Annotated in this window: 90 protein-coding genes (1 of these 90 cut by a window edge); 47 read left to right on the forward strand and 43 right to left on the reverse strand. The window is 39.8% G+C overall.

From position 1 onward, the window contains the following. From rbsA to OA91_RS00815, 10 genes are all read right to left on the reverse strand, one after another. A protein-coding gene (rbsA, locus tag OA91_RS00775) for a ribose ABC transporter ATP-binding protein RbsA (RefSeq protein ID WP_063338457.1) crosses the window boundary here: on the reverse strand, positions 1–710 show its beginning. The gene continues 796 nt to the left of window position 1, outside the view; only the first 710 of its 1,506 coding nucleotides appear in the window; its start codon is at positions 708–710; its stop codon lies beyond the left edge, outside the window. A 44-nt stretch (positions 711–754) separates the two neighbouring features. After that, positions 755–1,174, reverse strand: coding sequence for a D-ribose pyranase (rbsD, locus tag OA91_RS00780; RefSeq protein WP_063338456.1), 420 nt, complete (start codon positions 1,172–1,174; stop codon positions 755–757). A gap of 286 nt (positions 1,175–1,460) precedes the next feature. Next, positions 1,461–1,976, reverse strand: coding sequence for a ClbS/DfsB family four-helix bundle protein (locus tag OA91_RS00785; RefSeq protein ID WP_063338455.1), 516 nt, complete (start codon positions 1,974–1,976; stop codon positions 1,461–1,463). Positions 1,977–2,103: 127 nt separating this feature from the next. Continuing rightward, complete coding sequence (locus OA91_RS00790; RefSeq protein WP_063338454.1) at positions 2,104–3,108, reverse strand: hypothetical protein; 1,005 nt, start codon at positions 3,106–3,108, stop codon at positions 2,104–2,106. Positions 3,109–3,132: 24 nt separating this feature from the next. Beyond that, positions 3,133–3,429, reverse strand: coding sequence for a TfoX/Sxy family DNA transformation protein (locus tag OA91_RS00795; protein ID WP_046016146.1), 297 nt, complete (start codon positions 3,427–3,429; stop codon positions 3,133–3,135). A 113-nt stretch (positions 3,430–3,542) separates the two neighbouring features. Continuing rightward, positions 3,543–4,277: an START domain-containing protein gene (locus OA91_RS00800; RefSeq protein ID WP_063338453.1), complete on the reverse strand. Its 735-nt coding sequence runs from the start codon at positions 4,275–4,277 to the stop codon at positions 3,543–3,545. 51 nt (positions 4,278–4,328) lie between these two features. Then, a complete protein-coding gene (locus OA91_RS24170; RefSeq protein ID WP_157203830.1) occupies positions 4,329–4,475 on the reverse strand; it encodes a hypothetical protein in 147 nt (48 codons plus the stop codon). An 85-nt stretch (positions 4,476–4,560) separates the two neighbouring features. Continuing rightward, positions 4,561–4,770: a DUF3565 domain-containing protein gene (locus OA91_RS00805; RefSeq protein WP_046016144.1), complete on the reverse strand. Its 210-nt coding sequence runs from the start codon at positions 4,768–4,770 to the stop codon at positions 4,561–4,563. A gap of 60 nt (positions 4,771–4,830) precedes the next feature. Further along, positions 4,831–5,529, reverse strand: coding sequence for a pseudouridine synthase (locus OA91_RS00810; RefSeq protein ID WP_063338452.1), 699 nt, complete (start codon positions 5,527–5,529; stop codon positions 4,831–4,833). A gap of 188 nt (positions 5,530–5,717) precedes the next feature. Beyond that, positions 5,718–5,993: a hypothetical protein gene (locus OA91_RS00815; protein ID WP_063338451.1), complete on the reverse strand. Its 276-nt coding sequence runs from the start codon at positions 5,991–5,993 to the stop codon at positions 5,718–5,720. A 263-nt stretch (positions 5,994–6,256) separates the two neighbouring features. Between OA91_RS00815 and OA91_RS00820 the strand changes: the two genes are divergently transcribed. After that, positions 6,257–6,721 (forward strand): hypothetical protein, encoded by a 465-nt coding sequence (locus OA91_RS00820; RefSeq protein ID WP_063338450.1) that lies wholly within the window; start codon positions 6,257–6,259, stop codon positions 6,719–6,721. 59 nt (positions 6,722–6,780) lie between these two features. Here OA91_RS00820 and OA91_RS00825 read toward each other — a convergent pair whose 3' ends face one another. Beyond that, positions 6,781–7,686 carry a LysR family transcriptional regulator gene (locus OA91_RS00825; protein ID WP_063338449.1) on the reverse strand — a complete coding sequence of 302 codons (906 nt, stop codon included), beginning with the start codon at positions 7,684–7,686 and terminating at the stop codon, positions 6,781–6,783. A gap of 125 nt (positions 7,687–7,811) precedes the next feature. On the opposite strand from OA91_RS00825, the gene OA91_RS00830 reads away from it, so the two are divergent. After that, complete coding sequence (locus tag OA91_RS00830) at positions 7,812–8,720, forward strand: DMT family transporter (RefSeq protein WP_063338448.1); 909 nt, start codon at positions 7,812–7,814, stop codon at positions 8,718–8,720. Positions 8,721–8,740: 20 nt separating this feature from the next. Here OA91_RS00830 and OA91_RS00835 read toward each other — a convergent pair whose 3' ends face one another. Further along, positions 8,741–9,643 (reverse strand): LysR family transcriptional regulator, encoded by a 903-nt coding sequence (locus OA91_RS00835; protein WP_063338447.1) that lies wholly within the window; start codon positions 9,641–9,643, stop codon positions 8,741–8,743. A 191-nt stretch (positions 9,644–9,834) separates the two neighbouring features. Between OA91_RS00835 and OA91_RS00840 the strand changes: the two genes are divergently transcribed. The 3 genes from OA91_RS00840 (at position 9,835) to OA91_RS00850 (ending at position 12,130) form a co-directional block, all read left to right on the forward strand. Beyond that, positions 9,835–10,518 carry a type 1 glutamine amidotransferase domain-containing protein gene (locus OA91_RS00840; protein ID WP_063338446.1) on the forward strand — a complete coding sequence of 228 codons (684 nt, stop codon included), beginning with the start codon at positions 9,835–9,837 and terminating at the stop codon, positions 10,516–10,518. A 249-nt stretch (positions 10,519–10,767) separates the two neighbouring features. Continuing rightward, on the forward strand, positions 10,768–11,760 hold the full coding sequence (locus tag OA91_RS00845; protein WP_063338445.1) for an SDR family NAD(P)-dependent oxidoreductase: 993 nt from the start codon (positions 10,768–10,770) through the stop codon (positions 11,758–11,760). After that, the gene (locus OA91_RS00850) at positions 11,753–12,130 is read left to right on the forward strand and encodes a DUF427 domain-containing protein (RefSeq protein ID WP_063338444.1); all 378 of its coding nucleotides are present in this window, start codon (positions 11,753–11,755) and stop codon (positions 12,128–12,130) included. Before OA91_RS00845 ends, OA91_RS00850 begins: the two co-directional genes overlap by 8 nt. Here the strand turns inward: OA91_RS00850 and OA91_RS00855 are convergent. Continuing rightward, the gene (locus tag OA91_RS00855) at positions 12,127–12,783 is read right to left on the reverse strand and encodes a TetR/AcrR family transcriptional regulator (protein WP_197477685.1); all 657 of its coding nucleotides are present in this window, start codon (positions 12,781–12,783) and stop codon (positions 12,127–12,129) included. The two genes, OA91_RS00850 and OA91_RS00855, sit on opposite strands and share 4 nt — an antisense overlap. A 68-nt stretch (positions 12,784–12,851) precedes the next feature. Between OA91_RS00855 and OA91_RS00860 the strand changes: the two genes are divergently transcribed. Continuing rightward, the gene (locus OA91_RS00860) at positions 12,852–13,589 is read left to right on the forward strand and encodes an SDR family oxidoreductase (protein WP_063338442.1); all 738 of its coding nucleotides are present in this window, start codon (positions 12,852–12,854) and stop codon (positions 13,587–13,589) included. 335 nt (positions 13,590–13,924) lie between these two features. Here the strand turns inward: OA91_RS00860 and OA91_RS00865 are convergent, their stop codons facing one another. Beyond that, positions 13,925–14,827 (reverse strand): LysR family transcriptional regulator, encoded by a 903-nt coding sequence (locus OA91_RS00865; protein ID WP_063338441.1) that lies wholly within the window; start codon positions 14,825–14,827, stop codon positions 13,925–13,927. A gap of 160 nt (positions 14,828–14,987) precedes the next feature. Between OA91_RS00865 and OA91_RS00870 the strand changes: the two genes are divergently transcribed. From OA91_RS00870 to OA91_RS00885, 4 genes are all read left to right on the forward strand, one after another. Further along, positions 14,988–15,713, forward strand: coding sequence for a sulfite exporter TauE/SafE family protein (locus tag OA91_RS00870; protein ID WP_063338440.1), 726 nt, complete (start codon positions 14,988–14,990; stop codon positions 15,711–15,713). 520 nt (positions 15,714–16,233) lie between these two features. Continuing rightward, positions 16,234–18,057 (forward strand): type I secretion system permease/ATPase, encoded by a 1,824-nt coding sequence (locus OA91_RS00875; RefSeq protein WP_063338439.1) that lies wholly within the window; start codon positions 16,234–16,236, stop codon positions 18,055–18,057. Then, complete coding sequence (locus OA91_RS00880; protein WP_063338438.1) at positions 18,057–18,563, forward strand: hypothetical protein; 507 nt, start codon at positions 18,057–18,059, stop codon at positions 18,561–18,563. The genes OA91_RS00875 and OA91_RS00880 overlap by 1 nt, the downstream gene beginning before the upstream one ends. Positions 18,564–18,631: 68 nt before the next feature. Next, entirely contained in the window at positions 18,632–20,566 is a 1,935-nt protein-coding gene (locus tag OA91_RS00885; protein ID WP_063338437.1) for a calcium-binding protein, read from the forward strand. Between the two features lie 66 nt (positions 20,567–20,632). Here the strand turns inward: OA91_RS00885 and OA91_RS00890 are convergent, their stop codons facing one another. Next, entirely contained in the window at positions 20,633–20,956 is a 324-nt protein-coding gene (locus OA91_RS00890) for a hypothetical protein (protein WP_063338436.1), read from the reverse strand. A 277-nt stretch (positions 20,957–21,233) separates the two neighbouring features. Here OA91_RS00890 and OA91_RS00895 point away from each other — a divergent pair, with 277 nt between their 5' ends. The 6 genes from OA91_RS00895 (at position 21,234) to OA91_RS00920 (ending at position 30,964) form a co-directional block, all read left to right on the forward strand. After that, positions 21,234–22,697, forward strand: a complete 1,464-nt coding sequence (locus OA91_RS00895) for a TolC family protein (protein ID WP_082827720.1) — start codon at positions 21,234–21,236, stop codon at positions 22,695–22,697. Then, positions 22,694–23,959, forward strand: a complete 1,266-nt coding sequence (locus OA91_RS00900) for an efflux RND transporter periplasmic adaptor subunit (protein WP_063338434.1) — start codon at positions 22,694–22,696, stop codon at positions 23,957–23,959. Before OA91_RS00895 ends, OA91_RS00900 begins: the two co-directional genes overlap by 4 nt. Further along, a complete protein-coding gene (locus OA91_RS00905) occupies positions 23,959–27,126 on the forward strand; it encodes an efflux RND transporter permease subunit (protein ID WP_063338433.1) in 3,168 nt (1,055 codons plus the stop codon). Before OA91_RS00900 ends, OA91_RS00905 begins: the two co-directional genes overlap by 1 nt. 283 nt (positions 27,127–27,409) lie before the next feature. Then, positions 27,410–28,516: a hypothetical protein gene (locus tag OA91_RS00910; RefSeq protein ID WP_063338432.1), complete on the forward strand. Its 1,107-nt coding sequence runs from the start codon at positions 27,410–27,412 to the stop codon at positions 28,514–28,516. 278 nt (positions 28,517–28,794) lie between these two features. Next, the gene (locus OA91_RS00915) at positions 28,795–29,259 is read left to right on the forward strand and encodes an Lrp/AsnC family transcriptional regulator (RefSeq protein WP_063338431.1); all 465 of its coding nucleotides are present in this window, start codon (positions 28,795–28,797) and stop codon (positions 29,257–29,259) included. Positions 29,260–29,293: 34 nt separating this feature from the next. Further along, complete coding sequence (locus OA91_RS00920) at positions 29,294–30,964, forward strand: aminotransferase class V-fold PLP-dependent enzyme (RefSeq protein ID WP_063338430.1); 1,671 nt, start codon at positions 29,294–29,296, stop codon at positions 30,962–30,964. Positions 30,965–30,972: 8 nt separating this feature from the next. On the opposite strand, the gene OA91_RS24175 is transcribed toward OA91_RS00920, so the two are convergent. Beyond that, positions 30,973–31,113 (reverse strand): hypothetical protein, encoded by a 141-nt coding sequence (locus tag OA91_RS24175; RefSeq protein WP_157203829.1) that lies wholly within the window; start codon positions 31,111–31,113, stop codon positions 30,973–30,975. Positions 31,114–31,159: 46 nt separating this feature from the next. Between OA91_RS24175 and OA91_RS00925 the strand changes: the two genes are divergently transcribed. The 4 genes from OA91_RS00925 to OA91_RS00940 all read left to right on the forward strand — a co-directional run bounded on the left by OA91_RS00925 (position 31,160) and on the right by OA91_RS00940 (position 37,416). After that, positions 31,160–31,408 carry a DUF4212 domain-containing protein gene (locus OA91_RS00925; RefSeq protein WP_197477686.1) on the forward strand — a complete coding sequence of 83 codons (249 nt, stop codon included), beginning with the start codon at positions 31,160–31,162 and terminating at the stop codon, positions 31,406–31,408. 12 nt (positions 31,409–31,420) lie between these two features. Further along, positions 31,421–33,154 (forward strand): sodium:solute symporter family protein, encoded by a 1,734-nt coding sequence (locus tag OA91_RS00930; RefSeq protein WP_046016120.1) that lies wholly within the window; start codon positions 31,421–31,423, stop codon positions 33,152–33,154. Between the two features lie 244 nt (positions 33,155–33,398). Continuing rightward, a complete protein-coding gene (locus OA91_RS00935; protein WP_046016119.1) occupies positions 33,399–33,884 on the forward strand; it encodes a hypothetical protein in 486 nt (161 codons plus the stop codon). A 211-nt stretch (positions 33,885–34,095) separates the two neighbouring features. Beyond that, positions 34,096–37,416, forward strand: coding sequence for a hybrid sensor histidine kinase/response regulator (locus OA91_RS00940; protein WP_231870277.1), 3,321 nt, complete (start codon positions 34,096–34,098; stop codon positions 37,414–37,416). A gap of 57 nt (positions 37,417–37,473) precedes the next feature. Here OA91_RS00940 and OA91_RS00945 read toward each other — a convergent pair whose 3' ends face one another. After that, positions 37,474–37,911, reverse strand: a complete 438-nt coding sequence (locus OA91_RS00945; RefSeq protein WP_063338428.1) for a DUF411 domain-containing protein — start codon at positions 37,909–37,911, stop codon at positions 37,474–37,476. Between the two features lie 118 nt (positions 37,912–38,029). Beyond that, the gene (locus OA91_RS00950) at positions 38,030–38,371 is read right to left on the reverse strand and encodes a winged helix-turn-helix transcriptional regulator (protein WP_046016116.1); all 342 of its coding nucleotides are present in this window, start codon (positions 38,369–38,371) and stop codon (positions 38,030–38,032) included. A gap of 114 nt (positions 38,372–38,485) precedes the next feature. Between OA91_RS00950 and OA91_RS00955 the strand changes: the two genes are divergently transcribed. Further along, positions 38,486–39,262, forward strand: coding sequence for an SDR family NAD(P)-dependent oxidoreductase (locus tag OA91_RS00955; protein ID WP_046016115.1), 777 nt, complete (start codon positions 38,486–38,488; stop codon positions 39,260–39,262). A 109-nt stretch (positions 39,263–39,371) separates the two neighbouring features. On the opposite strand, the gene OA91_RS00960 is transcribed toward OA91_RS00955, so the two are convergent. Beyond that, positions 39,372–41,435: a sensor domain-containing protein gene (locus OA91_RS00960; RefSeq protein WP_197477687.1), complete on the reverse strand. Its 2,064-nt coding sequence runs from the start codon at positions 41,433–41,435 to the stop codon at positions 39,372–39,374. 597 nt (positions 41,436–42,032) lie between these two features. Between OA91_RS00960 and OA91_RS23965 the strand changes: the two genes are divergently transcribed. Genes OA91_RS23965 through OA91_RS00975 form a run of 4 tightly spaced genes read left to right on the forward strand, consistent with a single transcriptional unit; the run spans position 42,033 to position 45,546 of the window. Then, on the forward strand, positions 42,033–42,668 hold the full coding sequence (locus tag OA91_RS23965; protein ID WP_082827722.1) for a paraquat-inducible protein A: 636 nt from the start codon (positions 42,033–42,035) through the stop codon (positions 42,666–42,668). Then, positions 42,658–43,290: a paraquat-inducible protein A gene (locus tag OA91_RS23970; RefSeq protein ID WP_157203828.1), complete on the forward strand. Its 633-nt coding sequence runs from the start codon at positions 42,658–42,660 to the stop codon at positions 43,288–43,290. Before OA91_RS23965 ends, OA91_RS23970 begins: the two co-directional genes overlap by 11 nt. A 1-nt stretch (position 43,291) precedes the next feature. Beyond that, positions 43,292–44,950 carry an intermembrane transport protein PqiB gene (gene pqiB / locus OA91_RS00970; RefSeq protein WP_063338426.1) on the forward strand — a complete coding sequence of 553 codons (1,659 nt, stop codon included), beginning with the start codon at positions 43,292–43,294 and terminating at the stop codon, positions 44,948–44,950. Between the two features lie 2 nt (positions 44,951–44,952). Continuing rightward, a complete protein-coding gene (locus OA91_RS00975; RefSeq protein ID WP_063338425.1) occupies positions 44,953–45,546 on the forward strand; it encodes a PqiC family protein in 594 nt (197 codons plus the stop codon). 56 nt (positions 45,547–45,602) lie between these two features. Here OA91_RS00975 and OA91_RS00980 read toward each other — a convergent pair whose 3' ends face one another. From OA91_RS00980 to OA91_RS00995, 4 genes are all read right to left on the reverse strand, one after another. Next, positions 45,603–47,144, reverse strand: a complete 1,542-nt coding sequence (locus OA91_RS00980) for a glutamate synthase-related protein (protein WP_063338424.1) — start codon at positions 47,142–47,144, stop codon at positions 45,603–45,605. Positions 47,145–47,345: 201 nt separating this feature from the next. Beyond that, positions 47,346–47,696, reverse strand: coding sequence for a DOPA 4,5-dioxygenase family protein (locus tag OA91_RS00985; RefSeq protein ID WP_063338423.1), 351 nt, complete (start codon positions 47,694–47,696; stop codon positions 47,346–47,348). Positions 47,697–47,774: 78 nt separating this feature from the next. Then, the gene (locus OA91_RS00990) at positions 47,775–48,755 is read right to left on the reverse strand and encodes an MDR family oxidoreductase (protein ID WP_063338422.1); all 981 of its coding nucleotides are present in this window, start codon (positions 48,753–48,755) and stop codon (positions 47,775–47,777) included. A 113-nt stretch (positions 48,756–48,868) separates the two neighbouring features. Then, a complete protein-coding gene (locus OA91_RS00995) occupies positions 48,869–49,465 on the reverse strand; it encodes a TetR/AcrR family transcriptional regulator (RefSeq protein ID WP_063338421.1) in 597 nt (198 codons plus the stop codon). Positions 49,466–49,625: 160 nt separating this feature from the next. On the opposite strand from OA91_RS00995, the gene OA91_RS01000 reads away from it, so the two are divergent. The 5 genes from OA91_RS01000 to OA91_RS01020 all read left to right on the forward strand — a co-directional run bounded on the left by OA91_RS01000 (position 49,626) and on the right by OA91_RS01020 (position 55,078). Continuing rightward, positions 49,626–50,666, forward strand: coding sequence for an alkene reductase (locus tag OA91_RS01000; protein WP_063338420.1), 1,041 nt, complete (start codon positions 49,626–49,628; stop codon positions 50,664–50,666). A gap of 317 nt (positions 50,667–50,983) precedes the next feature. Next, positions 50,984–51,334 (forward strand): hypothetical protein, encoded by a 351-nt coding sequence (locus OA91_RS24180; protein ID WP_063338419.1) that lies wholly within the window; start codon positions 50,984–50,986, stop codon positions 51,332–51,334. 77 nt (positions 51,335–51,411) lie between these two features. Beyond that, the gene (locus OA91_RS01010; RefSeq protein ID WP_063338418.1) at positions 51,412–52,086 is read left to right on the forward strand and encodes a YjbF family lipoprotein; all 675 of its coding nucleotides are present in this window, start codon (positions 51,412–51,414) and stop codon (positions 52,084–52,086) included. Between the two features lie 23 nt (positions 52,087–52,109). Continuing rightward, positions 52,110–52,862: a capsule biosynthesis GfcC D2 domain-containing protein gene (locus OA91_RS01015; RefSeq protein ID WP_063338417.1), complete on the forward strand. Its 753-nt coding sequence runs from the start codon at positions 52,110–52,112 to the stop codon at positions 52,860–52,862. Then, a complete protein-coding gene (locus OA91_RS01020; protein ID WP_063338416.1) occupies positions 52,862–55,078 on the forward strand; it encodes a YjbH domain-containing protein in 2,217 nt (738 codons plus the stop codon). Before OA91_RS01015 ends, OA91_RS01020 begins: the two co-directional genes overlap by 1 nt. Before the next feature lie 123 nt (positions 55,079–55,201). Here OA91_RS01020 and OA91_RS01025 read toward each other — a convergent pair whose 3' ends face one another. The 10 genes from OA91_RS01025 to OA91_RS01070 form a co-directional block, all read right to left on the reverse strand. Further along, entirely contained in the window at positions 55,202–55,750 is a 549-nt protein-coding gene (locus OA91_RS01025) for a GNAT family N-acetyltransferase (RefSeq protein ID WP_063338415.1), read from the reverse strand. Between the two features lie 156 nt (positions 55,751–55,906). Next, positions 55,907–57,082 carry an acetyl-CoA C-acyltransferase FadA gene (gene fadA / locus OA91_RS01030; RefSeq protein WP_046016102.1) on the reverse strand — a complete coding sequence of 392 codons (1,176 nt, stop codon included), beginning with the start codon at positions 57,080–57,082 and terminating at the stop codon, positions 55,907–55,909. A 28-nt stretch (positions 57,083–57,110) separates the two neighbouring features. After that, positions 57,111–59,270, reverse strand: coding sequence for a fatty acid oxidation complex subunit alpha FadB (fadB, locus tag OA91_RS01035; RefSeq protein ID WP_063338414.1), 2,160 nt, complete (start codon positions 59,268–59,270; stop codon positions 57,111–57,113). Between the two features lie 120 nt (positions 59,271–59,390). After that, positions 59,391–60,320, reverse strand: a complete 930-nt coding sequence (locus tag OA91_RS01040; protein WP_046016100.1) for an electron transfer flavoprotein subunit alpha/FixB family protein — start codon at positions 60,318–60,320, stop codon at positions 59,391–59,393. Beyond that, positions 60,317–61,069 carry an electron transfer flavoprotein subunit beta/FixA family protein gene (locus OA91_RS01045; RefSeq protein WP_046016099.1) on the reverse strand — a complete coding sequence of 251 codons (753 nt, stop codon included), beginning with the start codon at positions 61,067–61,069 and terminating at the stop codon, positions 60,317–60,319. Before OA91_RS01045 ends, OA91_RS01040 begins: the two co-directional genes overlap by 4 nt. Positions 61,070–61,351: 282 nt before the next feature. Then, entirely contained in the window at positions 61,352–62,101 is a 750-nt protein-coding gene (locus OA91_RS01050) for an enoyl-CoA hydratase (protein WP_082827724.1), read from the reverse strand. A gap of 101 nt (positions 62,102–62,202) precedes the next feature. Further along, positions 62,203–62,778, reverse strand: coding sequence for a DUF2889 domain-containing protein (locus tag OA91_RS01055; protein WP_231870278.1), 576 nt, complete (start codon positions 62,776–62,778; stop codon positions 62,203–62,205). Positions 62,779–62,787: 9 nt separating this feature from the next. Then, positions 62,788–64,473 (reverse strand): AMP-binding protein, encoded by a 1,686-nt coding sequence (locus tag OA91_RS01060; protein ID WP_063338412.1) that lies wholly within the window; start codon positions 64,471–64,473, stop codon positions 62,788–62,790. A gap of 114 nt (positions 64,474–64,587) precedes the next feature. After that, on the reverse strand, positions 64,588–64,902 hold the full coding sequence (locus tag OA91_RS01065; protein ID WP_046016096.1) for an SCP2 sterol-binding domain-containing protein: 315 nt from the start codon (positions 64,900–64,902) through the stop codon (positions 64,588–64,590). 83 nt (positions 64,903–64,985) lie between these two features. Then, positions 64,986–66,785, reverse strand: a complete 1,800-nt coding sequence (locus OA91_RS01070; protein ID WP_063338411.1) for an acyl-CoA dehydrogenase C-terminal domain-containing protein — start codon at positions 66,783–66,785, stop codon at positions 64,986–64,988. A 551-nt stretch (positions 66,786–67,336) separates the two neighbouring features. Between OA91_RS01070 and OA91_RS01075 the strand changes: the two genes are divergently transcribed. After that, positions 67,337–68,251, forward strand: coding sequence for a hypothetical protein (locus tag OA91_RS01075; RefSeq protein WP_063338410.1), 915 nt, complete (start codon positions 67,337–67,339; stop codon positions 68,249–68,251). A 65-nt stretch (positions 68,252–68,316) separates the two neighbouring features. Here OA91_RS01075 and OA91_RS01080 read toward each other — a convergent pair whose 3' ends face one another. Next, the gene (locus OA91_RS01080) at positions 68,317–70,512 is read right to left on the reverse strand and encodes an NAD(P)-binding protein (RefSeq protein WP_063338409.1); all 2,196 of its coding nucleotides are present in this window, start codon (positions 70,510–70,512) and stop codon (positions 68,317–68,319) included. 183 nt (positions 70,513–70,695) lie between these two features. Here OA91_RS01080 and OA91_RS01085 point away from each other — a divergent pair, with 183 nt between their 5' ends. The 4 genes from OA91_RS01085 to OA91_RS01100 all read left to right on the forward strand — a co-directional run bounded on the left by OA91_RS01085 (position 70,696) and on the right by OA91_RS01100 (position 79,528). Continuing rightward, positions 70,696–77,097 carry a protein kinase domain-containing protein gene (locus OA91_RS01085; RefSeq protein WP_063338408.1) on the forward strand — a complete coding sequence of 2,134 codons (6,402 nt, stop codon included), beginning with the start codon at positions 70,696–70,698 and terminating at the stop codon, positions 77,095–77,097. A 1-nt stretch (position 77,098) separates the two neighbouring features. After that, a complete protein-coding gene (locus OA91_RS01090; RefSeq protein ID WP_046016093.1) occupies positions 77,099–78,082 on the forward strand; it encodes a GGDEF domain-containing response regulator in 984 nt (327 codons plus the stop codon). A gap of 28 nt (positions 78,083–78,110) precedes the next feature. After that, positions 78,111–78,515, forward strand: a complete 405-nt coding sequence (locus OA91_RS01095; RefSeq protein ID WP_063338407.1) for a response regulator — start codon at positions 78,111–78,113, stop codon at positions 78,513–78,515. A gap of 107 nt (positions 78,516–78,622) precedes the next feature. Further along, positions 78,623–79,528 carry a response regulator gene (locus tag OA91_RS01100; RefSeq protein ID WP_063338406.1) on the forward strand — a complete coding sequence of 302 codons (906 nt, stop codon included), beginning with the start codon at positions 78,623–78,625 and terminating at the stop codon, positions 79,526–79,528. A gap of 7 nt (positions 79,529–79,535) precedes the next feature. Here OA91_RS01100 and OA91_RS01105 read toward each other — a convergent pair whose 3' ends face one another. The 3 genes from OA91_RS01105 to apbC are packed head-to-tail and all read right to left on the reverse strand — an operon-like array spanning position 79,536 to position 82,373. Next, complete coding sequence (locus tag OA91_RS01105; protein ID WP_063338405.1) at positions 79,536–80,648, reverse strand: CobW family GTP-binding protein; 1,113 nt, start codon at positions 80,646–80,648, stop codon at positions 79,536–79,538. A gap of 27 nt (positions 80,649–80,675) precedes the next feature. Then, positions 80,676–81,257 (reverse strand): dCTP deaminase, encoded by a 582-nt coding sequence (gene dcd, locus OA91_RS01110; RefSeq protein WP_063338404.1) that lies wholly within the window; start codon positions 81,255–81,257, stop codon positions 80,676–80,678. 48 nt (positions 81,258–81,305) lie between these two features. Beyond that, the gene (apbC, locus tag OA91_RS01115) at positions 81,306–82,373 is read right to left on the reverse strand and encodes an iron-sulfur cluster carrier protein ApbC (protein WP_046018870.1); all 1,068 of its coding nucleotides are present in this window, start codon (positions 82,371–82,373) and stop codon (positions 81,306–81,308) included. A gap of 261 nt (positions 82,374–82,634) precedes the next feature. On the opposite strand from apbC, the gene metG reads away from it, so the two are divergent. The 12 genes from metG (at position 82,635) to OA91_RS01175 (ending at position 96,723) form a co-directional block, all read left to right on the forward strand. Next, complete coding sequence (metG, locus tag OA91_RS01120; protein ID WP_063338403.1) at positions 82,635–84,692, forward strand: methionine--tRNA ligase; 2,058 nt, start codon at positions 82,635–82,637, stop codon at positions 84,690–84,692. Positions 84,693–84,981: 289 nt separating this feature from the next. Further along, positions 84,982–85,563, forward strand: coding sequence for an electron transport complex subunit RsxA (rsxA, locus tag OA91_RS01125; protein ID WP_046018872.1), 582 nt, complete (start codon positions 84,982–84,984; stop codon positions 85,561–85,563). Between the two features lie 9 nt (positions 85,564–85,572). Continuing rightward, the gene (gene rsxB, locus OA91_RS01130) at positions 85,573–86,172 is read left to right on the forward strand and encodes an electron transport complex subunit RsxB (RefSeq protein ID WP_063338402.1); all 600 of its coding nucleotides are present in this window, start codon (positions 85,573–85,575) and stop codon (positions 86,170–86,172) included. Continuing rightward, positions 86,172–89,936: an electron transport complex subunit RsxC gene (gene rsxC, locus OA91_RS01135; RefSeq protein ID WP_063338401.1), complete on the forward strand. Its 3,765-nt coding sequence runs from the start codon at positions 86,172–86,174 to the stop codon at positions 89,934–89,936. The genes rsxB and rsxC overlap by 1 nt, the downstream gene beginning before the upstream one ends. Then, positions 89,937–90,998, forward strand: coding sequence for an electron transport complex subunit RsxD (rsxD, locus tag OA91_RS01140; protein WP_063338400.1), 1,062 nt, complete (start codon positions 89,937–89,939; stop codon positions 90,996–90,998). Continuing rightward, a complete protein-coding gene (gene rsxG / locus OA91_RS01145; RefSeq protein ID WP_082827726.1) occupies positions 90,998–91,615 on the forward strand; it encodes an electron transport complex subunit RsxG in 618 nt (205 codons plus the stop codon). Before rsxD ends, rsxG begins: the two co-directional genes overlap by 1 nt. Before the next feature lie 26 nt (positions 91,616–91,641). Continuing rightward, positions 91,642–92,415: an electron transport complex subunit E gene (locus OA91_RS01150; protein WP_082827727.1), complete on the forward strand. Its 774-nt coding sequence runs from the start codon at positions 91,642–91,644 to the stop codon at positions 92,413–92,415. A 28-nt stretch (positions 92,416–92,443) separates the two neighbouring features. Then, positions 92,444–93,079 (forward strand): endonuclease III, encoded by a 636-nt coding sequence (gene nth, locus OA91_RS01155; RefSeq protein WP_063338399.1) that lies wholly within the window; start codon positions 92,444–92,446, stop codon positions 93,077–93,079. Positions 93,080–93,383: 304 nt separating this feature from the next. Continuing rightward, complete coding sequence (locus tag OA91_RS24810) at positions 93,384–93,620, forward strand: DUF1294 domain-containing protein (protein ID WP_063338398.1); 237 nt, start codon at positions 93,384–93,386, stop codon at positions 93,618–93,620. Between the two features lie 48 nt (positions 93,621–93,668). Then, positions 93,669–94,649 carry an ABC transporter substrate-binding protein gene (locus OA91_RS01165; protein ID WP_063338397.1) on the forward strand — a complete coding sequence of 327 codons (981 nt, stop codon included), beginning with the start codon at positions 93,669–93,671 and terminating at the stop codon, positions 94,647–94,649. Between the two features lie 215 nt (positions 94,650–94,864). Further along, a complete protein-coding gene (locus OA91_RS01170; protein WP_063338396.1) occupies positions 94,865–96,199 on the forward strand; it encodes an aspartate aminotransferase family protein in 1,335 nt (444 codons plus the stop codon). Positions 96,200–96,393: 194 nt separating this feature from the next. Further along, entirely contained in the window at positions 96,394–96,723 is a 330-nt protein-coding gene (locus OA91_RS01175; protein WP_063338395.1) for a hypothetical protein, read from the forward strand. A 16-nt stretch (positions 96,724–96,739) separates the two neighbouring features. Here OA91_RS01175 and OA91_RS01180 read toward each other — a convergent pair whose 3' ends face one another. The 6 genes from OA91_RS01180 to OA91_RS01205 form a co-directional block, all read right to left on the reverse strand. After that, the gene (locus tag OA91_RS01180; RefSeq protein WP_063338394.1) at positions 96,740–97,975 is read right to left on the reverse strand and encodes an MFS transporter; all 1,236 of its coding nucleotides are present in this window, start codon (positions 97,973–97,975) and stop codon (positions 96,740–96,742) included. A 318-nt stretch (positions 97,976–98,293) separates the two neighbouring features. Further along, positions 98,294–99,238 (reverse strand): nucleoside hydrolase, encoded by a 945-nt coding sequence (locus OA91_RS01185; RefSeq protein ID WP_063338393.1) that lies wholly within the window; start codon positions 99,236–99,238, stop codon positions 98,294–98,296. A 64-nt stretch (positions 99,239–99,302) separates the two neighbouring features. After that, a complete protein-coding gene (locus OA91_RS01190; RefSeq protein WP_063338392.1) occupies positions 99,303–100,199 on the reverse strand; it encodes a ribokinase in 897 nt (298 codons plus the stop codon). Positions 100,200–100,444: 245 nt separating this feature from the next. Beyond that, positions 100,445–101,677, reverse strand: coding sequence for an argininosuccinate synthase (locus OA91_RS01195; RefSeq protein ID WP_009832246.1), 1,233 nt, complete (start codon positions 101,675–101,677; stop codon positions 100,445–100,447). Between the two features lie 226 nt (positions 101,678–101,903). Then, on the reverse strand, positions 101,904–103,856 hold the full coding sequence (locus OA91_RS01200; protein WP_063338391.1) for an Lnb N-terminal periplasmic domain-containing protein: 1,953 nt from the start codon (positions 103,854–103,856) through the stop codon (positions 101,904–101,906). 178 nt (positions 103,857–104,034) lie between these two features. Continuing rightward, complete coding sequence (locus tag OA91_RS01205; protein ID WP_063338390.1) at positions 104,035–104,466, reverse strand: DUF3015 family protein; 432 nt, start codon at positions 104,464–104,466, stop codon at positions 104,035–104,037. Between the last annotated feature and the right edge of the window lie 242 nt (positions 104,467–104,708).

Below are 104,708 nucleotides of genomic sequence, written 5' to 3' on the forward strand. Positions count from 1 at the left end.
TTTTCTATTAGGCTTTCTTCGTCTATATCCGCAACTGGATGTTCAGCGATAAACTTACCGTCTCTTAATACGGTAATGTCATCACAAATTTCAAAGATTTCTTTTAGACGATGAGAAATGTAGACCACACCACAGCCTTCTTGGCGTAGCTCTTTTATGACTTCAAATAGCGATGCTGTTTCTGTATCTGTCAGCGCATCTGTTGGCTCATCCATGATAATAACTTGAGATTTGAACGACAGCGCTTTGGCTATTTCAACCATTTGCTGCTCGCCTAGACTCAAATTGCCTAGCCTTTCGCGGGCACTATGCTTTACGTTCAATCTTTGTAAAAGTGCATCGGCTTCTTGGTACATCTTGTTCCAGCTAATGGCACCAAAGACATTGGTCTTTTCACGCCCAAGAAAGATGTTTTCAGCGATGGTTAGCTCAGGCAGAAGGTTGAGTTCCTGGTGAATAATGCTAATGCCGCTGAGCTGTGAGTGGCGAGGGTCATTAAAACGAACCTGCTTTCCTTGATATTCAATCCCACCTTTGTCCATTTGATAAATACCCGTCAGCACCTTCATCAAGGTCGACTTGCCAGCACCGTTTTCCCCTAATAAAGCCATGACTTTACCCGGATAAACATTCAAATAAGCACCATCTAGGGCTTTTACCCCAGGGAAGGATTTTTCAATTTTATTGAGGGTTAAAATTGCTTGTTTCATATCAATTCTTATTATTTGTTTTGATAAATTCGATTAAAGAGAAACTAGAAAACGACGCCAGCTTGTAAAATCACATTGGCGTAAGGAGTGAACTCCCCCGTTCTGATAACAGCTTCACTTTGTGCGCTTCTAATTTTGAAATGCTCATGGGACACGTATTTCAGGGAGATCTTTTTATCTATCATCGCTTCCTCTTCTTTAATCAGATCGAGTAGTGCTTGATGCAATTCTGGACTTTCAACCATGAACTCTTCGGCTAAAATTACGCCTTCTAATTGCATTTCACTCAAAGTCGCTTTAACACTGCTAATAAAATCTGGCACACCAGGAATTAAGGCTAAATCGATACGCTTGCTATCACTTAAAATAGGTAAACCAGCATCACAAATAGTGATCTCTTGCTGATGACCTAGTTTGGCAATCAGGTGTGATATTTCCGCATTAATCAGTGCACTCTTTTTCATCTATCCGGCCTAACCCTATTTAAAAAAACCGCTTTGCTCTTGGGGAACAAAGCGTAAAGTATCTCTCATTTTGCATCATCGAAACGTTTGCGCAATCGTTTCGATAAATCGAAATATAAGTTAATTTTTTCTTAAATGCACCTTAAAGTTGCAATATTTTTACAAGAAAGCAGAAAAACAATTGAAGAAACTAAATAAAAAAAGAAAGGAGTGAACTGTTAAATAACTAAAGAGTTTTTTATTTAGTTATTTAAAAACAATAAGATATGAACTTAATTTCAAAAAACTAAGGAAGGTTGTGAGCTTTAATAAAACGCCTTACTTTGGTGCGCATACTTTTCATGGGGGAAGAGGTATTAAATTGAATCATGCGCCCTTGGCTCCAATCATTATACCAACCCGCTTGATACAAGATTTCAGCATCACTTGCTTTAATAAGAGAAAGCACTTGTTGGGTAACAGACTCAAACTCCTGCAACAGATCATCGTATTGCCAGTTCTGATAAGTGTGATAAAAATGTTGTGCAAGCTCACCTAATTGATTCCAAGCAAAACCTGTCGCAGGGAAATCGACTTCTTGATTATCGGCTTTGAGTTGATGCCAATTTAATACTAATCGCCCCCAACCAATGAGGTAAGCCAAGCTATCTGACACACTAATCAAACCGGCTTTATGGCCAGACTCAACACCCAAGGTTCGGCTCAACTCTGCAGGCACTCTTTGATAATCTTTAAATATCTTATCAAAAGCGGTTTCTATCGCTAATTCGAGTTCTGTTTTGTTCTTAGGGACTGAAGACATCTTGCTATCCTGTATGCGAGTAAACGTCCTTATTAGGGCCTTTGAGCTTGGGTTTGAATCTAATGCTAGCTTAACGCTAAAACCCAAACCTAACTAGCAGCCCCTATTGCCAAATGTCACAAAGCGTTTATGAATTAGGGATAACAGGCACATAATTTCTTACTTGCTCAGGCAAACGAGCAACGACCCCAGCGCGGGCTTTTTGCCAAAGTGCAGATAAAAGCAATAAAGCGGCCCCTATGATAAAGCCAGTCAGGGCAAGGCCATAACTCACATCGCCAAATACTTTTAACACGTCGAAAATGGCATAAATCACATAAACCAAAGAAGACACCATAAAAGCACGTCTATCGACAATAAGAGAAATGAGAGTCATCAATACATAAAGGCTAACGATAATTAGCATGCTTGTGAGGCTTTCGTTTCCTTGTGAAATACCAAGACCCGTAAAGACAGGATGGATAATAAGAGGAGCAGAAAGTAGGTGTAACCAAAATGCGACATCTGACTTATGAGTCACTCTGCGTCTGTCTCTTGCATCCCAGAACATGGCTAAAGCAAAAGCAACAAAACCACAGGCAAATAACAAAGCGAGGATAAAGTCTTGCGCTACTTGATAATTCAGTAAGAGTTTCACCACTACATAAACAATAAAGCCCCCTGTCGCTGCGGCAATGGTAATCGGCACACGAAAGCGCAGCCAATGGGCATAGGTGAAGGCACCAGCAAGACCTGCAGATATCATGGATGCTTGGTTAAAACTTAAATAACTGAAAAAGTGCATACTGGCAAAATACACACCGCTGACAAAGGAGAGCAATAAAACAATCGCTGGAAGTGCCATCTTACGCTTACGCACAAAGAACTCAGCCAAGCCCCAAGCGATAACAGAAAAAATGACATAACTTAGGGCTTTGCTTTGTAAATCCACCACCCAAAGTGACGAACTCAAAAGCAAAACACAAGCAATCACAACAAAGATGTCATTAAAGCCCCCAACTAACCGAAAGTTCTCGTTATCCTCTTGGGTGCTTTCTTTTCTTGCCGCCACATCGGACTTAAATTTATCGACCGCCTCCTGGGTAAAAGTCCCTTGCGTCACCGCATCGTTTAAGTCTTTATTCGTGTACATAGTGAGTCTCTTAGTATTTTTAATCTATTTTGGCGCTAGGCCCATATCATCTAAACGCATAAGTATTTCGGATTTTTGTGTACGAGCCACCTCTTGCCAGTGCAGGTCTTCTCTTGCGCCAATGATGGCATAAATTGAATTAAGACCAGTGCCTTTTACTTCACGTTTTAGCCTAGCGTATAGTTCAAAAGGCTCTGCATTCATGAAGTCTTCAACGCTATGTATATCGACTTTGGCGAAGATCTCTTCACTTTTTGGTCCAAACCCTTTTAGGTCTCTGATTCTTTTATTCGAAGGTTTTAATGTATTGGAAGAAGGCATGTTTGAATACTTTGTAATAGGTAAATTGTTTGTAATTAAAATGCGTGAGGCTTATTAAAACTTAGGTTAAGTAAGCCTCTAATGCCTTATCGCTAGAGTCTAGCGCTTTATTATTACTTTTCTCTTTCTCTAATCCAAGGGATAGGCATTTGCTGCCAAGGGGATGTGCTGAGTTGTTTATCCATGGCATTTAACGTGTTCCACATGGACCTTAAAGAAACCTTATTCGCTAACCATAAAGGCACACTGCCACCAGGGTCCGCAATGATTGTATGTTGAATCTGTATCTCCTTAGATGAAATAGGAGAGAGTAACCAATGGGCTTTAATCAGTTTTATACGAATAACATTTAATGGGTTGTCGACTTCGTGACTAGCGTCTTGTACCGCTAGCTCTACCGAGAGATCGGGGTTTTGCCAATAACGTGAACGAATCACCATTTCTCTTTCTGACACAGGCCAAATACGTTTAAAACGAGTCATAAAGAGGTTCTCCGTATCTGATACTTGCTCTATCAAATAGGCCTCTTTGGCATTATCTAGCCAATTAGGGATAAGTGGGTAATCTTGTAAAAATAATAAGAAGCCAGACAAGCTAGAAGGTAAACGAGCTTGTGCCTGTATTTCGATTAAACCTGTCTTTTTATAAGGCCGAAATGAAAGACTTAACTTGTCAGCCTCTTTCCATAGGGTCCATGGCGTATCTTCTGTCTTTTTAGATGCGGCTTCAGCGGCTGACAAACTGGAAGTGATAAAAGGGACAAACAAGATTGTCAGACCCAAAATAAAGGGTTTAAAACACCTACTCCCCATCAACTTTAACAAGGTATTTTTTATCTCTGCTTTCAATATTTAATACCTCATGTTGTTAGAATTCAGCCTTAAACACATCATTAATCGCTAACTCTTATCCATTTGAATTTTTTCGAGCATGGCTTTGAGCCCTTCAATGTCTTGCTCTAATTTAGCGATATCCGCTTTGCTCTTATGAGCATAAGCAAAGGCAACTAGCCCGAAAAAAAAGCCAAGTATTCCCATACTCTCCATATAACTCTCCTCATTCCTTGAAACGTCATTAATAAAAAAGTGCAAAGTTAAACGAGTCGATCGCTTATCTCACTCGATTAATAAGTTAACCTAACTCATCCTTTGGTGCACCAAGGTCACACTTTTTACAGTTAAGCTCAAAACCCAGCATACTGTCTCGCCCTTCTTGTGTTATCACCCAAGGTCGATTAGTAAAAGGCGGTTTATGGCGTACATGCTGAAAATGGCCACACGCTAATACCGCAACCCAATCCGCCTCTTCATCTTGATGGTAAGCCTTTATACCTTGTTTCACGCTTACTCTTCTCCTTTAGCCCCTGACTTCAGATAATAAGTAGGACCCTAACTTTATGTTTTAAGTTTCATTGGTTTTAAAACTATCAATTTCTGCTTGGGTTAAATAACGCCACTGACCTTCTTCAAGGTCTAATTCAAGAGAGCCTATTTTCTGTCTGTGTAACTGAATAACACGGTTACCCACTGCGGCGAACATACGTTTAACCTGATGAAACTTTCCTTGAATGATACCCAATGTGACATTCTTTTCATCGATAAAGGATAACTTGGCAGGCAAGGTTAACTCAGCCTCTCCTTGAAGTTTTACACCTTGTTGAAACCTCTCAATTGCACTTTCTGCAAGAGGCTGGGATAAAGCGACTCTATACTCTTTCACACAGTCTTTCTCTGGTCTTGTGATATTAAAAGACCAATGCCCATCATCCGTAATCAAGACCATGCCTGTGGTATCAGCATCTAAACGACCAACAATATGAAGCTCTTCTTTATGATCTATTTCTAGAAAGTTAAAAAGAGAGGGATAGAGTTCATCCAAATTTGAGCAAATAGTATTGGCAGGTTTATGCATGAGAATATAGCGAAACGGACGTAAATTAAGCGCTATTTGGTTAAGGCTAACCTGATTATTCTGGTGTACTTGAGACTTAATGTCGGTCACTACTTTATGATTTACTTGCACCAATCCTTGTTCGATAAAAGCATGCGCTTCGGCTTTGGTTAATTCGGTACTTTTACAAACAAATTTATCAAGGCGCATGGTGAATCTCTGGTGGGCAGGTCATGGGTAGGTTTAACCATTAAACATTAGGGTAAGAGTAGATTACAAAGCTGTTTTATCTTGAGATAGCTATTATCTAGAGAGAGCTATTATCCAAAGATCTCTTTGGCAAGCAAGAAGGCTCGTCTCCTTTCATTCACAGCCTCGACTCAACTATTTAGACTTAGCTAGGTCATTTTATTGAGTAGCTTGAGTTTGTTCTCTTCGGCTTTGCGTTTAGGCCCCATTTCTTGATAACTTTTCATGACTTTAATACGACAGGCTTTATGGCTCGCTTTGGACTTTTCCCAACATTTATTTTCACTTCCCTGTAAGCAAAAGTCTAAATATGAAACAGCAAGCTTTTTACATTTTTCAAAGTCATGTTTGGTCGGAGAAGCAACTAATGCGGTGCTTAAACTGGCTATAGCTAAATAAATCAAACATGCTTTTAATCGTCTCATTACTTGCCTCTGCCAGTTTAGTGTTTCGGGTCTGATAACAACTCATTCTAGTTGAATAACCAGTCTGGATGATAAAGACTGAATTACAGCCCCTTCCTTGAGCATATCAAGCTTTGCCTTCCATCACCTCTCTTATCTATCTCTAAGGTTAATCGTCAGCCAAAAGCACGAAAGCTCAATAACAAGAGAGCATTAATTATTTGACAATACATAATTGCATACGCAACAATTGCATTAGAAATTTAATTATTATAGGTATTAAGATGAAAAAATTACTCCCACTCATTCATAAAGTTTCTGGTTTAATCGCCTTTATCTTGATTGCTTCTTTTTTTGTTAGCTCGCTTTTTGTCGATATGTTTGGCGATAAAACGGCTGTTATCAGTGTTAAAAGCAACATTTTTGCTGCGATTTGGTTAGTTATTCCATTGATGGCTATCACAGGTATGACGGGAATGAAGATGGCACCCAAGGTCACTTCTGGCCCGATTGGTGCAAAGAAAAAGCGCATGCCTTTTGTGGCGCTAAATGGTTTGTTGGTCTTATTGCCGGCGGCGTATTTTCTGAAGAATATGGCTAATAATGGTGAATTTAATAGCCTTTTTTATACCCTTCAGACTATTGAGCTATTGGCAGGCTTTATTAACTTAACTCTAATGGGTCTAAATATTCGCGATGCGATGACCTTAAAAAGAGGTAAAAAGTCACTTTCCTCTAAAAGCTTATAAAAAGTCATAGATAAAGAACTTTGGATGAATAGCGATTAATGTGAAAAAAGAAATAATAGCTAAAACCTAGCATGTATGAATTCAATAAAAGTACGGATCTGGACAGGCACAAATTTAGATTGAGCATATTGAGCGACAATATCCCCTTGGTATCTTTCCAAAACTTGCCAATCCGTTAACACAGGAATAAGTGCACCTTTTTCGATTGTTTCTTGAATGGCAAAGTCTGGAAACGTTGCGATTCCTAGGCCTCTTAATGCCGCATCGCGCCTTACTTGGGTGTGGTTTACCGAAAAGGATTCAGGCACTTGAACCTTGACCTTTTCAACGCCTTTTTGAAAACGCCAAATATCATCACCAGCGACTTCTCCTAGGGTAATGCAGTCATGCTGCTTTAAATCATCAGGTGTTTTAGGAATACCATTTTTTGCTAGATAGTCAGGGCTAGCGCACACAATCAGCTTGGTTGTTGATAAGTGTTTAGCCACTAAGCCTTCAATCGGGTGGTGAGTAAAGTGAATAATCACATCGACTTCTTCACTGATTGGATCAATAAAATGATCTACTGCCATTAACTTTACCGTGACTTTAGGATAAGCCTCTGCAAAGTCTAGCACTATTGGACTAATCACTTGTTTTGCAAAGGCTTTTGGCGCTGCAACACGTAACACACCTGAGACTTCCCCCGCCAAAGACTGAGCAGCATTTGCTGCCAATTTAGCAGAGGCTAACATAGATTGGCATTGCTCAAATACTTGTGCCCCTTTCGGGTTAAGTTTTACTTTTCTCGTGGTTCTTTCTAACAGTTTGGTACCAAATGCTGCTTCTAATTTTGCAATAGAACGGCTGATTGAAGAAGGTGCTAAATTCAGCTTTTCACCTGCTTTAGAAAAACTCTCTTGCTCTACCACAGCGACAAAAACAGCCATTTCAGTTAACAAAGAGATCACCTTATTTGTATCCATAACGCAATTATCCTTTGCATTTTTACCCGATTATCTCCTTGAAGTTATTAATTAAGCTATCTCTTGTCAAACACGATTGCCGATTTCCCTCAATTATTGAGGCATCGATCTACCAAGAGGTCTATATGAAAAGCTTAACCATCACTCACCCTATACTCAGGTTCTTTGTTAAAGAGGAGCTGCTTTTATTATTGGTCGCCCTATTCTGGGGGACAAGCTATGGGCTTACTAAGTCGGCTTTGCTTTATACCTCTGTGCTTTTATTTATTGCTATCCGCTTCCTTTCAACCCATTTAATTTTGCTCTATCTCACTTTGAAAGACTTTAAAGAAGGTCGAAATAAAGATTGGTCGATCGCTCTACCCACTGGCTTTTTACTCTTAGGTATTTTTTGCTGTGAAGTCTATGGAGTCTCTCTCACTAGCGCAGCCAATGCCGCTTTTTTAATTAGCCTCTCCATCATAATGACAGCTGGCTTAGAAGGTTTTTTATCAAAGCAGAGAATGGATAAAAGACTCCATTTATTAGCCTTGATGAGTCTGGTGGGAGTGATCGCACTCACCCATAAAGAAGGGCTGGATATTACTATGAATCAAGGAGATTGGTTGATTTTAGGAGCGGCGTTTCTAAGAGGGTTAATGGTCATTCTCACTAAGGCTTTATGTCAGAATAAAACGATTACAAACTTAAGCTTAACCTCGATTCAATCTCTTATTGTGGGTTTGGGGGCGTTAGTCTTGGCGTTTATTAGCTTGCCTATCGAGCAAATACAGCTCCCTAAAGAAGCCAGCTTTTGGATGATAAGTGTATATTTAGTCCTCTTTTGTACCCTTTTCGCTTTTTTCATCCAAAACTATGCTGTACGTCGAATTTCAGCGACTAAGGTGTCCCTTTTAATGGGAAGTGAGCCTTTATTTGGTGCCCTATTCGCCATTATTTTCTTAGGAGAAGGCTTTACCTGGGTACAAGCAATAGGCGGCGCACTGATATTTATCAGTATCAGTTACGCCACTCAAATGAAGGCTAAGAGCTAAAACCCTAGCAAGAACGAAAGTTAGTAACTCGCTATTTTCGCCAGATGAGACTTTAAATAATCGAGCAAGAGCCTGAGTTTTTTAGTCTCGCCTGTCCCTGGTGGAAATACCGCATAAAGTTCGATATCAGATAATTTATAAGAGGCTAATACTCGCTCTAGTTTTCCGGCTTTTATTTTAGGGCCTGCATCATACAAGGGAACTCGCCCTATGCCTTGGCCCGCTTCAATAAAAGCGGTACGTGCTGCGGCATTATTAGTACTAATACTGCCGCTAACCTTGATATCAAAAGTACGGTTTCCCTTGGTTAAATTCACGCTGTTAGCCGCTAGCTTGTAAACAACCCAGTCGTGCTGAATCAAGCCATCTGGCGTATTAGGGCGCCCTTGTTTATTGAGGTAGTCAGGCGCAGCACATAAACAGTTTTGCAGACTGGCAAGCTTACTTGCCTGCAGACCTGAGTCTGTTAACTCGGCCCCACGAATCGCCAAATCTATGCCTTGCTTCATAATATTGACTACGTCATCGCTCAACATAAGATCGAGCTCTATTTTTGGATAAAGATCTCGAAAACCGTTTAAAGCAGGCACGATAAGCTGTAAGCCAACATTCACAGGACAGGTGATTTTAAGCAAACCTTCTGGCTCATCTTTTAGGTTCTCTATCGCTTGATTGGCTTCATGGGCTTGCTGAGCAATAACACGGCATCTTTGATAATAAGCCTCCCCTTCTTGGGTTAAACCAATGGAACGGGTCGAGCGATTCAGAAGTTTCACACCTAGTTGCTGCTCTAACTTTTTAAGGTGGTAGCTAACAACCGCTCGGGATAAGGATAAATGCTTGGCGGCACCCACCAGGCTTCCCTGTTCTACAACTTGAGCAAAGACCACCATACTTTTTAGTTGCTCAAATGACACATCCATCACCTTACCTCACATCTGCACATCTATTAGGACTTTTATTAAAGAGCTTTTATTTAATAGCTCAAACATTGTATCAATAATTAAACCAATGAAGTCAAATTTACTCTTATTGTTTAACTTACCTCTTAACTCTAAACTGCCTGTCATTCGATATTCATATTTAAATTTTTAACAATTATTAGGGTAGAAACATGACAACTAAATCCGTACTTATGGTGCTTACTTCTCATTCAGAGCTAGGGAATACAGGAGAGAAAACAGGTTTTTGGGTAGAAGAGTTTGCAGCCCCTTATTACGCTTTTATTGATGCAGGCATTGAAGTCACTTTAGCGTCTCCAGCAGGTGGCCAGCCACCAATTGACCCGAAAAGCGAATTAGCGGATTTTCAAACCGATGCAACTCGCCGTTTTGATGCCGATAGTGACACTCAAGCAAAACTTGCTAATAGCCTAGTATTGGCAGATGTAAAACAAGATGAATTTGATGGTGTTTTCTACCCAGGTGGCCATGGTCCACTATGGGATTTAACTGATAATACTGACTCTATTCGTTTGTTAGAAAACTTTGTTGCTGCACAAAAACCGATTGCTGCGGTTTGTCACGCCAGCGCTGCTTTTCTAAACCTAAAAGATGCAGAAGGTGAATTCCTAGTAAAAGGCAAAGCCGTAACAGGTTTTAGTAATACAGAAGAAGATGCCGTACAGCTAACAGATATCGTGCCTTTCTTATTAGAAGATGAATTGATCAAACGTGGCGCTAACTATCAAAAAACAGATGATTGGAATGTGTTCTCATTGGAAGACGGCTTGGTTATCACAGGCCAAAACCCTGCAAGCTCTGAACAAGCAGCTGAAAAGTTAATTGCACGCCTTTAGCATTTAATCTTAGAAAAAACTCATTTTTCTATGGATCGGGTAGTGTCATTTGCTACCCGATTAAAAGTTTATTAAGCATATTTTCTCGCTCCTTAACCACCTTCCTTTCGATCTATTACGGTCTATTTTCAAACCATTAAAAGTCATTTAAGCAACACTTGGATTAGTTTTAATCCGATATACTTAAAAACAATTCAACTTTGAGCATGGACTGCCTTTATTTAGACCATTTACCCATAGGAGGCAATCATGCCTATACCCGCAAAAAATATCCTTTTTACAGGAGGCACTGGTGGACTTGCCAAGGAAGCACTCAAGCTCTTATTAACCCAAGATTTAGGTAAGATCACTGTCGCTGGGCGAAATAAAGACAAGTTAGCACAAGTTAAACAAGAGCTTGTTGCAGAGTTAGGGGCTGAAAGAGTAAGCAAACTCAATTTTGCTGCAGGTTTTGATATGTCTAACCCAATTAAAATTGAAGCGGCAATAAACCATTTGCCAAGCCAACCCTTTGATATTGTTTGTTTAGGTGCAGGAGGCGCTGTATTTGGTAATCAACGTCAAACCTTTTCTTGGCAAGGCAAAGAGTATGAAAAGACTCTTTTCCAAAATGTTATAGGAGGGCATGTCACATTAGCTCATCTTCTAAAAAGACAGCTGATTGCTAATGGCGCTAGAGTTGTTGTCATTGGAGGTGAAGGTGCGAGAGGTATAAAAGGTATGATTGCTAAACCTAGCTTCGCTTCTGTTCAGGCTCTACAAGATTATGTCTTTGCAAGATCATCAGAAAAATACAACCCAATGAATGCTTTGGGAGCATCAAAACTACTTGCCGCTTTGTGGTCTCAACATTTGAGTCACATCTGCCAACCTCACTTTGAGTCAATCTGGTTTACACCCGGATTCATTTATGGGACGGGTGGTACATCGGGCTTACCAAAATGGCAAGAATGGTTCGCACAAAAGATTGTTTTCAAAATAATGGCTAAATTTGGCATGGCGCAAAGTCCAAGTCTAGCTGCCAGTAAACTAGTCGCTTGCCTCAATGGTAGTATCGGTAAAAATGGCGATCTACTTGGTGCACCTGAAGGAAAAACAATTGGCCCTCTTACAGATCAAAAGCCTATGAACAAAGCCTTTACTGATAAAGCTCTTCAAGCAGAATTTTGGTCAATTTTAACAACACTTTACCCAATTGATTCCGACTATCTAGCAGATATAAAAGAGGTTAAATATGCTTAAAAAAGCTCCAGGATTTATCGATAATCCCCATCATAAAATTGTTATCACCCCCTCAAATAAAACTGCAACGGTAAGCTATAAGAGTCACGTTATTGCGATGAGTAATAATTTACTTATCTTGGATGAAACTGGGTTAAATAAGGTTGTTTACATTCCAGTAAAAGATATCAAGATGTCCTTCCTAGTTGAGAATAAGCACTCTACCTATTGCCCTTATAAAGGCCATGCAAGCTATTGGTCTTTAAAGCTTGAAAAAGAGACAGTCGAAAACCTTGCTTGGGGCTATAAAACACCTTTCTTGGAATGTGAAAGCTTAATTGGACATCTCGCTTTTTATCAAAATAAAGTAGAAATCGAGCTTATTGGTTAGATATCCATACCATCTAACAACATGTCTACCATTGCCTCTAACTCACTGGGAACTTTTCCTAGTTTGGCCATGGTTGCAGTTCCTTGCAATAAAGTAAAAACTGCCAATGATTTATCTTGTGGTGTTTGACTATGTCGCTTTGCATTCGAGTTCGATTGATGATGAATTAAATGATGTTTGGTAAAAAAAGCATGCAAGGTGAATAAAGTATCTTCACCTGCTTTTTTTATACAAGACTCAGCCTGTTCAGGAAGGTTATCGCCTTTTGCCTCAACGGAACAAAGGGATATAAAGCACCCTCTAGGTGTGTCATCACGACATTGATTTTCAATACTTGCCATGAGAAATGCTTTCAACCCTTGCTTGGGAGTCAGACTTTCATCTGATAAATAAACAACAGAAGGCGCAGCAAAATGTGTCAGATAATGCTCTGTCACGGTTAAAAACAACTGCTCTTTATTTCCAAAGGTCGCATACATACTGGGCTTATTAATACCCATTGCCTGAATCAAATCTGTGAGTGAAGCACCAAGGTAGCCCTTTTTCCAGAATACCTTCATCGCCTCAACTAAGGCTTCCTGCTTATCAAATTCTTTCTTACGACCACCCGCCATACTTGCCTCAAAATTATTTTCATCAAACCACTTGACCAAACTATACCGATAGGTACAGAATAGCTCAACCTTACCGATCGGTACAATTCATATTTTAAGGATTTAAAATGAGCATATTAGTAGAAAATAAAGTGGCATTAGTAACTGGCGCGAACCGTGGCATAGGCAAAGCCATCACTGAAAGTTTGTTAAAGCATGGCGCTAAAAAAGTTTATTTGGCCGTAAGAGACCTAAGTAGCACTGATAGCCTTGTTAAAAAATATGGTGATAAGGTTGTCACCCTTAAGCTTGATATGAGCAATTCTGAAGAAATTAAAGCACTTGCAACATCTGCAAAGGATGTTGAAGTTGTTATTAACAATGCAGGTATTCTAGAAATTGCTGATCTATTCGAAGAGGAGTTTGATCAAGCATTAGAACAACAGTTAGATATTAACTTATTTGGTTTAGTCCGAATTGCAAGAGCATTAACGCCTATAATCGAAGCAAATGGGGGAGGCGCATTTGTACAATTAAATTCCATAGTTTCTATCCGCAACTTCTCAGGCGTTGATGCTTACTCAGCCTCAAAAGCGGCTTCTTACTCCATTACTCAAGGGTTAAGAGAGCAGCTTTTAGATAAAAACATTCAAGTTTTAAGTGTACACCCTGGGCCTATTGATACTGATATGGCTGCAAAAGCAGGCATGACAGAGGGTGAATCAGCAAATACGGTTGCCGAAGGTGTTATTTCAGCCTTAGCAGAAGGTCAATTCCACCTATTTCCTGACCCAATGGCAAAACAGTTTGAAACAGCTTATCAAGAATTTTCTAAATCGATTGTACTGGCAGATCTCGGTAGCTAATGCATATTAAATAGTTTGTTATCTCTAAAATGGACCTAAACATATTAATAACTTAGGTCCATTTTTCATTAACATGGTGCTAGTCGCTATAGCCTGGTTGGTATTGTTTAAGGAACCTGCGATTAAGTAACCTCTTCTCAGTCTTTTCAGAAAAAGCGTCAAGCAAGGCGTCACTTTGATGTAATGTAGGTACCTTTCGAAAAGGGACAACACAGAGTGACGCTTTTTCTGAAAGACCCGCAGGGCGTGGCCTAAAAGCCCTATCTTTATGTTGAGGTGCTTATCAATAGAATGACTATTAAGTTCACACCTCGCCATCAATCTAGGCACTTTTATTACACGCTGAGACGGGAGGACTTATTCGAAGGTTCCTTAATCATATAATCCCAAAAACTGTTTGCGATAGCTGAGGTATTGCTTTTTAAGCGAATAAGGTAAATCGGTAATACAACATTAGAGGCAAAATCTTCCACCTCTATCATCTCGACACTCCCCACTTTTAGCTCTTTTTCAACCATATGATAAGGCAATCGAGACCAAGCTAAGCCTGACACAATTAGCCTCTGTTTAATCATATAGTCATTAACCGTCCAACGTTGGCCATTAGGAATCACATTTAACCTTTCGATTGGGTGCAATGAGCCTGAATCTTCAATTAAAACTTGAGGGCGGTTTTTTAGTTCAGCTTGAGGAATGATTCGCTGTGTTTGGTTTTCAAGATAATGAGGGGCTGCCACTGTCACTAATTTAAGTTTGGCTATTTCTACAAACTCAAACTCTTGTCCTAAGCCATAATTTGGGCTAATTGCTATATCAGCTTTACCTGATTGCAAAGACTCTAATACGCCAGATAGATGCTCTGTACTCATGCTTAAATGCATTTCTGGGTGCTTTTCGACAAACATTTGTAGCTGCACTAAACCTTGTAACTGCACACAAGATGCACTTAGCGTCAGGGCCAAATTTGGACCTATACCTGATGCTAGCTGATGACCCAATGCTTCTAGTCCTTGCATCTTTTCTAGCGTGATACGCGCTTCTTGATAAAACACCTTACCTTCTGGCGTAAGCTCAGGTCGATAAGCATCTCGGCTGAGTAATTGCACTTCAAACTCTTGCTCTAAACTTACAATCGCAGCGCTTATGGTTGATTGAGTTTTATGTAAAAAATTAGCGGCAGCTCTAAAACTTCCCTGCTCAACCACGGCCACAAAAGCATAAAGATGGACATTATTCATGATCTATAAAACCTTTCATCTTAATCAAAAAATAGCGTTATCTTACGATCATATTGCAAATTAAAATAGGCTTCATTCAAATTCACCAGATTCCTAGTCTTTCGAGCTTCGCTCATAAACTAAGGCAGATATTTCATTTTTAGAGGATACATTAACCTTTATGGATAACAGCCAAATCGTATTGCTTCTTGCAGGTTTTATTACTGGTATTTCTAAGTTTTCAACCGGTGGGATGGGGTTCATTATTCTCACACTTACTTTGACAGCATTTCCAAGCGCAGAAGCAATTGTGGTGTTATTACCCATGTATTTAGTGGCAGATATGCTTGCAGTAAGTAGTTATCGTACTGATGTATCTTGGCCAAGCTTAAAACGTTTATTACCATTGGCGGCACTGGGTATTGTGCTCGGCTCATATCTACTTGCCCATATTGATGCCAATAACTTTAGTAAGTTGCTAGGTGTCATTATTCTCTTCACCTTAGGTTTAGGCACTTACCTAGAGTGGAAAAAAGTCAGTTTTATGCAAACTAAATCTGTCTCTCGCTCTATGGCTTTTTTTGCTGGCGTTATTAGTATTTTGGCAAATGCTGCAGGCCCAATCATTAGTCTCTACTTATTAGAACAAAAGCTGAGTAAAAACAGCTATGTTGCGACGCGGGCTTGGGTCTTTTTAATCATTAATATCATCAAGATTACCGTGGTCATTTCTTTAGGTATTCTCAGTTGGCCTTTAGCTAAGCAAAGCCTGATTACCCTACCAGCCCTTTTAGTGGGTGCCGGCATTGGTTATTTACTGCTTAAACGACTTAACCTTAAACAGTTTAAAACCTTGATTCGAGGAATGACCTGTATAGCAGCGGTTAAGTTGATTTTTATGTCTTAGGGAAGGAGAAAACAAATCACGTCTTCTAAAACAAGTGGGTAAAAGTACCTACAAAAGCACCACTTTTTTAATAGAATCATTATTAAATTACTTTGTTTAACCATAGGTATGAAAGGCAGAGTTTTTTCATTTATAGGTTGTAGCTTCAACCGATTTCCAAATAAAAAACCTCTTCTAAATACAAAAAAAACCACTAAACAAAAATTAAATAAATTAACTTTAATTAAAGCAATAAATATAACAAAACCTTAGGCATCATTATATTTATACATACCTATAACCTAAGTTATAAAATAGAAAACACTCTATAAAAATATCTAAATTCGCTTTCTTTTATAAAAAAATTATATTTTAGATGATGCTAAATTAGGTATTTGATGGCTTAGTTTTGCAACACAGTGTTGCAAAAATATATCTACCAAAAAAACAAGCCTCTCATAGGATCCTTAAAAATCTTATTTTGATAATAAAAAATCAAAAAGATTAAATTAAAGTTCCAAATTTAAGAGAGATATTAAAAATGGAAGTCAAAAAAAATGTACGCCTACTTAAAACAAACATTTCTCGTTCGTTAATAATCACACTATTAATTTCAGCATTCATTAATATACTATTATTAACCGCTCCTCTTTATATGATGGCTATTTTTGATAAAGTCATGATGAGCTTTCAGTTAGAAACACTTTACTTAATCAGCATTTTAGCTTTTTTATCATTAGTCGCTTATGGCGTGATTGACTGGGGAAGATCTCAAGTTTTATTTAAATTAGGAAATTGGCTAGAAAACCAACTTACCCCATTAACCTTAGAAGCAAGTTTAACGGCAACCCATAATGGTAAGCATATTGGCGCACAAGGAATTCGTGATTTAACACAAGTTAAATCTTTAATTGGTGGTCGAGCATTACTTCCTATTCTTGATGCCCCTTGGGCTTGTATATTCTTGATCATACTTTTTAGTATGAATGTCTGGTTAGGCATATTCACATTAATCTCAGCCGTTATTTTATTTGGCTTAACACTGATTAGTGAGTTTAGTACGCGAAAGCATCAAACCAACTTTCAAAACAAACAAAACCAAAGCCAAATCTGGTTAGATCAAAGTATCAAAAATGCGGATGAAATCCTTGCACTAGGTATGAATGACGCATTCATTAAACGCTACCAAGAAAAGCGCTTAGATGCACAAGATGATTACCTATTATCTCAAAACCGCTCTTCAAGCCTACTAGCTCTTGCTAGAAATATTCGAATGCTGTCTCAAATCGGTATTATGGGGCTTGCTGCCTTCCTACTATTAAAAGGTCAGGTGTCTCCAGGAATGGTTGTCGCAGGCTCCATCTTAATGTCTCGCGCTTTGAGCCCAATAGAGCAACTGATGGGATCTTGGGCTCAGTTATTAACGGGTCGTCACGCGTATTCGAACCTAGTCTCTTTATTTAGTGAACATTCACCAGTATCAGCTGAAAAAGCAATACTCCTAAAACCTAAAAATACACTATCAGTCAAGCAGTTAACGATTTCGAAACAAGTAAAAGCGGCTAACAATTATCAGGCTAAGCATCTAGCTAGTTACTTGTTACATGGGGTTCATTTTGATTTAGAGAAAGGAGATATTTTAGCGGTTTTAGGCCAGTCTGGTGCAGGCAAAAGCACCCTAAGTAAGGCTCTCGTAGGCTTATTAAAACCCACAACAGGAGAGGTCAGATTAGACGGTAACGAGCTAAACCAATGGACATCTAAGAACCTTTCTAATCATGTGGGTTATCTGCCCCAAGAAGTCAATTTAGCCCCTGCTACCATTTGGGAAAATATCGCACGCCTAGATGCCAATGCAAAAATAGAAGATGTGTATCAAGCCGCGAAAAAAGCGGGCGCGCATGCTTTCATACAGCAATTGCCTGATGGCTATAACACAAAATTAACAACAAATACGCCACAACTCTCTGGCGGACAAAAACAGAGCATAGGTCTTGCAAGAGCTTTATATCAAGACCCTTTTCTTCTGGTTCTTGATGAACCAGATTCTTTCTTAGATACCCAATCCTGTGACGCCTTAAAAACAAATCTTAAGGCATTAAGCCAAGATGGTTGCATCATTGTTTTCATCAGTCACAAGCCAAATATGATTGATATTGCATCCAAAGCAATTGTACTCGATAAGGGTCGCTTGATTGGAAAAGGATTAAAAGAAGATGTCCTAAGTCGTTTGAAAAAACAAACAACCTCTTCTCAAAAACTTGATTTAGCAGTCCCCTCTATTCAATACCAGTATGGTTATAAAATGAAATTAGAGGCTCAAGAAAATATAAACACAAAAAATAATAAAATAGGTCAAGCATAATGTTTTTTGAAAAGTCTCTTCTAAACGAAATCAAAATACCACTTTATATTTGCTTAAGCGCCATTGCTATTTTTATTGGCCTATTTCTCACTTGGTCTTATTTTGCACCTACATCAGGAGCAGTAATTGCATCAGGAGAAACTCGGACAAATAGGTCTAATCACCTTGAAATTGTGGCACAGCTGAACCCTTTAGATATTGACCAGGTCGATATAGGAACCCCTGTTCGATTAAGTTTTTCATCTTATAGTTTCAAACAACAAAAACCAATTCATAGACAGGTTCAATATATATCTGAAAGCACTGAGTTTGATCCTCTAACAAACCGATCCTACTTCATTATTAAGGTGCCATTAGAGCCAGAAAACCTTAAAGAAGAAAGTCAAAATATCAAATTGAGATCTGGTTTACCTGTCGAAATTTTTATTAAAACTCAAAAACGAACTTTATTTGAATATTTAATGGATTCAATAATCAACTTAAAGGAGAAAGGAATGCGAGAATAAAAAATTTAGACTAAATAAAAAAAACTAAAAACATTAAAAGCTAACGGATAAAAATTTGGAGAATACAAGTGACTAAACATACATACTCTGGAAGTGGTGGTGATGATTCTAAAACGGTTGACCGTTATTACTACACAACCGATGATGGTTATTCTAAAAACCATGAATGGTATGCCTATATGTACGGCGGCAACGATTATTATGAATACGCAGGCGCTAATCGCTTAGCTAGTGGTAAGCATAATTTAGATGTTTATGCTGAAATGGGTGGTGGAAATGACACCTTCTTAGCAAGAAACTGTTACTACCCTGCCACTAACTTTAATATCATAGTTTATGGGGGGGATGGACAAGATACCTTACAAATTAACTGTGATGATAATCGTGATCATTGGCTTTATGGCGAAGATGGCGAAGACACCTTACTCGGTGATGGGGGCAGAGAGACACTCTATGGCGGGGATGATGATGATTACCTTGATAGTGGTGCGGCAGATGATTACCTCTATGGTGAAGCCGGTAACGACGTTTTGTTTGGCGGTAAAGATCAAGATTATCTAGATGGTGGCGATGGTAATGACTTTATTGACCCAGGTAAACGAACTGGCTCTGACATTGATGAAGTTTATGGCGGAGCAGGTAAAGACATTGTTACCTCAGGTGACTTTGATGATACGGTCGCAGGTACCAATGCCGCTGTCGATTGGGAAACTTGGGGGGTAGGACAAGCCATACTAAGGGTTTCTCTTTTAGGTGCCTCAACAGCCACTCAAGGCAATCCGCTCGTTTCCGCCATGTACAGTACAGGTACCAGTGCGCTCATGACAGCCGTGAACAGCCTTATGACATCGGGTGTTGAATCTGAAAGTGAGGTTTCTCAAGCAGACTATGTGGACTTTTTAGACTTTGATGAGCAAGATATTTTTGTGGTCACAAGCTCTGATGAGTTTGGCGATGTTCGAGGTGTACCTAGTACGTCACATGGGGATTTCACTCTTAATGCAGATCAAACAAGTAGTGGCAACGGTGGTATCGTAGCTATTTTAAGCCCAGGCTATTCTTTTCAAAACTATATCAGCAATAACCTACAAAGCAGCTCTGTCTCCCTTAACACAGCTTTAGGCCAAATTTATGAAGTAGTCGATAAAACTCGCTTAGAAATTACACGAGATGGTAACGATTATTATGATGGGGATGGTAGTCAATACGACCCAAGCACAATAGATTCTCAATTAAGTGCCTTTAATGTCAGCACGAATACTAGTGCCCAAGATTTCTTTAATGGACTTGAGTTGGAAGACGGTGACTCTCTATACCTTTATGGTGCTTATGCTGGTCGCTTTTTCCAGGGAGCTAATATTGCCGATACAGGTAATGGTACCGACAGATATATTGCAGGAACAGATAATGCAGACACCTTAGCGGTACATGGTTTTACAGACTATGACGACACTGCCATTACAGGACGATTATATGGCATGGATGGTAATGATCTTCTCATTGGCGCTGGCAGTACAGACTATATCTATGGAGGAAGAGGCTCTGACATCTTAGTAGGCCATGGAGGACAAGACCACTTATGGGGCGATGGTGATAATGCTTCTGGTAATGATGCTGAGTTTGAGGGCAGCGACACAGACCTTTTTGTCATTGATAACACTTTAAACCGTATCAGAGACTTTAATTATGATGCGGATGGCAATGGTAACCAAGGCCACGACATCATCATGATAAAGCTTGGAGAAAATTACGACCAAAACGTCCATGCTTCGCCTTATCAGGTAGACCATGGTACATGGCAAAGAATCTGGTGGGAAAGCGCTGAAGACCCCTCTGGCACTTGGGTTCAACTAGATAATAGTCTATATCAATTTTATTTCAGTGAACCATTACAATGTAGTACAGATGGTACAGATGAATACTTTATTGCCGCCTCCAGTGACCCAAGCCTTTTGCCAACGGACGCAATCGACGGTGGGTGCTGGGAGTCCTACTTTGATTAAGCCATAAACGGATAATACGAACAGGGAAAGTTCGTATTTAGATAGTTCCCAATAAATAGTTTTTACCTATTCAAACTCATGATTTGCAAGCGGAATAATATTGATAACAGGCTCTTCGTATGGGTGGATATGACGAATAGCTTTGAGCGTCGCGGCGACCTTGTCTTTGTCACAACGCACCTCGATACGAACTTCATGACCAAAGTTAATCTGGTTCTTCTCCCCTGTGACAGGCGTAGATGCTTGGTTAGGTCGCCAAAAGCCCGAAATATTAACAATCGAGATAACACTGTCATAATTACCAACTATGCCTGCTTTCATTTCAATGAGCAGATCACGTATCTTGGTTATCTCTGTTTCTGGGGCGTAGATTTCTAATTTGTATTGCATGATTTCTGATTATCCCTATCATTATGTGTAGCAAGAAGCTTAACCCCCTTACTCCTAGCCTTTTCTTTTGCCTTCAACCTAAATATCACAAAATGTATCAAGTTAGCCTTTTTTCAGGCAAACATGCACCCTGTGTCAGCTTTCTTCAGGTTTTATTGTCAATAAAGTAAATAATTCAACTTAGCCAAGCTTTTGCTAAACATCTCAGTATTAGCTAAGTATTATGATTCTCTTATATATTTTATTTTAACTTATCCTCTTTGAGACCATACACTTTATGCCTCTTTTTAAGAGAAATACCCATAACAAGTTAGCTAAATTATCAGGCATGTCTGTACTAGCCTTGACTCTGTCGGCTTGTCAAAGCTTGCCAAGTTCTGATGATGAGCCTTCGAATCTTAATAGTTTGGCAGCCTCTGAAGCGCAATCAGAAAAAGTGCAATGGCAATCCTCACCGATTTCAGGTGAAGCCACCAGCCTAACTGAGTTAATTGATGATAAAGGCTTAACGGCTTTGATTGAGCAAGGAATCAGCGCTAACCCAGACCTTCAACAAGTGTTACTTACTCTTAAAATACGTCGGGCCCAGTTGAACCAAGCGGATGATAGTTTGCTACCAACAGTGGACGCTTCATTTAAAGTCAACAATGATGAAGGGAAAAAAAATACCTATACGGGCGGCATTACGGTTAGTTGGGAAGCTGACTTATGGTCTCAAATAGCGGATGGAAATAAAGCCACAGCGAAAGCCTTTTCAAGCCAGCAAGCGCTTTATCAAGCCTCATTAGATTCCTTAGTTGCTCAAATCATGTCTGCTTGGCTAGGGATAATTGCTCAATCAAGAGCATTAAAGGTTGAAGAAGACAGAGTTGAGCTCTTAGCAAAAAACGAATCCCTATTATTAAACCGTTATAAAAATGGTAATGGTGATCTTGAAGGATTAGATGGTGCAAGAAGCTCTTTATCCAGTGCTAAAGAAAAGGTCGAACAATATCGCGAAGACTTAGCGATTAACCAGCGTAGCTTGATGCGTCTTTTGGGGTATAACAAAATTGAAGATATTCAAATGCCAACAGACTATCCTGAGGTGCTCATTCCTTTAGCGCAATTACCTGAGCAAACCTTAGCGCGTCGCCCTGACCTTATGTCTGCATTTTATGACATTGAGCAAGCAGATTTAGACGTTCAAGTTGCTTATAAAGACCTACTCCCTTCACTGAGTTTAAGTGCCAGCTTAACCGATGTGGCTTATTCTCCTACTGCTGCACTTTTTACGTCACCAGTATGGGGTCTATTAGGACAGCTAACCATTCCTTTGTTCCAGCAAGGAAAGCTAGACCTTGCGATTGATGTAGCTAAATATGAAGCAGCACAAAGTTATCAGATCTATAGAGCGACTCTCTTAGATGCGGTATTTGAAGTTGAAAATGCCATCAGCCTCGAGAAGTCTCTAAGCCTTCGCCAAACTCACCTTGAAGATGCCTTAACTGCAGAAAAGAACAACCTACTGCAATATCAAAAGAACTTTAAAAACGGCAGTGTTGATATTGTCGATTTGCTGGGTGTGCAACAGGATGTATTTAACTTAATTGCCTCATTGGATGACCTTATTTATCAGCGTCTTGATAATCGTATTACCCTTGGCTTGGCCCTTGGATTATCTGGCCAAGTCGCTAACACTCAAAGTAAAGATCAAAACACTAAGGGCAAGTTTTCTGCCTCAAATGGAGTATCACCATGACACGCAAAGTCTCCCAATTTGCCTTTTTAATCGCCTGTTTATTGGTGTCCGGCCTAATTTTTATTTTTGTCTCAAACCAACTTGAAGCGAAGAAGAACCAAACACGCCCTAAAAAAGCCAGTGTACAAGTGCTGCCTCAGGTCTCTGTTATACCAACAAAAGTGGGAGATTATCAGCCTGTCATTGAGGCATTTGGTAGTGCTGAACCCAAATACTCTCTTACCTTAGAAGCGCAAAATTCAGGGCAAATCACCAATTTAGCCAAAGAGTTTGAAGCAGGTAAAAAGATAAAAGCAGGAGAGCTACTTGCCATTATTGCAGACACGAGCTACCAAGCTAGTGTGGCAACCCAAGAATACGCCGTTACCAGCGCGGTAGTCGCGTTAAAGGAAGAGTTAAGAAGTGCGGAGCAAGCGCTTGATGAATGGAATGCATCAGGGCTTTCTGGCCAACCTAGCTCAGATTTAGTATTAAGAGAACCGCAAATCGCAGAGGCAAAAGCAGCCCTTTTAGATGCTAAGGCCAGCCTTAAAGAAGCAGAACAAAACCTTGAAGATACTCGCATCAAAGCACCATTTAATGGACTCGTTGTTAGCCGTGAAATCGTGCCCGGTAGTTATGTACAAGCAGGCACAGAGATAGGCACAATTTACAACACAGACCGCATGGATATTAAGATTGCCCTTTCAGCCAAAGATTGGGCTAAATTGCCTAGCATTGAAACCATGCAAAAAGAACGTTGGCCTGTCACTTTAACGGATGTTGAAACCCAAGCTAAATGGCAAGCGTATGTGCTTTCTGCAGATAGCCATAGAGATAGTAGTACTCGCCTTAGAACCTTAGTCATCGCTGTTGATAATCCATTACAGCAAACTCCTGCACTTTATGCAGGCAGCTTTGTGAAAGCCAGCTTAAAAGGGATTTCTATGGGCAAACTATGGCAATTACCTAGCACAGCCTTTAGTCAGAAAAGCCAAGTATGGTATTTAAATCAGGAAAATAGACTCGCTGCATTTAGTGCTGATCCTGTCTTTAGCGCTAACGGACAAGTGTATATTACCCCTCCTACCGATTTACAAGCAGATGAACAGCGGGTCCTGATTCGCCCTTACAATAGTTATTTAGAGGGTATGAAGGTTAAAAGCAATTTAGATGCTAGCCAGCCCCAAGAGAACTCAAGAAAGTTATTAGCACAGAAGTCTGGCTCACAGGAAAACTCAGCGAATCCAAGCCAAGCCTTGAATGTGAAAGGAGATAACTAATGTCATCTGCCCACCCTCATGGCCCGAACTCGGCGAACTCCCCAAGTGGCATTATCCCTTGGTTCACGCATAACCCGGTTGCAGCTAATCTACTAATGCTGCTTGTGATTGCCCTTGGTGCTTTGACCATGGGAGATTTACGTAAAGAAGCCTTTCCCAGTACCGAGCCAGATACCATCACCATTAGTATTGATTATGACAGTGGCTCTGCACTTCAAGCCGAAGAAGGAATTGCGATTACGTTAGAGAATGAGTTGGAAACGGTTGAAGGCATCAAGACCATGACAACGACATCTAACGCCAATGGAGTAAGCGTTAGTTTAGAAAAACTGTCTGAGTATGACATTGATGTACTCATGACAGATGTGAAGGCCAAGGTAGATACAATTTCTAGCTTTCCTTCTGATGCTGAGAGCCCTGTTCTAGAAAAGGCTGCACGTGAAGAGCACGCCCTTTGGCTACAGCTTTATGGTGATGTTGGCCGACATACACTACAAAACCTTGCGACTGATTTAAAAGCTGACCTACTGGCTAATCCTGATATTGGTCAAGTAACGATTTCAGGTTGGTTAGATGCCACTATCAAGGTAGATATTGATGAAGGCCGTTTGCAATCTTACAACATGACCTTGAGTGATGTAGCGGACGCCATTAACCAAGAATCAACCAATGCCAATACCGCCACCCTTAAAAATGCGGACTTATACCTTCAAATCCAATCTTCTGAACAAGCTTACCAAACCCGTGATTTTGCCGAACTAACCATCAAAACCTTTAGCGATGGTAGCCGCCTTTTGTTATCCGATGTGGCGGTTATTCGAGACACCTATGATGAAGATACAGCGGTACTCTCTCGCTTCAATAATGAAGACAGTATTGCTATTCAAGTCATTACCACAGGTCTGACTGACATTTCTGATTCTGTGATTGCCGCCAAAGCTGTCAGTCAAAAATGGTTAGAATCAGGCAGGTTACCAACAGGAGTAGAACTTGCTACTTGGTATGACCGCAGTGAAGCCATTAACCAGCGTTTAGACCTACTTATTGATAATGCAATAAACGGTGTGTTTTGGGTCTTCTTGATGTTGGCGATCTTTTTGAACTTGAGTGTTGCCCTCTGGGTTGCCTTAGGTTTGCCGTTTATCTTCTTTGGTACCTTATTTCTAATGGGAGATGGCTTTTTAGGCATGAGCCTAAACGCCTTTACCACCTTTGGATTTATCATGGCCCTTGGCATAGTGGTGGACGATGCTGTTGTAGTAGGAGAAAGTGTTTACAGCGAAAGGTCTAAACATGGAGATAATATTGCCAGTACAATTAGAGGAACCTTAAGAGTCGCTGTCCCCACCTTATTTGGCGTATTTACTACGGTTGCAGCTTGTTTTGCCTTATCCAATATTGAAGGCAGATTAGGTACTCTTTATGCTCAATTTGGCACTGTTGTTGCCGTTTGCTTAATGCTTTCTATCGTTGAGTCTAAACTCATACTCCCTGCTCACCTAGCCCACTTAAATACTCGTCCAGCCAAGAGCCGTTTTTGGCCTATGATGTTAATTCGCTGGGTACAAAACTTGGCAGATAAAGCCTTAAGTTTCTTTACGCAACGTATTTATAAGCCAAGTATCGATTTTGCTCTCGCTAATCGCTATGGAGTCTTGATTCTCTTTGTCGGTATTTTTGTTCTTGTCGCTAGCATGCCATTTACCGGTGCAATTCGGGTAAGCTTTTTCCCCAGCATTCCTGGAGATACAGTACGCGCCAGCCTTAATATGCATAATGATGTCAGTTATGGGCAGACTCATCAGGTACTAGCCCGTATGGAAGCAGCGGCTTATAGCACCGAACTCAAACTAAGAGATGAGGCAAGCACAGATAATGGCATTATTAACCTGCAAGTCAGTTCTAGTAATGATCAATCTGGCAGAATCACCATTGAATTAAATTCGGACCTATCCTATAGCGCCAAACAATTCGCCGCCGCTTGGCAAAAAAGTATTGGGCAAGCTGAAGGTGCTAAAAGCTTAAAAGTTCAAACCCGTCGAGGCAGCATTGACGCTCTTCGTATTGAACTAAGATCTTCAAGTAATGAGGAATTAAGTGAAGCTTCCCAATTACTCAAAGACTACCTGTCTTCTATCCCTGCTGTCAGCGGTATCGAAGATAATGCAGCACTGTCTCAATCACAGCTAAATTTGAGCTTAACTGAACAAGGTAGAGCATTAGGCTTAACCACTCAAAGCCTATCTAGCCAAGTGTTAAGTTACTTTGATGGCAGTAAGGTTCAATCTTACCAAAGAGACAGTGATGAAGTTGAAGTACAACTAGGTTACCCAGATAGTTCTGAGGCGAGTATGACTGACCTCATTGATACTCAAATCCGTTTGGACGATGGTAATCAGGTTCCTTTGAGTGCCTTAGTGAATATCAGTTCGGGATTTACTGAACAAGAGATTGTACGGATTGATGCAAAACGTGCCGTTTATATTAGCTCTGAATTGAATAAGGACCTTTTATCTGCCACAGAATTAGTCAGCCAAATTAAATCAGACTTGGTCCCTGAGTTAGAGCAACAATTTGCAAGCCTTGATATCAGCTTTGCAGGTGAAGCAAAGGAGCAAGCTGAAACTCAGTCTTCCATGTTAGTTGTTTTTATCATGGCGATGCTGATTATTTATATTCTCTTGGCTATCCCGCTTAAATCCTATGTACAGCCATTTCTCATTATGATGGCAATCCCTTTTGGCATCATAGGTGCCATGTTAGGTCATTGGTCTAATGATTTGGCGTTAGGAATATTATCTTTGAACGGCATCATCGCCTTAAGTGGCGTTGTGGTGAATGATAGCCTGCTATTGGCATCACGCTTTAATGAGCTTAAGCAAGAGACTAACTCAATCAAAGAAGCGATCAACCAAGCATGCCGCGATAGAGTAAGAGCGGTATTGTTAACCTCTATCACCACCTTTGTTGGCTTAATGCCTTTATTAGGTGAAACCTCTCGTCAGGCACAGTTCTTAATTCCTGCGGCAGTATCTCTCGCTTATGGGATCTTGTATGCGACCGTGATTACTCTAGTGCTTATTCCTGCACTACTTATGGTACACGAAGATATCAAGGCGTTAATTGAACGTTTTCGCCAAGGCGTATTAGGGGTAAACCCAAAATAACTGAACTTGCTTCCTTTGCTTAAATGGCAAAGGAAGCAAGGAATGAAGGCTAATTCAGCCACCTCAGCAAACTTGAGTTATTGACTATTTGTACCTTCCTTAACTAAAAGTAACTGGATTTAATCAATCTATATGTAATTTTACAATTTGATAAATTGCATATAAATCAATTAGCTCCAGATGGAATAGCCATTTTCCTAGGTTTTTATCAGTGATAAGCTATTAACTCTGGTTAATTTCAAAGTTATACTGATTAAAACGTAAACAGAAAGTGATTTAGTTAATGTCTACTATTAATGGCTCTACAACAATACCACCTATGACACTGCCAGCGGCTTCTAGCAATGCTGCGCCTGTCGCTGCGGCAACAACACCTGCTGCCTCGGGTAGTGTTGCCTCTAGCCAAGTAGCCTCTAGTCCTAGTGTTGCGAGCCAAGCTGCCACTAACCCTGTGACAACCAGTGCTTCTGCTGCCGCAAATGCAGTGAACACGCCTGCAAGTACTGCTGCTACTGCAGCACCCGCAGTTGAAACAAGTAAAGAGGTAGTTAGAACAGGAAGCGGGCAAGATACTCGCCCTGCACGTGATACTTACGTTGATAAAATAAATACTAAACACATCAGCCAACAACAAGCTGACAATACATTTCAACAGATCAATCCAAATCAGAAAGAAGCTCTGTTAACACGATCAGTTGAACGTTTAACCACTGAAATAAATAAGAATCAAAAACAGATCAGTAATACGGTTAATGCCTACTCTATGATTCAAGTGGCGAACGATTCTTTAGATGAAATTCAAGGTGGTTTGAAAGAGTTACAAAAACTCGCTCAAGGCACGCCAAATGAGAGAAAGGAAGGTCAATCACAAGAAGAGTTTCAAACTCAAGTGGAAGACACTCAAGCTCAAGCATTAGATATTGTGGCAGGTATTCAAGATTTATTTGATTCTACCAAGTATGGTGGTGATCCTCTTTTAACTCAGAATACTAACCAGACCTTCGCCTCTCATAACGAAACCCAATATGGCGTTACCGTAGTCACTCATAATGTGGATGGCAAATTTGAAAGAGAGGGTTTATACCAGATTGATCTGAATAGCCCTGAATCTATTCGCGATTCACTCTCTGCTATTAATGGCAGTATGGATGTGGTGAGAGATATTCGCTCTCAATACAATGCACAAGAAACAGACTTTAACACCACAATGAAAAAGCTCTTTAGTACACAAGAGCAGCTCGATGCTATGCACGACAGAATAACCAGTACTGACTTTGCAATTCAAGTCGCTGAACGAGCACAGCAAAATATGATTAATGATGCGAGAGGTTCCGTTCTTGCTCAAGCAAATGCGGATTCTAATAAAGCGCTTAATCTATTGACCACCTAATTTTTGCAATAACAGCGAAATAAAACGAATCAAAAAATACCCAATGCTTATCTGTTTTGGGTATTTTTTTGCTCTCCTCTATTCATCCCTAAAAACATGTCTTTTCTGAATTTATTTTCACTTTTTAAAGGTTTTTTTGATTATTTTTCTCTGTTTTTAACACAACCTTTTTTTACTAATTCTAGCTTTGCTAAAACACACTTCTAAAAGCACTTGAAAACCCTCTTCAAGTAGAAATAAAATACTAACAAATACAAAATAAAAGAGAAAAAACACCCATGGACAGCACAGACTTAGAACTACTTACTTTAATTCAAAGGGATGATAGTATTTCTTTAGAAGACATGGCGGCCCATGTAGGACTCTCTAAAACCCCTTGCTGGCGTCGTATTCAAAAGTTAGAACAACAGGGCTATGTGCGTAAAAGAGTTGCTCTGTTAAACAGTGATAAATTCAATTTAGGCGTTTCTGTATTTGTGCAAGTGAAGACAAATCAGCATGACGCTAACTGGTTAGACAACTTCTCAGATGTGGTTGCTCAGTTTCCAGAAGTCGTTGAGTTCTATCGTATGGCAGGTGAATACGACTATCTTTTAAGGGTACTGGTGTCCGACATCAAAGCCTATGACGAATTTTATAAACGATTGATTTCTGCAACCTCTCTAACCGATGTCACTTCTAATTTTGCTATGGAGCAAATTAAGTGGACAACGGAGCTACCTTTACCCAGCGTAAAGAATTAACAAGGGTGTAGGGATCATAGTAGAGGATAAGTACATGACCCTTTCAACCCAACAAAATACAAAATTAACTATGGCGTTAGAGTCTGTGAGACAAGGGCTTATTGGTGACAGTGAGTTTATTGAAACACCATTTGGCTCACGTAAAATCACCTATGCCGATTACACGGCATCAGGCCGTAGCTTATCCTTTATAGAAAGTTTTATTACTCAAAAAGTCATGCCTTTTTATGCCAATACGCATACCGAGGCGACCGTGACTGGCCGCCAGACAAGTGCTTATCGTGAAGATGCAAGACAGCTTATTGCATCAGCATGTCATGCAAACAAAGATGATGTTGTACTTTTCTGCGGCTCTGGCGCGACGGCTGCAGTTGATAAGTTGATTCGTATTCTAACCTTAGCCCATAACTTAAATGACTCAGATACTGTGATCTTTATTGGCCCTTACGAGCATCACTCTAATGAATTACCTTGGCGTGAGTCTGGAGCAAAAGTAGTTCGTATCAAAGAAGCTCAAGATGGCGGAATTTGCTTAAATGACCTTGAGTCACAACTACAAGCATACAAAAACACAACTCTAAAAATTGGAAGCTTTTCAGCGGCTTCTAACGTAACAGGCATTATTCAAGAGCAGGATGCTGTTGCAGCGCTATTGCATCAGCATCAAGCTTTATCATTTTGGGACTTTGCTGCGGGTGCACCTTACATGAAAGTGGCGATGAACTCTGATGTAGAAGGCGCGGATAAAGATGCTCTCTTCTTCTCTCCTCATAAACTTGTTGGCGGTCCTGGCACACCAGGGGTTTTGATCATCAAGCGCGCCCTACTCACCAATGACAGGCCTTCAACCGTTGGTGGCGGTACGGTTTCTTTTGTGAGCCGAGATAATCACACCTTTTTAGCGCCGGGCGAACGTAGTGAAGAAGCAGGCACACCGGCAATCATAGAATCCATTCGGGCTGGTTTGGCATTTAAAGTGAAATCAGATATTGGCGATAACGCCATTGAAGCATTAGAAGAGAAGTGGTCTGACCTTATCAAACAAAAATTTGATAACAACAATGCTATAGAGGTTTTAGGTAACCCAAATGCGAAACGCCTATCTATTACGTCATTTAGGGTAAAAACAAAATTTGGCTATCTACACCATGGTTTAGTCGTGAGTCTACTAAATGATCTCTTTGGCATTCAAATGCGTGCAGGTTGCTCTTGCGCAGGCCCTTATGGTCATGACCTATTAAACATAGATGAGCAAACATCCCTAGAGCTTGTCGATTTAATCGCACAAGACAAGCGCTTCAAGCCAGGTTGGGTTCGCTTTAACTTAAACTACTTTATTGCGGAAGAAGAAGCCGAATTTATTTTAAAAGCGATCGAATTTGTTGCTGAACACGGCCTTAGACTAATGTCTCTATATGAATATGATCAGAGTACAGATCTTTGGTTGTATGCAGGTAAAAAAGCAGAGGTAATGAGTTTAAGCCTTGGTTTGGATAGCTTAATGCAAGCAACTAATTCAAACCCAGATCAGGTTGAATTGTTAAACATTCAAGCAAAAGACGATCTATGGCAAGCTTACTTAAACCAAGCTGAAAGCCTAGTAAAATCAGCACCTTTGGTACCTCAGTATGTGTTAAATACAGGAACGACTGCTCTCGCTTCTAAGCACAGAGACTTTGTCGCTAAAGAAGATTTCCTTTACTAATTCCCTTTCTAATCAGAATACAGGGCTGACGAAGTTTCAAAAACTTTCGTTAGCCGTGTTTTACTTTTTCGCTCAATTCCTTCGTATTTTTTCTTTTCAAGCACGGTAAATAAAGCGTCTCGACTAAAGTCTAATACTGACTTTTTCATTAGGGGTTCATCATCAATATGCACTTACCTAATGAGGATAATAATAATGAGTAAGAATAATGCCTATTGGAGCGCCAATGTTAGCTTGATGATCAAGCTGCTTGTGGTCTGGTTTGTCGTTTCTTTTGGATGCGGTATTTTACTAGTCGATGTGCTCAATAATATACAGATCGGTGGTTACAAACTTGGTTTCTGGTTTGCTCAGCAGGGGGCTATTTATACCTTTGTTGTGCTTATTTTCGTCTATGCAAAAAAAATGGCGGCGCTCGATATTGAGCACGGCGTTGATGAATAATCGGAGATCATCATGGAATTACAAACATTAACCTATATTGTTGTCGGAATGACTTTTGCCTTATATCTAGGTATTGCATTCTGGGCTCGTGCGGGCTCAACGAAAGAGTTTTATGTCGCAGGTGGTGGCGTACACCCTGTACTTAACGGCATGGCGACAGGTGCTGACTGGATGTCTGCAGCGTCTTTCATCGGTATGGCTGGCTTAATTGCATTTTATGGCTATGGTGGCTCTGTCTTCTTGATGGGCTGGACCGGTGGCTATGTATTGCTCGCATTGCTTCTTGCTCCTTATCTTCGTAAGTTCGGTAAATTTACCGTACCAGAATTCATCGGCGATCGTTTCTACTCAAAAACTGCCCGCATTGTGGCGGTTATTTGTTTGATCGTTGCCTCAGTAACTTATGTTATTGGGCAAATGAAAGGGATAGGGGTAGCCTTTTCACGCTTCTTAGAAGTGCAGTATGAAGTGGGTCTATTGGTTGGTATGACTATCGTTTTCTTCTACTCAGTAATGGGTGGTATGAAAGGGATTACTTATACTCAGATAGCTCAGTATGTCGTGCTTATTTTTGCTTATACTATTCCTGCAGTTTTCATCTCACTTAACCTTACAGGTAACCCAATTCCACAACTTGGTCTAGGTAGTACCTTGATTGGTTCTGAGACCTTCCTCCTTGATCGACTTGATCAGATTGTGACTGAGTTAGGTTGGGCAGAATACAGTACTCAAACTCGCTTAAGCACCACAAACATGGTCGCTTACACTCTATCTCTGATGATAGGTACTGCGGGCCTTCCTCACGTAATTATCCGTTTCTTCACAGTACCTAAAGTGAAAGATGCGCGTACTTCTGCAGGTTGGGCGCTTGTTTTCATCGCTATCTTGTATACAACAGCACCTGCTGTTGCTGCTATGGCGCGTTTAAACCTTATCAATACAATGCAACCACCAGCAGCGGAAGAAAATCTAGCTTATGCTGAGCGTCCTGATTGGTTTAAAAACTGGGAAACAACTGGTCTTCTTAAATTTGAAGATAAAAATGGTGATGGTCGTATTCAATACGAAGCAGACAAGTCTAAAAATGAGCTAGTAAAAGTAGACAGAGATATCATGGTACTTGCTAACCCTGAAATCGCTAAACTACCTAACTGGGTTATTGCACTTGTCGCAGCGGGTGGTCTTGCAGCAGCACTATCTACCGCAGCAGGTTTATTGCTCGCAATTGCATCAGCTATTTCTCATGACTTGTTAAAAGGGGTACTCAAACCCGACATTACAGAGAAGCAAGAGCTCAGAGCCAGTCGAATTGCCATGGCAGGTGCCATAGTATTCGCAGGTTACTTAGGCTTTAACCCACCTGATTTTGCCGCAGGGACAGTTGCTCTAGCCTTTGGTCTAGCAGCCTCTTCTATCTTCCCTGCTTTAATGATGGGTATATTCTCTAAGAAAATGAACCGTGAAGGTGCGATTGCCGGCATGATTGCAGGCTTAAGTGTGACGCTTTTCTATGTTTTCCAACATAAGGGCATCATGTTTATTGCTAGCACATCTTTCCTAGGTGATTTACCAAATAACTGGTTCTTAGGTATCGAACCAAATGCATTTGGTGCAGTAGGCGCTTTAGTTAACTTTACTGTTGCTCTAGCGGTTTACAGAATGTATGGCGAAGCACCTAAAGATGTTCAAGATATGGTAGAACATATACGTATCCCAGCTGGCGCAGGCCAAGCATCGGATCACTAAAATTGACTGGGCCTAATTTAGTTTTAAGCTTAATTAGGTCAAGCTAAACAAAAAGATACCGATCCTTGTATCGGTATCTTTTCTCATATATAAACTCATAAACACTTGTTGCTTATACTCTAATATGAGCAAAATATAGACACGGAATGCGATGCGATAAAGTGGATAACAGGCTTTACCCTTCACTTAAGGTTTGAGCAGAAACTCACCTGTATCTCTTTAATAATCATAAGCAGGATTTTATATGTTCAAAAATAAACACGTAGTTATCGCACTAATAGTGGCGCCTATTCTAGCTTTATTAGCTTATTTTGGTGTTGATAACCTAGTCAGTGAAAAGCCTCATAAAGCCATCGAAGGGGAGTCTTACCCTCTTGTTGCTAAATCTAACTGTCGTTACACCAGTGGCAAATGTACTTTTCAGAACGGTAATTTTGAACTCAATATCTATATTGAAAACGGTAAAACCTTGATAGTAAGTTCACCCTATTCACTTTCTGAAGTAGAAGCGTCCTTACTCGATAACCAAGGCAATACTAGTAAACTTTATTTTGTCCAAGATACAGACCAAGGTACTCAGTGGTCACAGAAAATCATATCTGAAATCACACCAGAATCAGTCATACGTTTGGTCACCATCGCCTCAAAAAGTATCTATTATGGCGAAACAGAAATGGCATTTATCGATTATCAGACCAGCTTTAATGAAGACTTTAAACGCGAGAACTAAACCATTTATGGTCAAATACACAGCTGATTGCTGTAAAGCGACAAACCTAAACCTCAATTTCAGTCTATAGGAGCTTAATATTTTAACTCCTATTTGGATTCTACTGGCGATAGCCTACATCTTAGGTTTATTTTGGATTGCTCGTTGGGGAGATAAAGAAAACCCTAAGATAAAACAGCTAACTCGGCACCCTGTGGTTTACAGCCTGTCTTTGGCTATATATTGCACCGCTTGGACCTTTTATGGCGCTGTGGGTGAAGCCGCTCGCTTTGGTTGGAGCTATCTTCCTATTCTATTAGGCCCAGTATTACTCTATTTATTTGCATTTCCTTTTTTAAAAAAACTCACCTTTGTTAGCCACAAACAAAACATCACCTCGATCGCGGATTTCATTTCTTCCCGCTATGGTAAACGCCCTTTAACAGCACCTCTGGTCATCATGATCGCCATGTTGGCAATCATTCCTTATATTTCGCTGCAACTTAAAGCAATAGGTTCAAACTTCAGCTTATTCGTAAATCAAGAAGGTGTTTCTTCCTCTGCTATTGTGCTGATTGCAACAATTTCAGTGGGCATTTTTGCGGTGATATTTGGTACCCGTAAAATTGAGGTGACTGAATATAGATCAGGTATGATGCTAGCCATTGCGGTTGAGTCTTTGTTCAAACTTTTCGCGATTATTGGCGTTGGTTTTATTGCCATAATCCTACTCAATGACCAAGACAGTGTTTCAATCTCACAAACACTTGAGCACACTTTTAATTCTCAAGTTTGGCAAACAGATGACTTCCTTTCTTTCAGCTTTCTCATGCAGACCTTGATGGGCGCTGCCGCTGTTATCTGTTTACCAAGGCAATTTCACGTTACCGTTGTTGACCATCAAGAGAAAAAACAACTGAATATGGCCCGTTGGATTTTTCCTATTTACTTGACCATATTTGCCATACTCATTCCTCCCATCGCCATGACAGGCCAAAACTTATTTGGTGTAGATACAAATGCAGATACTTATGTCATTCAGTTTGCCATAGCCTCTGATAACACCTTTTTAGAAGTATTGATTTTCCTCGGTGGTTTATCGGCTACCACCGCAATGATCATCATTGCCACCTTCTCGTTAAGTATTATGATTTCGAACGATGTCATTCTGCCAATTATGTTGGCCAGAGCCTCCTCTCGAAATCAGGCGCAACCGCTTTATCACAAGAAAATGCTACATATTAGGCGTTTTGTTATTGCCGCCATTCTTATCTTGTCTTACCTCTACTACCAAGAGATGGCCACTAGCGAGTCTTTAGCGGGCACAGGCTTATTAGCCTTCTCTCTCGTATTACAGCTGGTACCCGCTGTAATTGGCGGCTTGTACTGGCGTCGTGGGCATGCAGTTGGTGTCTATACAGGCTTTGGGCTAGGTTTTGTTTTTTGGCTACTCTGGCTTATTTTCCCCTTGCTTGGCGTACAAGAGTGGTCAAGCCACAATTTTGAAACCCGTGCTGAAGTTATTTCCTTAGGAGCATGTATTAGCCTCATCGCCAATATTGTTGGCTATATTGCAGGCTCCCTTCTTGCTAGCGAAAGGCTCATAGATAGAATCCAAGCAACGGCCTTTGTCAGCCCGACCTCTGAACTTGAAGGTCGTTTTATTAAGCCTAAATCACTGGCACAAAACGGCGACCTCATTGTTTTACTGGAAACCTTTTTAGGTAAACAGAGAAGCCAACAAATATTATTTGAATATCAAGAACAGCATAATTTTACCTTATTAGAAAAGGATTCTCCTGACCGTCAATTTATCGACTTTTGTGAGCGTATCCTAGGTGGTGTATTTGGTGGATCATCAGCAAGAACCATTATCAATTCTGTCATGGTAGGTAAAAGAATGAAGGTCGAAGAGATGGTGACCTATCTCGATGAAGCCACCCAAGCCATTCAGTTTAACCAAAATTTGCTCTTTGTCTCTATGGACAATCTTGCCCAAGGTATCAGTGTCATAGATAAAGAATTACAACTGGTTGCTTGGAACAAAACCTATGCCGAGCTATACCATTACCCTGATAACCTACTCAAAGTTGGCGTACCAATCGAAAGTTTGATTCGTTTTAATGCACAAAACGGAGAGTGTGGTTTTGGTGATGTTGAAACCTTAGTACAAAAACGATTAACCCATTTACGCAATGCTAGCCAACACAGATTCTTACGAAGAAGAGCAAACGGCAGAGTCATTGAAATGTTAGGTAACCCTTTACCAGAAGGCGGTTTTGTTACCAGTTTCACCGATGTTACCGAACATATTGAAAGCCAACATGCCCTTAAAGAAGCCAATATAGACTTACAGAACCGAGTGCAAGCTCGATCTGATGAAGTAAAGAGCGTCAACCAAGAGCTTATTCAAGAGATCAATCGCAGGGCGAAAGCAGAGTTAGAACTGATTAAGGCAAAAGCAGAAGCAGAAAAAGCTAACCATACTAAAACTGAGTTTTTAGCCTTAGCCAGCCATGATATTTTACAGCCCTTGAATGCTGCTAGGCTTTATTTAGGCGCTTTAGATGCTGAGTCGCTGGAGAGTTCAACTCAGTCAATTGTTGATAAGCTCAATGAGTCAGTACAATCTACTGAGACCTTGATATCCACGCTATTAGAGATAGCGCGCTTTGATCAAGGAGCAATTAAGCCAGTGCTGATTGATATCAATTTGAATGATTTACTACAGCCTATCGTCAATGAGTTTTCAGTGATTGCTGAAGATAAAAATGTCTTACTTAAAAGCCATATAGGCAAACATAAGGTACATAGTGACCCCTTGTATCTAAGACGTATTATTCAAAACTTTGTTTCTAATGCGGTCAAATATACTCAAGAAGGTAAGGTGCTGATTGCCTGTCGTAAACGCAATGATCACTTATTAATTCAAGTATGGGACACAGGTGTGGGTATACCCATCCAAGAACAAAGCCATATTTTTGAAGACTTTTATCGTTGGCAAAATACGAATGAAGAAGGCATTGGTCTTGGGCTTGGATTAGTAAAACGCATGCAAAACGTTTTAGGCCTTACAAGTGAAGTTAGATCTAAAGTCAACTCTGGTAGCTGCTTCAGTATTAAAGTCCCGCTAGCAAAAGAGCAAGAAGAGTTAGAACAACAGGCAAGCGCGACTATCAAGACAACATTTGAAGCTAAGCATCAAATCACAGCTTGGTGTATTGATGATGACCCAAACAATTTAGATGCGATGCAATCACTACTCGAACGCTGGCAGCACCCTGTCTTCTGTTTTACAAAGGTTCAATCAGCCTTAGCTCAAGAACAAGCCCCCGACCTTTTATTAGTGGATTATCAGCTTGGTCAAGATTTAGATGGATTAGCTCTGATTAAGGCAATTCGAGATAAATTTGAAAGCAATATTCCAGCCGTGTTAATCACAGCAATGCGCGACCCTAAATTGATCCAAGATTGCCAGCAACAAAAAGTAAACTATTTACCAAAGCCGGTTAAACCAGCCAAGCTGAGAAGTATTATTCAGGCAATAAAATAGCCTTATCTTAGTTAGACTCCAAGATAAGGCTAGATTATAGATGCTAGTTATTCGGCATTAATATTGACGATATAAGCTAGTTTTGCCTGACTTATCAAAAGCTATTACTTGGAAGTCTTTAAAGGGAGCACCTTCTTTTGCCATGCCAGGGGAATGCATGGGCATGCCAGGAGCAGAAAGGCCGGCAATATTTGTTGGCTTCTCTTTTAGTAATCTTTCTATTTCTGCTTGAGGTACATGCCCCTCGATAAGATAGCCTTCAATAATTGCCGTATGACAAGATCCTAGTTGATAAGGTAGACCATGACTTTGACGAACGTTTGACCAATCCTTATCAGCATGAACAGTCACTTCATGACCGTTTTTCTCCATTATTTTCGCCCATGCAGCGCAACAGCCACAGTTCGCAGATTTATAAAGGTCTATGGTTGCTGCAAAAGCTTGAGAACTAACAAGTGCTGCAGCCAAGATAAGGGTGTTCGATTTAATTTTCATAGGTACTCCACATAGAATCCATGGTTAAAACCAATTCTGGGTATTATTCTAGAAATTGATTTTAAGGCTTGGAGATAGGTCTAAGGTCAAACAGTTTTTTTTAAAACAATAACAATGCTCAATTCAGTTGATTGATTTCGTCTTGCAGCTGCTCAAGTTCATCTAGAATACGAATGAATTTTTGTCCAAACTCTGTCACTTGATACTCCACTCTTGGTGGCACTTCATTAAAACTTATGCGTTCTAATATACCAAAGTCCGTATTTTTTCTAAGGCACTCATTCAGTACTTTGGTGCTGAGTCCCTCTACACTTTTTACCATTTTACCTGGGCGATTAACCCCTTCTTTTAACAGTTGATACACGGTCAAAGACCATTTACAGCCATATATAGTCTCCACCATACGTGCGCTATTTTCTGGGGCTTTTTTTCGACTAATTTTATTTTCTAATGTTTTCATCAAGATATACCAAAAAGTACCTATAGAACCAATTTGTGCTTGGTTTTCAAGCCGCTAGCTCTCCATTTAAGCTAACTAAATAATCTTTAACAAGACCTAATTAGGAGAGTTATTATGACACAAGCAAATACACCTTTAGCCTTTATTTTAGGCGGTTCCAGCGGTATGGGTTTAGCTACGGCAAAGCAACTTGCAACCCAAGGTTGTGATTTAATTATTGCCTCCAGTTCTCAGGATAAGTTAGCCGCTGCAAAGGCAGAACTGAATCAAATTAACCATGCAATTCAAGTAAAGACGTTGCAAGTTAACCTTTATCAGGAAGAGGACGTTAGCACTTTAATTAATGCAATTACAGAGCAAGCACGCCCTATCGATTATTTTGTTAATGCCGCTGGCTACTTCAAACCGACCGCATTTGTAGAGCATCAAGCATCTGATTTTGATAAGTATATGATCTTAAATAAAGCCAGCTTCTTTATTAGCCAAGCCATTGCTAAAAACATGATAGCCAATCAATCAGGTTCAATAGTCCATATTGGCTCGATGTGGGCAAAACAGGCAATTAAAGCGACCCCTTCTAGCGCCTATTCTATGGCTAAAGCTGGGTTACATGCATTAACTCAACATATGGCGATGGAATTATCAGAGTTTAACATTAGGGTGAATGCCGTTGCGCCAGCCGTAGTGAAAACGCCAATTTATCACTCCTTTATTGATAAAAATGAACTTGATGATGCATTGGCTGGTTTTGATGGTTTCCATCCTATTGGTCGTATTGGTACACCAGAGGATATTGCCAACAGTATCTGCTTTTTATTGAGCGAAAAAGCAAGCTGGGTAACAGGTGCTATTTGGGATGTTGACGGTGGTGTTTTATCAGGCCGAAACTAGTACAAAACTCACTAGAAAGGCCTATCTGAACTGATTAGAGAAAGGTAGAGAGTTATCCCTACCTTTTTTTATTTCTATCCAGTTAAGTTTATCTTTTTGAAAACTTAACTTATCCGTTAGAGAGTTTAATCGCATCTAAATGACTTTGAATCATCTTTTGTTCAAAGACTTCAACACCAACAGGCCTCGAAAACAAAAAGCCTTGGCCATAGTCACAGCCAATATCTTTTAAACAGCGCCTTTGCTCTTCTGTTTCAATTCCTTCTGCGACGACTTTAATACCTAGCTTATGGGCCATGACTATCATAGCTTCACACAGGACTTTATCGTTAATACTGGTCGTCACATTTTTTACAAAAGAGCGATCTATTTTCAGATAATCGATATCAAACTTTTTAATATAGGATAAGGAGGAATATCCCATGCCAAAATCATCCAAGGCTACATCAATGCCTAAAGATTGAAAGTTAACCAATTTTCTTGAAATGAACGAATGAGAGTCCATCAAAATACGCTCTGTTATTTCAACAGTAAGCGCTTCTCCTGGCACTTTATACTCATTTAAATAAGTCATCCAGTTACCCAAGAAAGAGTTACTTTCTAAATATTGAATAGGCGATGTATTAATATTCAGCTGAAAATTTGGATCAAGTTTGATGCGCCAAGTCGCTACTTGCTGAGCGACCTCTTTAAACACCCAATCCCCTATTTCACAAATTAAACCTGTGTCTTCAGCCATAGGAATAAAAGCATTGGGAGATACCAAGCCTTTTTGAGGGTGCTGCCATCTAATTAGTGCTTCTGCTTTGCAAATCTTTCCTGTTTTTAATTCAACGATAGGCTGATATTCAAGACTAAACTCTTTCTCTTCAATAGCTCTGTGTAACTCCTTCACCAATAACGCTCTTGCGACAGCCTCTTCTTGCATGCTTGCTGAGAAGTATTGAAAACAGTTCTTCCCTTTTGCTTTCGCTGCATACATGGCTTGATCAGCCGCTTTAAACAAGTCATCAGAGTTACTCACATCATTAGGATAAAAGGCGATACCTATACTGGCTGAGATATAAACTTGCTCATTATCTAACTTAAATGGCTGACTAAGACTGTACAAAACTTGATTCGCAAGAGTTTCTACTTCAGCTTTATTGACCTTACCTGTATTGTACAGATCAGTTAAAATTAAAGTAAATTCATCACCGCCTAATCTTGCTACCGTATCAGTTTGCTTAACGGCTAAGTTCAACCTATTGGCTACATCAATCAATAATTGATCACCTTTTGCATGCCCAAAGGTATCATTCACTTCTTTAAATCTATCTAAATCTAAATACAGAAGCGTGATATAACTACTATTGAGATCGGCTTTATGAATCGCTTGCTGAATTCTATCTGACACTAAGCGCCGATTAGGTAAGCCGGTTAAATGATCGTAATTAGCTTGTTGCCAAATCAGTTTCTCAGCAGCCTTACGCTGCCTAATATCTCGCACAACAGCCAAGACATAGGACTGAGAATCAAACTGTATATAACTAAGGTTCACTTCAACGGGAAAACTTGTTCCATCTTTATGTATGCTTTTACGTTCAAACAACATACTTTTAGACTCTTTTAACTCATTCGTTAACTTTTTCCACGCCCCTTTACGAGCCATCTTAGGGTTAATATCTGATACTTTAAGTTTGCCAACCACTTCATCTCTTTGGTAACCAAGCGTCAGATAACCTGGCTGATTACACTCAATAATGTAAGAGCTTTTTGAATCGATCACATAAATCGCATCACTAGAGCTATCGAGCAGGGTTTTAAACATTAATAAAGAGGCATCTGTCTTTTTTTGCTCAGTCAGATCGACTACCTGAGCTATCATTCTTTTAATTGCACCCTCTTCATCAGGTTCAGCGGTTAGCGTTAATAAGCCTTCTATGGTTTTTCCTGACTTATGCAGATACTTTTTCTCAATAACAACGCTACTATAAGGATCGTTTCTTAGGTGCTCACGAATGGTTTTATTTGCTTCAAAATTATCAGGGTGGGAAATGATAATATCAGTCTGGTAGATTTCACTCTTGCTGTAACCCAATAGGTTTAGCATGGCTTTATTGACGTACTCAAAACTACCATCCGGACGAGACAGTACCATGGGTACAGGCGTGGCATCGAAAATCCTTTTCATTTTATCATCCATGTCTGAGTTTACTTGATCGACATTAGACATAAATTACTATTTCAAACTCTTATTATCGTTATCACTAAAGGCGTTTAATAATGGCTTTAGCAATAAACTATAGCCTATATAAAACCAAATTTAGTTTACCCAGCAGTCATTAAATTAAGCAACAAGCTTGTGTAAATAGGACCACTGTCAGCTATAAACTAAGTAAATGAGACTCTTTTTACCTTACTTAACTAAGAGCAGCTCCTATGGTTACAAGCTAAACTAGCTAAAAAACATCTGAGTTTCATAAATACATTTAAGGCTTTAAATTAATATCGGCGTATAAGTAACTTGAATAACATGAAAACAATAAATGGAATTATGAGGCTGGTTAATTATTTACACCGTTTTTACTAACTTAACCGGATAAAAATAAGTAACAATAGCGTTCACCGTTTTGAGGTAACCCAGTTAAGATAAGACTAAACATAAAGTCAGTTAGACGATTACCTCCTAGATAAGTAAGGTAAGCACTATTAGAAATTTGAACTAGCTTAAAATTTTCTTTAGGCTAGCTAACTCAAAGTTTAAATAGGTGAATTTTCTCTTAAACAGATGAATAATTTGACGCAAGACGTACCAGAAAGTGACTCAACAATCGCCTGTCATGGGTGTGATTTACTTATTTCTTTGCCTGAGCTCGATTATGGGCAAACGGCTTCTTGCCCAAGATGTAACCACTTGATCACTCGTCGACTGCTTGGCGCACACAATAAGATTTTAGCTCTCTCAATTTCTAGCTTTATTTTTCTTATTTTTGCCTTACCTTTTCCCTTTCTATACTTTAGTAATCAGGGGAAAGATTATGTCATTAGTTTCGCCGATAGCATTTTTAATATGGTGTTAATGGACTATTTTAGTATTGCTATATTGCTATTTTTTACGACTCTGCTTATTCCAGCTATTTGTCTTCTTTCACTCATTTATGTGCTGGTTTCTTTACAGCAAAAACGCCTACTTCCTTATACCCAGCCACTTTTACAAAGTGTTTTTTTTCTTATTGATTGGAATATGGCTGAAATTTTTTTGGTCGCGACCTTAATTAGTTTTATCAAAATATCATCATTAGCAACGGTAACTTTAGGCTTATCTTTTTGGAGCTATGTTTTTTTTATCATTTGCTTAGTAGCGGGATTATCTTTGCTTGATAGATATCAGATTTGGCGTAAGGTAAAAATCCATGAAAGATAATCATAGAGACAATGCTGAGCACAACCACCAATATGGATGCCCAGTCTGCTTAACACTAAATGATATGAGCAACCCTAAATGTCGCACTTGTCATCGCCATTTACATCTTATAAATAGTAATAGCATACAACATACAATTGCCTTGCTGATTACGAGTGTTCTCTTATATATCCCTGCAAACTTTCTCCCCATCATGTATACCAATTGGTTAGGACAAGAAACCGCTAGCACTATACTGGGTGGTGTTGTTTCTCTTTGGGAACCAGGTACATACCCTATCGCGGTAGTTATTTTTGTTGCCAGTATATTAGTACCGATTGGAAAGATTTTAGCGTTATCTTGGCTGTGCCTTAGTGTCACCGTCAAGAAAACAGACTCAAGGCGCATTAACCTTAAGCTATATAAAATAACCGAGCTAATAGGTCGTTGGTCTATGGTTGATGTTTTTGCCGTTGCTATTTTAGCCTCCCTTATTCAGATGGGAAAAGTAATGAGTGTTTACCCAGGCATGGCTGCCGTTGCCTTTGCAGGTATGGTAATCACCACAATGTTAGCAGCCATGTCTTTTGACCCCAGATTAATGTGGGCAAACCAAGTCCATCAATTTGAGAACGAGAAATAAAATGCCACCAGAAGTATATGTTTCACCTGCCAAAGTAGATCAGGCAAGACCGATTTCAAAAGTTTGGCTGGTCCCTTTTGTCGCCCTCACAATAGGTTTATGGATGCTCTATTTTAACTGGAGTAATCAGGGTCCATTAATCACAATTTCGTTTGATAATGCTGAAGGTCTTGAGATTGATATTACTAAAATCAAACTAAGAGATATCACCATAGGCAAGGTTGTAGATCTAAAGCTATCAGATCAGTTTGACAGTATTGAACTAACAGCTCGCCTTGATAAAAATACAGATCCTTTACTCAAAGAAGATAGCAACTTCTGGGTAGTAAAACCAAGAGTAGGAAAAGAAGGCATATCAGGTTTAAGCACCATTTTGTCTGGTGGACATATTGAAATTTCTCCGGGTCAAAGCAAGGTGTCTCGTTACGATTTTGTTGGCCTTGAAACGCCCCCTATTACACCTGCAGGCACTCCAGGCCTTAGAATCACTTTAAACAGTGACGACGAATTTGCCTTCACCACAGGTGACCCCATCATATATAAGGGTTTAACCATTGGCCGTTTTGAGAAAGTTAAGTTTAACTTTGAAGAAAGGGTTGTTTACTACGATGCTTTCATCAATGAGCCATATCATCAGTTAATTACAAAAAATACGCGCTTTTGGAATACCAGTGGTTTGCGATTAGATCTAAATAGCGATGGTATTAGTGTACAAACAGGTAATGTCGAAACCTTGCTCACCAATGGTATTACCTTTGGTGTACCTCAAGGAATGGAGCCCGGCCCTCAGGCAACACAAGAAGATGTGTTCAGAATTTTTACCAATGTTGAGCAAGCAAGCGCGACTAAATATTTGCATACAGTTGAATATATTATGCTCGTAAGCAGCTCAATTAGAGGACTAGAAATTGGCGCTCCAGTTGAGTATCGAGGCGTACATGTTGGTAAAGTGCTAGATACAAACTTTAATAAGAATAAGCATGAAGCTTTGTTAGAAGACGACCTTAAAATCCCTGTTTTACTGAGTTTAGAGCCAGGCCTTGTTGGCCTACCTGACACAGAGTTAAGCGCTGAAGGAATCAAACTACAGACGCGTAAGTGGATAAAGAAAGGGCTTAAAGCAAGTTTAGCAACAGGTAACTTACTCACTGGCAGCCTTTTTGTCGAATTGCAGCATTTTCCTGAGCACCCTATGACAAGTGTTTCCTCTAAAGATGGTTATGAAATCATTCCAACTATAGAAGACAACTTAGGTCAGATAGCGAATAAAGCGGGTGACTTCATCGATACACTTAATAAATTACCACTTGAGTCTTTGACAAAAGATACACAACAAGTCTTAAAAGACTTAAGTAAAACATTAAATGACCTCAACCAAACTAGCTATAAAGTAAATGCATTAGTTGATCAAACTCACAAAGCTCAACTACCTCAGCAACTACAAGATACGCTTGAAAAGGTTTCAACCATGACACAAGGGCTTTCGGAAGGGTCACCAGGCTACGACGAGTTACTTAATACACTACAAGCGGTTCAATCTAGCTTACATGAGCTTAAGCCTTTACTTAATAAGGTGAAAAATAGACCTAATAGCTTAATTTTTTCGGATAATCAGCCTTCTGATATTGAACCCTTTAAAGCTCCAAACACAGGCCAATAACAATGAATTTAATGCGTATCATCCCTATATTTATCAGCGTTTTATTATTAGGCTGTAATAGTCAGCCAACACCAACTAGCCATTATTATATTCTTAATCAGCAACTTGATACACAAGGTTTGGCAAACCTTAGTCCAATAAGAGAGGTCCAGCTAAGCCTGCCTGAATACTTAAAGCAACCTAATCTAGTATTGCAGTTGAGCGAGCACGAATTAAGCTATGCTTATTATCATACTTGGGCTGAGAACTTAGATGATGCTATTCAAAAAGGTCTGGATCAGGATTTAAGAAAGCTAGTAAAGGAAAAAATTGCATCAGGTAACCAGCAAGATATTAAGGCTAATACGCAAGTCAGCCTCATACTTGATATCGACCACTTTTATGCCACGATAGACTCCAAAGTGGTACTGACTGGGAGTTATAGTTTTATTAACACGCAAGAAACACAAGCGCTTTCCCCTAAATATAACTTCACTTTCAAAGCAGAGATAGAAGCTGACGGCTATCCTCACTCAGTTGCGAAAATGCGTCAACTTATCTTAGCGCTTGCCAAAGATATATTGATTAATTACCAAAAAGTAGATGTTACTCTTTAAGCTAAGAAATAATTTAAAGGTTGGTCCCATTAGAGCCCAACCTTACATTTAAACAATTAGTGAGAAAAGCCTGCATATTTAACCCCAGATAAATGGGCCATTTCCCTATGCCAAGTGGCCAAATCATGTTTATTAAATTGATTTAGACGATTATGACCACAGGCTCTTGCCATGACAGCCATTAGCTCGGATGAAGCATTAAAAAAGTTTGCTAGCTGTTTTGCTGATTTCTCTACATTGAGCCTTTGACGTAAGTCTTCATTTTGAGTGGCGATTCCTGCGGGACAATTATTCGTGTTGCAGATTCTAGCCGCTACACAGCCTATAGATTGCATCGCACTGTTTGAAACAGCCACACCATCTGCACCAAGCGCCATAGCTTTAACAAAATCGATGGGAGTTCGAATACCACCTGTAATAATAAGCGTAACTTGACCTGACTTTCCTTGCTCGTCAAGAAAGCGCCTAGCTCGAGCTAAAGCAGGTATCGTTGGTACACTAATATGGTCTCGAAACATTTCTGGCGCGGCCCCTGTACCACCTCCTCGCCCATCTAATATGATGTAATCAGCCCCAGCATCTAAGGCAAATTTCATATCGGCCTCAATATGGTTCGCACTTAACTTGAAACCAACGGGAATACCTTGACTTACTTCCCTTACTCTATCAGCAAATCGCCTGAAATCATCTAAACTATGTAAATCTTTAAAGGTAGGTGGAGATACTGCGGGCTGACCTTCTGCGATACCTCGTACCAGACTAATCTTACCTTTATTTTTATTATCTGGAAGGTGACCTCCTGTGCCAGTTTTTGCCCCTTGTCCACCTTTAAAGTGAAACGCCTGTACTCTTTTTAATAAAGCTTCTTGATAGCCAAAACCAGCACTGGCTAATTCATAGAAATATCGACTATTTGCAGCCTGTTCTTCTGGTAACATGCCACCTTCTCCAGAGCAGATACCTGTGCCAGCTAGCTCAGCCCCCATGGCTAAAGCTGTCTTAGCCTCTTCAGATAAAGCGCCAAAGCTCATATCTGAAACAAATAAAGGAATATCGAGTATGAGTGGCTTATCTGCATTGGGCCCGACTATAAGTTCAGTTGAAACGGGAACATCTTCAAGCAAAGGTTTAGTTGCCATTTGCGCTGTCATAATTTGCAAATCATCCCAATGAGGTAAAAGATGTTTTGGAACCCCCATAGATGTCATCGGTCCATGGTGCCCTAACTTAGAAAGCCCTTCTCTTGCGAGTTGATGAATAAATGCTAATGTTGGCTCTTCTTCAGTATCTACAGCTACTGGAGCCGCATTTTTTTCAGTTTGTATCCCGGGCCCTGCTTTACCAACTTGTTCACTTGCAAAGGCTTTGTGAGTGCCATCACAAAACGGGGTATTCGCACTATGTTTGCAAGCACACAAATAAGCATCATCATTAGAATCTGCTTTAAACATTTGGGGCTTAAAGCCTGTGCCTTTATGGGAACCATCACAAAAAGGCTGTTTTGTTGAGCGACCACAGGTGCAGAAGTAATACTCTTGCCCCATCTCTAGGCTAATTTTCATGGGTTTATTATTTGCTATGACTGGTTGATTACTCATAAGTACCCCTTAAATTTAAATCTGCTCAGCCTTGCTGTAGAGAGTCATGACTAAAAGCGTTAAATAAGTATGGTTCAAATAAGCTAATCTGCTAGAGAATGCTTGCTATTCTTAAATTGGAGAGCTGAAGGTTTGAAAGAAATAGTTGCGGAATTTATACCCGTTGTTTTACCTGTTAAGGGAAACGTACGAACATTTTATTTATCGAAACATTGCAAGGTTAAGCTCTTCTGGTTCGCCTAACCAATAAGCGTATTCAGTATGATCTTTTAAGTCATCTCCCGTTAGACCATGAACGAAAACACTCAGCCCTTGCCTATTTACTTCCAACCAAGGAATTAAAATATCAAAAACACTTATCGAAAAAGCGATTTGACAACTCCATTTAGGATGCGGGCCCACTAACTTCTCATGAAACCTACCAACTTTTACTTTATGAATATCACCTGCTTGTAAACATATTTGCTTTGCTAAAGCTAATGTCGATTCATCAAAATAAACATGTGCATGGTAAGCTTTATGGTTATTCACAGGCTTTTTCACGGTATTCATTTCACCTTACTATTTTTTAAACTTTTGATTGAATTTTAATAGAGCTAAGAATGCTATGAGACTTAGCTCTATTTCGAATTAAAGCGCTACTAGAACTCGACCTGTAACTTGGCCTTTTATGATTTTATCTGCATAACTAGGCACATCTTTTAAACTGATTTTTTGGCAAGCTGCTTGATAAAAAGACTCAGGTAGAATATCCATTACTTGCTCCCAGGCAGCCAACCTTTTCTCTGTTGGACAATGAACAGAATCAATACCTAACAAATTAACGCCACGTAGAATAAAAGGCATAACCGTTGTAGGTAAAGCAAAACCACCTGCCAAACCACATATAGCGGCAGCACCAGCATAATCAATTTGAGCTAGCGCTTTGGCTAAAATTTTATTACCTACTGTATCTACGACACCTGCCCAGCGTTGTTTTTCAAGTGGTTTTGCCTCTTGTTCAAACTCACGTCTGTCAATAACCTCTTTCGCGCCTAGTTCTTTTAACAATGGCCCATTTTCTTCAACTCGACCTGAACACGCGACTACTTGATAGCCTAGCTCTGACAATAATTTAACCGCTACAGAGCCCACACCGCCACTAGCGCCTGTCACTAATACTTCCCCAGATTCAGGCTTTACATCGGCATTTTGCAAAGCTTGTATACATAACATGGCAGTTAAACCTGCTGTGCCAACCATCATTGCTTTTTCTGCATCGCACCCTTTTGGCATTGGAACTAACCAATCAGCTTTAACTCGTGCCATTTTAGCCATACCACCCCAATGGTTTTCGCCAACTCCCCAACCAGTAAGAATGACTGAATCACCTTCTTGATATCTAGCATCATTTGAAGAGACAACCGTACCTGCAAAGTCAATTCCAGGTACCATAGGAAAATCTCGTATAATTCGACCTGCTCCTGTAATCGCTAAACCATCTTTATAGTTAAGAGATGAACAAGCCACTTCAATAAGAGCATCTCCTGAAGGCAGGTCGCCAATTTCTAATTGTTCAATTTTCGCTTTTGTTATTTTATCTTCTTGTGTCAATACTAATGCATCAAACATATTATTATCCTAATCAAATGAAGCTAGATTCTGCTGAATACAAATAAAAACTCGATTCCATAAACATCATATAGAGTCTTTAAATTTAAAAGATATGCACCTTTAGTCTTATGCTAATGACTAAGAGTTAGACGTTTTATATCGTTAAAAAGCTGATCTGCAAGTTCCTGTAAAACGGCTTGAGTTGTATTAGTTTGGGCGAAAGTTCTAAGTCCATAAATCCCCATAGAAAGATAACGTGACATGTGGGAAATATCACATTCAGACGATAGTTCCTTAGCTTCAATTGCCATTTCAAATTGATTTTGAAACGCTTTTTGCCAATCATAGAGGCTATCACTGATGACACTTTTAATTTCCACATCTTGATCGGCAATTTCAGTCAAAGCTCTAGTTAGCAGACAAGCTTTATTACCCTCTTTATCAGCGCAATCTAACACTATTGCATCAAGATATTGCTTTAAAGAATCCAATACCGCAACTTCTTGAGAAAAATGCCCTTCAAACTTTAACTCACTATCTTGTTTGTATTGAGCTAAAGCAGCTAATAGCAAGCCGCGTTTATTTTCAAAAGCACAGTAGATTGAACCTGGGTGTAGCCCGGTAGATTTCGTTAAATCCTGCATGCTTGTCTTGCTGTAGCCTTTTTGAACAAAAGTGTTCATTGCAGACCTTAGCACTTGTTCACGATCAAACTTTGCCGGTGGCATTGAATTAGTCTCACTTATTGATTAATTAGAAAATAATACTTCATCTTGAATGCTTATTCAAAATAAGTCTTGAATGATCATTCAAACACCTATATCTTGAATAAACATTCAAAATATACACCTACCCATTTGATTAGTAGGTAAATGATAGGAATAAAAGATGACTGATAATCTATTTCAAAAATATGCGTTAAACGACAGTATCAAATTAAAAAACCGTATTCTCATGGCGCCTCTTACCCGCTGCATGGCCGATGATGATTTAGTACCTACTCAACAAATGGCTGATTATTATGCTAGACGCACTGATGCAGGACTAATTATCAGTGAAGCGACTATCATTCGCCCTGATGGACAAGGCTACCCTAATACACCAGGACTTTACTCAAGCGCACAAATAGAAGGCTGGAAAAAAGTTACTCAAGCAGTACATGCAAAAGGTGGCAAAATTTTTGCTCAACTTTGGCACACGGGTAGAGTTGCTCACTCACACTTTTTTGGTACAGACGTACTAGCACCTTCGGCTATAAAGGTAGAGGGTACTGTACCTAGAATGAGAGAGTTGGTTTATCAAACACCGAAAGCAGCTACTCAGGACGACATCAAGCAACTTGTGAAAGATTATGCACAGGCTGCTGCTAATGCTATAGATGCTGGCTTTGATGGTGTTGAAATACATGGTGCGAATGGCTACCTAATCGATCAATTCTTACATTATGCAAGTAATCAAAGAGGTGACGATTACGGCAAAACACCAGAAAATATGTCTCGCTTTGCATTAGATGTTGTGGATGCAATTACAAATAGGATTGGAAATAACAAAACGGCTCTAAGACTGAGTCCTGGTGCTTACTTTAATCTAGAGGGTAACCCAAAAGACAAAGAAGTGTTTGATTACTTATTACCTGAGCTTGAAAAACGTGACTTGGCCTTCTTACACATAGGTATTTTTGATGATGCGATGGAATTTGACTATCTAGGTGGTAGAGCCTCAAGCTATGTCAGAAAGCATTATCATAAAACTCTCGTGGGCGTTGGCAGCTTTAGCGCTGAAACAGGTAGCCAAGCTATAGAAGAAAATAGATTTGATCTTTTGGCCATAGGCAGACCCTTTATCGCTAACCCTGACTACATAGAGAAAGTAAGTTGTAACAAGACTTTGACTGCATATTCAGATGAAATGCTAGGTGAATTAATCTAAATAAACATATTCTTACTGAAATAATTACACTATCTAAAATACTTATTTCAGTAAGGCCTGTTATAACAAAAAAGCCTAATACGTAATAGAAGCACTATCAACTAACATTTTGTTACATAGATTTTAGGCTTTTTTCCTACAAATGATTGGTTTAAATCTATTAACTCGCTATTTTTTACCCTTTTTCACATTAATTTAATTCAACCTGCTTACAAAACGATCTAAGATCCACTAGAATAAAATTGTATTTTTATTCAATAGTTTGGTTGCTCTAATAGAAGTAACTTTGAACTTAAATGTTTATAGAAGGATATCTTATGAAAACTCTTGCTTTCGCTTTATTTGCGACATTGGCAGCAAGCCAAACTTTTGCTGCAGGTGAATCTGCAGGTGCAGCATCAGGATCAGGTTCAGCAGCATCTGGCACTGCAGCTAGCTCTGGTGCAGCAGGTTCTGGTGCAGCAGCAGGTTCTGGTGCAGCAGCAGGTGCTGGTGGTGCAGCAGCTGGTGGTGCAGCAGCTGGTGGTGCTGTAGCAGCTGGTGGTACGGTAGCAGCTAGCGCAGCGGCTATTGGTACTGTAGGTACTGTGGCAGCATCTGTTGCGGCTATTTCAATTGCAGCTGGCATAAGTGATTCTAATTCCAGCAGCACAACTACGACTAATTAAGCTTTTTTGCAAAAAAAGCCAGCTTTATGCTGGCTTTTTTTTGTTCTTTTTACCATTAACTTTTAAAGCGAAAATCAATGGGTTTAAACACTAGATTCAAAATTACAACAACTTTTTTAATCTGTTTATTGTTATCTGCTTGCTCTCAAAAGTTTAGTGACATATCAAGTACTGTCAATGCCTCAGTTAATAGCCTAACAGATGTAACACTCAGTGATGATGAACTTAAAAAACTCCCATATGATAGCGCCTATGTCAGCTTGAATGGCAATCGAAGAATACTTATGGTGTTAGCATTAATTGAAGAAAATAATTTAAATAACTATCAAAGATTAAAATGGGTATCTGCTGACAACTTTATGATAATTACCGAAAATGGCAGGATAGTTAAAACTTTAGGTTTTAGTAATAACCTTATGGTAATAACATCTGAAAATAGTTTGAATTTACCTGCCCCTTCAATTCAATCTAATAAATGGATAGCATATTATGATTGGATGCCCTCTCATCGATATCAATTTACAGCTGAAATTAATTCAAGCTTAAACAAGCAACAAACTATTGGCCTGTCCTCATGGTCATTAGATACTCAACACGTTGAAGAAAAGATTAATTTTTCAGAGCTTAAGTTTAATTTCACAAATCATTATTGGTTGAATCAAAACGGAAAAGTGGTTAAGACTATTCAATATATTGGTCCTAACATGGATAAAATAGAAATGAGTTTTGTTAAAGATTTTTTACCTCAATAAATTTACCTAAAAAGTAACTATTTATGCTATTTAAAATGAATCACATCAGCTACCTCTTATTCCTTTTATTGCTTTTTACTTCATTATCAGCAACAGCCAACAAAAATAAGACTCTAGAAGTTGTAATACCTCAACAAAAAATTAATTTAAGTTATCAGGTTGCGCCTAGACTTTCTCAATTATTAATTGATGCAAAAAAAAACACTGATTATTCAGCCTACACATTAGGCTCTGCTTTGATCAAGAAAAACAGTTATGAAAACATTACAATACAAAACAACAAAATTGAACTGATAGAAAGCTTAGAAACAATTAACCATACTAGTGCTTTTCACTTACGTACACTGATAGAAGGCCTCAATTTCTTTCAGCAGGAGAAGCTATCTCTTGATCTAGAGAAAGTACAACTTGATAGTAGAATTAATCCTATCATCTCAGGAAACTATCAGCTTTATTTACCCAAGAGACCTGACTTTCTTATTTTAATTGACCCAAATCACTCAGAAAAAATCATAAAACTGAAACTCAAACCTGGCTACAACCTGTCTAAATACTTAAATGAGTTTTATAAAAATACAGATATCGTCACAGATAACATTAGAATTATTCAAGCAGATAAAGAAGTCATTACACCTAAAATAGACTATTGGAGTAACAGTAAATATTACTTATCACCAGGCGCTATCATTTATATAGGTTTAAATGAAGATATAGAAAATGCAGAGATAACTAATCAAAGCTTCTTAAAACTACTACAACATCACGTGGTTTATTAATGCCCAAATATTACCTTACTCCCTTAACAATTTTACTCTTTGGTCCAAATGTTCTTGCATCAGAGAATGAAGTAATTTTTCCATTTGAGCTCCACAAACTTAAAGTTTCTCAAATGGATTTTGGTGGCGTTGGATTAATGCAAATGCCAACCGGCAGAATGGCAGAAGAAGGTGAGTTTTCATTTAACTACACACAAAACTCTGAATATGAGTTTTACTCCTTCTCATTACAACTTATGCCTTGGTTTGAAAGCACCATTCGTTATACGGAAGTACAAGATATTCTCTATAGCGATGATGAAGGTTTTAGTGGAGACACTAAGTATGCTGATAAAGGGATTGATGCCAAAATAAGATTATTTAAAGAAACTAACTGGCTTCCTGAAACATCAATTGGCTTAAGGGACATTGGTGGAACAGGCTTATTTGATGGTGAATTTATTGCTGCAACCAAACATCTTTCAACAGATAATTATGGACAATTTGATTTCACAATAGGCTTAGGTTGGGGCTATCTAGGACAAAGCGGTAATATTTCCAACCCGCTATGTAGCTATAGTAATAGCTACTGTAATCGTGATTCAAGCTTTTCTGATAATGGCGGCACTATTGATTCACAAAGGTGGTTTAAAGGTAATGCCTCTCTTTTTGGTGGGATTGAATATCAAACACTTTACGCTCCTCTTAGACTAAAGCTTGAATACGATGGCAATGACTATAGTCAAGATGCCCCAGTCACACGCGGCAATATATCAATGGTTCAAGATAGCCCTTGGAACTTTGGCGTTGTATATGGCCTCAGTGATTATGCAGATGCTCGTTTTAGTTATGAAAGAGGTAATACTGTTACTTTAGGTATTAGCCTGTCTACAAATTTCAATGAAAACAAACAGTTATTTAAAAATAAATCCTTTTCACAAGACCTACAAACTCCTAACTTAAATCATACACAAAATAGTATTGATACAGATCAAATAGATTGGAAAGCCATAGATAGTCAATTATCAACTATTGCAGGTTACAACGAAAACGAATTCTATTTAGAAGACACCAAACTTACCTTAGTCGCTGAGCAGAAAAAATATAGAAATAGGTACCTAGCTCAAGATAAAGCAGCGTCAATATTATCTAATGAACTTCCTGAAAAAATAAAAGACTACTCCATTGTCGAGAAGAATAAAAATATACCCGTCAAAAGTAGCTTAGTATCACGTGATAAACATGCTGACTTTGCTGAAGTGAACTATATCAACCCAAAAATTCAAGATGCTATAACAGAGTTTAAAACGATTAAATTGCCAAGCTCTAAGTTAAGCTATGGAAGCGATGAAAACTTTAAATATGGCTTTGCTCCCGGACTGACCCAAACCTTAGGCAGTGCTGAGGACTTCTACTTATACAGTATAGGAATAAAACTAGATTCTTCGTATTGGCTATCACCTAGCTGGCAACTTGAGTCAAGTTTTTACCTCAATCTATTAGATAATTACGACAAATTTAACTATACAGTTCCAGATGATAATACCTCTAATCCTAGAGTGAGGACGCTAGCGCGAGAGTATATTCATGAAAATCAAGCCTATATAAACAGCTTACAACTGAGTAATTTCCAAAAATATAGTCAAGATTGGTACCAACAGTTTTACTTTGGCTATTTAGAACAAATGTTTGCAGGTGTCGGCAGTGAAGTTTTATACCGTCAAAAAGGTGCTAACTGGGCTCTTGGATTAGATTGGAACCTTGTATCCCAGAGAGAGCCCGATTCTTGGTTAGGAACTTTCAATAGCCCTTGGGAGTATAGCAGTACAGAAGAAGTGCTCTCACAAGGAACAACGGGTCATGCATCTATTTACTACAGACCAGAGTGGGGTTTTCTACAAGATACCTTGTTCCAACTGGATTATGGTAAATTCTTAGCAGGTGATATTGGTTTTCAACTGGACTTTTCCAAGCAGTTCAACAGTGGCATTATCGTTGGAGCTTATGCGAGCAAAACGGATATGTCTGCTGAAGAGTTTGGAGAGGGTAGCTTCACCAAAGGATTCTACTTCACAGTACCTTTTGATATTTTAACGATCAAGCCTAACTCAAGTAGAGCTAACTTCAATTGGCAGCCTCTAACAAGAGACGGAGGCCAAAAGCTTAATAAGAAGAATGATCTTTACCAAATAACTGATCAACTTAACCCTTGGTACCAAAGACCTGTGAAAGAATAGCTTTCGCCAATTACAGAAAAGTAAAAAATAAGGGCAAGAGTATTTTTAATTACTCTTGCCCTTACTCTATAAATTGGCCCTGACCTATCTTGATTTATCACACCCAATAAATTTATTTAGCCTTTACTTTTGATTAACTTCAGCTTTACGCTTTAATAACTCAAGTAATTCATCCGTACTTGGCCAAACATAAACAAACTCCTCTACCTTATTACCACAAGGAGAATTCCATACATTGGTTTCGGTTCGTTTACCTTCTAATTTTTCATAAAAGTTAATAGCATTTTTATTTTTTGCTAACACCTCTAAATACAAACTAACCCCCTCTAGATCACCCAAACTTGATAAAGCCCTATCAATAAGTTGCCTTCCTAAACCTTTGCCTTTATGACTTGAATCAATATGTAGGTTATCCAACAAAATTGTTTCTGCACCGGACTCTTTCATTAAACAGATAAAACCAAGCAATTTACTAGCCTCTTCAACAAGTAAAACCGTTTGATTCTCATTTTTGTTAGTTAATCTTTTACACCAAACATCTAGCCTATCTTGTAATACGTTTCCCTCTAGGTATTTATCAGACAAAATACCGATATAAGTTTCTTGCCAACTTTTAGCATGTAGATTTGCAATTGCATCAAGGTCTCCCAAACTTGCTTGTCGATACTCCACACTACAACTCCTTTTTGAAAGTTAAACTTTTAGCTCAAATAAATAAATTATAAGCACTTTTTCTAAGCAAAAAAAAGCCCCTCAAAGAGGGGCTAAAAGACAGAGATGGACTTTCAATAACATTGAATTTGGGCGCGGGGGTGCACCCTTTTTCAACTACAAACGTTCGAAAACGGTTGCAATACCTTGCCCCATGCCAATACACATAGTAGCAAGACCTAGTGTTGCATCTTTCTCCTTCATCACATTAAGCAATGTTGTCGAAATACGCGTACCTGAACAACCCAGTGGGTGACCGAGGGCGATAGCACCGCCATTCAGATTCACTTTGGTTTCTAAATCATTAAGTAGTTTAAGGTCTTTCATTACAGGTAGTGCCTGCGCAGCGAAAGCTTCGTTCAACTCAACAATTTCAATATCAGAGATAGTTAAACCTGCACGTTTCAGTGCTTTTTTAGATGCTGGAACAGGTCCATAACCCATAATCGCTGGATCACAGCCAGCCACAGCCATACTCTTAACGCGAGCAATAGGTGTAACCCCAAGCTCTTCTGCTTTTTTAGCTGACATCATCAACATAGCAGAAGCACCATCAGACAGTGCAGAAGAAGTACCTGCTGTTACTGTACCGCCTTTTGGCATGAAGACAGGACGTAATCCACCCAAAGATTCCATATTGGTTTCTGGGCGAATAACCTCATCTACTTCAACTAAAATTTTATTACCTTCTGCATCATGTCCTTCAATAGGCACGATTTCATTATCAAAACGGCCAGCCAAAGTGGCTTCGTGAGCAAGACGGTGTGAACGTACACCCATGGCATCTTGATCTTCACGGCTAATTCCGTGCATCTTACCTAGCATTTCAGCTGTAACACCCATCATCATGGACGCTTTTGCCATATGCTTAGACATTGCAGGGTTAACATCGACACCATGCATCATATCTACGTGGCCCATGTGCTCTACACCACCTACTACGAACACGTCTCCTTGACCTGTCATAATAGCTTGAGCAGCAGTATGAATTGCAGACATTGATGAACCACATAAACGGTTCACAGTTTGAGCGGCTGACGTTACAGGTAAGCCACCCATAAGAGCGACTGCACGAGCCATATTAAAACCTTGCTCTAGCGTTTGGTTAACACAACCCCAGATCAAATCTTCTACTTCATTTACGTCAACACCAGGGTTACGTTTGAACAAAGCCTTTACTAGACCAGCAGATAGATTTTCTGCACGTACATTTCTAAATACACCGTTTTTCGTCTTACCCATAGGTGAGCGTACGGCATCAATGATGACTACATCGTTTGGATTCAATTTCATGGATTATCTCCTAATCTCGACCTATGAATTACTTAGCGGCATTGCCGTAGTAAGTTTCGTTATTGGCTGCCATAGCACGCATTTGCTCTGTTGGGTGGTAAAGTTTACCCAAGTGTCTGAACTTATCAGCTAACTCACAGAATGCTGCTAGACCCATTTGGTCAAGATAGTGTATTGCGCCACCTAGGTATGGAGGGAAACCGATACCATAGATAAGACCCATATCAGCTTCAGCTGGTGAAGCAACAATATTCTCTTCAAGGCAGCGAACAGTTTCAATACATAGCGGAATCATCATACGAGCAATGATGTCTTCTTCTGTTAACTCTGTTTGAGACTCAACAGTCGGCGCTAGAAGCTCAACGATTTCTTCATTGTAAATTTTCTTCGGTTTACCCTTACGATCATTTTCGTAAGTGTAGAAGCCTTTTTGATTCTTCTGACCAAAACGCTCAAGTTCAAACAAGCGATCAATGACACTCACACCTTCATGCTGCATACGATCAGGGAAACCTTGTGCCATCACCTCATCTGCATGGTATGCCGTATCAATACCGACTACATCCATCAAATAAGCAGGGCCCATTGGCCAACCAAATTTTTCCATCACTTTATCCACTTGACGGAAATCTGCGCCCTCTTTCATCATGGCAGCAAAACCACCAAAATAAGGGAATAGAACACGGTTAACTAAAAAGCCTGGGCAGTCATTCACAACAATTGGTGTTTTACCCATTGCTTGTGCATAAGCTACAGTTTTCGCAACAGCGGCTTCACTAGATTTTTCACCACGGATAACTTCAACTAAAGGCATTTTATGCACAGGGTTAAAGAAGTGCATACCAACAAAGTTTTCAGGGCGTTTAAGTGCAGTCGCAAGCTCAGTAATCGAAATTGTCGAAGTGTTAGAGGTCAAAATAGCATCACCAGCAATATGGCCTTCAGTCTCCGCCAATACTGACTTTTTAACATTCACATTTTCAACAACCGCTTCAACAACTAGGTCAACATTTTCAAATTCGCCATAGGTCAAAGCAGGTACAATTTTGCTTAGAGATTTCATCGCTTTATCAGCAGTTAAACGACCACGTGAAACCTGTCCATTTAACAGCTTAGTAGCTTCATTCAGGCCAAGATCAATCGCTTCTGTGCGAATGTCTTTCATAATAATAGGAGTGCCTTTAGAAGCAGACTGGTAAGCAACACCACCACCCATTATACCGGCACCTAATACAGCGGCTTGTTTGACAGGTGTCGCATCTTTAATTAGAGCGCCAGATGTTTTCTTGATTTGCTGATCACTTAAGAAAAGGTTAACAAGAGATTTAGCAACTGGCGTTTTCGCCATTTTGATAAAACCAGTAATTTCAGTTTCACAAGCTTTTTCAAAAGCTTGACCGATATTTTTTTCTACTGATTTAATCGCAGCCATAGGCGCTGGGTAATGTTTGCCAGCTTTAGCACCAACAACACCTCGAACTGATTCAAAAATCATCATTTTCTCAATAGCAGAGAAAACCATAGGTGCCGTTTCTTCTTCGCGACGAGCCATATAGTCAAGCTTACCAGAAGCAGCTTGCTCAACTAAGTGAAGCGCAGACTCTAACACTTTTTCTGTCTTAACAACTGCATCTACGGCGCCATCTTTTAAAGCAACATTGGCACGTTTTTGACCTGCTCCACAAATCCATTCACAAGCATTATCAACACCGATAATACGAGGTAAACGAACTGTACCGCCCCAACCTGGATAAATACCTAATTGTGTTTCAGGTAAACCAACTTTAGTTGAATCTGCCATGACACGGTAATCACAGGCCAAACAAAGCTCAAAACCACCACCTAGAGCAACACCGTTAATTGCCGCAACAGTTGGACATGGAAGAGCAGCAATATCATTGAAGATTTTATGGGCTGCACGCAGTTTTTCAGCCAATAGCTCGTCTTCTAATTCAAACCAAGTCGAAAACTCAGTAATGTCCGCACCAACAACGAAAACATCTTTCGCACTAGCAAAAACAACACCTTTCAAACCAGGTTGTACTTTCAATGCAGAAACGGCTTCGCCTAATTCTTGCAAAGTTAAGCTATTAAATTTATTTACTGATTCACCCTGTAAATCAAGAGTGACGATGGCAATCCCAGGTGACTTTTCAGCTACCTTTATTGCTTGTCCTTCAAAAATCATGCTGATCTCCAATTTTTCTTATTTTGACCTTTCCTTGGATTCATTTAAAAATGAGCCTAAGGCAAGGCAGCATTCACTGCCTATTTAAAAGTTAATAATATCGAGCAAATACTCAATCGCTTACAACGCGCTTTCTAACTCTGGTACAGCTTCAAAAAGATCTGCCACTAAACCATAATCTGCAATTTGGAAAATTGGCGCTTCTTCATCTTTATTGATAGCAACAATTACTTTGGAATCTTTCATGCCTGCCAAATGCTGAATTGCACCAGAAATGCCAACTGCGACATATAAATCGGGAGCCACTGTTTTACCTGTTTGACCCACTTGTAAATCATTGGGTACAAAACCAGCATCAACTGCTGCGCGAGATGCACCAACAGCAGCGCCCAACTTATCAGCAACACCATCAAGAATTTTAAAGTTGTCGCCACTTCCCATACCACGACCACCTGAAACAATAATGTTTGCAGCTGTTAGTTCTGGACGATCTGATTCCGCAAGCTCTTCACCAACAAAACGACTCTTATCTGAAGCAATTACTTGAGAAAGTGTCACTAGCTCTGCACTACCACCTTCAGCTGAAACAGGATCAAACCCAGTTGCACGAATAGTAATAACCTTAACGGTATCGTTTGATTGCACCGTAGCTATCGCATTACCAGCATAAATCGGACGAACGAAGGTATCAGCACTTTCAACTTTGATGACATCAGAAAGTTGAGCAACATCAAGTAAAGCAGCAACACGAGGAAGCATATTTTTACCAGTTGTTGTTGCAGGCGCTAAAATGTGACTATAACCTTCAGATAGTTCAACAACCAATTTACTAACATTTTCAGCCAACTGATATTCATAAACAGAATTATCAGCTAACAAAACACGTGAAACACCTTCCGCCTTTGAGGCCTGCTCAGCAACTGTCTGGCAGTTAGCTCCAACAACCAAAAGATCAACATCTCCACCAATTTGAGTGGCAGCAGCTAACGTATTTAAAGTAGCTGGTTTTAGGTTCGCGTTATCATGTTCTGCAATAATTAAAATGCTCATGCAATCACCTTCGCTTCATTTTTCAATTTTTCTACAAGCTCAGCTACCGAGCCTACTTTAATGCCACCTTGACGTTCTGCAGGTGGTGTCACAGAAATAACATTGACATTAGATGCTGTTGAAACACCTAGCTCTTCAGGCGTTTTAACATCTAGAGGCTTTTTCTTAGCCTTCATAATATTTGGTAACTTAATAAAACGAGGCTCATTCAAACGTAGGTCTGTGGTTACGACTGCTGGTAAGCTCACAGCAAGCGTTTGAAGTCCACCGTCAATTTCACGGGTAACTTGTGCTTCACCATTTTCAACCACAACTTCAGAGGCAAATGTTGCTTGAGGCATATCAAGCAATGCAGCCAGCATCTGACCAGTTTGGTTGTTATCAGAATCAATTGCTTGCTTACCGAGAATAATTAGATCTGGTGATTCAGTTTTAGCAACTTCCGCTAGAAGCTTAGCAACAGCCAAAGAGTCAACACCGTCTTCAGTTTCAATTTGAACCGCACGATCAGCACCTAAACCTAACGCTGTTCTTAATGTTTCTTGGCAACCTTTCGAACCAATTGAAACAGCTACAATTTCGGTTGCTATGCCTTTTTCTTTTAAGCGAACAGCTTCTTCAACAGCTATTTCACAAAATGGGTTAATAGACATTTTTACATTAGCAAGCTCGACTGCTTTGTGGTCAGCTTGTACTCTTACTTTGACGTTGTAATCAACAACGCGCTTAACTGCGACTAATACTTTCATACGCCCCTCGTGTCTATTTTTAAACTAAGTTCAAAACAAGTTTAGAACTTACAAGCACCCTAATACTTTATTAATTTGGATGGTCGTCATTTGTACTTAATACTAAATTCTGACAAATTTTCATCAATAACAAAAAAGCCACAGTTAACTAACAAAAATCTTCAAATACAATTCACCCCTTGAAAACACTCACTCTAAACATGATAGATAAGTGTCGAAAACACCCAGAAGTCGATTATTAATTCACCAAATTAAATATAACTAATATTAAAAACCTTCATATTAAGCTTTATTAAGAAACGCCATAAAAGCATTTCTTGCCTCTTGAGAGGTCAGCCTTTCCTTAAACACACGGCTTTCTCTTGCCAAGCTCAGTTGCACACTATCTTCTTTTGGTTGCTTCAACAGTCTCTTACTTAACTGCACTGCCTGTGTCGGCAAAACAGACAGCTTACTGGCATAAAATAACGCATCTTCATAGGCTGAACCAAGATCACATGATTTATTTATTAAACCTAACTCAAGGGCTAAATTTGCATCAAAAGACTCACCTAACACCAAAAGCTCAAACGCCCTCTGATGCCCTACTAAACTAGGAATAAGTAAGCTAGATGCAGCCTCAGGCACTAGACCCAATTTAACGAAGGGTAGAATAAACGTGCTTGACTGACTTGCGACAACCAAATCGCAATGTAGAAGCATGGTGACACCAATACCAACTGCCATTCCTTCAACAGCTGCGACCAAGGGCTTTGGATAAGTTGCAATAGTATGAAGGAAGTCAAATGTTGTATTTAACTTATCTGGCGTTTGAGCGAGCGTTACAAACTCTGCTAAGTCATTACCAGCACTAAAGTCTGTACCAGCACCTGTTATCAAAGTCACTCTAACATCATCATTTTTTTTAGCACTATTGAGTGCTTGCGTTAAAGCCAAATACATATCTAGCGTAATCGCATTCTTTTTATCTGATCGATTAATCGTTAATGTCTGAATACCATTTTCAATTTTTTCAAGAATTAGTGTTTCCACGTTAAGCTCCATTTTGTTTTTTTATTTTCTGGGCAAAAAAATACTCATGACACGTTTAAATGGCATGAGTATTCATTCGTAACAATCAATCTATATAAGAACTAACCGACTTTACCCTGTCTAATTTTAGTCATCATAGGCCCTTTTTCAGCCCACCCATGACAGTTATCAGAAAAAGAATTAATCGCTAATTTAGCTCTTTCAGGGTACTTATCACTTAATGGATACCACATCATTTGAAAAGCGGTGGTTGCAACCACAGGCATGAGCTCTAGAACATGAATACAACCAGCAACACCTTTAAACTCCTTCTTCACATGAGATAGCCAACCAGACGTAATTGATGTGCCAACAAGGCTATTAAAGTTTGGCGCAATCTCATGGCAATTAGGAAAAGGGTGAGCATCAATGCAAACATCTATTTCCTTAATGACAAATGTGTCATCAAGAGCGATACGTACGCTAATATCGTGAAATGGTGTATCTTGAGCTACAAGCTCTCCATCAAAGTCACGCCACACATCATATGCCTTGATATCTTGCATCTGAGCTTCAACCTCCCAAAGCTCATCACTTCTAAGGTAGCCATCACTAATGACTCGCCTGCGATGCTTTAACTCTCTCACCACAGGCTCATCAGCTTCTGCTTGATTAATAATGGAGGAGCTTGATGACAAACTCACAGCCTAAGCAACCTCTTCATCTCTTAAGGCACGACGTAGAACTTTACCCACATTAGTTTTTGGTAAATCTTCTCTCGCTTCGATGATTTTAGGCACTTTATAAGCCGTTAAGCTTTCGCGACAATAGTTGCGAAGCTTTTTACTATTAAACTGCACATCATCACCTTTAAGAACAACAAAGGCTTTAACCGCTTCACCTGTTTTTTCATCAGGAATCCCAATAACAGCAGCTTCAAGAACGTCTGGATGAGAGCATAAGCAATCTTCAATTTCTGTAGGGTAAACATTAAAGCCTGAGACAATCACCATATCCTTAGCTCTGTCTACAATTTTCAGATAACCATCAGCTTGGATTAAAGCAATATCACCCGTGTTTAAAAAGTTACCATTTACCATAATCTCTTGTGTTGCTGCTTCTCTTTTCCAGTACCCCTTCATAACTTGAGGTCCAGAAACACAAAGAGCACCGGATTCACCTTGAGGTACTTCATTGCCATCATCATCTAAAATTTTAACTATGGTTTCTGCAACTGGGATACCTATGGTTCCAATTTGCTGCTCTCCTGGAGGGTTGAAAGACACAACAGGTGAAGTTTCAGTTAATCCATAGCCTTCAACCACTTTACACTTAGTCACAGCTTCCCATTCGTCTGCTGCTGCATGAGTTAAAGGCATTCCACCTGATGCTGTTATTTTCAAAGCAGAGAAGTCCAATGCTTGGAAATCTTTATTATTACAAAGCGCCACAAATAAAGTGTTTAAGCCAACGAAGCCAGTAATCTTCCACTTACTTAATTCTTTTACAAAACCTGGGATATCCCTAGGGTTTGGAATAAGAACCGTTTGAGCACCCTTTTCAAGTAAGGTTAGGCCATGAATGATAAAGGCATAAATATGATACATAGGAAGAGGTGCAACATAGGTTTCTTCACCTTTAATACAATGTGCATCAAGGCGATCACCTAATTGGTGCATATTAGATATCAGGTTAGCATGAGTTAGCATTGCGCCTTTAGCTACACCCGTTGTACCACCAGTATATTGTAAAACTGCAATATCACCAGGACTCTTATCTATAATCTTAACCTGATAATCTTGTCCCTTAGCAATAGCATCGTTTAGCTTTTTCGCCATCGGCAGACTATATTCTGGGACCATTTTTTTAAGGTATTTAACAACACTATTAATTAATAAGCGTTTAGGTTGCGGATGAAAGTCCGCTATTTCAGTCACAAAAACATGCTTAATACTTGTTTTTGCCAAAATTGATTCACTTGTGCTTGCCATATTAGCAAATACAACCAAGGCCTTAGCTCCCGAGTCATTGAACTGGTGCTCTAGCTCTTTAGCGGTATACAAGGGATTAGTATTTACAACTATTAGACCCGCTTTTAAAGCGCCAAAAGTAACAACAGGATATTGCAAAACATTAGGCAATTGGATAGCAATTCTGTCGCCAGGTACAAGATCTGTTTCATTTTGCAGATATGCCGCAAAATGGTTGGATTTTTCATCTAGCTCTCTAAAACTCATGGTTCGACCCATGCAGCTAAATGCAGGCAGCTCAGCAAAGTCATTACAGCTTTTTTTCAATACTTCTGTAACAGACTGAAAATTATGTGGATTTAATGATTCTGGTATCCAACTACCAGGCTCTTTATGAAGTGAAGACTCAGTTTCTGTCAGCATATTAATGCTCCGCTTTGTTTTTTTTATATTGGGGAAAGTGCTTATGTCAAAAACCCAACGTTAGCTTATTAACGTTGGGTTTTACAACTCATATGGTATGAGTTGGCAATCAAATTACTGAGGAAAAATTTGATTCAATTTTGTCGCAAGCATGATGTCACCATCAGCTCTGATTTTACCTTGCATGAAAGCAGCCATACCATCTAGCTCACCACTCATAATATCTTTAAGTGTTTCAAGATCCATAGACAAGGTAACGGTAGCGTCGTCATGCTCGCCTGCTGCAAGCTCACAAGCACCATCATTTATTGCAATATGATAGTCATCAGCATCATCTAGTTCGAATTGAAAAACAGCTTCCATATCATCTGCTTCCTCTGCATCAAAACGTTCAATCATTGAATCAAAAACTACTTTAGAATTGCTCATATATACCTCTTACATATTTATCTGTTTATAACCTTACTCTCAAAACACTTGAAAGTAAGGTTTTTTTCATATTAATTAAGAACTTATAAGAAAACGAAGTTTTCTTCATCAATCGACAATAGGTTATCAGAGCCCGAAAGCATCGCTTCAACATGAGAGCGAGTACGAGGCAAGATACGATCGTAATAGAAGGTTGCAGTTTGCAATTTAGACTTGTAGAAACCTTCTTCATCAGAACCTTCATCTAGCTGAACTTGTGCTGTCACAGCCATTCTTGCCCAGAAATATGCTAGAACAACATAACCAGAGAACATTAGGTAATCAACAGATGCCGCACCCACTTCATCTTTGTTACGCATAGCCTTCATACCTACTTTCAGAGTGATATCACCCCATTCGCTGTTAAGCTTGCTCAAAGTAGAGATATACGGCTTGAAGCGTTTATCACCCTTATGCTCTTTACAGAACTTGTGGATAATCTTAGTAAAGGTTTTTAGCGTCTTACCTTGAGACATCAAAACTTTACGACCTAGTAAATCTAGTGCTTGGATACCTGTTGTACCTTCATAAAGCATAGATATACGACAGTCCCGTACGTTTTGCTCCATCCCCCACTCAGAAATAAAGCCATGACCACCATAAACCTGCATACCTAGGTTTGCAGCTTCATAACCTGTCTCTGTCAAGAAAGCTTTTGCGATTGGGGTTAGAAGAGACATTAGCTCATCTGCATGAGCCTTATCTTCAGGCGAGCCTTTTTTAGTGATATCCACCAGCATAGAGCAATAATGAATCATAGCTCGACCACCTTCTGCAAAGGCTTTTTGTGTCAATAGCATACGACGAACATCAGGGTGAACAATAATTGGATCAGCCGCTTTCTCTGGTGCTTTAGGGCCAGATAGAGAACGCATTTGCAAACGGTCACGAGCATAAGACACAGAGTTCTGCAAAGCCCATTCACTATGAGCCAACCCCTGAAGTGCTGTACCTAGACGCGCCGTATTCATAAAGGTAAACATGCAGTTCAAGCCTTTATTTTCAGGCCCGATTAAGAAACCTTTAGCGCCATCAAAGTTCATGACACAGGTTGCATTACCATGAATCCCCATTTTATGCTCAATAGAGCCACAAGCTACCGCATTACGATCAGCCACTTCACCAGCATCATCAAGATTAAATTTTGGTACGATGAAAAGAGAAATACCTTTGGTTCCAGCAGGTGCATCAGGAAGTCGTGCTAAAACGATATGCACGATATTGTCAGCCATATCATGCTCACCTGCTGAGATGAAGATTTTTGTACCTGAAATAGCGTAAGAACCATCAGCTTGAGGCTCAGCTTTAGTTTTTAGCAAACCTAAATCTGTACCACAATGAGGCTCAGTCAAACACATGGTTCCTGTCCACTCACCAGACACCAACTTAGTTAAGTATGTTTGCTTTTGCTCATCGGTTCCGTGAGATTCAAGTGTATTCATAGCACCATGACTCAGACCTGGGTACATACCCCAAGACCAGTTCGCAGTACCAATCATTTCTGTCACCATCAAACCAAGAGATTCAGGAAGACCTTGTCCACCCACCTCTTCAGGATGAGGAAGAGATGGCCAACCACCCTCAACATATTGCTGATAAGCATCTTTAAAGCCTTCTGGTGTCGTTACCACACCATCTTTAAAAGTACAGCCTTGCTGATCACCAACTCGGTTTAGCGGAGATAAAACACGCTCAGCAAACTTAGCACCTTCTTCCAGTATTGCAGCGATCATATCAGGAGTAGCTTCTTCAGCTCCCGGCAGGTTGGCGTAATGACTTTTAACATCCAACACTTCTTCTGTTACGAATTTAATATCACGCAATGGCGCTTTATACTCAGGCATGGCCTTGACCTCTTATTGTTTTTTTCATTTGTCCCCATTTACATTTCAACAGGGTAACTATGACTAACAGATTCGGCTATTCTTCAAATTCTCTCAATAACAAAAGCTACCAAGATTAGTAACAAAAATATGCATAGTATAAATATTAAGCTTTTTGAATAAGCGTAATTGTCATATTTTTACAGCTTAAAGAGCCTAGCTAAAACCCAATTTATCACTTCAATATTCTCATAAGCATACGATGCATCTCATCAAATAGAACATCCATCTTAAATAACTTTATATAAAGCAAAAATAGCGTTCAAAACTTTAACAAACGAAACTTAAAGTCCATCGCTGAACCACTGGTATCTAATGCCCTAAAAGCATCTAGTACGGCTTGCACTCTTAACTAAAATTATAAATAAAAGGTCAAAATACTTTAAATAAGTTTTAATAATACTTTCTGAATAAGAGTTCATAAATTTGACCCTCTCACTATCCTGATTAATATTAGTTTAGAAACAACTCATATAGAAATATCAATCATCAAATGGAAAAAGAGGGATAAGATGAAAACATATGCTCAATTAGAACAAGAAGTCGCCAAACTTTGCCAAGACATTGAAAACAAACCTCAACAAAGGCTCAAAGTAAGACAAGACTTCTACCTCAACCATGGAAGCTCAACCTTACTCGACCCCTATAATTATGGCGACTCTGAAATTGCCTTTTTGAAATGGGAAATTAATCGAGGTGTATTTAACCCGCTTAACAATCCTATTCAAGCAGGTAGTCCTTGGTGGCGTAACGTTAATTTGAGGTTTATCTATTTTTCTGAGTTAGCAGGTAAAGTTTTTGATGAAAAGCTCATCCAAGCTGATTTACCAGTCCCTGTTCAGGTTTGGTTAGATTATCTTAATGAACCAACGGCTGAGCATTGGTACAAAGCTCATAACACCACGATTCTTAATGCCTTCGAGTATTATTTGAGTGATGCCAGAGAAGAAAATGATATAGAGCAGAAGTTTCTTAACATCATTTTATATCGACTTCTGTTTGCTCAAGCCATGGTTGAAGATGTCACTATTTTTGGAGAGTTAGGTTCACTATTAGCAGACCCTAGAGGTTTTTCGGTTAAATTAATAACCAGTTTACCAGACTTTTATCCAACTAATTACCCACTAACTGAAGATGATTTAGCTATCATTGAAGGCGATGAGCTTTCTCTTAAAGAGGTTTTTTTCGATATAATTAAAGATTGGAAAGAGAAACCTGATTTAAAAGAAATTATTAAAGATGCCTTCCAACTAGAAGATTTTGGGGTAAAAATCTTAGATGACTGGATAATCAAACCACATATAAAAGAAATGTATGCAGCTGCCGCAAAATATGATCAAGCACCATTCCTCACTGGCTACTTAGAAGAAAAAGAGCCCTGCTACCCTTACCCAATAAAACCCCAAGCTAATGAAATAACGAAATAAGCTGTAGCAAAATAAAAATGAGGCTTAATATGATTTCATATTAAGCCTCTAATCATAGTTAAATCTTAATCAAATAAGGTTTCACCAAAGATACCATAACTCTCACCTTTGACAGCTCTTGCCGTCTGCAAGCCTGAAATGGTAGCGGATTCAACGCACCCCATGTTAAATCCATTTAAAATCCAATCCCCTGTAATCAATAGATTATCAAAACCAGACTCATCGGTTTTTAGTCTTAATTTGGTTGTACCTACTGTTGATTGAACATAACGCTCACTTGGATCAATATTCGCCCTGCAATACTGAGCATCTAACCTTTCCTCACCCTTCATTTTACTAGGCGCAACCAAATACTCCCATTTGTACACACCTTCTTGAGGGTTAGCATTAGGCCATAAAAACCCCACTCGATTTAGCATAAAATCCTTTACCCCTGCCTCAACCTTAGCCTTTTGCGATTTTGGATAAGAAGGATCTGGTGCTTTTGGCGCAGTATCAGGTGCAAACACACCACAAAAATAACTAATATCTTTAGGTGAATCAGGGTCTCCTGCCTGCCACTCTTCTCTTTTAACCAAATAACTTACATCAGCCCAAGAGTCCAAAGGCTGTGAATCAAAACCAAGAATTTCTGGCGCTTCTTCACCTTCTTTATATTCTGGCCAACCTAGAGACTCTATATCTTGGTTTTGCCACACCTGATACGCTTGTGTAGCGACCGTTGAGAGCCCTTCAACCATATCTTTAAACACAGGATTTAAAGCCATTAAACTTGGTGCAACTGACGGAATTGAAGCCACAGAAATACCAAATATCACCTGATCATAATCTTCACCCATTTTTAGCGTAATTTTAGGCTGATCATAAAGTTCAGACCAATTACTCCAGAAGGATTCTAAATTAATATCATTTTCGATCAGCTTAGCTGCGATACTTGGCTCTATTTGCTTATATAAAGGGGCCGAAGGCCAGCAAGGTAAATCTTTAACATCCACTAAAGGGCAATATTCATCAACACCTTGTTTAAGAGGGACCTGTTGCGCTATTCGAATTTCACTAATTAAATGCCTACCATCTTTTTCAATTGCACAAACTTCTTCGACTTGATGGAAAAACTTAAATTTAACACCTCTACGTTTGAGCACTTCATAATAGGGAGCAAAAACCACATCACCCATACCAGCATGCATACGCCAGACAAACGATTCTCTTACCGCCACGATTGCCCATAAACCCGCTTTAATCACAGTACCAGCTTCAACATTTGGCTGAGATAAATCTCCATCTTTATAAGCAAAGAAGCCGCCATACATGCCATTCATCAAAGGACCTGAGGTCGTTAATTCACTTGCCCCCCATGAAGTTAGCCAGTCCTTAAAGTTTTGGTCATTAATTTTACTTAATGCACCAGGTACATAAAGCTCACCTTTTAAAACACCAATTCCCATAGTTAAAACAAAATCTAAACTGGTATAAATTCGATTAATTTTTAAATTCAATCTAGCAGGAATAGAAAGAAGCCCAGTTAAGGTCTCCCTAACATCTTCCATAATGCAAATTATCTCATTAATAAGCTTATCAAATTTGTTCTTATCCTTTTGGGTCGCACATTCAGACAAACCATTTTTGATCACTTTTAGCTTTTTAACGGCGGCCAAAATAATCTCATCTTCAAAGTAATCTTCAACTTCATCCTTAACATGAGAAATAAAGTCGAAGAAATTAGCATCTTCATCTAATGGCTCTGGCTCTTTTTCAGCCTGCTTTAATAACCAATTAATTAAAACAGACAAGGCCTCCAAGATATCAACTGGGTCAGCCCCTTCACCTACCTTGCCAGGTAATGGTGGCACATTAACCGGCCAAACGGACCAGTCATGCCTAAAGTCTTGTGCTAAAGCGGTTGAGTGATGAGGCGTGAATGCTTCATAGAGGGTCGATAAGGGCTTATCTTTGGGTCTATCCAGCTCTTCATAACAAGCACGCATACATTTAAATGCATTATAATAAAAGCCAAACCACACATGGATACCATGTTCTTCAATTCTACCGTGATCTTCTAGATTACGGCCACTTGCCCCTTTTCCTCCTAAGCGCCACCCCATTTGATAAAGAGTAATATCATACTTTTCTTTCCAATCCGGCTGACTGGTCAAATCAAACAAACTGGTGATAGTCGCCACACCACCGCCAAGTACCGCTAATTTCCTTACATCCGTCATCACAACTTCCTCAATATCTAATAAAAAGAATAACTTCATTTATCTACTAAAATAGTTAGTCTAAGCTCAATAATTAAATCCTTGTTTCCATTATTAATTACCGTATTTAGAAATAGATGAACTTATCTTCAATTTCAATAATTTAATTTTGAATAGAAGTGTGCTAGAAATCTAACTCGACGAAAATAAATGTCGCTTTATCAGTAAATTAGAGGATTATCCTTGATTAAATTAGCCGAATATAAAACTGAAACTCAACTTCACGAAGGGACTAATAGCCTTATATATCGTGCAATCAGAATAAGCGACGCTAAATCTGTCATACTAAAAGTCATCAGGGATAAATCTCCTGCCCCAGAATTAATGGCAGGCTATCGAAAAGAATTTGAAATAATTCAATCTCTCAAAGAAAGTCAGCATATCAGACAGGCTTTTAATCTAGAAAGGTCTAACCATACACTCTATATGGTGCTAGAAGATTGTAAAGGCACGCCTGTATCCTCCCTGATAAAAGATAAAAAGCTTTCTATTATTGATAGTTTGAAAATTGCTTTTGATCTTGCAAGCGCTCTTCAGGATATTCACAGTAAGCACCTCATTCACTGTGATATTAATCCCAATAACATACTTTGGAACCTGTCGGATAAAACAGCAAAGCTCATTGATTTTGGTATTAGCACCAATACCTCTAAATCAGGTCATGCACAAATTGCAGATAGTATTCATGCAGGTTCTCTCGCCTATACCGCGCCAGAACAAACAGGCAGAATGAATAGGCCCTTAGATTATCGTGCAGACTTCTACTCCCTTGGCGTTACGCTTTTTGAAATGCTTACTAACCAGTTACCTTTTATTAGCAAGGATCCAATTCAGCTTATTCATAGTCATTTAAGCCAACTTCCTCCTTCACCAACGAGCCTTAATATTAATGTCCCCAAGGTGATCAGCAATATTGTATTAAAGCTCATGGCGAAAACAGGTGACGAAAGATATCAGAGTACCTTTGGCTTAAAAGCAGACTTAAAGTCATGCATTGATCAACTCGAGAATCAGCAAGAGCTAGCTGATTTTGATATTGCAAAGCAAGATATCAGAAGTAACTTCCAAGTAACTCAAACGGTTAGTGGACGCACGAAAGAAGCTGAAAAACTAAATAATGCCTTTAATAAAGCAAGCATTGGTGCTTCAAGCCTGTTATTAGTGACAGGCTATGCAGGGACAGGAAAGTCATCCTTAGTCAACGAAGTACATAAAAATGTAGTTGCTAAACACGGCCATTTTATATCAGGTAAATTTGATCAATATAGTCGTGATATTCCCTACTTTGCATTTAGTCAGGCAGGTAATCAATGGGTTAATCAGATACTAAGCCAAGACGAAAAAGTTGTCAGTCAGTGGCGTGAAGCCTTAACGCTTGCTTTAGGCAATAGCTTAAAATTAATCAGTAACCTTATACCAAGCTTAGCCCTCATTTTTGATGAAGTTCCTGAACCAGACGTCATCCGAGGCAGTGAGTCTCAAAGTCGATTTAACTCTGCATTAAAAATATTCTTTCAAACCATATGCCATAAGCACTCTCCCATTGCATTATTTCTTGATGATCTACAATGGGCAGACTCAGCCTCACTTAATCTAATAGAAACTATTTTAAGCGACGAAGATTCGAATCACCTGCTTATTATAGGAGCCTATAGAGAAAACGAAATTAGCAAGGCCCACCCATTAAACTTAACGTTAAATGAGATAGGTAAAACTGACAAAGACATCGTCCGTATTCCTCTGCAGCCTCTTGATTTAAATTCAGTCAATCAATTAATTGCTTCAACCTTATCTTTGCCAGCGCAAGACACTTACACATTAGCAGAGCTATGTTATGAAAAAACACTAGGAAATCCTTTTTTCTTAACCCAGTTCCTCTACTCGATTTACGATCAAAAACTCATTAGCTTCAATCCCTCACAGGGGCGTTGGCATTGGGATATAGATAAAATTAGAAGTTGGGCAGTTACCGATAATGTTGCTGACTTTATGATTAGCAAGATAGAAAAAATCGATTATGCCTGTCAGAAATCACTCAAGCTGGCGGCATTTATCGGCACCACATTTGACTTCAGAACACTCTGCATGTTGATTAAACAGCCTCTTGCAGTCTGCGCACAACACCTATCAGTCTGTATTGACCATGGCTTTATTCAAGCAATAGATAGCAGTTACAGAACTTTTGGACAAAGTGAACTACTAGAAATCAGTAACCCTAAGTTCCGCTTTTGTCATGACAACATCCAGCAAGCGGCCTACAACATTGGTATTGAAGTAAATGCCGAACGAATTCATCTAGAACTTGGTCAAAACTTATTAGAAAAACAAGGCCCAAATTCAGACGACCAACTCTTTAATATTCTTCATCATTTCAATCTAGCCCAATCTCTCTTTAGTGGTGATAAAGAGGAGCTTCACTCCCTAATAAAGTTGAATTTGAGAGCAGCAATTAAGGCTAAAGATTCCAATGCCTATGTACCTGCACTTAATTACCTTGAGCATGGTATTCAATTCTTATCTGCTGATTGTTGGCATAATAATTACCAGATCGCACTTAATTTTTATAAAGAAAAAGCAGAAGCAGCACACCTAGCAGGGCGTTTCGATGCCGCTCACAAAGCCTGTGACTTTATCTTAAAACACAAAATAGAAGACATAGACAGAGCCAGAATCCTAGCGCTTAAAACCGAGCTTTATGCAGGTCTAGGCCAATTCGATCAGGCTCTTAGCGCAGGCTCTGAAGGCATTCGTTTATTGGGTGTTTTCTGGCCCGAAGAAGATGAAGCATTACAACAACAAATGGGCGTAGAGCTCTCTGAAATAGCTTCCTTTATTGAAGCAAAAAGTATAGAAAGTTTGCTTGAACTCCCTCCAATGCAAGACCCCAAAACCCTCGTGCTAATGGATCTTTTTGGTCACATTTGGGGGCCTGCAATTAATGTAAAACTGCATATGAGCACCTTAGCTGTTGTTAAAATGGTGAAGCTATCTATTCAGCAAGGTAACTCAAACATGTCTGCCTTTGGTTATGTCAATTATGGCACCATGTTGGCCGCATTTATGGGGCACTACCAGCAAGGTTATGAGTTTGGCAAACTGGCTGTCGATTTAGTGAAACGTAGTCCGTATTCACCCTTAACCTGTAAAATTTATACCATGTTTGGTGTCACGAATAGTCCTTGGTCATCTCACTTACCGAGCAATATTAATTACCTCAAGAAAGCACTTAAAGCAGGGTTAGAAGCAGGTGAAATCGTTTTTGCTAGTTACAGCGCCTTCCATATTCTTAAACATATGCTACTCAGTGGACAACCTCTTAATATTATTGAGGAAGAAGGCAAACAACTTAGTGGTGTCATACAAAAATTAGCCGATCCAAATACAATGGAAGTGCACGAAATGCTTATGCGCTCCAACAACCTATTACAAGGCAGAAGCAAAACAGATTTAAGTTGGGATGATGAGAACTTTAATGAATCTGAGTTTGTGCAAACTCTTATTGATTCTAATCATATACTCTGTCTTAACTATTATCATTTTAGCAAGATGATGGAAGCCTTTATCTTAGGCCACTACAGCTTAGCATTAGACTTCTCTATAGAAGCAGAGAAAACGCTTGCAGCAACATTTGGCTGGTTCAGCATTTCAGAACACTGCTTTTTACAAACATTGAGCTTAATCCAAGTATGTCAAACTGATGCTTTAGATATTTCTAAACAACAAGAAATGAAGCTTAAAATTGCTGAAAACAGAGATAAAATGCAAAACTGGGCAAATAACTGTGAGGTTAACTTTGGCTTTAAATTAAAGTTAATTGATGCAGAATTGGCGAGTTTAGAAGGCGACACTCTAGCTGCACTTGATTTATATGATGATGCTATTTTAGGCGCTAGTGAAGGTGACTTTATTTACCATACAGGTATCGCAAATGAGCTTGCAGGTCGCTTTTGGTTTAGAAAAGGCAAGCAGACTATTGCACTGAGCTATTTAAAAGAAGCTTACACTCACTTTCTCAACTGGGGTGCAAAAAATAAAGCGATTCAGTTACAACAAGCCTATCCCGAACTCAAATTACAAACATCAAGACCACATACAAATACGCTCAACACTCGTAATTTTGAAAGAAGCTCACTCGATCTATTATCAGTCACTAAATCAGCCCAGATCATTTCCAGCGAGATCCAGATTGACCAACTTCTAACTAAATTAATGTCGACCATTATTTCAGAAGCAGGCGCACAGTCTGGCGAACTTCTCCTTAATACGGATGACAATTGGAGTGTACAGGCTTCAGCGATAAACGATCAGTTCGCTAATAAAGATAGTCATGACGAAGAACGTATTCCTGTCGGCACACTGATAGACTTTAATTCAGAAGAGTTACAAAGCTCTACCTTACCTAAGTCTATTCTGACTTATGTAAAACGCACCCGCACACCTGTGATTTTAGATAACGCCGGTACTTGTCTTGATTATGCAATAGATCCTTACATCCAAGAGCAAAGCCCAGTTTCATTACTCTGCTACCCCATCTTAAAACAAGGTGTTTTGATGGGAATTCTATATCTTGAAAATAATTTAATATCTGGGGCATTTACTAAAGATCGTTTAGAGGTGTTAAATATTCTGGCAGGTCAGGCCGCTATATCTATCGACAATGCTTTGGTTTATCAAAACCTAGAAGACAGAGTAAATAAAAGAACCAAACAACTAAACTTAGCTAAATTACAGGCAGAGGAAGCTAATCAAGCTAAATCCATGTTTCTAGCAACTATGAGCCATGAAATCCGGACCCCAATGAATGCGGTGATAGGCTTAAGTCACTTGGCGCTAAAAACCCAATTAAATCTAGAACAGAAAGATTATCTCAATAAAATTCTTGAATCAGCAGAAGTATTATTAGGTTTAATAAATAGTGTGCTCGATTTTTCAAAAATTGAAGCTCACAAATTATCATTAGAATCTATTCCATTTGATTTAAACGAAGTCATTGAAAATAGTACGTCTATTTGCTCAATCAAGGCTAAAGAAAAAGGACTCGCTCTCAACATTTACAACCACGAACAAGGCATTCCATTATTACAAGGTGACCCACTTAGGCTACAACAAATACTCATTAATTTAGCAAATAATGCTGTGAAGTTTACCCACTCTGGGAAAGTAGACATCCACATTCATTTAGAGCCAAATGAACAAGGTTTAGCACAACTCAAGTTTGAAGTGATTGATTCAGGCGTGGGTATGAATAAAAAACAAATTAGCCAATTATTTAACTCCTTTAGCCAAGGCGATGACTCCATAACACGCCAATATGGTGGGACTGGATTAGGCCTTGCTATCTCTAAAGAACTCATTGAATTAATGAAAGGGGAGATTTGGGTTAATAGTGAACCTGGCAAAGGCTCTACATTTGGTTTTAGAATTCTGTTAACCTTTGCAGATAAAAACATAAGGCTTATTACCTCAAAAGCGATTAAAGAGACTAAATCGCCTCAACTCTATCAAGGTAGAAAAATCTTACTCGTTGAAGATAACGCCCTAAACCGTCAAGTTGCTCAGGGCTTATTAAAAGAAACGCTAGCTAATATTGATTTAGCTGTAAATGGATTAGAAGCGATAGAGAAACTCACAAAGCAAGATTACGATCTCGTTTTCATGGATATTCAAATGCCTCTTATGGATGGTTTTACGGCAACCAAGAAAATAAGAGAGCATGCAAGATGGAAAGACCTCCCTATTATTGCAATGACAGCACATGCAACCGCATCTGATAAGGAAAAGTGTTTAAATGCTGGTATGAATGATTATATATCCAAGCCGATAGACCCTTTAAGCTTGGCTAAAATACTCTCCTCATGGATTAAAGAAAAGAACCAGCCAGACCCAATAAAGTTAGATACTCTTGATAAAAAAGAAGAAGCAAACCAAGAGCTAACAACTAAAATCACAAAGCTTGAAAACATAAGTTTGTTATCGACTAAAGAGGCTCTTGCTCGCTTAAAAGGGCAACATAAACTCTATATTCAGCTAGTAAAAAGCTTCTTAAAGGATAACTCTGGTCTAGAGAATGAATTGAATGACTTGTTTAATCAAAGGAAATTTGAGACCTTATTCATTAAGGTACATTCTTTAAAGTCGAATGCTATCTATATAGGCGCATTAGATTTATACGATCAAAGTGCCATATTAGAAAAAGAATTAGAACAATATAAAAATAAAACGAGTGACCTTGATAATGAAGCTGAGTCTTTATTAACAGGCCTACTTGATAATATTACTGGACCACTAAAACTGCTGATACAAGAAATATCTGATGCAATAAGCGATTCTGATCCGATAATTGGTAAGCTACAGATAGATATAAAACTAAAAGACTATTTAACCAGCATATTACCTCTCCTAAATTCTTCTGATTTTAGTGTTGAGCAAGATATGCAAACGCTACTAACACTGGCTAAAGGTAGTCACTTAGAGGTACAAGTTAAGCAGTTAGTTGACTGGGTAGAAGATGTTGAGTTTGAAAAAGCATCAGCTTTAGCAGAACAACTTCTAAACAACCTGTCTAGAAATGATAGAGATATCTAATATGAGTCAGTCTTTTCATAAAAAGCACCTAATACTTCTGGTTGACGATGAAGAGATCAATCGTATCCTCCTCACTAGCATTATTGATGATAGAGGCGATTGTGAGATTTTATGCGCTAAAAATGGCGCTGAGGCGATAGACCTTAGCAAACGTTTTCAGCCTGATCTCATTATTCTCGACATACTTATGCCAGTTATGACAGGTTTTGAGGTGATGGAAATCCTCAAACAAAACCCCTGTACCAATGAGATTCCTGTTATTTTCATTAGTGCCTTAAGTGAGACAAACCATGAGGCACATGCATTCCAACTAGGTGCATGTGACTATATCCATAAGCCATTTCACTCAGATATTGTTCAAGCTCGTATCGGCTTACAGCTTAAATTAATTGAACAACGGCTTTTATTAGATGAGCTTGTACATATAGACCCTCTAACGGCCATCGCCAATCGCCGTAAGTTTACCCAAGACTTTAAAATACAATGGCTAAAATGCTTAGATGAAGAGCAACCTTTAACCGTCGCCATGATAGATATAGACTGTTTCAAACTACATAACGATAGTTTTGGTCATACTTCTGGAGATAAGGTTTTAAAACAAGTAGCCTCAACCCTTGCTAACACAATAAACTCAATCAGTAGCAATAAAGACCACCTAGTAGCTCGCTACGGTGGCGAAGAGTTTATCTTGCTTATGCCAGGAACCAAAGCCTCTGATGTAGAAACGATTATTGAATCTTGTCGTCTAGAAATTGAAAAGCTAGATGTCAGAATTCAAGCAACACAAGAGCAAGCCCAATGTATTAACAACAACACCCTAACAATTAGCCTAGGTGGCGTTACCTGTAAACCAAGTAAAAAACTATCTCCAAACTGGCTCTTGAATGCCGCTGATGCTTTATTATATGACGCTAAAAAGTCAGGTAAAAATCAAGTACATTACCGCAATGAACTATTGGAAGAAGTAAGTTATTTAGACGCTTAATCTTACAAAAGGACAAGGAGGTCCTGTCATGAATACTGATCAAAAAGTTTTGATTATTGATGACGACAAAAACAGTTTGCAAATTCTTGGTAACTTCTTAAGAGATAAAGTCCAAATTTCTTGTGCACAGACAGGTGCACAAGGTATACGAAAAGCCGAATTATATAATCCAGACCTAATACTATTAGACTTACTCATGCCTTTTATGAGCGGTTTAGATACCCTCGCTCAACTAAAAGAAATTAGCGCCACAAAGCACATTCCAGTGATTGTTTTATACAGTGATCAATATCGAAAAGAAGCCTCTATTGCCATTGAAAATGGCGCTTATGACTGTATTCGAAAACCATTTGACTATTTAGTAATAGAAACACGAGTAAAAAATGCGCTACTGAAAACAAGTGATAATCAAGTAGCAATAACAATTTCATAACAAATATGGCTCATTTATAAACTTAACTACAAGAATAAACATAGTAAGATGAGCAAGCTTATACCAAGCGTCTATATTAGGGTTAAGACATATATGAGGACGTCGCTTTGACAAATATTCGCCCCCACCTACTAGCCGTTGATGATGAAGAAATTAACTTAAGGATATTAGAACACTATTTATCTGAATCTGATTACCAAGTTACATTTGCACAATCTAGCAAACTGGCTTGGGAATACTTAACCAACGATGATTACCAGTTTGATGTACTTCTGCTTGATTGGGTTATGCCGGATGGAGACGGTCTTGAACTATTAAAAAAAGCCAAAGAACTGGATAAATATAAGCATGTTCCGGCCATTATGATTTCAGGCTTAAGCGCTCCTTCAGCCATTTCAAAAGGCTTGAATGCTGGTGCCTTTTATTACCTCACAAAACCATTAGGACAAGATGTTCTTTTCTCGGTTCTTAAAGCCGCGCTTAACGAATTAAACAGCATACGCTCTTTAGTTGAAAACCAAGACAAATTTGCTGATGCTTTTAGCCTAATTAACCAAGGTCAGTTTAACTTTCGCACCCTACATGATGTGAACTGCCTAGTTGAAAGCTTGAGCAGTATGTTCCCCCATAATATCAATACACCAATTGGCTTAAGAGAGCTGATGATTAATGCCATAGAGCATGGCAACCTGGGGATCAGTTATAAAGAGAAAACCCATTTAATGGAAATTGACCAATGGGAAGAAGAAGTCGAAAGACGGCTCACCCTCGATGAGAATTCAGAGAAAAACGCCACTTTAGAAATTGATAAAAACTCAGATATGGTTGAAATTATTATTACCGACCAAGGGGAAGGTTTTGATTGGGAGGAGTTTTTAGAAATTGATAACGAGCGTATTACGGATCCTCATGGTAGAGGGATAGCAATTGCCAAGCTCTTCAGTTTTGACGATCTAAACTATGAAGCGCCAGGCAATAAAGTAAAGGTTAGAATAGACCTGAGGCCTCAATAGCCTTAGCTCAGAGCAAGCTTAACACCCAAGACTGAATTTGGTCTTGGTTCAGCTCTTCACTATCTGCAGACAGAATTAGTTCAAGTTTAGATTCTGTCTGTTTTTTCTCATTAGCATAAAGGGAAAAATCCCTTTGCGTTGCATTTAATAATAAAGCACCCGAAGCAAGATTAAATACACCCTTCATCCTTAAAATGTTTTCCATCCCATTAAGCTTTTCAAGCACAGTCTCTAACAAGGCCTGATCAAAAGCAGCCGTTTGAGGAAAAACCCAAGCCATATTTAAACCATCATCTGACACCTTAAGATAAAAGTCCTCTTGATTATGCGCATCAAGATTTGAAAGAGTCTTTTTCTCAGAATGGCTCTTATGGTCATGGTCATGGTCATGGTCATGATGAGAGTGATTATGCTGGGAGTGCTCAAGACTTATTTCACTCTTATCAAGAATCGTATGTAAAGCAGATTCAGCTTGATCAAGAGATATTTGGCTTAAAGATAGCTGGCCATTAGCTATTTTTTCAACCCTTGTTTTAGCTGGCTCCAGAGCCTCTAAATAGCGCTCAAATGCTTGCCAATCATTAGTCTGATAAGTTTCACTCTTACTTGCCACCAGAATATCCGCCATGGCCACCTGCTCTATAAAGTTAGGATGTAAGGTGTACTTTTCATCATCTAAATTACGCGCATCTAGCAGGCATACGCTAGGCTCAATATCTAAAACATCTTGATAATGGGGCCCATTAAGTTGTTTGAGTATATTACGAGGATGTCCTAAGCCTGTCGGCTCAATGATTATACGATCTGGGTTTTGCGCCTTGATTAGAGCATTTAAAGCAACTTGAAAAGCAGCAGATGTAACACAACAAACACATCCACCAGCCACTTGTTTAATCGCAACTTGTTCAGATAACGCTTTATACTTACCAGAGGTAAGGCTAGTTTCTAATAACGTCTGATCTAAACCAATTTCACCAAACTCATTTACTAATACTGCCCAACGCTCCCCCTTAGGGATTTGCGTTAAAAGATGCTTGATTAGCGTTGTTTTACCTGCACCTAAAAAGCCTGTAATCAAGTTAACTTTAATACCTTGATATGAGGGCAAAGATTCCGTCATAAAAATGTGCCCTCACACTAGGCCAGATTAGTCTTTAGAAATACGGCTACCAACAGCCGATGTTTGATCTTTGTATTTAGCGTTATCACGCTTATTGTAAGGACGATCTGCAGCCCCTGACATGGTTTCAAAGTTAATCGCACCAATTGTCATGCTAGGACGTAAAGCAATTGGCAATTTACCTCCATTTAAAAACTCCAAAACAATGGCTCCGCTCCAACCTGGATCTATCCTATGGGCTGTTACATGCACCATTAACCCCAGTCGTGCTAAAGATGATCTGCCATCTAACCAACCAACTAGATCATCAGGTAAAGTGACAGACTCTTTTGTCACGCCCAACACAAGCTCACCAGGATGAATAAAGAAAGGTTCGCCATCATCTAGCAAAATTTCATCACCCATCACAGATTCGATCGCTTTGTTTAAATCTTCCTTAGGTCCACTTAAATCCAGATATGGGGCTGGATGCCCGTGAAAAATACGAAAAGAATTACCCAAGGTTAAATCAACAGAAACACCACTGATAACAGAGTTATCTGGCCTTGGAGTGATAATAATTTTTTCTTCATCAAGAGCGGCGATAATATCGCGATCGCATAAGCGCATTATGTTTTCCTAAATTGATAACAAAAGTTGCCTTACAGGCAACTTGCATTAGTCGTCACTCATACCAATGGTTGGCATGCTGAATTGATTTTCTTTAATTGTTAAACCGGCCCCTATTTTACGCGCAATGCTACGATAGATTCTAGCAACTTCTGAATCTGAATCTTGAATAACGCTTGGGTAACCTGAATCACATTGTTGGCGTATATCTAAACTGAGTGGCAATTTCCCCATAACCTCAACTTGATATTCCTTCGCAAGGGCTGCACCACCTTCATCACCGAAAATGGCTTCATGATGCCCACAGTTTGAGCAAATATGCACAGACATATTTTCAACCACACCTAACACAGGGATATTTACCTTGTTAAACATCTCAATACCACGTCTTGCATCTAAAAGCGCAATATCTTGTGGTGTCGTGACAATCACAGAGCCAGCAACTGGCACTTTTTGTGAAAGCGTTAATTGAATATCACCTGTACCTGGCGGCATATCGATAAAGAGATAATCAAGGTCATCCCAATCTGTTTGATTAATAATTTGCATTAGAGCGCCAGTCACCATAGGGCCACGCCAAGCCATAGGCGTATCTTGCGTTGTTAGAAACGCCATAGACATCACTTGTACCCCATGAGCCATAGGTGGTACAAAGAATTTTTCATCACGGACATTAGGCCTAGTATCAGGTGCAAAGCCCATCATCATGCCTTGACTCGGACCATAGATATCGGCATCTAGAATACCGACTTTTGCCCCTTCTTTTGCCATAGCTAGCGCAAGGTTGACTGTGGTTGTCGACTTACCAACCCCTCCTTTGCCAGAAGCAACGGCAATGACATTCTTCACACCCTTAAGTCCAGCCAACTCACCTTGGGTTGCATGAGCTTCTATAGCTAAATCGATATCCAAGATTATTTGTCTATCATCACTGAGTGCCTTTGCGATTCTTTGCTCTAGCTCGGCCTGTTCACCCAATGCGGCATAAGCAAGAGAAAGGCGGACATGAAGGCGTTTATCATCACTTAGAAGCTGCCAAACAGCGCCATAGGCTTGTCCGGTATTTTTATCTTCAAGCTCTGCTAATTGAGCTAAGATTTGCGTATCAGTAAGCATTATTTTCATTCTCCAAACTCGCGATCTAAGGTATGAGCACTTAACTGACTCTAGGACAAAAGCGAAAAAGTAATAAAGTCGGCTCTATTGACAGGAAAAATGGGGGCAATTTAAAGAAAAGCAAGCCCAGCGCTTGCACCTAATTTTGCGCCTCTTATAATTGGGCGGTCAAAAAGTTAGCTCTGCCAGCCTCTGCTCCATAAGCACATATAGATTCGCAGCTAACACTAACCATCTTTTACGAATCAAATAGGCTTTTATATGGCTCAATCACAAAGAAAAATACTTGTTACTAGCGCACTGCCTTATGCCAACGGCTCTATCCATTTAGGCCATATGCTAGAACACATACAAACAGATGTTTGGGTGCGTTTTCAAAAACTAAGAGGCAATCAATGTACGGCAGTTTGTGCAGATGATGCCCATGGTACAGCCATCATGATCAAAGCTGACAAAAATGGTGAAACACCGGAGCAGTTGATCGAAGGCGTTCGTCAAGAGCACATGGCTGACTTTAATGATTTCATGATTGGCTATGATAACTATCATTCAACTCATTCAGAAGAGAACCGTGAGCTATCAAGTCATATCTATAAAACTTTGAGAGATAACGACAAGATTGCAGTTCGCTCAATTGTTCAGGCTTTCGACCCAGAAAAAGAAATGTTCTTGGCAGACAGATTCATTAAAGGCACTTGCCCAAAATGTAAAGCCGAAGATCAGTATGGCGATAACTGTGAAGTTTGTTCTGCCACATACACAGCAATGGAAATGATTAACCCAGTATCAGTTTACTCGGGAGCAACACCTGTTGAAAAAGAGTCGGAGCACTATTTCTTCAAACTGCCTGAGTTCCAAGCTTTCTTAGCAGAGTGGACTCGCAGTGGCACACTGCAAGATCAAGTTGCGAATAAACTGGCTGAATGGCTAGACTCAGGCTTACAAGAGTGGGACATCAGTCGTGATGCACCTTACTTTGGTTTTGAAATTCCAGATGCACCAGGCAAATACTTCTATGTATGGCTAGATGCACCTATTGGCTACATGGCGAGTTTTAAAAACCTATGTGATCGCACTGACGGTTTAAACTTTGATGATTACTGGGCTAAAGGATCAGATACGGAGCTTTACCACTTTATTGGTAAAGACATCATCAACTTCCACGCGCTGTTTTGGCCTGCAATGCTTGAATGCGCAGGTTATCGTACACCAACGGCGGTCAATGCTCATGGTTATGTCACCGTTGATGGCAAGAAGATGTCTAAATCTCGTGGTACTTTCATCAAGGCACGTACCTACTTAAATCATCTTGATCCGCAATACTTACGCTACTATTTCTCTGCTAAGTTAAATGCAACACCTGACGATATTGACCTAAACCTTGAAGATTTCATTCAACGAGTTAACTCTGATGTTGTTGGTAAAGTGGTTAACATTGCCAGTCGTACTGCAAGCTTCATCAATAAGAAGTTTGATAATCAACTTGCAACAGAAGTCAGTGAAGCTGAAATGATCCAATCTTTCATTGATGCTGGTGACATGATTGCTGACTGCTTTGAAAATCGTGAATACAGCAAAGGTATCAGAGAAATCATGCGCCTTGCTGATGTTGCAAATACCTATATTGCCGATCAAGCACCATGGGTTTTAGCTAAAAATGAAGAGACGCTACCTAAGGTACAAGAAGTATGTACTGTGTCACTTAACCTTTTCTCCATTCTAGCGACTTATCTAAAACCTATTCTGCCAGACATGGTGACTGATGCCGAAGCCTTCCTAGGTAAAGAGCTAACATGGGATAACCGTGAAGAGCTTCTTTTTGGTAAGAGCGTGAATAAGTTTAAAGCTCTAATGGCGCGTATCGACCAAAAGCAAGTTGATGCCATGATTGAAGAAGGTAAAGCCGAAGCCGCTCTTGAAGCAGCAGCAAATGAAAGCCAAGAGACAGCTGAGAAAGAAGAACAAACTGAACTAAGCAAGGATCCAATCGCAGACGAAATTCAGTTTGACGATTTTGCTAAAGTTGACCTGCGTATTGCTCTTATTGCTAAGGCTGAGCATGTTGAGAAAGCCAACAAACTATTAAAGCTAACCTTAGACCTTGGTGGTGAAACTCGCGTTGTTTTCTCTGGTATCAAATCAGCTTACAAGCCAGAAGACTTAGAAGGCAAACATACGGTTATGGTTGCAAACCTTGCACCACGTAAAATGAAATTTGGGTTATCTGAAGGTATGGTCTTAGCAGCAGGCCCAGGTGGGGATGAGCTTTGGTTATTAGAGCCTCATGCGGGTGCAAAACCAGGCATGCGTGTTATGTAGTTAAGGCTAAAAACCTTAAAAGTGATCTTTGCCAGACTCATAAAATGGCAAAGGCACTAAAATAACCAAGTCTGGTTCAGATTTGTCATAAGCCTCAAACGCGAAACCGCATTTGAGGCTTATTTCTATATTTATGAATCCAATTATACTTATTCGAAATTAGACTATAAAATCGAATTATTATTGTTGTTACTTATATAGAGCTTGGTATCATTGCCCCTATAAAATTAGGCGATCTCTACTTTTGCTACTTTCTTTTACACAACTTTAAAGAGCTAACTAAAAAGCCATGACTGAATATCTCTTGATACTTGTTAGTACCATATTGGTAAATAACTTTGTATTAGTGCAATTTCTTGGACTCTGCCCATTCATGGGTGTATCAAGCAAACTTGAAACCTCTATCGGCATGGCGCTAGCGACTACTTTTGTCCTTACCTTATCCAGCTTATGTAGTTTTTTAACTTACGAATTTATTCTTGAGCCTCTTGGGCTTGAGTACTTAAAAACCATTTCTTTCATCTTAGTGATAGCAGTTGTAGTGCAATTCACCGAAATGGTCGTACGTAAAACCAGCCCTCTTTTGTATCGAGTACTAGGGGTGTTTCTTCCACTAATTACAACAAACTGTGCTGTTCTGGGTGTTGCGCTACAAAATATCAGTAAACAAAACGGTTTTGTTGAATCGATTCTCTACGGTTTTGGTGCTGCAATCGGTTTCTCTTTCGTCTTAATTCTCTTTTCTGCTATGCGTGAACGCATCAACTTTGCTGATGTGCCTAGTGTATTTAAAGGTTCAGCAATTGGCATGATCACAGCAGGCCTAATGGCGCTTGCTTTCATGGGCTTTACTGGCCTAGTGCAGATATAGGAGCTGGCGATGACAACTATCATTTTAGCCGTTGGCATTCTCGTTCTTCTTTGTCTTATTTTTGGTGCCTTACTAGGTTATGCCAATGTGAGGTTCCATGTTGAAGGTAACCCAATCGTCGAACAAATCGACGCTATTTTACCTCAGACTCAATGTGGACAATGTGGGCACCCAGGCTGTCGCCCTTATGCAGAAGCTATCTCAAACGGCGAAGCAATTAACCGCTGTCCACCAGGCGGCCAAGCAACAGTCCAAGCTTTAGCTGACTTATTGGATGTAGAAGCGATTCCACTTGATGGAGATGCTGCAGAAGAGCCGAAAAAACAAGTTGCCGTTATTCGTGAAGATGAATGTATTGGCTGTACTAAGTGTATTCAAGCTTGCCCTGTGGATGCCATTTTAGGTGCAGCAAAACAAATGCACACAGTAATAAGTGATGAATGTACAGGCTGTGACCTATGTGTTGAGCCTTGCCCAGTAGATTGTATTGATATGGTAGAAGTAGCAGTGACCTCTCGTAATTGGTCTTGGCAACAACCCGCTGGTGTTGCCCTTTCAAGTCAGCAAATTATTGCAACTGATAAACCCCCCTTCACGGAGGTGCACTAATGAGCTTACACCAGGCCGAGTTTCAAATTCATGGTGGCATTCACCCACCAGAAAATAAAACACAGTCACTGCAACTGCCCTTAGGCCGTCCATCACTGCCTGAACGTCTTATTTTACCTCTTGGCCAGCACATTGGTCAGGCATCAAAGCCTTTAGTTAAGGTCGGCGATAAGGTTTTAAAAGGTCAGGCAATTGCGATCAACAATGGCTTTTTGAGTAGTTTTCTACACGCTCCTACCTCAGGCGAAATTCTTGCCATTGACTATCATGGAGTACCTCACCCTTCTGGTTTAGATGAAGTATGTATTGAATTACAACCTGACGGGAACGACAGCTGGACAGAGTTAACTCAACTGGATAACTGGTTAGAGCTTCCCAAAGCCGATGTCGTTGCACACCTTGCTGAAATGGGCATAGTGGGCATGGGCGGTGCAGGTTTTCCGACTCAAGTAAAACTTGCTGGTGCGACCAAGCATACGATACACGAACTTATTATCAATGCGGCTGAATGTGAACCTTACATAACAGCAGATGACATGCTTATTCGAGAGAAAACAGAAGCGTTAATTAAGGGTATTCAAGTATTACAAACCTTAATTGAAGCTGAACGAACCATCATAGGCATAGAGGATAATAAGCAAACGGCGATTAAGCTTTTGGTAGACGAAATTGAGCGTACCAAAGCAACAATTGATGTGGTTGTTATGCCAACCAAATACCCATCTGGTGGTGAGAAGCAGCTAATTCAGCTAATTACAGGTAAGGAAGTCCCTAGTGGTCAATTACCTGCTGATATTGGCGTTATGTGCCAGAACGTAGGTACCTGCGTTGCTATCTATGATGCCATTTATCAAGGTAAGCCCCTTATTTCACGTATCACCACCTTAACAGGTGATGCTATGGGCCAAGCTCAGAATGTTGAAGTCTTGTTAGGTACTCCTATCGCGCACTTATTAGATTATGCCGCTTTTAATAGTAAGCAACTTGAGCGTTTGGTCATGGGCGGCCCTATGATGGGGTTCACCATCACGGATAGTCAGGTTCCTGTGGTAAAAACCAGTAACTGTATTCTAGCGGCCAGTAAACAAGAACTGCCAACACCGGCTCCTGAGCAAGCTTGTATTCGTTGTGGTATGTGTGAACAAGCTTGCCCTGCAAGCTTATTACCTCAGCAACTATTATGGTTTAGTAAAAGCCAAGAGCATGATAAAGCCGAACATCATAACCTATTCGATTGCATTGAATGTGGTGCTTGTTCTTATGTTTGTCCAAGTAGCATACCCCTAGTGCAATACTACCGTCATTCAAAAAGTGCCATTAGAGAAGCAAGAGAAGCTGCGGTTAAATCGGATCACGCTAAAGTTCGCTTCGAAGCAAGACAGGCTCGTATCGAAGCCGAAGCAGCAGAAAAAGAAGCTAAACGTTTGGCATCTCGTGCTAAAGCGGCAGCAAGCGCAGCGAAACGTGCAGCGGATTTAAGTGCAAACGAAGATGCTAAAACTCGAGCGCAAGCTAAAGCAGAGCCAAAAGCGGAAGCCAAAGACGATAATCAAGCCCAGATTAAAAAGCTTAAAATTGATATTGCGATTGCCAATACCAAGCTTAAGAAAACGACTAAGCAGCTAACCCAAGCGCAAGAGGCGGCTGATCTTGAGCAAATTAATACCCTAACTCAGGCACAAAAAGAACAGCAAGCTGTGGTATCTGAGCTAGAACAAGCTCTTGCAAAATTAGATACAGTAACTAATACAAAAACCAAAGCGTCAGCGCCTAGCACAGCAAAACCCGCTGTCAGTGATGCCGTTAAAAAAGCAAAAGTCGATTTTGCGATCGCCAGTACCAAGCTTAAGAAGTTACAAAAACAACTCAGTCAAGATGACACTAATACTGATATTGCTCAACAAATCAGTGAACAAGAAGCTGTGGTAAAAACAGCACAGGCGGCATTAGACAAAGCCAATAGCGAAACGCCCCAAGCAGCGCCTGCAGCAAAAACAAGCTCAGGCATAAGTGCTGACTTGAAAAAGGCTAAAATCGACCTTGCCATAGCGAGTACAAAACTTAAGAAGCTAGAAAAACAGCTAGCTGCAGATGAATCTAACAGCGATTTACAAACCCAATTAGCAGAACAAAAGAAGCTAGTTGCAAGTGCACAAGCCGATTTTGATAAATTAAACACGGCTCCGAAAGAGTCGAGTGTCAACCAGCCTGCGGTACAAGTAAATAGCGACGATTTGAAAAAAGCAAAAATCGACCTAGCTATGGCTAGCACTAAGCTTAAAAAGTTAAATAAACAATTAGAGCAAGAGCCTGAAAACGAAGATTTAAAAGCGCAAATCAGTCAGCAAGAAGCCGCACAGTCAAATGCTCAGGCTAGGTTAGACAAGTTTAATAATACAAATGCTGTCGCACCGGTTAAAGAAGCAAAAGCAGCGCCTATCCCTGCATCGGACGAAGTAAAGAAAGCTAAAATCGCTCTTGCAATGGCGAGTACCAAGCTCAAGAAAGCGCAGAAAAAGCTAGCTGAAGATTCAGACAACCAAACGCTTAAAGAACAAGTTGAAACGCTTGAGCAAGAAACGAAACAGGCTCAAATTGCATTAGAGGCGATCACAAGCTCACCTAAAGCGGAAATTACCTCAGAACAAAAAGCTGAAGAAAAAGCGGAATCAAAAAAGCTTGCTAGCCAAGAGGTAAAAGCAGTGCCTGCGGCCTCAAAAGAAGCACTCAAAAAAGCCAAAATAGAGCTTGTTATGGCGAGTACCAAACTTAAAAAGGTACAAAAGAAACTTGTAGAAGAGCCAGATAATCAAGATTTAATTGATCAGGTTAAGCTGCTAGAAACTAAGCATGAAGAGGCACAAAACGCTCTAGATACTCTAAACGCACCTGACACAAAACCTCAAGCAGAGAAGGAAGAAGTTAAGCCTTCAACTAACCCTGAGATAAAAAGTGCAAAAGCTGACATTGAGCCCAAAACGAGTTTAAGCGACGTCGAAATTAAAAAGCTTAAGATAGAAGCCGCTATGGCAAAAGCGTCAGCCGCTAAAATCGAAAAAGCGGTTAAACGAGCACAAGAACTGGAACTTGATGAGTTAGCTGATTTAACTAGCCAGCACCAAGCAAGCCTTGCCCGCGCAGAGCAATTAGCAGAGAACTTAAAAGCCGCTATTTCAGGTGAAAACGTTACTCAGAACATAAAAGCAGCATCTGAACCAGAACCTAAAGCAAGCTCAATATCTGATTCCAAGAAATCATTAAAAATTGAGCATGCGATGGCAAAGGCAGCGCTCAATAAAGTTTTGCTATCCATAAGGCGTATGCAAGATGACGGTGCTAGTGAAGCGGACATCACTGCCACGAATCTACCTCAAGAAAAAGCAGAAAAAGAGCGTCTATTGGCCCAAGTTGAAAGCCAAATGGATCAAGAAGACACACTTAAGGCCGAGCAAGAACGCATCGCTAAACGTGGACCTTTAACCAAGCCTGTGCCTACTGCTAAACCTAAGCCTGATGACTTACTTCCTGAGCTTCCAAGCTTTGAACACTTAAATGAAAGCGAAAGAGCGGCTGAAAGTAAAAAACAAAAAATTGCGGCTGCCATGGCAAAAGCAAAATTGATGAAGTTACAAATACGTTTAGACAAAGAACCGGATAATACAAAGGCTATTCGTATAGAAATGGACCAAGTGCGTATTGAGCAAAAACAAGCTCAACGTATTTTGGCAAAATTAAATGATCTATCAGTGCAAGAGAAAGACTAAATGGCCTTATTAAGGATTACATCGCCCCACACACAACGTGCAGGTCACCGTACATCATGGGTTATGCAGATGGTGATTTTAGCTACTTTACCAGGTTTGCTAGTACAAACTTGGCTGTTTGGCTATGGCACTTTAATCAATGTCATGATCGCTATTGTCACAGCGCTTGCCAGTGAGGCCTTAGTTCTAAAACTTAGAAAGCGTAGCTTAAGCTTCTTCCTTAAAGATTATAGCGCCCTTCTAACAGGCTTATTATTAGCATTAGCCATTCCACCTATTGTTCCTTGGTGGCTAACTGTCACAGGTGTGGCTTTTGCTGTGATAGTAGGTAAACAACTTTATGGGGGCCTAGGTAATAACCCTTTCAACCCGGCTATGGTAGGTTATGCCCTCTTACTGGTGTCTTTCCCTGTGCCTATGACCCAATGGCTAACAGTATCTGAGTTATCACTTGCTCAGCAAACTCTGCCATTTGTCGATAGTATTAAAACCATTTTCTCATCAGGCATTGCAAATATTGATGCTTATACCATGGCCACACCGCTTGATGCTTTCAAACACAAAGAAGGCTTAATGAGCGAAGAAGCTTTTGCTAGTGTAAAAGCCCTGAGCCAAGCTAATTTAGATGCCATGTTATGGGTTAATCTAGCCTACTTAGTTGGCGGCTTATTTTTAATCTATTTACGCATCATTACGTGGCATGCACCTGCTGCTATCTTGGCTGCTCTAGCTGTTATCTCAGGTTTCTTCTTCATAATCGACATCAGTAATGCCGCAACACCTTGGTTCCATCTCACCACAGGCGCCACCATGTTCGGTGCTTTCTTAATTGCAACAGATCCTGTGTCGTCATGTACAAGTAATAAAGGCAAACTGTATTTTGGTGTAGGAATCGGCCTTCTAATCTACATAATACGTACTTGGGGTGGCTATCCAGATGGTGTTGCTTTTGCTGTGCTACTAATGAATTTTGCCGCACCTTTTATTGATTATTATGCTCAACCAAGAACCTATGGCCATAAGAAAGCCAAGAAAGGTTTAAAAACAGGAGCTAACAAGTAATGGAAGTGATTAGTTCTATCCGTAAAAATAGTATCGGGTTAGGCATCTTCGCCATAGTGACAGCCGGACTTATCGCCGTCACACAGCAAGTAACTCAAGAGCGAATTGAAAGTAATGTTCTGCAAGCGCAACAAGCAGCGTTTAGCGAGATTTTGCCTGATCAATATTATGATAATGACCTATATAAAAGCCAAGTAACCCTTGAGCCAGACCTACTACTTGGTACTAAAGAGGCGAGCTTTGCTTACATAGGCCGTGTTAATGGTGAATTCTCTGGCATTATTTTCGAGTCCATTGCACCAGGTGGCTATAACGGTAGCATGTCTTTACTTGTCGCAATTAACCGCGATGGTGTTGTCACAGGAAGCCGTGTAATTCGCCATCAAGAAACACCAGGTCTTGGTGATAAAATTGATATGAAAAAGTCTGACTGGATGCGCTCGTTTGAAAATAAATCCTTTGAGAACTTGGATATAAAGCAATGGAAAGTAAAACGAGACAATGGCTATTTTGATCAATTCACTGGCGCGACAATCACACCAAGAGCCATAGTGAAAAGTGTCAAAAACACACTAGAATATTTTCATCAACATAAAGATGAACTGATTAAGTTATAACCTCTAAGACAAGATAGAATCAGCTTATGAGTACGATAGAAACAGAACTAAACACTGAAGCAGAAGGTGCTGAAACACAGGCAGAAACGCCAGCGACAACTGGGCCTGATTACAGTGAAATTATTTACAACGGTATCTGGAAGAATAACCCAGCACTGGTCCAGCTATTGGGTCTTTGCCCTCTATTGGCCGTCACCAGCACTGTGGTCAATGCGATTGGTTTAGGACTTGCTACCTTGGTTGTATTAATCGGCGCCAACATAGCGGTCTCCTTAATCCGTAACTATGTAACAGATGCTGTCCGTTTACCTGCTTTTGTCATGATCATTGCCTCATTTGTAACCTCAATCGAATTGATCATGCAGGCTTATACCTATGAGCTTTATCAAATTCTAGGTATCTTCATCCCGTTAATCGTCACTAACTGTGCCATCTTAGGCCGTGCAGACTCGTTTGCAGCAAGAAATCCAGTTATCCCTTCTGCCCTCGATGGCTTGATGATGGGGTTAGGCTTTATGGCAGTACTTGTCATACTTGGCGCTATGCGAGAGTTGATTGGCCAAGGGACGCTATTCTCTGACATGCAGCTTTTACTCGGTGATGTTGCAGTTAATTGGAAAATAGAAGTTTTCACTGATTACCCGGATGTTCTTTTTGCTATTCTGCCACCTGGTGCTTTTATCGGTCTTGGTTTGCTCATCGCCTTAAAAAACAGTTGGGATGAAAAAGCAAAAGAGCGAGCAGAAAAGAACAAGGCAGATACCGAAGCCGTCGATCGTCGTGTTAGAGTAACAGGCTAACAAGTCTTAGAAGAAGCTAGAGTAGAAAATGAACAAAGCCAAACGCCATGAAATTTTTAGCCGTTTAAGAGCAGAAAACCCAGATCCTAAAACAGAGCTAGAATACTCAAGCCCGTTCGAACTTCTTATTGCAGTCCTATTATCAGCTCAAGCTACGGATGTGAGTGTTAATAAGGCCACACGTAAGCTTTTTCCTGTGGCCAACACTCCTCAAGCTATTCTGGACCTTGGTGTAGATGGCTTAAAAGAGTACATCAAGACCATTGGCCTTTTTAATGCTAAGGCAGAAAACACAATCAAAACATGCCGTATTTTGGTTGAAAAGCACGATAGTGTGGTACCAGATACACGAGAAGCTTTAGAAGCTCTACCAGGAGTTGGCCGTAAAACAGCGAATGTCGTGTTAAATACAGCTTTTAGGCAAATCGCCATGGCAGTTGATACTCATATCTTCCGTTTTGGGAATCGTACTAAAGTTGCCCCAGGTAAAGATGTGCTAGAAGTAGAGCAAAAGCTAATGAAATTTGTACCTAAAGAGTTTTTGCTAGATGCGCACCATTGGATGATTTTACATGGCCGCTATATCTGTGTTGCCAGAAAGCCTAAGTGCGATGCCTGCTTGATCGAAGATCTATGTGAATTCAAAGAAAAAACCAGCACCTAACGCCCTTATTACTCAAGGACTGAGTATGTCATTTCAGCTAAACAATACCTTTCTTTGTAACACCCCTATTTAGAATAGTAAGGTATTTTTAACATCTAACCTTTTAATTACAACAAACCTTTTATTGAGAAAGCCTATTTAAAGGCGAAGTAAGGTTAGCAAGTACACACAAACAAATTTTCAAAGTAAGATAGATTTAATATTTATGCTAAGACTCATTTTCGCTACAGTATTTTTATTCTTACTGACTTTCCTCTCTCTTGTATCCGTATTAAGTTGGCACCTTGTATTTCTGTACTTCATAATGAGCCTAGTCACCTTCGTCTTTTTTGCCTTCGACAAGCAGGCGTCAATCAGATCACAGAGACGTATTCGAGAAACAACGTTATTTCTTTTGATCACCTTATGTGGTTGGCCCGGCGCTTTGTTCGCTCAAACCTTATTACATCATAAATCAGTAAAACCTAGCTTCATTAGAATCAGCTTAGCCTTGATTAGTTTTAACTTAATTTTACTCTTATTATTCATCTATCAAGCGTAGAATTTCGCCATTACAACCCTGTTTTATTCACTTTTAAAAGAAAATACTATGAAAAAGTCACTCATATTTTTTGCTCTTATCTCAAGCAGTTTACAAGCTGAGGAATGCGGTAATATCACGATCGCAGATATGAACTGGAACTCTGCTAGCTTAATGGCACATATTGACCAATATATTTTAAATCAAGGGTTTGATTGCGATGCCGAGCTCATCCCAGGTGATAGCATTCCAACCATTACTTCCATGCTGAATAAAGGCCAGCCGGATATCGCTCCAGAATTTTGGACGAATGGCAGCAAAGAAGCCCTTGCAGAAGGTATTGCTGAAAAACGTCTACGTAAAGCAGGTCGTTCTTTATCAGAAGGTGGTGAAGAAGGCTTTTGGGTCCCTGCTTATTTACTCGATGAATATCCAAATATTAATACGCTAGCAGGTATAAAGGAAAATGCTGATATCTTTACGCACCCTGAAGACTCTGAACTATCAGCTTTTTACTCTTGTCCAGCTGGCTGGGTATGCCAAATTACCACTGAAAATTTATTCAAGTCTTTAAACTTAGAAGAAGCAGGCTTTGAGACTGTCGACCCGGGCTCCGCAGCAGGTCTATCAGGATCTATCGCTAAGGCCTTTACAAGAAAAGAGCCTTGGTTTGGTTATTACTGGTCGCCAACGGAAGTGCTAGGTAAATACGACATGGTCAAAGTGGACTTTGGTACAGGAACAGATATTGAGGGTTACCAAACCTGTATTACTCAACCAGATTGCCTTGACCCTAAGGCAACCATGTATCCGGCATCACCCGTATATAGCATTACCACAGAGTCCTTTGCTATTAATTCTCCTCCTGCTTATGAATACATAAGTAAGCGAAGTTTTAATAATCGCCAAATGAGTAAGTTACTTGCTTGGATGGAAGATAATCAGGCAGACAGTGAAGAAGCAATGTACCACTTCTTTGAAACGTATCCAGAATTGTGGCAGGTCTGGCTACCAAAAGAGATATCTCAAAAAGTACTCAAGTCCCTTTAATCTCAAGTTAGATTTATCAGGTAAGTTAATTTTAGCTTGCCTGATTTTGCTACTAACGAACAGCAGCCCTCTTATACTTTCCTCCAAATATTTCCATCACTTAGTTAATTTTTTACTTAACTAAGTATAAATAACAATGAATTTAATAAACTTTCATGACATTGAATACTGACCCTATTCGCACACAGACAGATTCAGTTTTATAGGATAGGGCCATGACACATATTGCTAAATCAACACTTACTCAAGCTCAACTTGATGCACACTGGATGGCCTACACAGGCAATCGTCAATTTAAACAAGATCCAAGAATTATCCAAAGCGCCGATGGTAATTATTATACCGATGCTGACGGTCGTAAAATTTTTGATGGTTTATCTGGTTTATGGACTTGTGGTCTTGGCCACAATGTTAAGCGCATTAACCAAGCTGTTAGCCAGCAAATGGGACAACTAGATTACTCTCCAGCCTTTCAGTTTGGCCATGAAAAATCCTTCCAGCTAGCTGAACGAATCGGACAATATATGCCAGAAGGATTGAATCGTGTTTTCTTTACCGGTTCAGGCTCTGAGTCTGTTGATACAGCTTTAAAAGTAGCGAGAGCTTATTGGCGCAAAAAGGGCCAAGGGACTAAAACCAAATTTATTGGCCGTGCTAAAGGTTACCATGGCGCAGGGATATCCGGTTTTAGTGTCGGTGGTATTCCAGCTAACCGCGCTCTTTACGGCCAAGGGTTAGAGTCCTATCACCTACCTCATACACAAGTGGCAGGTAACGAGTTTTGCCAAGGCATGCCAGAACAAGGTGCACACAAAGCAGAAGAACTTATTAACCTGATTGCTTTACATGATGCATCTAATATTGCCGCTGTGATTGTCGAGCCTATGTCAGGGTCTGCTGGAGTCATTATTCCTCCTGTTGGCTATCTAAACCGTTTACGTGAAATCTGTGATCAGCATAACATTTTGCTTATTTTTGATGAGGTCATCACAGGTTTTGGTCGCATGGGAGCCAAAACAGGTTCTGAAGCTTTTGGTGTGACACCTGATGCTATCGTCATGGCAAAACAGGTCACTAATGGGGCTATTCCTATGGGAGCGGTTGCCTTTAAACAAGAAATCTATGACACCTTTATGGAGCACGGTGGCCCAGATTACCAACTTGAAATCCCTCATGGTTATACTTATTCCGCCCATCCAGTAGCTTGTGCTGCCGCACTCGCAGCACTTGATGAATTGGAAGAAGAAGGCTTAATTGGCCGTGTTAAAGAAATGAGCAACACCTACCAAGATTGCGTCCACCAGCTTGCCACCAGTGACATGGTGACAGACATTAGAAACTATGGATTTGCAGCAGGCTTAACTTTAGCACCCGTTGATAACGAGCCAGGCAAGCGTCCTTTCCAAGTTGCCATGCGCATGTGGGAAAAAGGTTTTTATGTTCGTTATGGTGGTGACACCATTCAAATGGCACCTCCATTTTCAACCAGTAAAAATGAAATGGATAATATGATTAACGCACTAGCAGACTCAATGAAAGAAACAGACTAGCATTAAACTAGCCAGAAAAAGCCCTGCTAACTAAGTGGGGCTTTTTAATTAGTTTGTTAAAATACTAAGCCAGCTTTTACTTCTAGAAAAAGTAGTTTTTGCGATTTGTCATAAAAATGCTTAAAAAGCACTAAAACCCTGTCACTTAAGGTTAGAATATAAAAATTATTAATCTTTAAACGTTAAGGGTTAGCATGGCTAAGAAAACCTCACAAGCCTATGTTCGCTGCTTTTGGACAGGAAGAATGCAGTTATTAAATGGCAAGTATCTCCCTCTTCACTGCACTCATATTTCCAATAAACAAGTTGAAGTTGAGATTCCGCAAGCCTTAATAGGCTCTCCCAAAATAATGTTAGAGCTAGATGCCATTCATGAAGGAGAAAGCCGACATATTAAAGCAATTTGCGCGATGGATTTAGATGTCTTAAATGAACATGATAAGCACTATATCAAACTACATTTTGAAAATATCAAACAAGAAGACAGTGACTTTATAGAGAAATTCGTAAAGGCCCATGCTTAACTAACGTATCAAGCACCTAGCCTAATTCAGTTTGTAAAGAGGCAACCGCCGCTCTTTTTTGATGCTGGATAATATAGAGTCCTAACATTACTAACAAAAATGCATCCGCTGCAATAATCATATAAACCAAGTCTAAAGACTGAGTTATATCGAAAATATAGCCAGCTAAAAGATTACCTGCTGTACCACCAAAGCCAAATGAAACCATGCAAATACCATTAATTTGCATGGTAGCAGTTGCATTAAATGATTGGCTTACCCAACCTGCAATCACTCCCCACATGGGAAAATACATCAAGCCATAACCAAATCCAGCCACAGGTGCAAAGAAAGCGGCATCATACAAAAAAGCTAAACAACAAACAAAAAAGCCGCTAAAAATCAGCATAAGCGCGTTAGGGTGCCCTTTAGTATCCGCCAGTTTCCCAATTAAAAAACCCGCGAACATGCCGCTTATACCGGCAGTCGTCCAAGTGTAGCCACCCAGCTCAGCAGGTAAATGAAGGCTATCTAAATAGGTATTGAGCCAGTTCGCAAATGGCATGGTGGCAAAACCAACAAATAAGCAAACAGCACAGGCAAAAAAGGCAACAGGATGATTAACAACCGTACTTAGTAAGGCTTTAAAGGATAAGGCTTCTTGACTCGTTTTACGCTTAACATTGGCTTTAGCGTCACTATGGGATTCAAGCTCTACTTCCACTTTTTTAAGCTTTAGTAATAAATAACAGGTTAACCCCATAACTAGTGCGCCAAATAAAGCGGCAATCAACCAACTCGCTTGCCAACCTAAAAGCGGCACAATAAAAAGGATCAAGCCACCATTAATTGCATAGCCCCAAGCCGTTCCACTGGATGCCGTCGTTAAAAAAGTAGCGCATTGGTTAGGGTTAGCATGACGGCTGATGATTTCAACTATGGTTCCCCAACTGATTGAAGCACTCGCTGCCATGATTGAAAGCAAAATGATAATAAGCACAGGGTCTTCAATGATGGATAAACTCATTAACAATGACGTCGTTGTAATACCAGTAATCACAGATAAACGTGAAGTGCCTACCTTAGGTCCTATCGCTCCAAGCAATAGTGCTCCGGCAAGATAAGCAATTTGGGTTAAAGCGCCAACTAAAGCAAGGTGCCAATGCGTAATCGCGATGTCCTCACGCATCATAGGCACAAGTGCTGCAAAAAGAAAAAGCCCAAAACCATGGCTTAAGATCTGGTTTAAAGCAAATACAAGTGCCATAAACATGATTAACTATCCCTCATAAATAAGGCGTATTTAGCTGGGCTGGTCCCCGTTTAGATACGCTAGGTCACGCTTCAGATCCTGCCTTAGGGCAAACTATCATTATTCGCTTTTATGGGGAGAAGATAACTCGAATCCCGACCCAATTTTATCTTTGAAAGACAAACTCAGGGATTATTGGGGAAGATTCTTGATAGAGGAATAAAAGCTACACCTAGGTAGCAAAATGAGAGAGTGAGCCAAAGTAAGTATAATCTATAGCCATACTTACTAAGAGTCAGATCAAGTAATACACTTTTAGAAAAGTGTATTACTCAGGAACTAGTTAGATAAAGTTTCTTCGAAAAGTGCTAGCAACTTTTCACTGTCAACTTCCATACATATTTGAGAGGTTGGAATATTCTTCCACGCTTCTGCTGGGAAAATTTTTCCTTCTGGCGCAACGATAGTTTGCCCGATAGCAATACCTTCACAGGCTACACGTACAGTACCCAGCTCTAAACCAAAAAGCTCTGGTTGCAATACATAAGCAATGGTTGATGCATCATGGAAATAACACCCTTCAACCCCAAATGTTTCACCATAGAAATTAATGTAATGCTGAGCAGCTTGCATCAAGAAGTCCCCTTCAACAGGATTAGCTTGTTTGATACGAGCGAGCCTTTCATTATCTAACAGCACCTGATGCGTCACATCAAGGCCGATCATGGTCACTTGCCAATTAGCTGTAAACACGATATCTGCTGCATCTGGGTCATTAATAATGTTTGCTTCAGCTACAGGAGTGACATTGCCATACTCAAGGTGAGCACCACCCATAAGCACAACTTCATCCACAAGACCAGCAATTTCAGGGTCTAGCTCAAGCGCCGTTGCTAAGTTGCCTAATGGCCCTAAAGCCACAATAGTGACTTCACCAGGATGTGCTTTAACTGTATTCACAATAAACTCAGCAGCACTTTCAGCAACAGGCTGGTTTGTCGATGCTGGCCAGTCAATATTGCCAAAACCATCTTTACCATGGACAAAGTCAGGATGAGGTAACGGCTCTCTTTCTAATGGTAACGCCACACCTTTAGCAACAGGAACGGATACACCTGCAACCTCATTTAATGTCAGCGCATTTTCTGTCGCCTTCTCAACTGGCACATTACCAAAGGTTGTTGTCAAACCCAGTACTTCAATCCCCTTTGCTTTGTAAGCAAAAAAGATGGCCATAGCATCATCAATACCAGGATCTGTATCTATAATAATTTTACGTGTCATTTCCCGTTTCCTCTTTTTATCGCGCTATGCTGTTTTAGCGGCTTTTATTTTTTGCCTACTAATATTATTTGGCGTGTTCTTGTAAAAAAGCATCAACCTCTTCAATGCTTGGAATAGCTGGCGCGGCCCCCATACGAGTGACACAGATTGCAGAAGCAGCACAGCCACGCTGCATGGCTTGCGTCATAGTTAGATTGTTTGTTAATGCAGCCAAGCAGAAACCTATAAAGGTATCACCTGCCGCCGTCGTATCTTGTGCCGTTACTTTAAACGCAGGCACAAACTCATCTTGCCCAGCATTTAAATAACGTACTCCATCACTTCCTAGTGTCATCAATATGGCCAGATCAGCATAGGTATTTGCCAAGCTTATTTTTGCGTCATCAATGCTAGTGACTTGCATCAAATCCATAGCCTCAACTTCATTGACGATAAGCAAGTCAACGCAAGCAAGCACGGAACGCGTTAAATCTGCATCCATAGGAGCTGGGTTAAAAGCAACCTTAATACCGAGTTCGTGAGCTTTCTCAATGGTATATGCAACAAGATTAGTTTCGTTTTGCAATAACACCCAATCATCAGAGCTCGCTTGTGCTAAAACAGAATCGACTTGTGCTTCCGTTAAAGCATGGTTGGCGCCTTGAAATAAAATAATGGCATTTTCAGCTTCTTTATTAAGCTGAATAATAGCGTGCCCTGTTGCTTCAGGAACTTGCGCGATTAAATCCGTATTCACACCCAATTCTGACAACTGCATCAAAATATCTTGGTTAGCACTATTAATAGCACCAACATGTTTAATATCCGCACCCGCTTTTGCTAAGGCTACCGACTGGTTAGCCCCTTTTCCGCCTAATAATAGCTGGTACTGGGTAGAGGCCATGGTCTCACCAGGTCGAACAAAGTGATCAACTTGATAAAGGTGATCTAAATTAATCGAGCCGAAATTATAAATCGTCATGGCGCACATCCTCTTTATTATCTATCTGTTAAGCTTGTTATTTTACTACAAATAACAAAAGTGCATAGATTGAAACATTAGTTTTAATAATACTCAAGTTCAAAAGCTTGAGTACATAAAAAAGAAAAACGCCTCGCTATCTTTTACCTACTGGTATGAGTAACGAGGCGTTTTTATTATTTGCATTCCTTTAGAGGTGCAAATATCAGACTGTCTTGCTTACTGCAATTGAGCCCTATTGGAACTTATTCTTCATCTTTAAGGAAAGAACGTCCTTTTTGAGCAGCAATACGCATACGCAATGCGTTTAGCTTAATAAAACCAGCTGCATCTTTTTGATCGTAAGCACCAGCATCATCTTCGAATGTTGCAATAGAGCTATCAAACAGGCTGTAAGGAGACTGACGACCAACAACAATAACATTACCCTTGTATAGTTTAAGACGAACAGTACCAGTCACAAACTCTTGAGAAGCATCGATCATAGCCTGCATCATCTTACGCTCTTCAGACCACCAAAAACCGTTATAAATCACTTTCGCGTAACGAGGCATCATCTCATCTTTCAAGTGAGCAGCTTCACGATCTAGCGTGATTGATTCAATTGCACGGTGAGACTTAAGCAAGATGGTGCCACCAGGTGTTTCATAACAACCACGTGCTTTCATGCCAACAAAACGGTTCTCAACGATGTCAGCACGGCCAATACCATTCGCGCCACCAATCTTGTTTAATTGCTCAAGAATCGTTGCAGGTGATAATGCTTCACCATTGATAGAAACAGCGTCACCTTTTTCGTAACCGATTTCGATATAAGTTGCTTCATCAGGTGCATCTTCTGGAGATACAGACCAACGCCACATGTCAGATTCAGCTTCTGTCCATGGATCTTCAAGCATGTCGCCTTCGTAGGAGATATGTAGAAGGTTAGCATCCATAGAGTAAGGAGATTTTTTCTTAGTCGTAGAAAAATCAACTGGGATCTCATGTTTTTCACAGTAAGCCATCAAAGTCTCACGTGAAGTTAGATCCCATTCACGCCATGGCGCAATCACTTTTACGCCAGGCTTAAGTGCATAAGCACCTAGTTCAAAACGAACCTGATCATTACCTTTACCGGTTGCGCCGTGTGAGATTGCATCAGCACCTGTCTCATTAGCGATCTCAATCAATCGCTTAGCGATAAGTGGGCGAGCAATAGATGTACCTAGTAGATACTCACCTTCATAAATGGTGTTAGCGCGGAACATAGGGAATACGAAGTCGCGTACGAACTCTTCGCGTAGGTCTTCGATGTAAATTTCTTTAATGCCTAACGCTTGTGCTTTAGCACGTGCTGGTTCAACTTCTTCACCTTGACCTAGGTCAGCGGTGAAAGTGACTACTTCGCACTGGTACTCTTCTTGAAGCCACTTCACGATTACGGAAGTGTCCAGGCCGCCAGAATAGGCTAAAACAACCTTCTTCACGTCAGACATTACTTATTTACTCCTAAATGAGGTTCAATTTGGTATTTTTGAGTAATTACAGGTCTCAAAATACGAAAAATTGAGTTTAATAAAATAGGGGCTTAGTGTATGACCTAGGCCCAGTCATAGCAAGCCTAGATGCCATTTAGTGAGCCCCATTTCCCACTCTTTTTTAAGCCCACTCATTTCATTGTCACTTTTTACTCTATGAAATTTTTAAGATATGAAAATTCACTTAGAAAAAATGATTATATTGTAGAGAGAATTGACTAAAGTGCGTTTTACCTAATATTTCTTCACGCTCGGCATTTACACTAATACTTTGATTTTGCTGCCAAGTCCAACTGCCCGTCCAGCGCAGCTTCATCCGGCTAAACTTTGCATTTAAAAAACGATATTGGCTAGCGTGTAACTCACTAGTATAGACATCATTTTGCAATAGCAAGCCGACATCGACTTTAGGCGCAAATTCCAAATAATCTTGAAACTCATTTGAACCCTCTAGCTGCCCACCAAACAAAGCATACATATCTAGCTGATTAAAACGCCAACTACGGCCAAAGCCTGCGACGACTTGTTTATTAAGTCTACGACTATCATCAGGCATAAGATGTCTCTCTAAACCCGTACTTACTTGCCAAGCGGTATGGGTTAGATACTTATCTGAAGGCGTCAAAGATCGAATATTGAGTAGATCAAAACTTTCAAGTTTGATGTCATTTTCATCAAATACACTTTTTTGTTGTAAGAAGTTAATCTGTGAACCTTTATCAAAACCATAAACAGGGTCATCCAAACTATGCAGAGTGAGTTTTAAATCGAGTACACCTTTATTTTGCTCACTCGTATTTACAAAACCTAGGCTCAGCTTTTGACTTAAATGCCCTTTCTCAGGTGCCACAAGTTGTGTAACTTGCAATTCATCACTTGATTTACCCAGTTTACTCCTCGCTCTTAGAAGAGGTAGACCTAATCGTTTTTTCTTGTTTTTCGCATCTTTCCCCCTGAGTGTTATGAGCTTATAAGCCGCTTCTAACACCAGCCTTTGCCTATCACGGGGCAATAATTTTATTTGCTCAGCAAGTGACTCATATTTGTTTTCCTGTAAATCAAATACCAAATCTTTCTCTGCTTGGCTCAAATGCTGAAGATATGTGTAAAACAAGCGATTTTCAGATGGTCTAAACTGTTTTTTCTCAATCCATTCTCGTTTTTCTAACGCTCGAATGGTATCAACAGGAATCGCCAAATAATCAAATTCAGCGGTTAGATCCTGCTCAGGCCTAGCAACATCCAAAACAGCTAATAACTGGTAAGAACAGTTCTGTGTCGAAAAGTAGTAATCAAACCTAACCTCTTGCAGTTCCCACAAATGCGCCATAATCCAATCAGTCTCATCCTCATTCAGGTTAAGCTGATATTCCCATATGTCACGGTTATTAGTACGGGTATATTCCTTAACTTTCTTATGATAATACAGAATAGAAAAATAGCCTGGGTGCCCACCAAAAAGCCCCTTTATCGCATACATAGCACCATAGTGGTCATCTTCCGCATGAGCTGCATAGGTAATTGATTTGGATAAAAGGGTGGATTTGCCTTTTAAATCTAAACGCAACAAGGTGTGGCCAAACATTGAAGAAGGGCTATTCAAAAAAGCTGTTGGAAAAATAAGCCAAGCTTGCTCAACTGGATTCTCATTTCGCCAAACCAAATATTCCTGACAGTAAGATGATTTACCATCAAAACCTATTTCTGCTAATAAAGCCTTATCCTGCTCACTTAACCTTGGGGTCAGCGCCTCGTATAAAAATCGATTTCTAGCAGGAAAATGACAAGCTGTGTCTTTGTCTGCTTCCTGCTCACTCAAAAAGAGTTCAACATTGGCCACTAGCTCTAATTCGGGTCTGTATTTACCTAGATTTGATATAAAAAAACTTTCATCATCAACAATACTTTCATGACCCTTTTGCCAATCAGGTTTGTAATGCAGCAACTTATGCCACCTAGGTGCCTGAGACAAATTTTGATCGAGTGCTATTTGAATGAGTTTTTGCCTTAAATCGTTCTTTTGCAAAGATAAGGAACGAGCTTCACTTTCATTTGCACTTACAGAATGAGAAAAGACGAATAAAGAGAGAAAAACAGCTTGAGCTAGTCTCAATCTTAATAAGGCGGAGCGCACCATAATGTATTTTCATTCCTTTATTAATCAGACCAGAAGAGACCGAAAAAATATTTAGTAGAAGTGATAAATAAGAAGGGAGATACAGCTAGTCTCAAACTAGCCTAGGAAGCATAAGTCGCTCAATAGCCAAACAAAGGGGGAGTCGACTATTGAGTTCCTTAACTGCTTGTTTTACATGTTAGGCAGCAATCACAACACCTTGGATATTCTGCATAACTTCTTCTGCAGTCATGCTGTCAGAAGTATAAATTTGGTCGAAATTTTCTTGCATCAGATTAATAAAAGCTTCTTTTTCTTGCACCTGAAGTAGCTCTGTCAAAGCAAATACAACTTCACCGTCACCCATAGCCATGTCTTCTGCAATTTGCTCCATATTCTGATCAATGAAGATTGTTGCAGCCACAATAGGTTTAGAAGTATCACAACCGGATGTGCCAGATGTCATAGAGTAAGCAGCACCTGTTTGGTTAGTTGTCAGTGCAAATAAGTGAGTAAAAAGTCCTTTGCTACCATCAAAAACTTGAGACCCCATACCACAACCTGGGTTAGCCATGACTGCAAGTGGAGAAAGCGCTAATAAACCTGTTGCTAAAATCTTTGATACTTTCATTCAATTCATTCCATTTTATTATTTTCACTTTCAGCATTCTGACATAAGAAACAATATGCTTACAAACCTTTATTAGCCTTTTCTAAATAAAAAAGCCAAACATAAGTTTGGCTTTTCAGACTGCTGACAAAGTCCTCGCCAACCTAGGCGGGGATTTTTTATAATAAGCCATGCTTAATTCTCGCCCCCAAACTCAGTCTTCTCTTGAGTTCGTCTGTATTGACGAGCTTGTTCCTAAAGAT

The organism is Marinomonas sp. SBI8L (assembly GCF_001624705.1).
GTDB lineage: Bacteria > Pseudomonadota > Gammaproteobacteria > Pseudomonadales > Marinomonadaceae > Marinomonas.

Excerpts from the sequence above, each read along its gene's own strand:
- rbsD (WP_063338456.1), bottom strand. The coding sequence starts at position 1,174 with ATGAAAAAGAGTGCACTGATTAATGCGGAAATATCACACCTGATTGCC.
- OA91_RS00785 (WP_063338455.1), bottom strand. The coding sequence starts at position 1,976 with ATGTCTTCAGTCCCTAAGAACAAAACAGAACTCGAATTAGCGATAGAA.
- OA91_RS00790 (WP_063338454.1), bottom strand. The coding sequence starts at position 3,108 with ATGTACACGAATAAAGACTTAAACGATGCGGTGACGCAAGGGACTTTT.
- OA91_RS00795 (WP_046016146.1), bottom strand. The coding sequence starts at position 3,429 with ATGCCTTCTTCCAATACATTAAAACCTTCGAATAAAAGAATCAGAGAC.
- OA91_RS24170 (WP_157203830.1), bottom strand. The coding sequence starts at position 4,475 with ATGGAGAGTATGGGAATACTTGGCTTTTTTTTCGGGCTAGTTGCCTTT.
- OA91_RS00810 (WP_063338452.1), bottom strand. The coding sequence starts at position 5,529 with ATGCGCCTTGATAAATTTGTTTGTAAAAGTACCGAATTAACCAAAGCC.
- OA91_RS00815 (WP_063338451.1), bottom strand. The coding sequence starts at position 5,993 with ATGAGACGATTAAAAGCATGTTTGATTTATTTAGCTATAGCCAGTTTA.
- OA91_RS00820 (WP_063338450.1), top strand. The coding sequence starts at position 6,257 with ATGAAAAAATTACTCCCACTCATTCATAAAGTTTCTGGTTTAATCGCC.
- OA91_RS00825 (WP_063338449.1), bottom strand. The coding sequence starts at position 7,686 with ATGGATACAAATAAGGTGATCTCTTTGTTAACTGAAATGGCTGTTTTT.
- OA91_RS00830 (WP_063338448.1), top strand. The coding sequence starts at position 7,812 with ATGAAAAGCTTAACCATCACTCACCCTATACTCAGGTTCTTTGTTAAA.
- OA91_RS00835 (WP_063338447.1), bottom strand. The coding sequence starts at position 9,643 with ATGGATGTGTCATTTGAGCAACTAAAAAGTATGGTGGTCTTTGCTCAA.
- OA91_RS00840 (WP_063338446.1), top strand. The coding sequence starts at position 9,835 with ATGACAACTAAATCCGTACTTATGGTGCTTACTTCTCATTCAGAGCTA.
- OA91_RS00845 (WP_063338445.1), top strand. The coding sequence starts at position 10,768 with ATGCCTATACCCGCAAAAAATATCCTTTTTACAGGAGGCACTGGTGGA.
- OA91_RS00850 (WP_063338444.1), top strand. The coding sequence starts at position 11,753 with ATGCTTAAAAAAGCTCCAGGATTTATCGATAATCCCCATCATAAAATT.
- OA91_RS00860 (WP_063338442.1), top strand. The coding sequence starts at position 12,852 with ATGAGCATATTAGTAGAAAATAAAGTGGCATTAGTAACTGGCGCGAAC.
- OA91_RS00865 (WP_063338441.1), bottom strand. The coding sequence starts at position 14,827 with ATGAATAATGTCCATCTTTATGCTTTTGTGGCCGTGGTTGAGCAGGGA.
- OA91_RS00870 (WP_063338440.1), top strand. The coding sequence starts at position 14,988 with ATGGATAACAGCCAAATCGTATTGCTTCTTGCAGGTTTTATTACTGGT.
- OA91_RS00875 (WP_063338439.1), top strand. The coding sequence starts at position 16,234 with ATGGAAGTCAAAAAAAATGTACGCCTACTTAAAACAAACATTTCTCGT.
- OA91_RS00880 (WP_063338438.1), top strand. The coding sequence starts at position 18,057 with ATGTTTTTTGAAAAGTCTCTTCTAAACGAAATCAAAATACCACTTTAT.
- OA91_RS00890 (WP_063338436.1), bottom strand. The coding sequence starts at position 20,956 with ATGCAATACAAATTAGAAATCTACGCCCCAGAAACAGAGATAACCAAG.
- OA91_RS00895 (WP_082827720.1), top strand. The coding sequence starts at position 21,234 with ATGCCTCTTTTTAAGAGAAATACCCATAACAAGTTAGCTAAATTATCA.
- OA91_RS00900 (WP_063338434.1), top strand. The coding sequence starts at position 22,694 with ATGACACGCAAAGTCTCCCAATTTGCCTTTTTAATCGCCTGTTTATTG.
- OA91_RS00905 (WP_063338433.1), top strand. The coding sequence starts at position 23,959 with ATGTCATCTGCCCACCCTCATGGCCCGAACTCGGCGAACTCCCCAAGT.
- OA91_RS00910 (WP_063338432.1), top strand. The coding sequence starts at position 27,410 with ATGTCTACTATTAATGGCTCTACAACAATACCACCTATGACACTGCCA.
- OA91_RS00915 (WP_063338431.1), top strand. The coding sequence starts at position 28,795 with ATGGACAGCACAGACTTAGAACTACTTACTTTAATTCAAAGGGATGAT.
- OA91_RS00920 (WP_063338430.1), top strand. The coding sequence starts at position 29,294 with ATGACCCTTTCAACCCAACAAAATACAAAATTAACTATGGCGTTAGAG.
- OA91_RS24175 (WP_157203829.1), bottom strand. The coding sequence starts at position 31,113 with ATGAAAAAGTCAGTATTAGACTTTAGTCGAGACGCTTTATTTACCGTG.
- OA91_RS00925 (WP_197477686.1), top strand. The coding sequence starts at position 31,160 with ATGAGTAAGAATAATGCCTATTGGAGCGCCAATGTTAGCTTGATGATC.
- OA91_RS00930 (WP_046016120.1), top strand. The coding sequence starts at position 31,421 with ATGGAATTACAAACATTAACCTATATTGTTGTCGGAATGACTTTTGCC.
- OA91_RS00935 (WP_046016119.1), top strand. The coding sequence starts at position 33,399 with ATGTTCAAAAATAAACACGTAGTTATCGCACTAATAGTGGCGCCTATT.
- OA91_RS00945 (WP_063338428.1), bottom strand. The coding sequence starts at position 37,911 with ATGAAAATTAAATCGAACACCCTTATCTTGGCTGCAGCACTTGTTAGT.
- OA91_RS00950 (WP_046016116.1), bottom strand. The coding sequence starts at position 38,371 with ATGAAAACATTAGAAAATAAAATTAGTCGAAAAAAAGCCCCAGAAAAT.
- OA91_RS00955 (WP_046016115.1), top strand. The coding sequence starts at position 38,486 with ATGACACAAGCAAATACACCTTTAGCCTTTATTTTAGGCGGTTCCAGC.
- OA91_RS00960 (WP_197477687.1), bottom strand. The coding sequence starts at position 41,435 with ATGAAAAGGATTTTCGATGCCACGCCTGTACCCATGGTACTGTCTCGT.
- OA91_RS23965 (WP_082827722.1), top strand. The coding sequence starts at position 42,033 with ATGAATAATTTGACGCAAGACGTACCAGAAAGTGACTCAACAATCGCC.
- OA91_RS23970 (WP_157203828.1), top strand. The coding sequence starts at position 42,658 with ATGAAAGATAATCATAGAGACAATGCTGAGCACAACCACCAATATGGA.
- pqiB (WP_063338426.1), top strand. The coding sequence starts at position 43,292 with ATGCCACCAGAAGTATATGTTTCACCTGCCAAAGTAGATCAGGCAAGA.
- OA91_RS00975 (WP_063338425.1), top strand. The coding sequence starts at position 44,953 with ATGAATTTAATGCGTATCATCCCTATATTTATCAGCGTTTTATTATTA.
- OA91_RS00980 (WP_063338424.1), bottom strand. The coding sequence starts at position 47,144 with ATGAGTAATCAACCAGTCATAGCAAATAATAAACCCATGAAAATTAGC.
- OA91_RS00985 (WP_063338423.1), bottom strand. The coding sequence starts at position 47,696 with ATGAATACCGTGAAAAAGCCTGTGAATAACCATAAAGCTTACCATGCA.
- OA91_RS00990 (WP_063338422.1), bottom strand. The coding sequence starts at position 48,755 with ATGTTTGATGCATTAGTATTGACACAAGAAGATAAAATAACAAAAGCG.
- OA91_RS00995 (WP_063338421.1), bottom strand. The coding sequence starts at position 49,465 with ATGCCACCGGCAAAGTTTGATCGTGAACAAGTGCTAAGGTCTGCAATG.
- OA91_RS01000 (WP_063338420.1), top strand. The coding sequence starts at position 49,626 with ATGACTGATAATCTATTTCAAAAATATGCGTTAAACGACAGTATCAAA.
- OA91_RS24180 (WP_063338419.1), top strand. The coding sequence starts at position 50,984 with ATGAAAACTCTTGCTTTCGCTTTATTTGCGACATTGGCAGCAAGCCAA.
- OA91_RS01010 (WP_063338418.1), top strand. The coding sequence starts at position 51,412 with ATGGGTTTAAACACTAGATTCAAAATTACAACAACTTTTTTAATCTGT.
- OA91_RS01015 (WP_063338417.1), top strand. The coding sequence starts at position 52,110 with ATGCTATTTAAAATGAATCACATCAGCTACCTCTTATTCCTTTTATTG.
- OA91_RS01020 (WP_063338416.1), top strand. The coding sequence starts at position 52,862 with ATGCCCAAATATTACCTTACTCCCTTAACAATTTTACTCTTTGGTCCA.
- fadA (WP_046016102.1), bottom strand. The coding sequence starts at position 57,082 with ATGAAATTGAATCCAAACGATGTAGTCATCATTGATGCCGTACGCTCA.
- fadB (WP_063338414.1), bottom strand. The coding sequence starts at position 59,270 with ATGATTTTTGAAGGACAAGCAATAAAGGTAGCTGAAAAGTCACCTGGG.
- OA91_RS01040 (WP_046016100.1), bottom strand. The coding sequence starts at position 60,320 with ATGAGCATTTTAATTATTGCAGAACATGATAACGCGAACCTAAAACCA.
- OA91_RS01045 (WP_046016099.1), bottom strand. The coding sequence starts at position 61,069 with ATGAAAGTATTAGTCGCAGTTAAGCGCGTTGTTGATTACAACGTCAAA.
- OA91_RS01060 (WP_063338412.1), bottom strand. The coding sequence starts at position 64,473 with ATGCTGACAGAAACTGAGTCTTCACTTCATAAAGAGCCTGGTAGTTGG.
- OA91_RS01065 (WP_046016096.1), bottom strand. The coding sequence starts at position 64,902 with ATGAGCAATTCTAAAGTAGTTTTTGATTCAATGATTGAACGTTTTGAT.
- OA91_RS01070 (WP_063338411.1), bottom strand. The coding sequence starts at position 66,785 with ATGCCTGAGTATAAAGCGCCATTGCGTGATATTAAATTCGTAACAGAA.
- OA91_RS01075 (WP_063338410.1), top strand. The coding sequence starts at position 67,337 with ATGAAAACATATGCTCAATTAGAACAAGAAGTCGCCAAACTTTGCCAA.
- OA91_RS01080 (WP_063338409.1), bottom strand. The coding sequence starts at position 70,512 with ATGAAGTTATTCTTTTTATTAGATATTGAGGAAGTTGTGATGACGGAT.
- OA91_RS01090 (WP_046016093.1), top strand. The coding sequence starts at position 77,099 with ATGAGTCAGTCTTTTCATAAAAAGCACCTAATACTTCTGGTTGACGAT.
- OA91_RS01095 (WP_063338407.1), top strand. The coding sequence starts at position 78,111 with ATGAATACTGATCAAAAAGTTTTGATTATTGATGACGACAAAAACAGT.
- OA91_RS01105 (WP_063338405.1), bottom strand. The coding sequence starts at position 80,648 with ATGACGGAATCTTTGCCCTCATATCAAGGTATTAAAGTTAACTTGATT.
- dcd (WP_063338404.1), bottom strand. The coding sequence starts at position 81,257 with ATGCGCTTATGCGATCGCGATATTATCGCCGCTCTTGATGAAGAAAAA.
- apbC (WP_046018870.1), bottom strand. The coding sequence starts at position 82,373 with ATGCTTACTGATACGCAAATCTTAGCTCAATTAGCAGAGCTTGAAGAT.
- metG (WP_063338403.1), top strand. The coding sequence starts at position 82,635 with ATGGCTCAATCACAAAGAAAAATACTTGTTACTAGCGCACTGCCTTAT.
- rsxA (WP_046018872.1), top strand. The coding sequence starts at position 84,982 with ATGACTGAATATCTCTTGATACTTGTTAGTACCATATTGGTAAATAAC.
- rsxB (WP_063338402.1), top strand. The coding sequence starts at position 85,573 with ATGACAACTATCATTTTAGCCGTTGGCATTCTCGTTCTTCTTTGTCTT.
- rsxC (WP_063338401.1), top strand. The coding sequence starts at position 86,172 with ATGAGCTTACACCAGGCCGAGTTTCAAATTCATGGTGGCATTCACCCA.
- rsxD (WP_063338400.1), top strand. The coding sequence starts at position 89,937 with ATGGCCTTATTAAGGATTACATCGCCCCACACACAACGTGCAGGTCAC.
- rsxG (WP_082827726.1), top strand. The coding sequence starts at position 90,998 with ATGGAAGTGATTAGTTCTATCCGTAAAAATAGTATCGGGTTAGGCATC.
- OA91_RS01150 (WP_082827727.1), top strand. The coding sequence starts at position 91,642 with ATGAGTACGATAGAAACAGAACTAAACACTGAAGCAGAAGGTGCTGAA.
- nth (WP_063338399.1), top strand. The coding sequence starts at position 92,444 with ATGAACAAAGCCAAACGCCATGAAATTTTTAGCCGTTTAAGAGCAGAA.
- OA91_RS24810 (WP_063338398.1), top strand. The coding sequence starts at position 93,384 with ATGAGCCTAGTCACCTTCGTCTTTTTTGCCTTCGACAAGCAGGCGTCA.
- OA91_RS01165 (WP_063338397.1), top strand. The coding sequence starts at position 93,669 with ATGAAAAAGTCACTCATATTTTTTGCTCTTATCTCAAGCAGTTTACAA.
- OA91_RS01170 (WP_063338396.1), top strand. The coding sequence starts at position 94,865 with ATGACACATATTGCTAAATCAACACTTACTCAAGCTCAACTTGATGCA.
- OA91_RS01175 (WP_063338395.1), top strand. The coding sequence starts at position 96,394 with ATGGCTAAGAAAACCTCACAAGCCTATGTTCGCTGCTTTTGGACAGGA.
- OA91_RS01180 (WP_063338394.1), bottom strand. The coding sequence starts at position 97,975 with ATGTTTATGGCACTTGTATTTGCTTTAAACCAGATCTTAAGCCATGGT.
- OA91_RS01185 (WP_063338393.1), bottom strand. The coding sequence starts at position 99,238 with ATGACACGTAAAATTATTATAGATACAGATCCTGGTATTGATGATGCT.
- OA91_RS01190 (WP_063338392.1), bottom strand. The coding sequence starts at position 100,199 with ATGACGATTTATAATTTCGGCTCGATTAATTTAGATCACCTTTATCAA.
- OA91_RS01195 (WP_009832246.1), bottom strand. The coding sequence starts at position 101,677 with ATGTCTGACGTGAAGAAGGTTGTTTTAGCCTATTCTGGCGGCCTGGAC.
- OA91_RS01200 (WP_063338391.1), bottom strand. The coding sequence starts at position 103,856 with ATGGTGCGCTCCGCCTTATTAAGATTGAGACTAGCTCAAGCTGTTTTT.
- OA91_RS01205 (WP_063338390.1), bottom strand. The coding sequence starts at position 104,466 with ATGAAAGTATCAAAGATTTTAGCAACAGGTTTATTAGCGCTTTCTCCA.